Source organism: Pedobacter sp. R-06, from assembly GCF_049913135.1.
Lineage (GTDB): Bacteria > Bacteroidota > Bacteroidia > Sphingobacteriales > Sphingobacteriaceae > Pedobacter.
In genome coordinates this window covers 4,382,833-4,498,175 of sequence record NZ_CP183977.1, presented here as the reverse complement: position 1 = coordinate 4,498,175, position 115,343 = coordinate 4,382,833, and the positions used below count along the sequence as shown (strand labels likewise).

Sequence of the window (115,343 nt, the reverse complement as noted above, 5' to 3'; positions counted from 1 at the left end):
CCTTTTAAGCCGGTAAATTGCTCAGCTACGTGGAAAGGTTGAGATAAGAAACGCTGAACACGGCGTGCTCTTGATACGACTAATTTATCTTCTTCAGATAATTCGTCCATACCTAAGATCGCGATGATATCTTGTAATTCTTTGTAACGTTGTAAAGTTTCTTTAACACGTTGTGCAGTGTTATAATGCTCATCACCTAAAACCGCAGGAGAAAGGATACGTGAAGTAGAATCCAATGGATCTACCGCAGGATAAATACCTAGCTCAGCAATTTTACGCGAAAGTACTGTAGTAGCATCTAAGTGGGCAAAAGTTGTTGCTGGAGCCGGGTCAGTTAAATCATCCGCTGGTACATATACCGCTTGTACTGATGTAATTGATCCGCGTTTTGTTGAAGTAATACGCTCCTGCATTAAACCCATCTCAGTTGCCAATGTTGGTTGGTAACCTACAGCTGAAGGCATACGACCTAATAAAGCCGACACCTCAGAACCTGCCTGTGTAAAACGGAAGATGTTATCAACGAAGAAAAGGATGTCTTTTCCAGCGCCTTCGCCATCACCATCACGGAAATATTCTGCAACAGTTAATCCTGATAATGCTACACGTGCACGTGCACCAGGAGGCTCGTTCATTTGACCGAAAACCAATGTTGCTTTAGATTCTTTTAATTTTTCAGTATCAACAGCTTTCAGATCCCATCCACCTTTTTCCATTGAGTGTAAGAATTCGTCACCATAGTTGATAACACCTGACTCGATAAACTCACGAAGTAAATCGTTACCCTCACGAGTACGCTCACCAACACCTGCGAATACTGATAAACCAGCATAAGCTTTAGCGATGTTGTTTACCAACTCCATAATTAATACGGTTTTACCTACACCAGCACCACCGAATAAACCAATTTTACCACCTTTTGCATATGGCTCTAATAAATCGATAACTTTAATACCTGTAAAAAGTACCTCAGTTTCAGTTGATAAATCTTCGAACTTAGGAGGAGTAGCATGGATAGGACGACCATCAGTTTTATCAACTGTGTTGATACCGTCAATCGCTTCACCAACTACATTAAATAAACGACCTTTAATTTGGTCGCCAACTGGCATTTTAATCGCAGCACCAGTATCAACTACGTCCATTCCACGAACTAAACCGTCTGTAGAGTCCATCGAGATTGCGCGTACACGATCTTCACCTAAGTGTTGTTGAACTTCTAAAACAATTTTTTGTCCATTTTCTTTCGTTATCTCTAACGCATCAAAAATTTTAGGTAGATGGGCATCATTAGCAAAGCTAACGTCAACCACTGGGCCGATAATTTGTGCTATTTTTCCTAAGTTAGGCATATCTGTTGTGAGTAAATTTATTACAGTCAATGAATTAAAGCTGTTTATAGGGGCTCCAATTCGGTTGGCAAAGTTAAGTTATTCTTACTTAATTTTAAATATATATTATAAATTTTTTCAACATGGTTTTTATAGATAATTTAGCGCTATAAATAAGGCATATGAAAACCATTTTAACAACAGGTAGCAACGGTCTTTTAGGGCAGAAATTAACTGAAAAAATTCTCGCCGAGGGCAGGGTAAAGCTTGTTGCCACTTCTAAAGGAGCAAATCGCTATCCGGTAAAGGGTGGATATGGATATGCAGAAATGGATATTTTAAATGCTGCTCATGTTAGGGAAGTTATCGAAACATACAGCCCTGATGCCATTGTGCACACTGCTGCAATGACCAATGTTGATACTTGTGAAGCCAATAAAGCACTTTGTCGCCAGTTAAATGTAGATGCAGTCCAAAACCTGATATCAATATGTGAAGAGAAAAACATTCAATTTATTCATTTAAGTACCGATTTTGTTTTTGATGGTGCCGACGGGCCTTATAAAGAAGAAGATGCCGTTAATCCGGTAAGTTATTATGGCGAATCAAAAGTGCTGGCCGAATCGCTGTTGAAGAACTCAAAGGCAAACTGGACAATCTTAAGAACCATATTGGTATATGGGATCACCAGCGATATGAGCCGCAGTAATATCGTACTTTGGGCGAAAGCAGCTTTAGAAATTGCATCACCTATCAATGTAGTAAACGATCAGTGGCGCATGCCCACTTTGGCCGAGGATTTAGCTGAAGCCTGTTTGCTGGCTGTGGAAAAAAATGCAAAAGGAATTTATCATGTGTCGGGTAAAGATTACATGAGTATTGCAGATTTAGTGAGGAAAGTTGCCGATTATTGGGGGCTTGATCAATCTTTTATTAATGAAATAAGTTCTGCAAGTTTAAACCAAACGGCTAAACGACCAGTTAGAACAGGTTTTGTTTTGGATAAAACGATTAAAGATTTAGATTATCGCCCACATAGTTTTGAAGAGGGCTTGATGATTTTAGATCAGCAGATGAAAAAAGATAATTAGTTCACTAGTTATTAGTTTATTGTAAGGATGCAATACTAATGAACAAATGGCCAATGAACTACTGAACCAATTAATATATTTAACCCATAAAAAAACATAATGGCATTACAAGTTGGCGATACCGCCCCTGATTTTAAATTATACAGTTCTGATCTGACAGAAATTTCTCTTTCTGGTTTCAAAGGCAAAAAAGTAATCATTCACTTTTTTCCGATGGCTTTTACCGGAACGTGTACAGAACAATTGTGCACCATGCGTGATAATTTTAGCTATTACGAAGGGATAGATGCGCAGGTAATTGGCATCTCAGTTGATTCTCCGTTCTCTTTGGCTAAGTTTAAAGAAGTTCAGAGTTATCAGTTCCCTTTATTGTCTGATTTTAATAAAGAAGTATCAGCAGCTTATGGTGCTTTTTATGATGAATTTGCGTTCGGATTGAAAGGTGTTTCCAAAAGGGCAGCTTTTGTAATCAACGAAGAAGGAAAAATAGCTTATGCAGAAGTTTTAGAAGATGCACATGATTTGCCTGATTTTAAAGCAATTAATGATGCATTAAGCGCGTAAAGCTTATTCTGCAAAGAATTATTTTTAGATTTTTTTAAAATTTAATTGGAAATTAAAATATCAAATTATACCTTTGCAGTCCGTTAACGATACGGAAACGCATTTGTAGCTCAATTGGATAGAGCATCTCACTACGGATGAGAAGGTTTGGGGTTCGAATCCCTACAAGTGCACTTGAAGGGATGATTTTTAAATCATCCCTTTTTTTGTCGACTACCATAATACCTAAATATCTCATTTTTAGGTAGTTGATTGATAGTAAATTCATCATGATAGGTGTTCGATAGATGCCATTTTCATAGTATAGGTTCGAGTCGAACACCAGATCTATAAACTCCCTTTTTTTCGGTGTGTCAAATTTCTGAAAGATAGATTTTATATCTGTAAATATATCCGGTTCTTTTTTTAACTTAACCTTGCTTTTCCCAGGAACCTTTCTCGCCTAGGATTTTTAAATAGCTGTTATATGGCTCATTAGTGTGATAAAGTTGATACAGCTGATTGGTTAGCGCTGTGAGAAAGTTAAAGAAAATTGAAAAATCTTCTTCTGAGTTATAAATTCCACCCCACTCATTTAATATCCAATTTAACGTTTTTCCATCCTGAGTGGTGATCGAAAATTCTAAGTAAGGAGTATCTACGTCTGTGTTTTTGTAAAAGTCGCGCTGTAGTCCCCCCAATAGCCCTATTTGCCTTGCGGGAACCTGAATGGAACGTATTTCTGAAAACAAAACAGATCCGAAATAGGAACTGGTAAAGCCTTCTTTACTTAGTGAAACAATTTCTCCCGATCGCCTTTCGGAGGCCACTTTAACCAACTTGTAAATTGCCAAAAACATTAATGGTAAGGAGATTACCAATAGCCAGGCGGGGAAAAGTGGATCTGGATGTACCAGTAAAACGGTGGCTGTTAATACAATAGTCAGCAAGGTGGTAAAAAACCAAAACAGAATAGTTGAGTCTTTTTTGCCGTTATTAAAATGGAAGCGATAGGTATTCATAAATAACTAATTGGATAAATATCAAACCACAATTTCGGAATTACTGCAGTAATGAAAGAGGAATTAATTGATAAAATTTTTAATTTAGCCATACTCGGGGAGCTTAAAGATATCTGCAACTGTTGAAATTGGAGCGGATTTTTATTCTGGTTGTCATCATCAAATTGATTATATGCAAATACGGTTACAGGAAAATATTCCATTGACTGAAGAAGAAATAGAGCAAATGGAGACAGGGCAAAAAGCAGTCATGAGAATCGCTGTAATTACGCTTCTTGCTGGTATGTTCTTTATTGGAATAATCGCCGCTTTGTCGGTAGAAAAGGAAACGCTATACAATTTGAAGTATTACGATTATATTGCTTTTGCAATTATAGGGTTTTTAATGTTTAGTTTTTGCTACTGCATTGCCTGGTTGGTAGATAGGTATAGTAAATACAATTGGAAGAAAGATAAATTAAACGGAAAAAACAGACTAACGAGTGTAGTTATTGGTCGGGACAAAACAGAGCATGCAGAATACCTGACTTTTTCTGGCCCACTTAAAAATGAAAAAATAAGGATTGAGGTTAAGCAGGAGGATTATAGCCGTTACAAAATTGGATCGAAAGTTATTGTTACTTATCTGAAATTTAGTAAGATGGCTCTTGATATTGCAGACTTTTAATTTGAAATCAATAAATATGGCTTTTTCTACTATACGCGATAGATGATTTTCTATTGATGATAGCATCGAGGCATTTTGTTTTTACAATCTAGGTATATTGGAAAATATCAGTTCGGTAATGTTACAAATACTTAAGTTTTTTTAAAAATTTAAAAGGATTGTTTGGTCAGACCGCTTAGTATTTGAAGAAAATTCTGTTAAATATAAAAATGGCACAAGATTCTTCTTAGAAGAAGATAAATGTCATTAAAATAGCGCATTTTTAAATAAATCATCAATTTTAAACGGCATCTAAATTAATAATTATATATTTGCAGCCTTGAAAGTAAGCAATGTCTAATCCTATTAATCAGTGATTTGAATATTACTTTTAGCAGAGCCATAGGAATAAGGCTTTTTTAATTTTTGAAGACAACCTAAACAACTTGAATGCTTAATTTAGTTCTCTTTGGCCCTCCAGGGGCGGGTAAAGGCACCCAATCTGAAAAGCTGATTGCAAAATATCAGTTGGTACACGTTTCAACAGGCGATCTTTTTAGAGCACACGTTAAAGGAGAAACCGAATTAGGAAAAAAAGTAAGTCAATTGTTAGCTGATGGAGAATTGGTTCCTGATGCCATTACAATTGCCATGCTTGAAGAAGAAGTAGATAAAAATCCTGATGCGAAAGGATTTGTGTTTGATGGATTTCCGCGTACCGTTCCGCAAGCAATAGAGCTTGATTTATTTTTAGAGCGTAAAGGCAGTAAAATTGCTGGTGTTATTGCTTTAGATGTTGACCAGGACGAGTTAACAAAACGTATTGCCGAACGTCACAAAACCAGCGGTCGCCCTGATGATGACGCTGAAAAATTAAAAAAACGGATTTCAGAATACTTTGATAAAACCATCCACGTATTGCCTTATTATGAAGAGCAAGGAAAGTTGAACAAAGTAAACGGAATAGGTGAAATTGAAACCGTATATAATGATCTTTGTGCTGTAATTGATCAGTATAAGGTATAAAGTTTAAGTAGGGGATATAAAAGAGACGGTTTTAATTAATTCCCGATCCGATATTCAAAAACATAAAAAAGAGTTATAATGTTAAAACGTTATAACTCTTTAATTTTAAAGGAATTGTTGTTTCGACGTTCCAGTATTAACATTTCAATATTAAAATATGTCACAGGGTTCGAATTTCGTAGATTATGTAAAAATTTGTTGCCGTTCTGGTAAGGGCGGGGCAGGTTCGGCACATTTGCATCGTGATATTTTAACATCAATGGGTGGACCTGATGGTGGTGATGGCGGTCGTGGCGGCCACATTATCGTTAAAGGCAGCATTCATATCTGGACATTATTGCATCTTAAATACCGTAAGCACATTATTGCTGAAGATGGTGGAGCAGGTGGTAGTTCCCATAAATTCGGTAAGCAGGGTAAGGATGAAATCCTGGAGGTTCCGCTTGGTACCATTGCTAAAGATGCTGAAACTGGAGAAATCCTTTTCGAAATTACCAAAGATGGCGAAACTAAGATCTTAACAGCCGGTGGCCGTGGTGGTTTAGGGAATGCACACTTTAAAAATTCGGTTCAGCAAACACCACGTTTTGCACAACCGGGTGAGCAAGGACAAGAGGTTTGGAACATTTTAGAATTAAAAGTTTTGGCCGATGTTGGCTTGGTTGGTTTCCCAAATGCAGGAAAATCTACTTTACTTTCAGTTGTTTCGGCTGCTAAGCCAGAAATTGCCGATTATCCTTTTACTACTATTGTTCCTAATCTGGGTATTGTAAGCTACAGGGGTGGAAAATCATTCGTAATGGCCGATATTCCAGGAATTATCGAAGGTGCATCAAAAGGTAAGGGTTTGGGCTATCGTTTCTTACGCCATATTGAGCGTAATTCGGTATTGTTATTCATGGTCCCGGCTGATACAAGCCGTTCAATTAAAGAAGAATACGAAATCCTTAAAAGCGAACTGGAATCTTACAATCCTGAATTAATGCAGAAACCCCATGTTTTAGCCATTACCAAATCAGATATGTTAGATGAAGAACTGATGGAAGAAATGAAACAGGATCTGCCAAATATTCCATCTATATTTATTTCATCAGTAGCCGAGAAAAATATTTTAGAGCTGAAGGATATGCTTTGGAAAGCAATTGAAGGATAGGAAGTTCATCAGTTCATTAGTCAGTTGTTTATTGGTGCGAAATTCAACCAATCCAATGACTAATGAACAATTAGATTAATTCGATAGTTAAGCCCTTATCCGATCTACAGCCAAACCAATCCATTCTTTAAATAACAATTCCCATGTTCCTAATGCGCTGGCATCTGGAATAATGAAATCACTTATGTCGAATTCAGTATCTCTAGAAAAATTGGTTGGATAATATTCAATTTTTTGCTTAGCCTGTTTATCAAAAATCAGCTTTGCCCTCGGTATGTGCCAGGCGCTTGTAATCACTAAAATTTTAGCTTTAGGGTTGCTTTTTGCGATGAGTGCCAAGCTGTACCTGGCATTTTCGATGGTATTTCTACTTTGGTTTTCAATCAGGATTGCAGCATCAGGAATACCGATCAGTTTTAAGTACTGAATAGCTAAATCAGCTTCTTTTACTTGCTGGTCTTTTAAGTTTGCGCTTCCGCTGCTAAGCAATATCTGCTTAATCTGTCCTTTTTTATAAAGTGCTATTGCCTGGAACAATCTATCTCCTGCCCAATTGAAAGCAATTTCATTATTTCGTTTGTTTAAACCTGAAAAACCACCAAGTACAATTCCAACATCGAATTTATCTGCCTTTGGGTAGCCAGCCTCGTAACTGTTAATTATTTTTCCAACAATAAAGTCATTAGAGAAAAAGAAGAAAATAATCAAAGCACTGAGTAAATATCTTTTCCTTCGTTTAGGTTGTTTTGATGCAATCGCAAAAAATAAAAGCACAAAAATCCACACTATTGGTTTAATGAGGAAAAGCAAAATCTTTGAGAGGATAAAAATCATATACTGATATTATCCTGTAAAACTAAGAAATTGTTTAAACGGTGAAAGGTTTTGACATGTATTAATTAATGCATGCCAATAACCAATTAATGTCTTTATATTTTTATCCTTGCCCTTCTTGCACCTGACCGTTTTCATGTGCATTTTCTAAAATTTCCTTCACATCTGATTTACGTTTCTTAGTAACAGTATGTTTAAAATGTGGCACTTCATGCTCAACAATATCTTCTTCAATGGCTTCAACACCAAAAACTTTCTCTTTTAAAAGATTGTATTTGTCCTGAAATCCATAACGAAGATTTCTGGCCCCGCCGGCAATTTTTCCACGGGTACCTGCACCACTATCAGGGGCAAATAAAATACTAATTACTGCGCCCGCTGCTAAACCAGCCACTAAGGCTAGTGCTATTTTCGCACTGTTATCTGATTCGTGCTTTAAGTATTTTCCGATTAACTTTCTGTATTTCATAACGTAGCATTTTTAAAAAGAACAAATGCCATCATATAATGTTTCGTAAAATCTAAACCAAATCGCAATAAAGCATAATATTTGGTAAGTTTAATATTTTAAATATCTAATAAATGGTAAAAGCAACAATAAACAGGGAACACTATGCGTGTTCGGTAACCAATGGTTCTCATGATATTATAGTAGACGAACCTTTAGAATTAGGTGGAACACATAAAGGTTTTGCCCCTAAGGGATTATTAATGGCCTCTTTGGCATCGTGTGTAGCCATTACCTTAAGGATGTATGCCGATAGAAAGGAATGGCCTATCGATAAAATTGAGGTGGAAGTAAATATTGATACCGAAAATGGAGAAACCATATTTTTTGAAGAAATTGTATGTACCGGGATACTTACCGAAGAACAAAAAATCAGATTGGAGGAAATTGCCGCAAAATGCCCGGTAAGTAAAATTTTAGCATCCGGTCACGAAATCAGATCGAAGGTACTTTAATGGTAACCGTGCAAAACTCGTTTATACATTGATAAAAAGCTTTAATATCTTTACCAAAAAAAAACCTTGGTGTGCTTTGTGCCTTGGTGGTTAAAATAATAATCAATGCCTACCGAAATAAAATGCCCCAACTGTGCCCATGTTTTTCCGATGGAAGAAGCCATGGCCGAAGATTATAAGAAAGAGTTACGTGAGAAAGCGGCTGCTTATGCAAGGCAGAAAGATGAAGAATATCAACGTAAACTGCAAATTTTCGAATCTGAAAAACAGCAGCAATTGAAAGCCTTTGATGCTAAACTTGCTGAAGAGAAAACCAAACTTAAGGATAGTCTGGAGGAAAACCTGCGTAAAAGCATTTCGGCCGATTTTGAAACCAAACTGCAAATGCTGGAAGGTAATGCGAAAGATAATGCCGAAAAACTCAGGTTGGCCCGTGAAAAGGAACTGGAGTTTTTACGCCGTGAGGAAAGCCTTAAAGTAAAGGAAGAAGAAATGGAACTTGCCTTTCAACGTAAAATGCAAGAGCAGCGTAACGAGTTGGTAGAACAGATCCGTAAGCAAGAGGCAGAAAAAAATAGTATTAAAGATACCGAACACCAATTGCGTTTAAAAGAATTGGAAAAACAGCTCGACGACCAGAAAAAATTGGCCGAAGAAATGAAACGTAAGGCTGAGCAGGGCAGTATGCAATTACAGGGTGAAGTACAGGAATTGATTTTAGAAGAATTATTGCGGAGCAATTTTCCATTCGATTTAATTGAAGAAGTTGGTAAAGGCGTGCGTGGGGCCGATTGCGTGCAGGTGGTGCGTAATCAATTCGGACAGGAATGCGGTAAAATTATTTACGAAAGCAAGCGTACCAAAGATTTTGGAGGCGACTGGATCGAAAAACTGAAGAAAGATATGCGGAGTATGGGCGTTGATGTAGCTGTTATAGTGAGTCAATGTTATCCTAAAGGCATGGATTGTTTCGGTCAGCGTGATGGGGTTTGGATCTGCTCTTTCGAAGAAGTAAACGCCGTAGCATATGTGTTGCGTGAAGGTATTTTGCGCTTGGCCGGTGCAGTAAAATCGCAGGAAAACCGTGGCGAAAAAATGCACATGCTTTACGATTACTTAATGGGAGCAGAGTTTTCAGAACAATGGAAAGCCATTAGAGAAGGTTTTATGAGTATGAAGCTATCTATACAACGCGAGCGCGATGCGATGGAACGCTTATGGAAAGCACGTGAAAAACAGTTAGAGAAAGTATTGTTAAATGCGACCCATATCCGCGGCTCGATAGAGGGCATTGCGGGTAGCGATAGTGTGCAGTTGAGCTTAACGGATGAGGATGATGATACCTTGCTTTTAGAGTAACTCGCGGTACGTCATCCCATCCCGATTTTTATATCGTATCGTCATCCAGAACTTGTTTCAGGATCTATTTGAGTGGACCGACGTTGCTCATCGCCATGTGTGGACTGGAAACTGCAAGTTCTAATGTGATATAAATAGTAATAACAATAAATAAATGATAACATGAATAAGAAACCTAACCAATACCTTAACCGCTCTAAAATCCTTACTTTAATATGTACTTTGCTTTTTTTTGGAAATGTTTTCGGGAACGTTCCCGAAAAGGATTTGAAGTCGCCGGACGGCAATCTGGTGGCCAGCTTTGCTTTGGCTGAAGGGGGAGTACCCACCTATACTTTAAAGTACAAAGGAAAAGATGTGATTAAAACCAGTAAACTGGGGCTGGAGCTTAAAGATGGTAAATCTTTAATGAACGGATTTACCATAAGCGATACCAAAACGAGCACTTTTAACGAAACCTGGAAACCGGTTTGGGGCGAAGTAAAAGAAATTGTAAATCATTATAACGAACTGGCGATAACTTTAACACAAAAGGAAACTAACCGCTATATTATTGTGCGTTTACGTCTGTTTAACGATGGTTTGGGTTTTAGATATGAATTTCCTGAGCAAAAAAACTTAGATTATTTCGTAATTAAAGAAGAGAAAACCCAGTTTGCATTAGCTGGTGATCATAAAGCTTTTTGGCTTCCTGGCGATTACGATACACAGGAATACAGTACAGTAACTTCAAACTTATCAGAAGTACGCGGTAAAATGAAGGCAGCTGTAACGCCAAATGCCTCGCAAACTACTTTTTCGCCAACGGGTTTACAAACGCCGTTGATGATGAAAAGTAAAGATGGTTTATACATCAATATCCATGAAGCGGCATTGATCAACTATTCGCTGATGTCGTTAAATCTCGACGATAAAAACATGGTGTTAGAATCGTGGTTAACACCCGATGCAGTTGGCGATAAAGGTTATATGCAGGCACCATGTTTATCGCCCTGGAGAACCATTATTGTAAGCGATAAAGCAGGCGACATTTTAACTTCAAAGCTAACCTATAACTTAAACGAGCCAACAAAATTTAAAGATGTATCGTGGATAAAACCAACCAAGTATGTAGGCGTTTGGTGGGAAATGATTACTGGTAAAAGTACCTGGGCATACAACGATTTAACAAGTGTGCAATTAGGTATAACTGATTATGCCAAGACAAAACCTAACGGAAAACACGCTGCAAATACTGCACATGTAAAAGAATACATCGATTTTGCTGCTAAAAACGGATTAGATGCTGTTTTGGTTGAAGGCTGGAATGAAGGCTGGGAGGATTGGTTTGGCAAAACAAAAGATTATGTATTTGATTTTGTAACACCCTATCCCGATTTTGATGTAAAAGAATTACACCGTTATGCCGCAAGTAAAGGTGTTAAAATGATTATGCACCATGAAACTTCTTCATCTGTACGTAATTATGAGCGCCATTTAGATACTGCTTATAAATTTATGAAAGCCAATGGTTACGATGCCGTGAAAAGCGGTTATGTAGGTAACATGATTCCAAGGGGAGAGCATCACTATGGCCAATGGTTAAACAATCATTACCTGTATGCCATCCAAAAAGCAGCGGAATATAAAATTATGGTGAATGCACATGAGGCTGTTCGCCCAACGGGCCTGGCGCGTACTTATCCGAATTTAATTGGAAACGAATCGGCAAGGGGAACAGAATACGAAGCTTTTGGTGGTAATAATGCCGATCATACAACTATTTTACCTTTTACGCGGTTAATTGGTGGACCAATGGATTATACACCTGGTATTTTCGAAACTAAAGTAAGTGTTTATAATCCTGAAAATACCTCTTTTGTGCACAGTACTTTAGCCCGTCAGTTGGCACTTTATATTACTATGTACAGTCCTTTGCAAATGGCTGCCGACTTGCCTGAAACTTATAATAAATATATGGATGCTTTTCAGTTTATTAAAGATGTGGCGGTAGATTGGGACGATACCAAAGTTTTAGAAGCAGAACCAGGCGATTATATCACTTTTGCGCGTAAAGCGAAAGGTAAAAACAACTGGTTTGTTGGCCGCACCAATGATGAGGTAGCCCGAACATCTAAAATCGATTTTAGCTTTTTGGATTCTGGTAAAAAATATACTGCAACCATTTATGCCGATGCAAAAGATGCCCATTACGAAACCAATCCTAAAGCCTATACCATTCGCAAAATGGAGGTAACCAGTAAAACTAAATTAACGCAGTATTGCGCGCCGGGTGGGGGATATGCGATAAGTATTATGGCGAAATAGCTGGATGAATCTGTTAGTGGTGTCAGTTGTTACCAACTGACACTTCTATTAGTCGTAGTGTCTCACTACGACTTTTTTTGTGGCTATTTTTTGCTACAGATGGACACAGATCAGTTTTTTCTATCTGCGTTTATCCTTTTTATCTGTGGTTTTGACGCCAGTGGTTACCATTACTAAGCTATGGATCCGTCAGATGGTAACATCTGACCGCACACTGAATCATGCAGATCAGATCCTGAGATGAACTCAGAATGACGACCGCTTGGAGAGTTCTTTCCCGCAGATCTCACTGATAATCGCAGAAAAAGCAATCAATTTGCGGTAATCATCTTAAATCTGCACGACTATTTTTTGTATTTGGTAATTAATTATGCCGAGTCACCTTGACAGATCATAACAGCTCACTGCAGGAAAATAACTTATTTTATAATATCTTAGCAAAGACATTAAAACCAAGCAATTTTTTAAAAAGATTAACATGCCCAGAACCAAAAACCATATCGAACTTCAATTTTTAAGCGAACCCTCTGATGTTAATTATGGAGGTAAGGTACATGGTGGGATGATGATGAAATGGATTGATCAGGCTGCTTTTGCCTGTGCTTTACAATGGAGCCAGACTTATTGCGTAACAGTTTATGTTGGGGGGATCCGTTTTTTTCATCCTGTTCATATCGGGCACTTGGTTAAAATGGAAGCACGCATTATTTACACGGGTAAAACCAGTATGCATATTGCTGTTGATGCTTTTTCGAAACCAGTAGGACAGACCGATTTTGTCAAAAATACACACTGTATTATTGTTTTTGTGGCAGTTGACGACGATGGGCAGCCAAAAGCGATCCCAGCATTTAAACCTAAAACCGAAAAAGAAATTGCCATGCATGGTTACGCCATTAAATTAATGGAACTGCGTAAAAGCATTGACAAGGAAATGGAGCCGTATATTGTTTAGCGCTGAGTGGCATAGTCTCTCCAGTTTTTAACCATAGAGAAGGCACAGAGCACACTGCGTTAAGCGTTTGGAGGTGCCGTTTTCCATCTCCCATCTTCTGTTTTACATTTTTTATTTACTCTGTGTACCTCAGTGCAAGCTTGGTGCCCTCTGTGGTAAATAAAAACGCGGAATCTACTCTACAATCGGCAAGCTGAAACAAAACTTGCTGCCTTCGCCAATGGCGCTTACCACCCATATTTTTCCGTTTTCCGCTTCGATAAAATCTTTAGAAATGGCAAGGCCCAATCCAGAGCCTGATTTATTCTGACCATCGGTTGGTACCTGGAAATACCTGTCGAATAATCTTTTCTGGTATTTTTCATCAATACCTTTTCCAAAATCGCGTACAGAGAACTCAATAAACTTGTCTTTTTGGAAAACATCGATGATTACTTTCGATTTTTCTGAACTGTACCGCAATGCATTAGATAAAAAGTTAACCAGTACCCAGGCTGTTTTCTGGATATCGGCATTCACATTCGGCAAGTTCTGGTTGCAGTTAAGTACCAGTTGAATCGATTTTTGTTCGGCCTGAAATTTAACTGCATCAACGGCATAACTTACAATTTCTTCGGGTTTGGTTATGGCAAAAGTGAGTTTTAAATTACCGGTTTCTACTTGTGAAAGATCTAAAAGCTCGCTGGTGATTTTTAGCAACCTGTCGCTATCTTCTTTGATGTGATTGAGCAGCTCATGCTGCTCTTCGTTCATGGCACCCACACGCTCATCGTTAAGCAATTTCAAGCTCATTTTGATAGATGATAATGGTGTTTTTAACTCGTGCGAAACGGTGGCGATAAAATTTGTTTTGGCTTCATCGAGCTCTTTAAACTGCGTAATGTTTTTTAATGTGTAAACACTTCCCGCAGATTTAGAAGAGGCAATTAAGGTATTATCGTCTTGCTCTTCATAATTTGGAATGATGATTTCGCGGTTTTCCAACAGGAAATACGATTCTTTATCATCAGCATAAATTTTTAAGGTATTATCATTGGTTTCGGGTTTAATGATCCGTTTAAGCAGCTCGTTTTTTTGCATCAGTTCAGCTACATTTTGGCCAATTACCTTATCTTCATCCAGACTCATCAGTTTTGCAGCCAGATGATTTAGAAAGAGTACTTCTCCCTTTTCATTCAGACCGATTATCGCATCCTGCATTTGTGCAATAATCGCTTCGATACGAGATTTTTCGGATTTAATTTTAGATAAATTACTATTTTCCCACTCGTTTAATTTAATCACCATTCCATTAAAGGAATCTGCCAATTCTGTAAACTCATCTTCGTTTTCGAAATGCAAGCGCTGTTTATAGTTTTTACGACTAATCTGCTTAATGGCTGCACTAAATTCAGCAAGGGGGTTGGCTACAAAACCCGGAAAATTTACAATGAACGTAAAGAGGATAATAAAACTCAGGGTAGCGGCAATCATGATGTAGATGTTTGCCCTCGATGAGGTTTCGTTAGCCAATTCATTTTTATAGTAAATGGCTTTCATATTTAGCTCTTCAATATTTTGCAGCGCAACGCGCAAATTTTTGATGCTATTTTCTTTATTGACTGATGATTGTGAGTTGTTCAGTACGCTAAAAGCCGTTTCTAATTTCTGGAAAGCCACTTTTTCGCCGGGTTCGGTAATGTTTAACTCTTCATTTTTAAGGTTTTCTGTAAATATAGCCAGTTGTGGACTGTTTAAGGGAAACTGGTTCTCGTCAATTACATTGCGCATGGCAGCAACATATTTCAACGATTTGTAGTTGTCTTTAAGAATTACCTTCGATTTATCGGAAAGCTCGTTTAAGTAAAAGAGCGCTATTAATCCGAAGGATAAAACAATTATAAAGAGAAACCCGAATCCGAGGCGGAGCTTGGTTTTTATTTTCATCTGTTTATGTTTTTTTTAATGGTGATGAAGCTATCATGATTTGCTTATTTTATTGTGTGATATTTGAAAATCATTGATGGTTTCATGACTTTTTTAGTTTAACCGCAAAGGAAGGAGAGGTTTTTGCTAAGTAAGCAAAGCAATTTCTCTCTTTTTTGCGGTAAAAATAGGTTATAATTAAATCTGTTTCCTGATCAACTAAATTATATAATAAAGGTTAAATAAATAGCATCTGTTTACCCTGTGGTCAATAGCTATGCCAGTAGATGGTGTTATTGTTTAAGTTGTTGTTTTTTAGGGTTATATGGAATTTTTGTGATTGTTTAAGTGAAAAAAACCTTTTCATTTTGGAAGGGTTTTTACCATTATGAACTATTGGTCCTGTAGGTTTAATGCGCTGTTTTACGTTCCTAAACCTGATTGCAATGGAAAGCCCGTAAGCGAGGATCCCGATTCATCGGGACGGACTTGGAATGAAAAGCAGGACTGACGCTCCTATGAAATGCAGGCTGGGCTTTCCAAAAGAAGATCAGACTATTATTTTTCGGAAAGCAGGTTTGGTAGCATTTAGGTCGATGTATTCCCACTGTCCGCTTTACTGCGTGCCCGCTTCCATTTGGTTTAGGTGGCACGGTCTGTACAATTATTTAGGGCTGCAGGGTGCAGAGAAAATAAATAGCGATTAGAATTTGATAAATTTTTCTATCTGCTCGTTGGTAAATTTGATGGTATCCGGATGATAGAAATTACCCGCTGTATCTAACTCGGTTTTAATATTTGGAATGTGCAGCCGTAAAGGCAAAATGTGGAGGTGGATATAATGGCAAACGCCTGTAAAATGATCTACCCCGCGGATATTACCATATTTACCAGAAGAAATTCCGACTAAAGCAGCCTTTTTATCATAAAAACTATCGGGGAAATTACAGGCATCTATTAACACTTTTAGTACACCTGGGTAGCTTCCATTGTACTCTGGCATGATAAATAAAAACTTTTCGGTATTGTTAATCATGTCCTGGATTTCTTGAAAAGCTGCTGATCTTTTGCCATACATATCCGTATTCAAAACATCTATAGGCAGGTGTTCCAGGCTGAACAAACTGGCATCGGCTCCTTTTTCTTTTAGTTGCCTTTGGTAATATTTAGCAACTTTTAGCGTATTGCTATTGGGCCTGTTGGTAGCGGCTATAATTGTGATCATGGATAATTGTTAATAAGATGTGTAAAACCCAAACACGCTTCTTGCTAAAATTGCCATATAGTTTGTATCTTAGCTGATTGTGAAAAAGGCCGTAAACAACGCAAAAATAGAACTTTTTGCCAATTAAAAGGTATAAATAACACAGCCCAAATAAACGTTAAGTAAATTTCGGATACATAGATGAGCAAAATTATTGCATTAGCAAATCAAAAAGGTGGTGTTGGTAAAACAACTTCATCTATAAACCTGGCTGCGAGTTTGGCCGTACTAGAATACAAAACTTTACTGGTTGATGCTGATCCTCAGGCAAATTCGACTTCAGGTATCGGTTTCGATCCCCGGAATATTAAAGATAGTATTTATGAGTGTATCATTAATGATATCGATCCTTTACAGGCCATCCAGAAAACGGATACACCAAATTTAGATTTACTGCCTGCCCACATCGATCTGGTTGGTGCAGAAATCGAGATGATTAACCTGAACAACCGCGAGTATAAAATGAAAGCGGTTTTGGAGAAAATCAAAGATCAGTATGATTTTATTATCATCGATTGTTCGCCATCCTTGGGTTTAATCACCATTAATGCTTTAACAGCAGCCGATTCGGTTATTATTCCTGTTCAGTGTGAGTATTTCGCGCTGGAAGGTTTGGGTAAATTATTAAATACCATCAAAATTGTTCAGAACCGTTTAAACCCTGATCTGGAAATTGAAGGTATTTTACTAACCATGTACGATGTGCGTTTACGTTTATCAAACCAGGTGGTAGAAGAGGTGAAAACGCATTTCCACGAACTGGTTTTCGATACCATTATTCAGCGTAATACACGTTTAAGTGAAGCACCTAGTTATGGCGTTTCGGTAATTATGCACGATGCGAATTGCAAAGGCGCCATTAATTACCTTAACCTTGCGCGTGAAATTGTAAAGAAAAACGGCCTTTTAAAGGAAGAAGAAAACATAGGAACAGCAACTTTATAAATTATAGATGACATCTTTTCAGCGAAAAACAGGTTTAGGAAGAGGGTTAAGTGCGCTTTTAGATGATAGCGAATCTTCTCATCCGCCCAAACAGCAGGTAAATGCTGTTAGCGAAACCGAGCAGATTGGCAATATCAGTCACGTAAGTTTAACTGAAGTTGAAACCAATCCATACCAGCCCCGTACCGAATTTGACCAGGTAGCTTTAAATGAGCTTGCCGATTCGATTAAGATACAGGGTTTAATACAGCCGATTACGGTTAGAAAACTCGGCGCAAACAAATACCAGCTCATTTCTGGCGAGCGTAGGTTCAGGGCTTCGAAGCTGGCTGGCTTAACACAGATTCCTGCTTACATCCGGAGTGCCAACGACCAACAGATGTTGGAAATGGCCCTGATCGAAAATATTCAGCGCGAAAATTTAAATGCCATTGAAGTAGCATTGAGTTTCCAAAGGATGATCGATGAGGTAGGTTTAAAACAAGAGCAATTAGGTGAACGTGTAGGTAAAAACCGTACAACGGTTACCAATTACCTGCGTTTGCTAAAACTTCCGCCAGCTATTCAGGCTTCCATCCGCGATCAGAAAATTAGCATGGGGCATGCAAGAGCCTTAATTAATGTTGATGGTGTTGATAAACAATTGTTTATCCACCAGGAAATTCTGGAAAAAGGATTGTCGGTACGTAAGGTAGAAGAGCTTGTGCGTAATTTGCAGCATGTACCTTTAAAAAGCAGCGAAAAATCGAAAGAAAAAGCAGTTTCTTTTCAATATCAAAAATTACAGGACGATCTGGCCTCTAAATTTGCTACCCGCGTAAAGTTAAAAGTAAGTCAGAATGGTAAGGGGGCGATAGAAATTCCTTTTATGAGTGATGACGACTTAAACCGAATTTTAGAGTTATTAGACTGGTAATGCAAAAGACTAAGCTTTTAATACTGGTTACTGCATTTACATTTTTTCTTGTAAACTTGGCCTCAGCACAGGTTAAGGATACGGTATTAAAACCTGCTGATACTTCGAAAATTAAATTATCTAAATCGTTAGATACTGCGGCTAAAAAACCGATGACCAGAAAGGATTCGATGAAAGCCAAGTATGTTAATCCGGGTAAGGTTGCCGGTAGAAAAGCGGTTTTCAGATCGATGATTATACCAGGCTGGGGGCAATTGTACAATATACAACTGCTTAAGGATGGTTATGGTACAAGAGCTGGAAAAAGCCAGTTTTTTCAAAAGCTGTATACCGGTGGTAAAATTGCAGCTATTTATGGTGGTATAACCGTGCTTACCATGTCGTACATCGAAAGTAGCAAACAATATAATTTAGCGCTAACAGAATTACAGTATCGCGATGCGCATAGTGATCAGCCTGATCCTAACGGCCCTTTTGGCAGCCGTTATTCTACTACAGGCATAACCCAACGTAAAGATACCTATAGAAGAAATAAACAGATTGTATTGTTCTCTTACGGTTTGGTTTATTTCGCCAATGTGGTTGATGCCTATGTTGCAGCCCGTTTGCATTTCTTCAATATTGATGATAACCTTTCCTTTAAAGTAATGCCATCCATGATTAATACCAATTCGATGTATGGTTTCAATGCAACACCTGCATTAAAATTATCACTAACATTTTAATATCGGAAACTATCATGATACTCAATATTAATACTACAGGTGAAATCATAATTGTTTATCCACTGCTAAAGGTTAGATACAACAGGAATAAAAAATTGAAAAAAAATATAAACAGATGAAACCATCATGATTTTTCAAACCACTTGGGATGAATAAATGGCTCAAGCTTCCTTGAACATCATTAAAAACATCTACATTGGAGAAAAATCCAATAGCTTCATCACAAATTAAAACTAAACTATAAACACATGAAAATTGCGCTTTTAGGATACGGTAAAATGGGGCAGATTATCGAGAAATTTGCAGTAGAACGTGGCCACGAAATTGTTTTAAAAATAACGATCGATAATCAGGAAGATTTAACCAGACAAAATTTGAAATCGGCTGATGTAGCCATCGATTTTAGTACGCCTGATTCGGTTTTGAAAAATATTGATGCCTGCTTTGATGCCAATGTGCCTATAGTTGTAGGAACAACAGGCTGGTACGGAAAACTCCAGGAGGTAAAAGACGATTGCAACAACAGTAACAATACGTTACTTTATGGGTCTAACTTTAGTATTGGCGTAAATTTATTCTTTAAGCTTAATCAAACTTTGGCCAAGCTGATGAATAACTACCCAGCCTATGAGGTTCAGGTTGAAGAAATTCACCACACGCAAAAACTGGATGCACCAAGTGGTACAGCCATCACTCTTGCTGAAGGGATTGTAGATAACCTGGACAGAAAACAAGAGTGGTTAAACGAAGTGGTAGGAACTGATGTTGAATTGTTTCCGAAAGCAGAGCAATTGCTGATAGAATCGCATAGGATAGAAAATATCCCGGGTACACATACTGTAATTTACAGTAGCGAAGTGGATGAAATAGAAATTAAACACACGGCGCATAATAGGGCTGGTTTTGCTCTGGGTGCAGTTGTAGCAGCAGAATGGTTGAAAGATAAAAAAGGATTTTTCAGCATTACTGATATTTTTGAATAAAGTCCAAAGCCTAAAGCACAATATAAGTTGTGAAATCACTCAATCTGTGAAATCACACCGAAGGATTACAGATAACAGGTAACCGATTTATAAATCGCAAACCAAAAATAAGATATATGAATTATAAATTCTGGCAACGAAAAAAAGATGCCCCAAAGAAGAAAAAAACTAAAACCCGTGAGTGGGTTGATGCAATTGTTTTTGCAGTAGTAGCAGCAACCATCATCCGCGTATTTTTTATTGAGGCTTACACCATTCCATCTGGTTCGATGGAAAGATCTTTGCTTATTGGCGATTTCCTTTTTGTGAGTAAAGTTAATTACGGCGCGCGTATCCCGATGACTCCGGTTGCTTTTCCTTTTGCTCACCATACGATGCCCTTAACCACTTCTACCAAAGCTTACTGGGATGGTGTACAATGGAAATATCACCGTTTACCGGGTTTATCTAAAATTAAGAGAAACGATGTTGTGGTATTCAACTTTCCTGAAGGAGATACTGTTGCGGTAGAAAACCAGGCAGAAAGTTATTACGCATTAGAACGCAGCATGGGCCGGCAGCAGGTGAGGAGTACATTTACGATAATAGACCGCCCGGTAGATAAGCGTGAGAACTTTATTAAAAGATGCATAGGTATTCCGGGCGATGTAATTTCGATGAGCAATGGTATTGCCAATGTAAATGGCAAAAATGAGCCTTTAAAAAACACGGGTATGATGCCATATCGCATCGAGTTTAGAACCATGGATTTTAATTATTCTGTACTTGATGAATTTAAACTGAATTTAGGCGGAACACCTGCTATTGCAGATAAAACGTACGTTGTAGATGCATCTCCAGAAATTGCAGATAAATTAAAAACATTCGATTTTGTGAAATCAGTTACCTTAAGTCCTGATCCAGCCGGAGCTGTTCCAGGCGGTGTTTTTCCGAACGATCCAAACAGAGTGTGGAACCGGGATAACTTTGGACCGATTAAAATCCCTTCAAAAGGATGGACGGTTAAAATCGATAGCAATACCATGCCACTGTATTACAGGGCAATCAGAACTTACGAAGGAAACAAAGTAGAGCAAAAAGCTGGTATTTGGTATATTAATGATAAAGTAGCCACTACTTATACTTTTAAAATGGACTACTATTGGATGATGGGCGATAACCGCCATAATTCGGCCGATTCGCGTTATTGGGGTTTTGTGCCCGAAGACCACATTGTAGGTAAAGCTTTATTTGTTTGGATGAGCTGGGATAGTACTGCATCTTTCTTGCATAAAATAAGATGGAGCAGGTTGTTTATGGGCATCCATTAATAAAATATAATTCTTTAAAAAGGGCGGATAATCGAAGATTATTCGCCCTTTTTGTTTATGGCCAATTGATAATTAACTTTTAAAAAAAATTAAAAAGTATTATGATGTTTTAAAAATATTTTTTAAGTTTGATCTGTAATCAAATATCATGTCTGTAATTGTAGAGAAAAATCAGCGCCTTAGGGCTGGTATTATTAAGCATTTATACTATAAGAAATCGCTATCACTTACAGATTTGAGTAAGCTGACGCAAAAGAGTTTGCCTTTGGTTACCGCTGTGGTTAATAATTTGATAGGTGAAGGCTATATCATAGAAGAAGGTTTTGCGCCATCAACAGGTGGCAGAAGAGCTGCAATGTTCTTGATCAATCCAAATTTGAAAAAATATATTGTAGCCATTGCAATGGATCAGCTAACATCCAGGTTAACCATTTACGATCTTTCAAGAACAATGGTTACGCCAATTCGGACTTTAGAGTTTGAGCTGTCATCAAAAGAAAGTGATATTGGCGACCTTGTAAATTTCATCAACACCAGTATCGATCAATCTGAAATCAACAGAACAGATATTTTAGGGGTTGGTATTGGTATGCCAGGTTTTGTTAATGCCGATGAAGGAATTAACCATTCTTTTCTTAAAGTTAAAGAAGGAACAACCTTACAAAATTATCTTTCTTCTAAAATCAATTTACCTGTATATATAGATAATGATTCTAGTTTAATTGCATTGGCCGAATTAAACTTCGGAGAAGCTGTTAATTTAAAAGATGTAATGGTGGTTAACATTGGCTGGGGAACAGGTTTGGGAATAATTGTAAATGGTAAATTATACCGGGGCAGTAGTGGTAGTGCCGGTGAGTTTAGTCACATTCCACTTTCAGACAGCGACAATTTGTGTTCTTGCGGTAGAAGAGGCTGTTTAGAAGTTGATACTTCCTTATTGGTAATGGCTAAGCGGGCAGAAGAAGCAATAGCCGGAGGTGCCGAATCGAGCATGAAAAAACTGTTTAAAGACAAAAGTAAACACCCTGCAGATCATTTCTTACATGCTGTGAGTCAGCAAGACCCTGTGGCCATATCAGTATTGGCTAAAGCTATTTTTCAATTGGGCAAAGGAGTAGCCACATTAATCCATCTTTTAAACCCTCAGTGTATTGTTTTAAGTGGAAGAGGAGCTAAGGCAGGTAAAATGCTTTTGCCGCCAATCCAACAAGCTATCCATGAGTTTTGTATTCCGCGAATAGCCGAACAAACCGAAATAAAGCTCTCTACCCTGACGGATGAAGCTGAATTATTGGCTGCTGGGAGTTTGACAGTAGAGTATAATCAATTTGACTAAAGAGATTCTTAAACATAAAACCAATGCATATGCAAAAATAAAATCAACTTACCAAGTCTCACACTACCTTAAACTTATTTTAAACTAACTAAACTAAAAATTATGAAAAAAATGTACTTAAAGTGTCTAAGTATGTTGTTGTTATGTTTTTTAACAATAACAGCTTTTGCACAGAAGAATATTACCGGTACGGTAAAAGACGCGTCCGGTGATCCCATTCCTGGGGTAAGTGTTCTCGAAAAGGGAACTCAAAATGGAACTTCTACCAACGCTGACGGTAGATTTACCCTTACGGTAAAAGATGGCGCAAGATTGATTTTTAAATCTATTGGTTTGGTCACTCAAGAAGTTGCTGCCTCATCAAATCTAACTATTGTAATGCATGATGATTCTAAAGCACTAAATGAAGTTATTGTTACTGGTTTTGGTGTTAAAAAAGATGTCAAAAGGCTAAGTTATTCAGCAACAGCTGTTGGTGGTGCAGAATTAGCACAAGCAAATAACGCCAATGTGGTAAATGCTTTACAAGGTAAGGTAGCAGGCGTTATGATTAACCAAGGTGCGAGTGGTCCTTCTTCTTCTTCAAGGATTAGAATCAGGGGAAACTCATCATTAAGTTCAAATACACAACCTTTAGTTGTTTATGACGGAATATTGCTGGAACCAGGTACATCTGGAGCAGACTCATGGGGCGATGCTGCAGATTTTGGTAATATTATGAAAAACATTAACTCTGACGATATAGAGAGTATTAGTGTATTAAAAGGAGCTGCCGCATCGGCATTATACGGTTCTAAGGCAGCAGGGGGAGTATTATTAATCACTTCAAAAAAGGGTAAAACTACCAAGGGCTTGGGAGTAACTGTTTCTCAAACTAGCTCTTTTGATGATGCCTATAAATTTGTAGACCTTCAAAACGAATATGGAGGTGGAATTTCTCCAGTATTTGCTAAAGATGCTAACGGAGTTGATATTGTTGATCAATCTGCAGGTTATTATGTAGGTGGTTATTCTTTTGGCCCCAAGTTGGATGGTAGAATGGTTAAGGATCTAGATGGGGTAATGCGACCATGGGTAGCGAATAATCCGTTAGATTATTTTAATACTGGAAAGTTTATCAATACAAACGTATCGGTAGAGGGTGCAAATGAAAACACAACATATCGTTTAGCTTATACCAATTTATATAATTCAAGTGTTTTACCAGGTAATAACTTAAAAAGAGATGCGTTTGCCCTTAGAGTGACCAGGGTAATTTCAAAATCAATTTCTGTTGATGCAAGTGTAAATTATACAATGTCGAATTCATTGAATCCGGCAAGACAAGGAAGCGCGAATAATCCTTTATTTGCATTTACTTACTACAAACCTAGAAACGTTGATTTAGAAACCTATATCAATAATAATATCAATCCGGTAACCGGGGGAGCTTTGGGTTCTAGTAATCGAAATCTTTATGACCCTTATGGTATAGGATCATTTGCCTATGGACTTCAAAATGACAATAGAACGCAAAAGGAAAATAATTTATTGGCAAATATTGATGTAAATATCAAAATTCTTCCGTGGCTTTCTGCTTTGGTAAGAACCAATACGAACTTTTATAATATTGCTTACGAAAGAAAAAATAGAGGAGCTGGTGTAGCCTTTTCAGGTGGCGATTATGAGATAACACAAAATACCAATAAATCTTATCGTATCCAGGGATTATTAAATGCAACAAAACAATTATCAAACGATTTCGAGTTAAATGCTTCAATAGGTGCTGAAACTTATCAAAAAAATCTTGGTAACTCTGCATTTTACAACAGATCCTATACCAATGGTGGGCTTAAAATTGCTGATGTATACTCAATTGCAAACTCTATTAATCCTGCATCAACAACTGCTTATCCAAATTTAGGTGAACGCACGGATGCAGTTTATCTATATGGAGATATTACCTGGAAAAATATGCTAACCTTAAACTTTAGCGGAAGGAATGACTGGTCATCAGCGCTTACTTATAAAGATGGTCATGGTAATTATTCATACTTCTATCCAAGTGTAGGATTGGCCTGGATATTCACCGAGTTACCTGCATTCAAAAATAGTTCCTTATTATCTTTTGGTAAGATAAGAGCATCCTACTCTTACACAGGATTATCGGCCATGCCACAATATACTAATACAGCTGGTTACTATAGGTTACAAGATGGTACTTTTAGTAATGCTAATGGCGGTAATCAATCGGTTTATGGATTTAGTGACAATATTCTTAAAAACAATAATTTAAAGAATGAATTAACTAAGGAACTTGAAATTGGAACCAATTTAGGATTCTTAAAGAACCGTATTAACGTTGATTTTGCTTATTATAAGAAAAACTCTTATAACCAAATTTTAAGTTTTTCATTACCGCAAGAATCTGGAGTTAGTTCACAAGCTTTAAATGCAGGTAATATCCAAAATCAAGGTATTGAAGTCTTGTTAACTGCTAAGCCAATTGTATCAAAAGATTTTAATTGGAATGCATCAGTTACTTTTACACGTAACCGCAACAAAATTTTAGAATTGGCACCTGGAGTTGAAAATTATGACTTAGATTTAGCTTTTGGTAACGACATCACTTCAGTTGCCAGAGTAGGCGAACAATATGGCTCGCTGATCACAGGTTCTGCTTTTTCATATTATCAAAAGAAAGACGCAAGCGGTAATCCAATTGCTAGCCCTAGTAATGGCAAGAAAGTAATAGGTAATACTGGTTATGGAACTACTGGTGGTTATTACACCTATGTAAGATCGCAGGATTATGATGGTACCAAGAAAAATTTGGGTACTATGATGGAGAAATATCTTGCAAGTACCAGACAAGAATTATCTTATAAAAACTTTACCTTAAGCTTTCAAATTGATGCTAAAATTGGTGGTTTAATGGCTTCAGGAACCCATCAATATGGATCAGCCAATGGTTCGTTCGCCAATTCACTTTTTGGAAGGGATGAAGCTTCAGGTGGTGTAACTTATACCGATGCAAACGGTGTAGTGCAACATGATGGTATTATTCCTGATGGTGTATTAAATGATGGATTAAAAGCTAATGGTGTAGATTTAGGCGGAATGACCTATGCAGATGCTGTTAAACAAGGTTTATTAAAACCAATACCAGCTTATGCATATTATGAAAATTTAAGTCAATGGTCTAGTGGTATCAGAGAGTATTCGGTATTTGAAAATTCTTGGGTGGCGCTTCGCGAAGTAACTGTAGGATACAACGTGCCTAGCAAATATTTAAGTAAACTGAAAATAAATACTTTAAGCTTAAACTTAACAGGTAGAAATCTAGCCTATTTGTATAAAACGGCTAAGGATGGTATTAATCCTGAAAGTATTTTTAGCAATAGAGCAGGTGCTTTTGCTGAATATGGAGGCTGGCCTTTGGTTAGAAGTTTAGGTTTTAATGTTAGGGCATCGTTCTAATTATTTAAAAAAATACAGATATGAAGACTATAAATAAAACAAAAATATATTTCCTGATGGTTTCAGCTTTGCTTGTAGCGGGCGGTTGTAAAAAGGAAAGCTTCGTAGAAGCAAATTTAAATCCTACTACGTTATACGAAATTAAACCTGAAGATCAGTTTCTTCGTGCGGCGGTGGGTTCGCAAGACGATTTCGAGTATTTTGCCGATGTTTATCGCGCAGCCAATCTATGGATGCAATATGCGACCTTAAGTACAGGAAATGGATTGAATTTTAATAATGTTGGTTCACAATTCAATACCCGGTATGGTAAAATATTTTATGGCAGATTAGGTCCAGCTTTGGTCGATGCTATAAAGAATATTGAACAAATGCCTGACGCTGATAAAAATGCAAGAGTACACATGAAAGCAATTTCGCAGATACTTTTGTCATATTATGCATTTTATGTGAGCGATATCAACGGAAGCATTCCATATACTCAAGCTTTTCAGGCAAGATATGGTGGTACTACAACTCCTGCATATGATACTCAACAGGCAGTATTTGCAAAAGTTGATGCAGAATTAAAAGCAGCTGTAGCTACTTTGAAAACCACACCAGCAGGTCAGATCAGTCTTGCCGGAAATGATCCGTATTTCAATGGTGATGCAACCCTTTGGGCTAAAGCAGCAAATGCTTTACGTTTGAAAATAGCTATTCGCTTAATAAAAGTTGACCCAACTAAAATGAAAGCAATTGCTACCGAAGTATTAGCAGATCCAGTTCAGATGGCAAACGTTAACGATTCGTGGATGCTTAAAGTTGGCCCATCGTATGCAGATGGTGCTGGAAACTTTAACCCTGGAAATTTTGCAGCAGGTAAACCGGTATTAGATTTTCTTGTTGCAAAAGGCGACCCTAGATTATCGGCCTTCTATCGTCCAAATGCAGCAGGAAATTATGTTGGAAGTTTTACCAGCCCTGACGATGCAAAATTACCTGCAAACGCACCATTGTACGCTTCTATAGATAATTTATCACAGTTGCAACACAGGTTATTTACACCTAATTATAACGAAGCCGACGGCTTAGGTGCTGGAACAGGCAAAGGATTTTATCCTGTTTTAACTTATGCAGAATATTGCTTTATACGTGCAGATCTTGCAGCCCGAGGCGTTACTACTGATGTTGCTGAAACGTGGTATAAAAATGGTGTATATGCGTCTATTCAATTTTACAGTGATAGGGCTGTTGATGCGAAAGTTGCAAACTTTAACGCAGTAACTATTCCAACAATCGATACCTATTATAATAAGGTTGGAATTAAATACGACGCGGCTAAAGCTACTGATCAAATCGCCTGTCAGGCTTATCTCGATCTTTACAGACAGCCATTAGAAGCTTGGGCTTGGTGGAAAAGAACTGGCTTTCCCAATACTACATCGGTTTTAGCATGGTCGGAATTAAAAGGCAATGGAAGTATATTACCATTAGCTCGTAGAGCTGGTATAGACTTGTTAAGTACCACTAATTTAAACTATGCAAATCAGCAGGCTGCGATTGCTGAAATGGCTAAAAATCCTGATTTTGGTGCTGGACCAAATGATCCTTTTGGTCGTGTTTGGTGGGATAAAAAATAATCACTAAATTAAAAGAACCCTTAGTCATTTTACTAAGGGTTCTTTTTAATTAAAAGCAATGAAATTATCTAATGTTTTTATTCGATTGAGTTTTTTGCTCGCTATCGTTATTTTTCCTGTTTTTATAAAAGCTCAGGAAAATTTAATATCTTCTGCAAAAATAAATGCGATTAAATTAATCAATTTAACAGGTAAAGAAAGTCGAATTAATTTAAACAAAACAACAGTCATTGTATTTTTAAGCCCCGAATGCCCACTATGCAAAAATTATTTACCAGGCTTGGTAAAACTTCAAAATGCGAATAAAAGCATCAATTTTTACGGCGTCATCCCAGGTACCAGTTATTCAATAAAAGAAATAAATGAACTTAAAAATGAATATGGTATCAACTTCGACCTGTTAACAGACAAAGACAAACGATTATCAAAGTATCTAGGTGCAACCACTACACCTGAGGTTTTTTTAATCAATAAAATGGGCGCCATAACTTATAGCGGATTAATCGATAACTGGTCTTCCTCACTTGGACAGAAACGTTTGGTAATTACCGAAAAATATCTTGAGCAAGCTATAAAAGACCTTTCAAACGGCAGACAAACATTTAAAAAAACGATTCCTGTAGGGTGCTTAATTAACGACATATAATGGATTCAAAATCTTTAGTATTATTAAAAATTATTACCATTATACTTGGAATATTTATTTGCATACCTCATGTAAGTGCCCAAAAGGTAACTTACTATAAAGATGTTGCATATATTATTCAAAATAAATGCCAGCCCTGTCACAGACCAGGAGAAGCTGCTCCATTTGCTTTATTAACCTACGAGGATGTTGCAAAAAGGGGCTCCTTTATTAAAAAAGTAACACAATCTGGTTATATGCCGCCATGGAAGCCAGATAACCACTACAGACTATTTAAGAATGATAGATCATTAACGGATGAAGAAAAGCTAACTATAGCCAAATGGGTTGATGCGAAAATGCCAATGGGCGATATTAGTGAAATGCCCAAAAAACCAGTTAAAACATATATAGATGGTACCCAGTATTTTAGAAAACCTGATCTTGTTTTAAAAACGAATAAACCATTTAAAGTTTTAGGTGATAATAAAGAGCGGTTCATTGTTTTTAAAATTCCTTTCGACATCGGTACTGAAAAAAATGTAGAAGCAATGGAGTTTTTTTCATCCAATAAAAAGGTAGTACATCACGCTAACTTTGCTATTCATCCCGTAGCAGATGATATTGACATTAATCAGGGAGCTGATTTTTTAAACTTAACAGAAGATGATAGGACTAAATATTCGCAGTATTTTCCTTTTAAGAAAACAATGACCTATTACGGGGGATGGATTCCAGGGACATCTTATGAATCTTATCCAAATAATTTTGGCTGGGTAATGCCTAAACGTGGTGTTATATTATTAACGATACACCTTGCTCCGGTTTCAAAGGAGGAGGAGAATATTTCGGGTGTAAATTTCTTTTTCAAAAAAACGCCAATAGGACGAAAAGTTGAGGTAATTAGCTTAGGTTCTGCCGGTGTAGGTGAAAAATCGATTGAACCTTACTTTTTTATCCCCGCTGAGTCAGTAAGAAAGTTCGAACTAAAAATTACAACACCACAAGATCAATCTCTATTATACATTTGGCCGCATATGCATTACCTGGGTAAGATATTCAAATCATATGCAGTAACACCTCAGAAAGACACCATACAACTCGTTTCAATCCCATCCTGGGATTTTAGATGGCAAGAAATTTATCAATTTAAAAATTTAGTAAAAATTCCTAAGGGCTCTATATTAACAATAGAGGGTACTTACGACAATACAAAGAGTAATCCTAACAATCCAAGCAGCCCGCCTCGAAATGTTTATTCGGCCAATGATATGAAATCAACCGATGAGATGCTGACCATGTTACTTGTGTTTTTGCCCTATAAAGAAAATGATGAACAAATACAATTGAAATAAAGGCTTACCACCAACTGCGTAATTTAATTTTAGCTTGATTTATAAAAAGTACCATGAAAATAAGACTATGGCTACCCGCACTTTTTTTCTCAATGCAAGCTGCTGTTGTTAACAACGCTAATGCGCAACAGCCTTTATTTACCTTATTACCGGCAAAGGAAACAAATATCAGTTTTATAAATAGCGTAATTGAAACGGATTCATTACACGTTATGAATTATGAATATTTGTATAACGGATCAGGTGTTGGAGTAGCCGATTTTAACGGCGATGGTTTGTCAGACATTTTTTTTTCGTCAAATGCATCGGATCATAAATTATACCTTAACAAAGGAAATTTAAAATTTGAAGATATTACAAATAAAGCAGGTGTAAGAGGAAATGGTACCTGGGGAACAGGGGTATGTATTGCTGATGTAAATGCAGACGGCTTACCTGATATATATGTAAGTCATTCCGGAAAATTTCCTGACAGTAAACTTAAAAATGAGTTATTTATTAACCAGGGAATAAAAGGTGGTATGCCTGTTTTTAAAAACATGGCAGAGGTTTATGGCCTTGATGCAGTAGGGACCCAATCTACACAAGCAGTTTTTTTTGATTACGACAAGGATGGTGATTTAGACATGTTTTTGCTAAATCATTCAAACCAAACATATAAACCTTTTTTAAACACTAAAAAAGTACGATCTACCCCAAATATGAAATTTGGGAATCGCTTATTCAGAAATGATTCTAAAAACAACCAATTTCATTTTATAGATGTTACATTAAACTCAGGGATCATTAATAATGCTCTGAATTTTGGCTTAAGCGTTGCGGTAAGCGATTTGAATAACGACGGCTGGCCTGATATTTATACTTCGAGTGATTATACCGAGCAAGATTGCCTTTATATCAATAATAAAAATGGCACTTTTTCAGAAAGTATCAGGAAATCTATCAAGCATATTTCAAAGTATTCAATGGGCTCTGATATTGCCGATTATAACAATGATGGTACACCCGATATCATCACTCTTGACATGTTGCCCGAAGATAATCGTAGGCAAAAGCTGCTTAAGGGACCAGACGAGTATGATCAATATCACTTGTTATTGGATAGTGGATATTACAATCAGCAGATGAGAAATATGCTGCACTTAAATCAGGGATTAGGAGAGGATGGTAATTTGCGTTTCAGCGAAATAGGACAATTGGCGGGCATTTCTAATACAGATTGGAGTTGGGCACCTTTATTTGCTGATTTTGACAACGATGGATGGAAGGATTTATTTATTTCTAACGGATATTTAAGAGACTTTACTGATATGGATTTCCTGAAATATACCGTTGCAAATGCCCAAAAAGAATCACTTAAACAAGGGAGTTTAAAATTTCAAACCTTCGATTTGGTGAAAAAAATGCCATCGAATAAAATCTCAAATTATATTTTTTCAAACAACCATGATTTAACTTTTACCAACAAAACTGTAGAATGGGGCATTTCAACACCTTCTGTTTCAAATGGTTCTGCCTATGCTGATTTGGATAATGATGGTGATCTGGATTTAATTATTTGTAATATAAACTCACCGGTAATGGTGTATAGGAATAATTCCGATTTACAGAAATCGAACTATTTAAAAATTAATCTTATTGGATCAGGATCAAATACAGCAGCAATTGGAGCTAAAATCTATATTAAAACAGACGATAATTTACAGTATCAGGAGAAATATGTGGTACGTGGTTATCAATCAAGTGTAGATCAAATCAATTGTTTTGGTTTAGGTAAAAACAATAAAATAAATTATGTAAAAATAGTTTGGCCTGATGGAAAAGAAAGTTTGATTAAAAATATCCAATCAAATCAGACACTAACGGTTAAGCAGAGTGAAGCTGCAACCAAAAAAGAGGACATTATTGCACCAAAAGCACTATTTACAGATTATACGGCAGAATCAGGGTTAGATTTTAAACATCATGAAAACGATTTTATCGATTTTAAAGGCGAAACCCTTTTACCCTATCAACTATCTAAATTTGGACCTGCCCTAGCTAAGGCTGATGTTAACAAAGATGGAATAGACGATGTTTTTATAGGTGGGGCAATTGGTCAGGCAGGCAAATTATTCCTGGGGGATAAAGCAGGGAACTTTAGCCCTTCTCTAAGTCAACCTTGGGAAGAAGATAAAGCAAGTGAAGATGTAAATGCTGTTTTTTTTGATGCAAATGGCGACGGGGCTTTAGATTTATGGGTGGTAAGCGGTGGAAATGAATATGATGAAAATGCCCCAGAGTATCAGGATCGATTATATTTAAATAACGGAAAAGGTATTTTTAATAAGGCACAAGATGCATTGCCAAAAATGTGGAGTAGTAAACAGGGCATAAGCATTGCTGATTTTGATAAAGATGGAGATTTGGATGTTTTTGTGGGCGGTATGAGTAAACCAGGATCTTTCCCGCTCTGCAGTAAAAGTTATTTATTACGTAACGATTCAAAAGGCGGAGAGGTAAAGTTTATTGATGTAACCAAAGAACTCGCCCCAGATTTGGAGTACGCGGGTATAGTTGTTACCGCTTTATGGCAGGATTTGAATACTGATGGATACCCAGAGCTGTTAATTGGTGGTGATTGGATGCCATTAAAGAAATTCAAAAATGATAAAGGAGTTTTAAAATATGATAAAGGTTCTGGACTAGAAAACTCAGATGGTATGTGGAGTAAAATTGTACCAATGGATGTAAACAAGGACGGGGCAATAGATTTTATTGTTGGTAACTGTGGTCTAAACAATCAATTTAAAGCCAGTAGTAAGCAGCCAGTAACTGTTTATGCCAGTGATTTTAATAATGATGGCGTATTAGATCCGGTTATGTGTTATTACATTCAAGGACAAAATTATCCAATGGCTTCTAGAGATGAACTACTTGATCAGATGGTTCAATTAAAAAAACGGTTTTTAAATTATGCCTCTTATGCTGATATCACAATAGAACAATTATTTACACCAGAGCAGTTAAGTAAAAGTCAAAAATTTTATTGTAAGAAACTTGAAACCTCCATTTTATTAAATGATGGAAGTGGAAAATTTACAATTAAGACGCTTCCAATCGAGGCGCAGTTTTCGAGAACATGGGGTGTGATTGTAGATGATTTTAATAAGGATGGGAAAGAGGATATCCTTTTGTCGGGAAATTTTTATCCATATCGGGTTCAGCTTGGTCAGACAGATGCAAGTTTGGGCTTACTTTTAGTTGGAAATGGAAAGGGCGATTTTAAAGCGGTGCCCCCTTATGATTCAGGATTGTATATAGATGGCGACGTTAGGAATATGATTGAGATTAAGGGAGCAATCAAAAAAATTATTGTTGTTAAAAATAATGATAAGGTTCAGCTTTTAAAGACTACTAATTAAAGCCAGTATCATGAAGATATATCTGTTTTTGTTTATCTGTATTTCAACTAGTGCTAGTGCTCAGTGGCACAAAAGCGAAAATGATCCTTTACCGTTGCATAGGTCGCAAAAGGCACTTTCTGATATCATTGTAAGTGATATATTTTCTCCGCCGGTTGCGAGTAGAATTTTTGTTTATGCAAACATTGCTGTTTACGAAATTCAGGCGAAAAACAATAATCAGTTTCAATCTTTAAAAGGACAGTTGAATAGCTTTAATGGCATACCAAATGCAGATAAAAAACAAATTAGTTATTCAGTCGCTGCAACTTACGCCTATTGGCAGATCGGAAAAAGGCTTGTCTTTTCAGAGCAAGTGGCCTTAGATAGTTTAAATAGCATACTTTCATGGTATAAAGCTAAGGGCTATCCTGATACAGTAGTACAAAATTCAATTTTATATGGTAAAACAGTGTCTGATACGGTTTTAAAATGGGTCGATCAGGATAAGTATAAAGAAACACGTAAATTAAGGCGATATAGTTTAGTAAAGCAAGAAGGTAATTGGGCCCCCACGCCTCCTGGCTATATGGCAGCTGTAGAACCTTACTGGAATAGAATAAGACCTCTTGTGATGAAAACTGCTGATCAATTTAAACCTGCAGCTCCTCCCCCTTACAGTAAAGATAAAAACAGTGCTTTTTATATCAATGCAAATGAAGTTTACGCGGTTGGTAAAAACCTGAATGAAAAACAGCTTGATATTGCTAAATTCTGGGACTGTAATCCATTCTTTTTGAATCTGAACGGGCACATGAATTATGCTACAAAAAAGATATCACCCGGAGCACACTGGATTTCGATAACTGGCATTGCCTGCAAGCTAAAAAGTTTTAATTATGTTCAAAGTAGCTTTGCTTATACATCTACCTGTATTGCATTATTTGATGCCTTTATCAGCTGTTGGGATGAGAAATATAGAAGCAATTACATTCGGCCTGAAACATTTATTGATGCAAATATCGATGAAAATTGGCGGCCAATTTTGCAAACACCTCCATTTCCTGAATATCCAAGTGGACACAGTGTTGCTTCAACATCAGCAGCCTATGTGCTAACCAAAATATTTGGTGATAACTTTAAGTTTCAGGATAATACCGAGACTGATTTCGGATTACCCGTGCGAAGCTTCACTTCTTTTAATCAAGCTGCTAACGAAGCCGCTATTAGTAGACTTTACGGAGGTATTCATTACAGACCGGCCATTGAAAATGGTCAGATTCAAGGTAGGAGTATTGGAGCATATCAGACCGAAAAAATTAAAATGAAAAAAGATTAAGTTAAAAACAGAATTACAATGAAAATAAAATATCTCCTGACGCTTGTTTTAATTGCTTTGGCTAAATTTTCAAGCGCCCAAAGAAACGACATACTACAAGAATCAACCAAATACGAGTGGCCAACAGATCCAACTGTTAAGCAAAAACTCGATACTTGGCAGGATAAAAAGTTTGGAATGATTATCCACTGGGGCTTATATGCTGTTCCTGGAATTATTGAATCCTGGTCAATCTGTTCGGAAGACTGGATTGACAGAGACAGTACAATAAAGTATGATGATTACAAGAAATGGTATTGGGGCTTTAGTGAAAAATTTAATCCAACAAAGTTCAATCCTGAGCAATGGGCCAGAGCAGGTAAAAGTGCAGGAATGAAATATCTGGTGTTTACCACCAAACATCACGATGGCTTTGCCATGTTCGATACCAAACAATCTGATTTTAGCATTGCAAAAGGTCCTTTTTCAACCAATGCTAAAAAAGACGTAGCTAAATATGTATTCGATGCTTTCCGTAAGGAAAATTTTATGATTGGCGCTTATTTTTCTAAACCCGATTGGCATTCGCAATACTATTGGTGGGACAAATATGCCACTGCAGATAGAAATAACAATTACGACATCAGAAAGAATCCATGGCGGTGGAATATGTTTAAAAATTATACTCAGAACCAGATTGGAGAGTTAATGAACAATTATGGAAGCATTGATATTTTATGGTTAGATGGTGGATGGGTTCGTCCACGGGCTAGTGTCAATAAAGAAGTACTTTCTTGGGGTGCACCTATTCCAGAGTGGAGTCAGGATATTGATATGCCTAAGATTGCCGCTGATGCCAGAAAAGCACAACCTGGTTTAATTGTAGTTGATAGAACGGTACATGGCCAGTTTGAAAACTACCAAACCCCAGAACAGAAAATTCCTGAAAAGCAATTGGATTATCCATGGGAAAGCTGCATGACTTTAGGCGGTGCCTGGGGTTTTGTACCTAACGATCAATATAAATCGGCAGGCGAAGTGGTTTATAAATTAGTAGAAATAGTAGCCAAAGGTGGAAGTTTACTTTTAGGTATTGGACCTAAAGCTGATGGAACGTTGCCTGATAATGTGGTTACACGATTGGATGAAATTGGTAAGTGGACCAGTAAAAATGGTATTGCCATATACGGGACAAGGGTTACCAAAAACTATCATGATGGACAGAACTGGTTTACGCAAAGTAAAGATGGTAAAACTATTTACGGCATTAATTTGATTGGCAATTCGCCAGACAAAGAAATTTCATGGCAAGGGAGTATTCCTAAAAAAGGAAGTCTCATCACCATTTTAAGTACCAACCAAAAGGTAAAATGGACATTGAAAGATGGCAAGGTACAATTCGATTTCCCTAAAACAGAGGAGAAAATAGCCTTGACTTTTTCTTTTACACCCGAAACTAATTAGTAATGCCGAAACTGAGAAGATATTTATACTTATTGCCTGCCTTGTTTTTCTGTAGTGGCCTTTTTGCTCAAGTTAAAAAAGGGCAATCTTTACCTTATAAAAATCCAAAATTAAGTGTCGATTTGAGGGTAAAAGACCTCATTTCGCGAATGACGCCAGAAGAGAAATTCTGGCAATTATTTATGATCCCAGGTGACGTAACCGAAAAGAACAAAGACCAGTTTAGGCATGGCATTTTCGGATTGCAGGTAAGTGCTGCCGCCCAGGGAAGTGGCAATGCACAACAAATGCTGACCTACAATACCTCTGAAGACGGACTTTCGCTGGCTAAAAGGGTAAATAAAATTCAAAAATATTTTGTTGAGGAAACCCGTTTGGGCATCCCGATTATCCCTTTTGATGAGGCTTTACACGGTTTGGTTAGGCAAGGTGCTACGGCATTTCCACAATCAATTGGTTTGGCTGCAAGTTTCGACACTACTTTAGTGGCCAAAATCGGTACTGCTATTGGCAACGAGGCAAGGGCTCGTGGATTAAGAGATTTACTTGCCCCAGTGATTAATATCGCTACAGATGTAAGATGGGGCAGGGTAGAAGAAACCTATGGGGAAGACCCTTATCTAACAACTGTAATAGGCCATGCTTTTATGAATGCCATAGAAAGGCAGAATATCATTGTTACCCCAAAACATTTTATTGCCAATGTTGGCGATGGCGGGCGGGATAGCTACCCGATAGAGATGGATAAACATTTTTTAGAAGAAATCCACTTTCCGGCATTTAAAGATGGGGTTAAAAACATAGGTATCCGTTCATTAATGACTTCCTATAACAGCGTTTTTGGTACTCCGGCAACCTCAAATAAATGGCTGCTTACCACTAAACTAAAAACAGAATGGGACTTTAAAGGTTTCGTAATTTCTGATGCAGGTGCAGTTGGAGGTGCCAATGTATTACATTTTACAGCTAAAGATTATAAAGATGCCACAGCGCAATCAATTAACGCTGGCCTTGATGTAATCTTCCAGGTAGATTATAACCATTACAAACTTTTTCTACCTGCATTTTTAGATGGTAGTATTCCAAAATCGCGAATAGATGATGCATTGTCTAGGGTTCTGAAAGCTAAATTTGAGCTGGGGCTGTTTGAACATCCTTATGTTGATGAAAGTATTACTGAAAAGATGCTAAGCGATCAAAGTAACCATAATCTGGCCAAAGAAGCTGCCTTAAAATCTTTTGTGCTCCTGAAAAATGATAACAACACGCTTCCGTTAAAAAGTGCAAAGCAGATATTGCTTGTAGGGGAAGATGCTATTGAAGCCAGATTAGGTGGCTATAGTGGTACTGGAAACAATAAGATAAATATATTGGATGGCTTAAAAAACGCAGTATCCAATAACGTTAAGGTTAACTATGTAAAAGGTAGTAGCCGGGAACTGCAATCTTATATTCCGATAGATAGCCAGTTTCTTTCTGCTAATCAAAAAGCAGGATTAATGGGGAGCTATTACAAAGGGCTTCAATTCTCAGGTAAACCCGTTAAAGAAGTAAATGATAAGGCTGTTAATTTTAGTTGGACATTATACCCACCAGACGAGCAGCTCCAATTAGATGATTATTCGGTAAGATGGACCGGTAAAATTAAGGTGCCACAAAATGCCGATGTTAATATCGGATTGGATGGGAATGATGGTTACCGATTATACCTGGATAACCAGTTACTTATCGATAATTGGGACAAAAAATCTTTCAATACGAAGATTGTTCCATTTCATTTCGAGAAAAATAAGGAATATGCAATTAAGGTCGAATTTTTTGAACCTAAAGGCAATGGTAAAATCAAACTGATCTGGGATTATAATATCAGGAAATCAAACGAAATAGCTGATGCAGTAGCTTTGGCAAAGAATAACGATGCAATCGTGTTTGTTGCAGGCATAAAAGAAGGAGAGTTTTTAGATCGGGCGATGTTAAACCTGCCTGGTAATCAAGAAATGCTACTGGAAGAACTCGCAAAAACCGGGAAACCTATTATCGTGGTATTAACCGGTGGAAGTGCCATCAATATGCAACCTTGGTTAAATAAAGTAAACGCAGTTTTAAATGTATGGTATCCGGGCGAAGCAGGCGGTAGCGCCATTGCAGATGTATTGCTTGGCAAGGCAAATCCATCAGGTAAACTTCCAATTACTTACCCGATAGATGAATCGCAGTTACCATTGGTTTACAACCACAAACCTACGGGAAGAGGCGATGATTATAACAACTTAAGCGGCGAACCACTTTTCCCATTTGGATATGGATTAAGTTATACCAACTTTTCTTATACAAATTTGAAGTTTAACCGTAAAAGTATCGCTAAAAATGAAACTGCTATAGTAAGCTTTGAGCTTAAAAATACAGGCAATTACGATGGTGAAGAAGTGGTGCAGTTGTACATGAGACCTTTGTTAAACAAATTGGCGCAACCTGTTCTTGCATTACGCGCTTTCCAGAGGATACATTTAAAGGTTGGTGAAACAAAGATAATTTCATTCAAACTGGATAAAGAGGTGCTTCAAACACTCAATATCAATAATGTATGGGAAGTAGCTCCGGGGGAATATAGAATTATGATCGGATCATCAAGCAAGGCACTTTATTTAAAAGATAACTTAACTGTTAAGCCTTAAAAAAATACCTCCTATGGTTGGGTATAAACCATTATCAAGTAATTTTGCCGCAGATTCTGGTTAAATCTGCGGCTTTTTTAAGGTTAATCTAATCCATAATTCTTTAGTGCAATGGAAACATAGCCATTTTGTACAGACATGTTAAGATTAGAAAAAGTAATTGTTTTATCGGTAGCATTTATAACTCCATTAACTGTAGAGCCGTTTGCATTTGCTGTGGCAGATACCGGTATATATCCTGAACTTATTTTTACCACTAGTGTCGAACTTGGATTATAACTGCTAATGTTATAAACATAGGTAGCTGTGGTATTTACTGGCGGGGTAGAAATTGTGGCAGCAATGTGAGTTCCATTAAGTATTAATCCATAATAAGTTGGTGTATTACTCATGGTTGTAACCCTAAAAGAGTAAGTATATGTGGGATAACCATATAAATAATTTAAGGCAACGATATCATTTGTATTAAAAGAACGATCTACGCCATTATTGCAAGCAAGCATAAATGAATTGGGCTCAGCAGAAGCGGGAGTTCCAGGGATTTGAATTGCCCCAGGAAAGTTTTGGACATCAGCACTATTATAGCTATTGCCTTCATTCTCACTTATTGAACAACTATAACCCCGGTCATAATAGTCTGTATGTCTTAGACCTATACAGTGGCCTATTTCATGCTGAATTACAGAGGTGATATAGCCTACATCTGGATTTGTACCGAATGCAGCAGGATTTGTATTTAATCCAATTTGATTAAAAGGATTTCCGGAAAAAGGAAAACCACCATAGCCTAACTTGGTGCCTGTAGGAGTTGGACCTTCATTGAAGCCAATGATTTCAATATTTCCATTGCTACTAACAAGTTGAAAGTTGATTTTCAAGTTTAACGAGTTATACCTTCCCACTGCATTACTTGCTGCTGTGGAATAAACAGCAGGTAAATTTGACACAGAAATTGTTATTGTACGAGGTAAGTTTTGAACTAGATTATACGTTTGGTACTGTTCTGATTTAGCAATGATTAAGTTTGAAGAGTTTGTGGCCTTACCTAGAGAAGATTTTGGTAAAAAAATATCTCCTTCCACAATATATCCATCTTTCATAATTGTTATGCCCTTGGTATTAAATCCCATTTCTTTAATACTAGCTAAAACAGATTCAGGTATTTCACTGTGTTGTTGGGTTTCTAAATTTTGTTTTTTAGCACAGGAATAAATCATGATAATGAATAAAACTGCAAAGAGCGAATAAAGATTTTTTTTGATCATAGTTTGAATTTGGCTTGTAGGTTTAAAATTACATTATTATAAATCGAATATACATAAAAATGCTATTAGTTTTTTTAAAGAATCTTTTAATCCATTAAGTATTAAGCAGTAGTTGGTATATTTTGATTATGAGAAAAGCTAAGTCTTATCAGAAATTAGTTTCTTGATTTAACATTCCAAGCTTCAGAGGAGTTAAAAATAGATTGTTTATTTGTGCCTCCATTTAATGACAGAAAAGATTTTATGGGATTAATATACCTATTGCGTCCTTGCACTTTATCTTTGCACAGCTTGTGGTTAAGCTGATAGGGACATTTTTCTTGATTTGGCTTAACAAATTGCTTTGTTGTGCCTACTCGCAATGATGAAAAATCTTAGTATTGACCTCGCTTTGCTAACTTAGCGCTTTCCTCTCAGCGCCCTTTGCGGTTAAATGAAGCTATTTTAATTCTTCTATCCCCAATTTCACCGCAAGTTCATTCAGATCCTTTACCACAACATCAATGATCGGAATACCGCTGATTTTCCTTTTCTGCTCAAATTCATGTTCAGGTTCGCCAGGGATAATTACCTTTTTATCAGGATCTATCGTTTTTGCACTTTTAAAGCGTTCTACCCAATTATCTAAATGGTTTTTGAAATCTACAGCTGGTCTGAAACCATCTACACGCATAGCGCCTAAAAAGTGGCCAAGTCCTTCGCCAACAGGATTGGCCGATGGCTCTAAGAAAGCCACAAATGGAGGTACCCATGGTCCGTAATTGGCGCCAGATAACACCGCTGACAAAATATCCACAGTAGCACTTAACCCATAACCTTTATGGCTACCATGATCTTTATCGCTGCCCAAAGGCAAAAGCGAACCGCCGTTTTTTAATTCGTTAGGGTCGGTAGAGTTTTCTCCGCTTTTATCCTGAACCCAGCCATCTGGAATACTTTTATTTGCTCTTTGAGCAATTTCCAGTTTTCCGTTTGCTGCCGCCGCTGTAGCCATATCTACAATTACAGGCGGGTATTTCCCTGCGGGGAATGCATAACACATGGGGTTGGTGCCCAATAAACGTTCGTTCGCATAAGTAGGAGCTACCAAAGGGCTTGCATTGGTCATACTGATGCCGATCATATCTTTTTCTACCGCCATTAAAGCATGGTACCCTGCAATACCAAAATGGTTAGAGTTTTTAACCGATACCCATCCGCTACCGTATTTTTCTGCTTTTTCGATGGCAACCTTCATCGCGAAAGGTGCGACCACTAAGCCTAAGCCTGCATCGCCATCTACAGTGGCAGTAGTAGGTGTTTCATGTACAATTTTAATATTGGGTGTGGCATTAATCCTTTTCTTTTCCCAGAGACGTACGTACCCACTTAAACGCGCAACACCATGTGAGTCGATTCCACGCAAATCTGAGCGGATCAATACATCAGTTGCTAAATCGGCATGCTCATCAGAACAGCCCATTTTTTTAAAAACACTAAAGGTAAAAGCTCTGAGGTTGGTTTCGGTAAAAGTGATGAAGTTCATTTTTAGTATCAAGTATTAAGTATCAGGATCGACTCCGGACTTTGGACTTCTGACTCGGGAATAATATTACGGTAATAAAACAGTAAAATCGCCGCCCAGTGGTTCAAAGTTTTCTATACACGAGGAAAGAAAATCTTCCCCATAATTTACGTACATGGGTGCAATATTCAAGGTTCTTTCCTGAAGTGCTCCATTCGGGAAAAGCCTTTTCTTTACATTATCAATCTGCAGCAATGCCGTTTCATGTTTCCTTTTCTCTGCGCGGAATAGTTTCTTCTCCAGGTTAGCCAACAAATGGTTGGTTCGTTGTTTTGCCGTATCAGTAGAAACAGAAAGCGTTTTATCTATTTTATAGGCATTTAATTTAATTTGATCGAAAATGCTGTTAATAGCCCTGGTTTCATCAGCCAGGCTCAATTGGGCAGTGGTATTCCGTTTTACCCAAATGTTTTTTAGTTCTTCAACAGGCAAGAAAATGTCTTCTAAAGAAAAGCCTAAATGGTATAAATTCTGTGCACTGCGTTTATCAATCAATAAAGCAGAATTACGCAATAGTAAAACTGGAAAATCAACTTTATAAAAGTCGAAATTTGCTTTTAACTGCATCCAGTAGGCTACTTCTGCACCGCCACCTATATAAGCAATGTTTGGCAAAATCACTTCCTGATACATCGGGCGCATCACCACATTCGGACTAAACCGCTCAGGATGTGATTCGATTTCTTCTTTTAATTCGGTCTCTGTAAAACTGATATCAGTATGGTTTACAACATATTTGCCATTTTCAAAAATCAAACGTTCGCGCAGATTATCGATAAGGTAAAAGAAATTAATATCACGGCCGTTTACCTGGGTTTTATAGCCTAAATCCTCCAGGTTTTTCGAACTTTCGTCGATATTTTTTGCACTATTATGCTGAATAATATCTTCGGTAATGATATTCGCGAATTGCTTTTTTAGTTGTGCATTATCTGCATTTACAATCACCAAGCCATATTTCTCGAATAAGTTATTCACTAGAAACCTGGTGGCATCGGCCAAATTATCGTGTTGCAAATAGGCCTGTTCTACCAATTTGGCAATCCGTTTTCCGTTTTTAGAGATACCGAGATATCCCTTATATGCCGTTACTGCTGCGGCAACAGTTTTAGTATTTAGTCTTCCGGTGGCACCATTGGTTTGCTGTATCCAGCTGATGTTCTTTTCATCAACACTTACATGGTTAATTTCATCAAAATCATGATCCTCTGTTGCCATCCAATAAACCGGAACAAAATTTTTATCGGGATGGGCCATTTTTAACTCGATGGCTAAATTAATGGTGGTTACAATTTTGTAAATAAAATAAAGCGGTCCGGTAAAAAGGTTCAACTGGTGGCCCGTTGTAACCGTAAAGGTATTCGCTAAGCCTAAAAGTTCTATGTTTTTGGTAACCGATTTATTCGGCTGTAAATGCTGGTATTGATCTTGTAAAACCTTAACTAAAGTTTCTCTGTTACCCAAGAAATTTCTATGCTCAATTGCTTTGGCCAAGCCCTCCATATCAGGACGATAACTGTAAAAAGCTTTAAGTTGTTCTTCGTCGTTAATATAATCTAAAACCAGTTTTGAAAATGATCCGGTTTCCTGATATGAGATATATTTTGCCTGCATGATGTGCGAAAGTAATGCAATTTAAGGATAATCGTAAAGTCGCGCCACTATTTTACAATTGTTAAATAATTAAAGATTGCTTTCTATCGCACCAACTTTTTCACGGTACAAATCAATCGGGCTATCTAAAAGTACCGCAATTACCGTTAATTCAGGATCCAGTTTGTCTTTAGGTACCGGAATGTAGACAATACCCGGTATTTTGCTCCAATAAAGTTTGTTGTAAATTTCATGTGGCAGCATGGTGCCTTCGCCCACAATCCTGATCCTGCTGATGTTGTTTTTTAAACCTTTAATGGCAATTGGCCCGGTTGGTGTGCCTTCTACAAATAAGTAGAGGGTTTGTTTATCTGCAGAAAGTGCCGTATTGCCCTGGTAATGGCCGCTGGGGATTCCTTTGCCTGTTTTGTAAAGGACCTCGGCATTTTTGATTACCCAGTTACTAACCTTTTGATCTACGTTTTTAATTCCAGGGTTAAAGTATAAGCCATCAGCAGGTAAACCAGTATTTTGAAATATATTTGTACCCGCATTTAAGTTAATGGCAAGCCTACTCAGGTTTAAGTTGGTCAAACCCCGTTGTTTGGGTGCAGCATATAAGTCTGCGAGCGAAAGGGTTTCCCGTTTGTTTTCATCGAGCTGAATAGGGCCGTTCAATGATACTTTTAGAACGGTTACATCGCTGTCAAAATCGGCATCTTTTAAATTAAGCAGATAATCTGTTTCATTTAGCTTAATTGTATATGGCTGTGCTTTGCTGCCAACTACTTCAATCTTGTTTATTTTTGATTTTATACCTGATAGTAAAAACCCGTTTTTGGTTTTATAATCGAGATACAGGTACAATACATCTTTGTTTTTGGATAAGGTAGTTTTACCGACAATATGCCCATCAGGGATCCCAGCCTGTGTACCATAAATGGCTTCACCATGTTTTTTGGTCCAGCGACCTAAGTCTTTTAATATTTTAACCTGTTCTGGGGCAATAGTTCCATCCGCTTTTGGTCCGATATCAAGCAATAAGTTACCGCCCATGCTGATACAATCAACTAAGGTACGGATAATCATGTTGGATGATTTATAGTGATTGTCGTAAGGTTGATAGCCCCACGAATCGTTCATGGTGTAACAAAGTTCCCATTCAGGTGAGCTTGGTTTTACCACTGGAACACCTTGCTCTGGCGTATCGTAATCTCCATGCCCGTTTAAGCGAGAGTTGATAATGATATTCTGGTTTACCTTACGTAAGTTCGATAGTATATTTTTGGCCTGCCATTCTTCTCCACTGTGCTCCCAATCGCCATCAAACCATACCAGATCAGGATTATATTTGGCAGAAAGTTCATTTAACTGCCCTTGGAAATAACTCTGGAATTTTTTAAATCGTACGGGATCCTGCTTGTAATCATAACGTTTCCTGTCGCGGGTAAAACCATCATAATCCGGGTAGCTCCAATCCGGTAAAGAAAAATACAACCCTGTTTTAAGACCCGATTTTTTGAGTTCAGCCACAAATGGAGTGATTAAATCTTTTTTTGCAGCACTATTTTTTAATGTTGTGGTGGCTAAAGGAGCTTTACTATCCCAAAGGGCAACACCATCATGATGTTTGGTCGTAATTACCGCATATTTAGCACCGCTTTCTTTAATTAAGTTTACCCATTCTTCTGGTTTGTATTTCGCAGCGGTAAAACCATCGAGTTGTTTCATGTAGGCATCGTGATTGATGTAGTTGTTAAAAAACGACCACGATTCGGAAATACCATTAACCGAATAAATACCCCAATGGATGAAAATGCCTAGTTTGGCATCAGCAAACCACTGCATTTTTTGATCAGAAATTTTTTGTTGAGCTGAAAGCTTGCTGTTGATGAATAATGAAAATAAAATGATGAAAAACTTTAAATAACGCATGATGGTGTTTAGTATATCTAAACGTTAAATATAATGTTTTATAGCTGTTTTTTAAACAAAAATTGGGTGTGATTCAGATGGTACCATATGATTGTAGATTGATTTAGTAAAGAAGTTGTAAATGGATATTATATTTGCTTGAAGGTAACTATAGAAGCCTTAAATTAAGAATTATGTTATATGTCAGATGGTAACATCTGACATCACATATGTCTGTTGATCAGATACCGACAGATATACTAATAGATTTAGCTTCGCTGAGCATTTCGTGGTTCTCGACTGTGTTGCACTCCGCTCAAAATGACGATCCTCAAAACAACAAATTTTTACTCATAAAAAAAGCCGCCCCGAAAAATCGGGACGGCTGTAAAATATTTGGTTTAGTGATTTACCATTTTTTTCTGCGTTCGCCACCTTCACGGTTTCCGCCTTCTCTGCGTGGGCCACCGGTGTTGCCACCTTTGTCGTCACGGCTACGTCCAGAGAAATCTCTGAAACCGCCACCGCTGTTTCCGCCTTCGCGTCTTCCGCTACCACCGCCAGATCTTCTATCACCACCGCCACGGTAACCACCGCCACCGCCGCTCCTGCGTTCACCGCCGAAACCACCGCTACGTCTTTCACCGCCACCGCGTCTTTCTCCAGCACCTTCACCACGACCACCGTCTCCGCTTTTCTCGATACGTACCTGACGACCGTTAAATTCAACAGATTTAAAGCCTTCAAAAACTTTGTCAGCTACATCATCTTCCACTTCAAAGAAAGAGAAAACACCTTTTAAATCGATTTTACCAACGCTTTTGCCACCAATTTTACCATTGTTACAGATAAATGATAACATATCGCCACGGGTAAACTCATCTACAGAACCCAAGTTGATGAACAAGCGGGTGTAGCCTTCGCTACCACGTCCACGTCCAGCACCTCTTTCGCCTCTGTCAGCACCACGATCATCGCCAGCCGCAGCATTTAAATCAGGCGCTTTAGAATAGTAATCCAAGAAACGGTTAAATTCTAATGAAGCAAAACGTTTAATTACATCTTCTTTTGATAAATCAGCAAATTCATCCATAATACGAGGGATGTACTGATCAATCTGTTCGTTATTAACTTCTACATTGTGTACTTTATGTACCAGAGAGAATAATTGTTTTTCACAAACGTCAAATCCTGTAGGTAACTCAGCTTTAGTAAATTGTTTACCAATAATGCGCTCTAACTGGCGGATTTTTCCTAATTCTTTAGAGTTGATGATACAGATAGAAATACCTGTTTTACCAGCGCGGCCAGTACGGCCAGAGCGGTGGGTATAACTTTCAATTTCGTCAGGTAAAGAGTAGTTTATTACGTGTGTTACATTGTTTACATCGATACCACGTGCGGCAACATCAGTAGCAATTAACAATTGCATGTTACGCTCACGGAAACGTTGCATTACTTTATCACGTTGTTGTTGCGATAAATCGCCGTGTAAAGCATCAGCATTGTAACCATCTTTAATTAAGTGCTCGGCAACATCTTGTGTATCCAATTTGGTTTTACAAAATACTACAGCAAAAATTTCAGGGTTAAAATCTACAATACGTTTTAAGGCAGCGTATTTGTCACGTGCACGAACAATGTAATATTCGTGTTCGATGTTTACATTACCTGTATTTTTTGTGCCCATGGTTAATTCAACAGGGTTATCCATATAGTTTTTAGCTATACGGCGAACTTCTGCAGGCATGGTAGCCGAGAATAACCAGGTTTTTTTGTCATCAGGAGTAGTTGATAAAATGTCGTTAATGTCGTCTTGGAAACCCATGTTCAACATCTCGTCAGCTTCATCAAGCACAACATATTTAACGTTAGTGAAGTCAATGGCTTTACGGCCAATGATATCCAACATACGGCCGGGCGTGGCCACTACGATCTGAACGCCTTGGCGTATTTCGCGTAGTTGTTGCATAATGTTCGCGCCACCGTAAACGGCAACAACGTGGGCATTAGCAACGTTTTTAGAAAAGTTTTTAAGGTCGTTAGCGATTTGCAAGCATAACTCACGGGTAGGACATAAAATTAATGCCTGTGGTTTTGTTACTTTAAAATCGATTAGTTCTAACAGCGGCAAACCAAATGCGGCTGTTTTTCCTGTTCCTGTTTGGGCCAAACCAACAAAATCATTAGTGCCTTCTAACAGTACAGGAATACTTTGCTCCTGAATAGGTGTTGGAGTTTCAAATCCAAGATCCTTTACGGCATTAACGACGTCATCACTTATCCCCAATAATTGAAATGGGTTTGTCATTCGTCTTTTTATTTTTAATTGAGCCGCAAAGGTAAGGTTAATATTTTGTATTTCACAGAGAATCAAGTAAATAGTTTTTTAAGCTAAATGTTTGAAAATAAGGAAGTAACGATAGGTGTAAGATAGGTAATGGAAAAGGTGGGGTGGAGGAGGTTTAAATTGAGGTTATGATTGCAATAAGAACATATGTTTTTTGTTTGGAAAGCGGCTGTAGTGGGCTTAGCTTACCTCAGTCCCGTTTTCCGTTTCAATCTTTTTAAACCTTTCGGGTTTTAAAAAGGATTTTCACTCCAACCGGGTTTAGGTGGCAGGGTTAATGCAGTTATTTGCGTTTGTTTTTAAATAACCACTTCGGTAATTCATCGGTTAATATTACTGGAGCAAATATATCGTTGTGGGCCAGATTGTCGAATTCCCAAAACCTGGTTTTGTTTTTATAGCTTACCTCTTCAAAGAATTGCTTGTCGCTATTGAAAGGGTTTTCGGCATCTATATTGCCATGGATCAGCCAGATTGGAATGTTTGCGAGTCGATTTACCTGATTAAATTGAGGTATCCCCGAAATACTGATCCCTGCTGCAAATATAGCTGGTTTTAATGCTAAGGCGTTGATCACCGAAGAAGCACCCATCGAAAAACCGATGAGGTAAATTCTTTTCTCATCAACGTTTAAAGTGTTTTTTAAACTGTCAATCAGTTGTAAAGCGGTCGTTAAGCAGGATTGTGGTGCCGAAGTCAACACATTTCTACTATGATCCAGTACGTAATTTGATGATCGGGAAGGGAATTGTGGTGCCAAAACAAAAGTTGGGTATTTTGCTTGTATTTCATCCGTGGCAAATAGTTTTGCCAAAATGCCCAGCTGGCTGGTATTGTCGTTTCCAACCGCGTTTGAGCCATGAAATACAATCACCAGTGGAAGTTTTCGGTTTGTACTTTTTGGTTTTAACAAACGGTATACAATTGATGTGTCGGCAGTGCCCTTGAATGACCCTTTCGTAAAAATATCGATATTTAAACCTTTTATTTCGGCTATTCTCTGTTTAAGGTAGATAGAATCAATACTTTTTTCGATTTTGGTTTTTCCAAAAGTATGGATGCTTTTGTTGCATGATAAGATTCCGCAAAGCAAAACCACCGAACAGATATAGTTAACCGCATGGTTTATTTTAATCCGCATAGGGAGAGGTAATTTTCTGTAGAATTAAAGAATTATCTTAACCTTTCAGCCGAACGGATTAATCTTTCATCTTTATTGATGCCGAAAATGCCCAGTACAACGAATAAAATAGCTAGAGCAGGGAGATAGGCTCCAACACCAAAACTGGCACCTTCGATGCCACCTGGTAGTTTTTTTGCGTAGATGCTGCACCAAAAAGCAAAACCACCAATTAATATGATCGAAATAATTGCAATGCGTTTTTGAAAACTTCTTTTTTTATAGTTGAAGATATTCATTAAACAAATAAATGCAACAGCGATATTAGTAATAATTAAAGGTAGAAAAGACTGGGTTTTAAGGCTTATACCTGCTTTAATGGTTAAAGTTTGATATAAACCAGTGGTGTATACCGCTGATTCTGTTCCGGCAACATCTTTAGTGGCAATTGGTAAAAACAACATTAAAACTAAGGTTAATGCCCCTAAAAAAAACCAGATCGATTGTATTCTTTGTATCATGTTAATTTAATATTTAAGGCAAACTTAATTAAAATTGCTTTTGCATGCAATCAGGGTTTAGTCTGAATGAAAATGATATCTATTTTTTATCTGGCTGCAATGCCATGAAGTGCGAATCGCCGTAAAAGAACTTATAGGTGCCATCGGGATATAATTTTAACGATGTTCCGCAGGTGACTTTTTTTGTAAAGATATTTTTTCTTAAATAACCGCCATCGTTAAGGATTTTGTTATTCCAAAGTATAAGTTTGTTAAAGTTTTTGCCGCTTTCCTTGATTTGATATACCGAGGTACCTGGGTGTGCAATTTTATATTTAGAAATAAAATCATTTGTAGATATGATAATTTTGGCGATGTAGTTGTCAGTCTGCTGATCGAGGGCATTCCAGCAGCCATCATAATTGAAATCGTATTTAATGATTACGGTGTCTTTTACCGGTTTGTCAGATATAGCCGATAAATAATTCTTTATACTATCAACCTTTGCCAGTGAAAATTGGTTATTGTGTTTTCTGTTTTTTGAAACAGACCTTGATCCAGCGCAGGAAATAATTACAATAGAAAGAATTGATAAAATAATGGTTTTTTTGAGTTTCATAGCGCATTTTAGATTTCTGGTTCTGAGAGATGATAAATTTATAATTTTTTTAGCTATTTAATATTTTACAGTCGAAATATGTATAATTCCGCTTTACTAGGCCATCTAATAAAAGGAAAAAAGTACTTTTGCATCGCTTTGAGTAAAAAAAGGTATTTCATCCAATTGGCTTATGATGGCAGCTTATACCATGGCTGGCAAACACAACCTAATGCAATCACCGTTCAGGAATTGTTAGATAAGGTTATGTCTGTTTTTTTTCGGCAACCAATCGAAACTTTGGGCTGTGGCAGAACTGATGCAGGCGTGCACGCTATTGATTTTTATGCGCATTTTGATGTTGAAGATGTAGAAGAGGCAAAGGTTTTAAGTGCAGTAACCGGTATTAATGCCATGCTGCCTTATCAAATTGCAGCAAAACGGATTATACCGGTACATGATGATGCCCATGCCCGATTTGACGCCACTGCACGTGCTTATAAATATTACCTTCACTTCGAAAAGAATCCTTTCAAACTTAACCGATCGTGGTTGTTTAAAGATAAATTGGATGTAGAAGCGATGAACAATGCAGCGGCACTGTTATTAAATTATACCGATTTTTCGTGTTTTAGTAAATCAAACACACAAACTTTTACCAATAACTGTAAAATAACCAAGGCTGTTTTCGAACAACAGGAAGATGGATTGGTTTTTACCATCCAGGCCGACCGCTTTTTACGCAACATGGTGAGGGCCATTATGGGTACTTTGGTGCAGATCGGTAAAAAAGAAATAAATTTAACAGATTTTAAAGCAATTATAGAAAGTAAAAACCGCAGCAATGCCGGGCAATCGGTACCTGCTTGTGGTTTATACTTAGTGAAAATAGAATACCCTTATATTAGGTAGAAGGGTTTAAGGCGGAAGGTGCAGCGACCGCCATAGAAAAGTGAAATTGCAACAAAAAAAATAGTATAATTTAAAATTTTTAAGAAAATGTAAGGCCTTATGCCCTAAGCCTTACACCTTAAACCATAAGTATGGCAGTTACAGGCGACGTATACAACACCGGATTACTGAAACGTATTTTTCAATATGTAAAGCCTTACCGTGGCGTTTTTGTGTGGTCGGTTATTTTAACCATTCTGCTTGCGGCCATTTCTCCGGTCCGTCCGTTTTTGATTAAGTATACACTCGATCATTATATTTTAACAGGCAATTACTCTGGTTTGGTAAATATGACCATGCTGATGGTTTTTATGTTGATTTTGCAGACTTTGATCCAGTATAACCATACACTTTTAACCAATACCCTGGGGCAATCGGTTATCCGCGATCTGCGGATCAATGTTTTTAACCACATTACGAAACTCCGCCTAAAGTTCTTCGATAAAACACCTATCGGACAATTAATTACCCGAACGGTTTCAGATTTGGAAACCATTGCCGATATCTTTTCAGAAGGCTTAATCTCGATGATCGGCGATAGTTTGCAGGTAGTGGTGATTGTGTGCGTAATGTTGTATACCGATTGGCAATTGAGTTTAGTTGTGCTTTTGCCTATTCCGTTGTTGATTATTGCTACCCGAAAATTCCAGAAAGCAATTAAAGTGGCGTTTCAGGAAATCAGGAATGAGGTTTCTAACCTGAACACCTTTTTACAGGAGCATATTACCGGCGTTTCTATTGTGCAGTACTTTGCAAGAGAGAAGCAGGAGTACAGAAAATTCTACGCCATTAACAAACGATACCGTGATGCCAATATCCGCTCTAACTGGTATTATTCTATTTTTTTTCCCGTAGTGGAGTTAATCTCAGCCATGTCGTTGGGATTATTGGTGTGGTACGGTGCAAAAAGTATTCTTTCTAAACCATTGGATGTAACCCCCGGAACCATCACGCAGTTTATTATGTATTTGGGTATGGTATTTACGCCGATCCGTCAGCTGGCAGATAAATTTAATACGCTACAGATGGGGATGGTTGGCGCCGAACGTGTTTTTAAAGTTCTGGATACTGATGAAACTACGCCAAATACGGGCACGCAAAAGCCAGCCAAATTAGAAGGAAATATTAAATTCGAGAAGGTTTGGTTTGCCTATAACGACGAGAACTACGTGTTGAAAGACCTTACATTTGAAGTGAAGGCTGGCGAAACTGTGGCCTTGGTAGGTGCTACAGGTGCTGGTAAATCTTCTACCATTAATATCCTGAACCGTTTTTACGAAGTGAAAAAGGGAGATATTACGGTTGATGGAATTCATATCGAAGATTTTGACCTGGACTACTTAAGAAGCCACATTGCTACTGTACTTCAGGATGTTTTCTTGTTTTCGGATACAATTTTAAATAACATTACGCTAAATAATCCTGAAATTACCATCGAAGAAGTGGTGAATGCTGCTAAAAAGGTTGGTGCGCACGATTTTATCGAACGTTTACCGGGTGGCTATCAATATAATGTAATGGAAAGAGGTGCTACGCTCTCAGCTGGTCAGGCACAATTGATTTCGTTTATCCGTGCGCTGGTGCATAATCCGGCTATTTTGGTTTTAGATGAGGCCACTTCGTCAGTTGATACCGAAACAGAATTATTGATCCAGAAGGCTATTGATAACTTAATGGAAGACCGTACCTCAATTGTAATTGCCCACCGTTTATCCACTATTCAAAAGGCCGATCAGATTATTGTGCTTGATAAGGGTGAGATTAAAGAAAAAGGAACGCATCAACAGCTGTTAAAATTAAATGGCTACTATAAAAAGCTTTACGATCTGCAGTTCTCGTCAAAAGGAATAGCTAAAGTTTAAACGTACTTATTCTCAAGGATTTTCTTAATTTAACGGCTTCTTAAACCCAATAGGAAGATGAAACGGTTAAAATTACTTGCCCTATTCTTGTTTTCGGCTTTAGCCTTGCAGGTTTCTGCACAGCAGAAAAAATACATAATGGTTATTCACGGTGGTGCCGGCACTATTCTCAAAAAGAATATGAGTCCCGAAAAAGAGGCTGCTTATATCGATGCTTTAACAAAAGCACTAAATGCAGGTTATTCAGAAATTAAAGCAGGTAAATCGAGCCTCGATGCTGTTGAAGCAACCATTCATGTTTTAGAAAACGATCCTCATTTTAATGCTGGCAAAGGTGCTGTTTTTACACATGATGGCAGAAATGAGCTCGACGCCGCAATAATGGATGGGAAAACCTTAATGGCGGGATCCGTTGCTGGATTAACTACGATAAAAAATCCAATTTCTGCAGCTAGGGCCGTGATGGAAAAATCGGAACATGTAATGATGGTTGGCGCAGGTGCTGAGCAGTTTGCTAAAGAAGCCGGATTGGAAATTGTAGATCCAAAATACTTCTGGACTAAAGAACGTTGGGATGGTTTACAAAAAGCGATTAAGGAGGATTCTACCAAAGCGGTGTTAGATCATGGCAGCAAGAAATCGGAATTATTTGGAATTAAAAATCACGATTACAAATTCGGTACAGTGGGCTGCGTGGCTTTAGATCAGGCTGGAAATCTGGCCGCGGGAACTTCAACCGGTGGTATGACAAACAAAAAATATGGACGTGTGGGCGATGCGCCGATTATTGGTGCAGGTACTTATTGCAATAACGAAACAGCCGGAATTTCCTGTACAGGTTGGGGCGAATTTTATATCCGAAATGTGGTAGCCAAAACCATTTCCGATTTAATGGAATATAAGGGATTATCTGTTGCAGAAGCATCGAAAATTGCTTTAGATAAAGTAGGTAAAATGGGTGGCGACGGTGGTTTAATTGCTTTAGATAAAAAAGGAAATATGACTATGCCCTTTAATACCGAGGGAATGTATAGAGGCGCAATTACTGCCGACGGGAAAATTGAAGTCAGTATTTATAAATAAAATTATTTTAAGATTGCCTATTCAATAGTAAGCCAAAACACCTAAAAAAATAAAGATGACATTTATAGAATTCGTAAAGAAATTATTTGCCAATTTAACCTTTCAGGTTATCATAGCCATCATAATCGGGATTAATGTTGGGATTTTCTTCCCGGGTTTTGCGCCTACGGCTAAATTAATCAGTCAGGGTTTTATCAACCTGATTAGCATGTTAATTGCACCAATTATATTCTTTACCATTGTTTTAGGAATCGCGCACATGGGCGATATGAAAAAAGTAGGCAGGGTAGGTGGCAAAGCATTGTTATATTTCGAAATTGTAAGCACAGTAGCTATTGCAATTGGTTTATTGGTGGCCAATGTTTTAAAGCCAGGTGCCGGAGTGATAACTAAGGCTGGTGATGCTACAAAAATTGTAGGTTATGCCGAGCAAGCTAAAGATATGAACTGGGCAGAATTCTTTCTGCATATTATTCCACATAATGTGATTGCTGCTTTTGCTGAGGGAAACATTTTACAGATTTTGCTGTTTGCAATTCTTTTTGGTTATGGGCTGAATAAACTTGGCGGAGAGGGAATAAGCGTTTTAAATGCCTTCGATAAAATATCTAAAGTACTCTTCAAAATTATGAAGGTAATTATGCGTTTAGCGCCAATCGGGGCTTTCGGAGGGATGGCTTTCAGTATTGGTACACATGGTCTGGAAAGCATAGTGGGCATGGCTAAACTAATGGGCTCGGTTTATTTAACCTGCATCTTGTTCATTTTTATTGTTTTAAATGGAATTTGCATGTACTACAAATTTAGCCTTTGGCAATACTTGAAGTATATCCGACAGGAAATTTTAATCGTGCTGGGTACTTCTTCTTCAGAGTCGGCCCTGCCAAGCATGATGCAGAAAATGGAGGCCATTGGTTGCGATAAATCAGTTGTTGGTTTGGTTATTCCTACAGGCTATTCTTTTAATCTTGATGGAACGGCAATTTACCTGGCCATGGCCGTTATATTTCTTTGTCAGGTTTTCCATGTCGATTTATCCTTAGGACAGCAGATTACGGTTTTAGGCGTGCTCATGGTTACTTCGAAAGGTGCAGCTGGGGTAACAGGAAGTGGTTTTATCGTTTTGGTATCAACATTAACAGCTTTGAAAATTATGCCTATTGAACATATCTCCATATTAATTGGTGTAGACCGTTTTATGAGCGAAGCAAGGGCTATAACCAATGTAATCGGAAATGGCGTAGCTACCATCGTAATTGCTAAAAGTGAAAAGCAGTTTGATGAGGCAAAGTATCAGAAAGCTATTCAGCCTGCAATGATAGAAAAAGCAGAGGAGGTGTAGGTGTAGTTGTGAGTTTTCAGTTCTGGGTGCAGATAATTTAGCCATGGAAGCACAGAAATCACGGAAAATTTCTTGTATTTATGTTATCGTAAATTTTTGTTTTTATAGCACATGCAAAAGCCTTCTACCCTCAGCCTTCACACCTTCAACCTTTTTATGTACCTTTGTGCCAGAAACATGCACACAGCTTGTTTAATTAATCCACAGCACATTGGCTCAAGAAGAACAAAATAACCGCAAAGAAAAAAGCGAGTTACACCCACGCAACAAACACCGTTCGCGTTACAATTTCAAACAACTTATTGCAACCTCAAAAGAATTAAAACGTTTCGTTTTTAAAAACGAACACAATGATGATTCTATCGATTTTGCAGATCAAAGCGCCGTTAAAGCACTTAATAGGGCATTGTTGAAATATTTCTATAACATTTCACAATGGGATATTCCTCAGGATTTTCTTTGTCCGCCTATTCCAGGCCGGGCCGATTATATTCACTATGTTGCCGATCTATTAGGATCAAGCAATAAAGGTAAAAACCCTAAAGGGGTTAATATTAATGTATTGGATATTGGTGTAGGTGCCAATTGTATTTACCCGATTATTGGTCATCAGGAATATGGCTGGAGTTTCGTAGGTTCTGAGATCGATCCACTTTCTGTCGATTCTGCAAAGCGTATTATCGAAGCCAATAAACCATTACAAGGGGCAGTAGAAATCCGTCAGCAATCTTCAAAAATGGGTATTTTTAGAGGTGTTGTTGGTGGCAAAGAAAGGTTCGATGCCGTAGTTTGTAATCCACCGTTTCATGCCTCTTTAAAAGAAGCCGAGCAAGGTACCCGTCAGAAATGGCGTAATCTGGGTGGTAACGAAAAAGAAGTAAAACACGTATTAAACTTTGGAGGAAACAAGGCAGAGCTTTGGTGCCCGGGTGGCGAGCGTGCTTTTGTAGAGCAGATGATTATCCAGAGCGAGCAGATCAAAAATCAGGTGTTATGGTTTACGTCATTGGTATCAAAAAGTGCCAACTTAAAAAGTATCTACAGCGCATTGGTTAAAGCAAATGCTTTTGAGGTAACCACCGTTCAAATGAGCCAGGGACAAAAAATAAGCCGTTTCGTAGCATGGACCTTTCATGATGAAGCTGCACAGGCCGAATGGGTAAAAGCTTGGAAAACTGAGCCGAAACCTAAAGCAGATAGTGCTAAGCCTGAAGCGAAAAGTCTTTAGTCTGATAAATAGTAAAGCAAAGCTGGATTAACGATTAAAGTTAGTCTGGCTTTATGTTTGTATCTTTTTTGGGAATTGTTTCTGGATTTAAATTGTTCTTTGCCTACTCGTCACCCTGAATTTATTTCAGGGTCTATTTTGATTAGAATAGCATTTTAAAGATTCTGACCACAACGTAGCTATTGGACCTTTAAAACAATAAAAACTGCCAATAAAATAAATTCAGAATGACAAGAGATTAAGCAAAGCCATTACTTCGTTTTTGCCTCGAAAATATACCCCGCCAGAGCGGTTACTACCATGGCCACCGTTCCCCAGAAACAAATCCGCAATATTCCTTTAATCATGCTAGAGCCCCCTGCCTTTGCTGCAATGGCGCCCGACAATGCTAAGAATACAATAGCAAAACCATACTGATAAAATACCATCAATTTTATCGGGGCAAGAAAGGCAACCAAAAAAGGCAGGATACCACCGCTGATAAAAGATGCGCCCGATGCAAAAGCAGCTTGAAGTGGTTTTGGCTGTGTTATTTCGTTAATACCCAGTTCATCTCTGGCATGTGTGCCTAAGGCATCTTTCTCGGTCAATTTTATCGCTACCTGCATGGCCAAATCTTCATCAAGCCCCTGCGCAACATATATCTTAGCAAGCTCTTTCAGTTCCAATTCGGGCATGGTTTCGAGTTCTATTTTCTCGCGGGCAAGATCTGCTTTTTCAATGTCGGACTGAGAACTTACCGAAACATATTCGCCAGCGGCCATAGATAATGCTCCGGCAACCAAACCGGCCAGTGCCGCCAATACAATCGGACTTCTGGTATTACTCGCTGCGGCAATACCAATAACTAAACTGGCTGTAGAAATAATGCCATCGTTGGCCCCAAGCACTGCCGCCCTTAGCCAACCCGTTCTATTGGTATAATGTTTTTCTAATTCCATTTTTGGTTACATATGCTGTACTTGTAGTATTCAACGTCCCCCTTCGAAGGGGGCTGGGGGATGAAAATTAGTGCAATAGTTAAACTGTATCATCTCCCTACAATCCGAATATCATCATTTCTTCTCGTAAACAATCAGAATAGTCAAGTCGTTACCCGCATTTGGGGCAATACCATGCGAACTGCCGGGGCGGGTTAGAATCGCATCACCTGGTTTAACCGGAAAGGTTTTTCCATTCATTTGCATGGTTCCATTTCCGCTAATCACATAATAAATTTCATCCTCTTTCTGCAAATGATAGCCTATAGCAGAGCCCGATTTTAAAGTACGTTTTTTAAATACTGTTTTCAGACTTTTGGCCTCACTAAAAAAGTTAAAGCCAATGGTTTTACCGCCTCCATTGTGCGTGCCGGGTTCCTCCTTAGCTACTTCAATATCATTTTGAAGGATATATTTACTCGTATCGGTACTTTGGGCGCTGACCTTAACTGAAATAAAGGTCGCAGCAAAAATGGTTACGATTGGGATTAGCTTCTTGATCATATACATTTTATAATTGGCTTAAGTTTTGTCTGGGTTTTTAGACTTTCCGCTTTGGTCTTTAGTCTTTTCGCTCAAAAGGTAAATTTAGGCGTTTTGCATGGATGTTGCCACAAGCATCAGCACTTTGTTACTAAGCCCGATCGTAGTGGTCCCGACTTTACGTCGGGAGTAACGGAGAGCGGGAGTGCAGCCCGCCAAAAGCATAGGACTGCTCATTTCCTTACCCTAACCCTTAATATTTTTGATTTGAAAACGAATGCACTGTGGTTCTTAGCAAGTGAAGCCCTGCCATCCACTTTATCCCGATGAAAAATCGGGATGCCCGTTCCTGTTAGGTTTATAACCGAAAGGCTTGCTCATGATGTGGCACAAAAAGGATTTATTTTTTATACCTAAGCGCTATAAAGGCGGTCTCAACTTTACTTCTGAATAAAGCCTATGGCGGGCTATAGCTGCCATAAAGCATTTCCTTACATTTTCCTGAAAAAACGGACTAAATAATATGGTTTTAGATTTGAATTCCAGTTCAATAATATTAGCTTTGCACAAAAAAAATATTGATACATGAGCGTTTTAGTAAATAAAGATTCTAAGGTTATCGTTCAGGGTTTTACCGGAAACGAAGGAACTTACCACGCTGAGCAGATGCTGGCCTATGGTACAAACGTAGTTGGTGGTGTAACGCCTGGCAAAGGTGGGCAATTGCATTTAGAAAAGCCTGTTTTTAATACTGTTAAAGATGCCGTTGATAAAACGGGTGCAAATGTATCTATCATTTTTGTGCCACCAGCTTTTGCTGCTGATGCAATTATGGAAGCTGCCGAAGGTGGTATTAAAGTTATTGTTTGTATTACTGAGGGTATCCCAACTAAGGATATGATTCAGGTTAAAGAATATATTGCTGACCGCGATGTTACACTTATCGGCCCTAACTGTCCGGGTGTAATTACTGCTGATGAAGCTAAAATTGGTATCATGCCAGGTTTTATCTTCAAAAAAGGTCATGTAGGTGTGGTTTCTAAGTCAGGAACTTTAACTTACGAAGCGGTAGATCAGGTTGTTAAAGCTGGTTTAGGTATTACAACAGCTATCGGTATCGGTGGTGACCCAATTATCGGAACACCTACTGTAGAAGCAGTCAAATTATTAATGAACGATCCTGAAACTCACGGTATCATCATGATTGGTGAAATTGGTGGTGGAATGGAAGCAGAAGCTGCCCGTTGGATCAAAGAAAACGGTACTAAACCTGTTGTTGGTTTCATCGCTGGTCAAACTGCGCCTCCGGGACGTAGAATGGGCCATGCTGGTGCTATTGTTGGTGGTGCTGATGATACTGCAGCTGCTAAAATGAAAATCATGCGTGAGTGTGGTATCCGTGTAGTAGAAAGTCCTGCTGAAATCGGTGCTGCAATGGCAGAAGAATTAGCAAAATAAGATTTAAAATCTCTTTATAGAAAAGCGTTTCGATTAATTTCGGGACGCTTTTTTATTTTAGGCATTATTTTTAACCGCAAGGATGCAATTTATATTTAACCACTAAGGCGCAAAACACACAAAGTTAGGTGTTACTGCCATCTTTCTTCTTATGTCGTCATTCCCGCTCAGGCTGGAGCCACGAAAGTGCTCAGCGAAGCTAATCTTAAAATTTTAGGTTAAACCACCAGAAATTTGTCAGGTTGAGGTTCTGCACCCAAAACTCCCAGCTGAAAACTCTCAACATCAAACTGAATTATCATTCCTTTGTAAACACTAATACAAACCACTAAACCAGCAAACCAAAACAAAATCTATATCGTATATTGATATATGAAAACGATGTTAAATAAACTATTTTTGCTTTCTGCTGTTGTTTTAATAACAAGTCTTTCTGCTTGTGCTCAAAAGCAAGATAAGAAAGCTGTAAAACAATCGAAGGAAACAGAGCAAATCATACCAAAGAAGAAAATGAACTGGAATCCATTAACACCCGAAGAAGAAAGAGTAATTGTAAATAAAGGTACAGAATACCCTGGTACAGGTAAATATGAACATACAACGGATAAAGGAACTTATACCTGTAAGCGTTGTAACGCAGCCTTATACCGTTCGGAAAGTAAGTTTGATGCACATTGCGGCTGGCCTGCTTTTGATGACGAAATTAAAGGCGCTGTAAAGCGTATTCCCGATGCCGATGGTTCACGTACAGAAATTGTTTGCGCCAATTGTGGTGCGCATCTTGGCCACGTATTTTTGGGCGAAGGATTTACCAATAAAGACACCCGTCATTGCGTAAATTCGATCTCAATGAATTTCGTGCCAGATCAAAAATAAGGTGGATGTAGAAGGGTTAGGTAAGGGCGTACAGCGATAAGTTGTACGCCTTTTTTAATGCACAAAATAAGGCTGTTTTTCCACAAATTATTGATTATAAACTAAATGCTTATATTTGTAGGCTCGATAAAGAAAATTTAGCCTATGAAGTATCTTCTGTTATTAAGTTTTTGTTTCCTGTTTTTACAAGGTAAAGCACAAGAATCTGGTTCATCAAATGAACCGGATAGTATCAAAAAAACAGTTCTCGCCACTTATTATCACAGAAAATTCGAAGGCCGCCGCACCACCAGCGGCGCTAAATACCGGGCAAAAAAGCTAACAGCTGCCCATCGTACCCTGCCATTCGGCACCCTGGTTACAGTAACCAATCCAGATAACGGAAAATCGGTAGTTGTGAAGGTAAATGACCGTGGCCCTTTCTCTAAAAGATTAGCCATCGATCTGTCTGAACGTGCTGCAAAACAGATTGGTATTTTCCATAAAGGCATAGCTAAAGTAAGCCTCAGTTATACCGTTGAGTAATACTCCTTTTGGCTCTATTTAGCGCTTATTATACCCCTCAAATTTAAGTTATTAACACTCATTTCGGTTTGCTAAGCCCTTGAAAAGAAACAATTAGCTTTTTTTTCGCTTGAAAATGATATTCGACTGATCGTTTTTCCCCAGCAATTGAGCAGGGTGTTAACAACTTTGGTTCACAAAAAAGGGCCACCGTATATATATTTGTTATAACAAAGTTCTTTAACTTCTTGCGCTTGAAAACAAATATAAAAGCTTAGTTTTTAGTAATTTATACGTACATCACCTGATTGCAATTTTAAATTTTACCTAACTAAAAACTCAGTTGTTTGTCAGGCAATAGGGTTAGCACTTTCACAACAGCGTTTTGATAAAAGACATTACAATCATCATATAAAATTGATGGATGCGTGCCTTTGTCGGCTCTGTTAAAAAAATAGAATTAAAAATATCAGCGTATGGAACAGGAATTATTACTACAAGAAAACAAAGATAGATTTGTGCTTTTGCCGATTAAGTATCCGGCAATTTGGGAAATGTATAAAAAGACCGAAGCTAGTTTTTGGACTGCAGAAGAGATTGATCTTTCTGATGACCAGAAACACTGGGACAATTTAAACGATGGCGAAAGACATTTCATTTCTCACATCCTTGCTTTCTTTTCTGCTAGTGATGGTATTGTGAACGAAAACCTTGCGGTAAACTTCATGAGTGAGGTTCAATTGCCGGAAGCACGTTGTTTTTATGGTTTCCAGATTATGATGGAAAATATCCATGCCGAAACCTACGCCCTGTTAATCGATACTTATATTAAAGATCCGGAAGAAAAAGACCGTTTGTTCCATGCCATTGATACCGTACCTGCGGTGAAAAGAAAAGCAGAATGGGCTTTACGTTGGATTGAAAACGGAACTTTTGCTGAGCGTTTAGTAGCATTTGCTGCGGTTGAAGGTATTTTCTTCAGCGGAAGTTTCTGCTCTATTTTCTGGTTAAAGAAACGTGGTTTAATGCCGGGATTAACTTTCAGTAACGAACTGATCTCGAGAGACGAAGGTTCACACTGCGAATTTGCTTGTTTACTTTATAGTATGTTAAGCAATAAATTGAGCGAAGAAGCAGTTCATGGTATTATTAGTGATGCTGTAGAAATTGAAAAAGAATTTATTACTGACGCATTACCGGTTGCTTTAATTGGCATGAATGCAAAATTAATGAGCCAGTATATCGAATTTGTAGCCGACAGATGGCTACAGGAGCTGGGTTACAAAAAAATCTACAATGCAACCAATCCATTCGATTTTATGGAAATGATTTCATTGCAGGGTAAAACCAACTTCTTCGAGAAACGTGTTGGCGATTATCAAAAAAGTGGTGTATTAACATCTGCTGATAATAACAAACAGGCCTTTTCTTTAGATGAAGACTTTTAAGGTAGAAGGCAAAAGGTATTGATCTTGATACCTGCTGCTTAAATCTTGATACCTGCTGCTTAAATCTTGATACCAATTAAATAAAAAACAAAAAATACAAAGTGATGATTAGGTCTTGATACTTGATACTCACGACTTAATAATAAAACTTAAATCTCATAAAATATGTTCGTACTAAAAAGAGATGGCCGCAAAGAAGCGGTGCAATTTGACAAAATCACAGCCCGTATTCAAAAGTTGTGCTATAGTTTAAATTCAGATCTGGTAGATCCAATCGATGTAGCCAAAAAGGTTATCGAAGGTTTATACGATGGTGTAACCACATCGGAGTTGGATAACCTTGCTGCAGAAACTGCTGCCTCGTTAACAACAAAACACCCTGATTACGCTTTGTTGGCATCGCGTATTGCGGTTTCCAACCTACATAAAAACACCATTAAATCATTCTCGGGTACGATGAAAATGTTGTACGAATATTTCGACCCGAAAGCGCAGAAAGATGCTCCTCTTATCGCTGATGATGTTTATGAGATTATAGAAAAAAACAAGGATATTTTAGATAGTTCGATCATTTACGACCGCGATTTCGGTTTCGATTATTTCGGTTTTAAAACGTTAGAAAAATCTTACCTTTTAAAAGTTAACGGACAGATTGTAGAACGCCCGCAACATTTGTTTATGCGTGTTTCTGTTGGTATCCACAAAGAGGATATCGAGAGTGCAATCAAAACGTATAACTTAATGAGCGAGCGTTGGTTTACACATGCTACACCAACTTTGTTCAATGCAGCTACACCAAAACCTCAAATGTCGTCATGCTTCTTGTTAACCATGCAGGATGATAGTATCGAAGGTATTTACGATACATTAAAGCAAACGGCTAAAATTTCGCAAAGTGCAGGTGGTATTGGTTTAAGCATCCACAACATCCGTGCAACAGGATCATACATTGGTGGTACAAACGGTACAAGTAACGGTATTATTCCAATGTTACGCGTATTTAACGATACTGCCCGTTACGTAGATCAGGGTGGAGGTAAACGTAAAGGTGCCTTTGCTATTTATTTAGAACCTTGGCATGCAGATGTTTTCGAATTCTTGGATCTTCGTAAAAACCATGGTAAAGAAGAAATGCGTGCGCGTGATTTGTTCTATGCCCTTTGGATTAACGATTTGTTTATGCAGCGTGTTAAAGACAATGGCGATTGGACATTATTCTGCCCGCACGAAGCACCAGGTTTGGCAGATTGTTTCGGTAAGGAGTTTGAAGAATTATACACTAAATACGAAGCAGAAGGCCGTGGCCGTAAAACCATTAAAGCACAGGAACTTTGGTTTGCTATCTTAGATTCGCAAATCGAAACCGGTACACCATATATGTTGTTTAAAGATGCAGCGAACAGCAAATCTAACCAACAGAACTTAGGTACCATTAAAAGCTCTAACTTATGTACCGAAATTATCGAGTACACTTCTAAAGATGAAGTTGCAGTTTGTAATTTAGCTTCATTGGCATTACCTCGTTTCGTAATTAATGGTGCTTTCGATCACCAAAAATTATACGATGTAACTTATCAGGCTACTTTAAACCTGAACAAAATCATCGACCACAACTATTACCCAGTGCCAGAAGCCGAAAACTCAAACATGCGCCACCGTCCGGTTGGTTTAGGTGTACAAGGTTTGGCTGATGCCTTTATCTTATTGCGTTTACCTTTCGAAAGTGATGAGGCTAAACGTTTAAATAAAGATATTTTCGAGACGATTTATTTTGCTTCGATGACGGCTTCGCATGATTTGGCTGTGAAAAATGGTCCTTACCAAACATTTAAAGGTTCGCCATTATCAAAAGGTAAATTCCAGTTCGATTTATGGAATGTTACACCAGATAGCGGCCGTTGGGATTGGAATGCATTGCGCAAAAAAGTAGTTAAAGATGGTGTGTACAATTCATTATTGGTTGCACCAATGCCAACTGCATCTACTTCTCAGATTTTAGGTAACAACGAATGTTTCGAGCCATATACTTCTAACATTTACACCCGTCGTGTATTAAGTGGAGAGTTTGTAGTGGTAAACAAACATTTATTGAAAGATTTAGTAGCATTAGGTTTATGGAACAACGATATGAAAAATCAGATCATATTGGCTAACGGTTCAATCCAGGCTATTGATTCAATTCCAGATTATATTAAAGAATTGTATAAAACCGTTTGGGAGATCAAGATGCGTAATATCATCGATATGGCTGCCGATCGTGGTGCATATATCTGCCAATCGCAATCGTTAAACTTGTTCGTAAACGCACCAAATACATCAAAATTAACTTCAATGCACTTCTATGCATGGGAGAAAGGTTTAAAAACCGGTATGTATTACTTGCGTACACAAGCAGCTTCTCAGGCCGTTAAATTTACAGTAGAGAACCAGGGTGGTAAAGCAATTGAAGCGGTTATCCCAGCCGAAATGACACAAGATCAGGTTGCAGAAGAAATCGTTGACGGACCAGTTTGTTCAATGGAAGAAGGCTGTATCAGCTGTTCAGGTTAATCTCGCACAATATCGTCATGCTGAATTTAGTTCAACATCTGTATAACATCTGTATAACATAGATTCTGAAACAAGTTCAGGATGACGAATCTAATCATATCGTAAGGTTTTGGGCAAACGCTCAAAACCTTATTTTTTGTTTATATTTTTGTAATGCAATAGGTTTACCTTAAATCTTATACCTTATGCCTTCAACCTTAAAACATAGCAAACACGAAATCATCCCTTGCGAGCGATGCAATAGTGCTATTGAATGTAAGGCAAATTCTTACACTAAATGTCAGTGTAGTGTGGTACAGTTAAGCATTAATGAAGTGCAATATATATCCGAACTCTACGATGGCTGCCTCTGTGCCAAATGTTTATTTGAGTTGCAGCAGGAATATAGAGAAGAGATTGGCGTATAAACTTTGTGATCTTCATGTCTTTGTGGTTAAATAATTTGAAAAGCAGGGTTCCGCGCCTTTGGGTTGGTTCCAGCCCCGCTTTTCCTTCTGCCGATTAGAAGGAATCGGCATTCGTGCAATCGGGTTTAGTTTACCAGGGTGCTGCCCTTTTCTGAGCATTCTTCATTCTTGCTCGTCGTTATTTCTTTTCCAATCCGATATGACCAGCAATGTATCCCTTTTTGGTCAATTGTATAGGTCAAAAAAGAAACACATTTTTTCGATTAATTGTAGTTTATACATTTAAAATTTCCGCCACGATCTACTAAAACCTAAAAGGTTAGTTTTTAGCATTTATAAGCGTTCAGCTAGGGTATTCTTCAAAATGTCATCTGCAGTTGGTGTTTTGAGTTCAGCTGATCCTGGGTCATCTTTAACGCCTTAAATTCAATAAAAAATAGTTTGAAAATAAGTGTTAAAAATGGTAACAAAGCACGTCATTTGATATCTATATCGTGCTTGATAAATGGTTTATCAGGTTAAAAAATAGAAAAATATAAAAGATTATGGAAGCGCTCATTTCTAATTATTGGTGGGTTTTAGTGGCACTGTTGTGCGTAGTTTTATACAAATATATTTTACGTTTCTTATTCGGGATGGTCATCGTACCCGAAGATAGGATCGGATTGATTACCAAAAAATTCGTGCTCTTTGGTTCTGATCGGGAGCTGCCCGATGGCCGCATCATCGCGATTAAAGGCGAAGCCGGGTTTCAGGGAAAAACCCTGGCGCCAGGATTGTATTTCGGGATGTGGTTCTGGCAGTACAGCGTAACGATGGAACAGTTTACCATTATACCGGAGGGTAAAATCGGACTGATTATGGCCAAAGATGGTTCAGAAATCCCAACAGGGAATATCCTTGGGCAAAAGGTAGAGTCTGATAATTTTCAGGATGCGGTGAAGTTTCTCGAAAATGGTGGTCAGCGAGGCCGGCAAACATCTTACATTACCTCTGGTTCTTATCGTATCAATACCATGCTGTTTCAGGTTTCTGTTACGGATATGATCCGCATTCAGGAAAGTATGGTGGGCATTGTAACCACTTTAGATGGTTTACCAATTGAGGCCAATCAGATTGCTGGTAAATTGGTTGATGGACACAATAATTTCCAGGATTTCGATGCCTTTATAAAACAAGGTGGTAACCGTGGTTTGCAGCCCCAAGTAATTTTGGCAGGTTCTTATAACCTCAATCCTTGGGCAATCCAGTTGGAGGAAATTCCGATGACCGAAATTGCAATCGGCTATGTTGGTGTTGTAATCTCATTTATAGGTACGGATGGAAATGACTTAACCGGTGCAGACTTTAAACATGGTAATATTGTTGGCAAAGGCTCAAAAGGTGTTTGGTTGGAACCACTTGGTCCGGGTAAATATCCGATCAACAAATATATTATGAAAGTGGAGCTGGTACCAACAACCAATTTGGTGTTAAACTGGGCATCAGCACGTAGTGAGGCGCATAATCTGGATAAAAACCTGTCAACCATTACCGTTCGTTCTAGAGATGGTTTCCCTTTTAATTTAGATGTTGCGCAGATTATCCACGTACCAACTACAGAGGCCCCTAAGGTAATTGCACGTTTTGGGAATATGGTGAATCTGGTTTCGCAGGTTTTAGAGCCCACAATTGGTAACTATTTCCGTAACTCCGCACAAGGAAGTGATGTGATTGCTTTCTTAAGTACCCGTAAAGAGCGTCAGGAATCGGCAAAAGAGCATATCCGTAAAGTGCTTGACGAATATAACGTAAATGCTGTCGATACGCTAATTGGTGATATTGTTCCGCCAGAATCGTTAATGAAAACTTTAACCGACCGTAAAATTGCGGAAGAGCAAAAGGTTACTTACGAAACCCAAAAACAAGCGCAGGAAACGCGTCAGGGAATGGAAAAAGAGACTGCGATTGCCGATATGCAGAAAGATATTGTGAAGGCACAACAAAGTGTAGAAATTGCCGAACGTACTGCAAGTGCAACGGTAAAAAAATCAGAAGGTGATGCCGCTGGTGTAAAATTAGCTGTAGGAGCGGAGGCTGAGGCCACTAAAATGAGAGCGCATGCCGAGGCTGAAGCGACCAAGGCAAGAGCACAGGCCGATTCGGAAGCCATTAAGTTGCGTGCATCAGCGGAGGCTGAACAGATTTCGTTAACCGGTAGTGCAGAAGCAGGTAAAATTTTAGCCGTAGGTAAATCAACTGCCGAAGCTTACGAGCTTGCCGTGAAAGCTTTGGGCGGCGAAAACTTTACGCGTTACAAAATTACCGAAGAGTTATCGAAAGGTAACGTGAAGCTGATCCCTGATGTGTTGATCGGTGGCAATGGTGGTAATCATGGTGGCTCGGCGATGGATGGCCTACTGGGCTTGAAACTGATGGAGCTCATGGACCCGGAAAAACGTAAAGAAGTGGTGGCCGTTGCAGAAATTGTAGAAACAAAACCAAAGCCTAAAAAGGATAATATCAACCCTTAATTTGTTTTAAATTAAGACGGAAAGCCTCGATGAAAATCGGGGTTTTTTGTTGTAATCCCATCGATAATTAGTAGAATATTTTTAGGTTTTTTTTATAAGTTACGTCACCCTGAATTTATTTCAGGGTCTTAATGATATAAAAGATGCTGAAATAAATTCAGCATGACGATGGCGTTGGGCAAAGTAACCAAAAACAATCATTGGGCTTGCAATATTAATCGAACAAAAGGCAAATTCGTATTATAAATATAATATCTGATTCCACTTACATTTTGCTTTTCCGAAAAACAATTACATAATTATGCCGTTCTACTTTTAAACAAAATAGTAACTTTGCAGCCTAATTTTGAATGATAGGGTTTTGAATAAGTAGCAATACGTTAATCATTCAATTATTCTTTCATTCTCTCATTTCAAAAAACATGAAGAAAGTAAAAGTTGGCTTAGTGCAAATGAGTTGTACTAAAGATAAACAAGAAAATTTGGATAAAGCGATTACTAAAGTAAGAGAAGCGGCTGCAAAAGGTGCACAGATTGTGTGTTTGCAAGAGCTTTTTACTTCTTTGTATTTCTGCGATGTTGAAGATTACGACAATTTCGATTTAGCTGAAGCCATTCCAGGCCCATCTACTGATGCTTTACAAGTGGTGGCCAAAGAATTGGGCGTGGTAATTATCGCCTCTTTGTTTGAGAAACGTGCTGAAGGTTTATACCACAATACAACGGCAGTTTTAGATGCTGATGGTTCATATTTAGGCAAATACCGTAAAATGCACATTCCAGATGATCCGGCTTACTATGAAAAGTTTTATTTCACCCCTGGCGACTTAGGCTATAAGGTTTTCCAAACCAAGTTTGCTAAAATTGGTATCCTGATCTGCTGGGATCAATGGTATCCGGAAGCTTCACGTATTACAGCATTAATGGGTGCAGATATCATGTTTTATCCAACTGCAATTGGCTGGGCTACCGATCAGGACGAAGAAACCAACCAAGATCAATACAATGCTTGGCAAACCATCCAACGTTCACATGCGGTTGCAAACGGTGTACCTGTAGTAAGTGTAAACCGCGTAGGTTTTGAGCAAGATGGCGCCATGAAATTCTGGGGTGGAAGTTTCGCCACAAACGGACAGGGCAAAATACTTTATTTGGCTTCTCACGATCAGGAAGAAACCGAGGTAGTTGAACTGGATTTATCAGAATCTGATTTCTTCCGTAAGCATTGGCCTTTTTTAAGAGACAGAAGAATTGATTCTTATCAGCCAATTACAAAAAGATATATTGACGGTGATTAAGCGGAAAGGGTAAAGACCAAAGCTTAAAGCGAAAACTATGGATGATAGTTTATTTTATTAAATCTCCAAAAGTCGTCATTTCGAGCGGAGTGCAACGGAGTCGAGAAATCTAATCTTCAATTGTTTTATTAATAGATCTCTCCATTGTGCTGCCCTTCAGTCGAGATGACGACCATCCAAATCCATGGTTCGTGTCCTCACGGACCATTCATTTATAAATTAAAATTAGATGTCAAATTTCCCTCCTAAAAAAGATTTAAATATCAATCAGTTTGATTATTCGCCGAAGCAGCAAGGTTTTGCTTTTCCTGCCGAGTGGACTAAACATGAGGCAACCTGGTTAAGCTGGCCACATAAAGAAGCCTCTTGGCCAGATAAAATCGAAACCATTTACGAACCGTACTGTCAGTTTATTAAAGCTGTTGCCGAAGGTGAAAAAGTACGCATCAATGTGAATGATCAAGAAATGAAGGCCTTTGCTGTTTCTGAATTAACAAAAGTAGGTGCCGATTTAAGCCAGATTGAATTTTATTTTAATGAAACCAATGATGCCTGGTGCCGCGATCACGGTCCTGCATTTTTGTTGAAAGGAAATGAAAAGGCTGTTGTAGATTGGGGTTACAATGCCTGGGGTGGAAAATATCCCCCATTTGACCTGGATGATGTTGTGCCAACTAAAATTGCCAAACATTTCGATTTACCTTTGTTTACCCCGGATATCGTGATGGAAGGTGGTTCAGTAGAATTTAATGGCGCTGGAACGGTTTTAACCACCACAGCTTGTTTGTTGAACGAAAACCGTAATCCGCATTTAACCAAAGCGCAGATTGAACAATATTTGCTTGAATATTATGGCCAGGATCAGGTATTATGGCTAGGCGATGGAATTGTTGGCGACGATACTGATGGCCACATTGATGATATTACGCGTTTTGTAAACGAGGATACGGTTTTAACTGTTGTAGAAAGCAATCCGCTGGATGAAAATTATATCTTGTTACAAGAGAATCTAGAGGCCTTAAAAGCCATGAAGCTGAAAGATGGCAGATCATTGAATATTGTTCAATTGCCAATGCCATCGCCGGTTATCCATGAAGATACTCGCCTGCCTGCATCTTATGCAAATTTTTACATCGCCAATGCAGCGGTAATTGTGCCAATTTTTGATGATGTAAACGACCAGAAAGCTCTAGATATTATTCAAGGTTGTTTCCCTGACCGGAAAGTGATTGGTATCAATTCGGTTGATATTATCTGGGGATTGGGAAGCTTCCACTGTTTGAGTCAGCAGGAACCAGCGGTTTAGTCCTGAGTCTTTAGCCAAAAGTCATTAGTCAAATTTGCGTGATTGTCATCCTGAGCCTGTCGAAGGATTTTTTGAAGTGTTTCGATAGGTTCAACATGATATCTTCGGGAAATATTTTTTTGTAACTTTAAGTTGCTAAAAAATATTTTATGGCAAGAGTACATAACTATTTTGTCTATATCTTGGAGTGCTCCGATAAAAGTTATTATGTTGGAGCAACAAATGATTTAGAGGCCAGACTTTCTCAGCATAATGATGGTGAAAATGTTTTTGCTTATACTTTTTCGAGAAGGCCAGTTACTTTAAAATATTATCAAAGATTTGACCAAATAGAAGATGCAATAGATTTTGAAAAGCAGCTTAAGGGATGGAGTAGAAAGAAAAAAGAAGCTTTATTTGAAGAAGATTGGAACGAAATTGTAAAATTATCAAACTATAAAAATAAATAACATATTGGTCTTCGACAAGCTCAGACTGACAAACAATAAAAATAACAAATGAAATTATTAGAAGGAAAAACAGCATTAATTACAGGCGCATCTAAAGGAATCGGCCGTAAAATAGCTGAAAAATTTGCCGAGCAGGGCGCTAATGTAGCTTTTACATATTTATCATCAGTAGAAAAAGGTGAAGCTTTAGAGCAGGAATTACAAAACTTCGGAACAAAAGTTAAAGGTTATCGTTCTGATGCTTCTAAATTTGCCGAAGCTGAACAATTGATCAACGATATCGTAGCCGAATTTGGCACCATTGATATCGTTGTAAATAATGCAGGGATTACCAAAGATGGTTTGTTAATGCGTATGAGCGAAGAAAATTGGGATGATGTGATCAATATTAACCTAAAATCGATTTTCAACGTAACCAAAGCGGCTTCTAAAGTGATGATGAAAGCACGTAAAGGAGTTTTTATCAATATGGGTTCTATTGTGGGTACTACAGGTAACGCGGGACAAGCAAATTATGCAGCGTCTAAAGCTGGTATCATTGGTTTTACCAAGTCAATCGCTAAAGAATTAGGTTCGAGAAATATCCGTGCCAACGTAGTTGCGCCGGGCTTTATCCGTACTGAAATGACAGATATTCTTGATCCGAAAGTTGTTGAAGGATGGGAAAAAGATATTCCATTAAAACGTGCCGGAGAAACTGAAGATATTGCCAATGTTTGCGTGTTCCTAGCCTCAGATATGAGTGCTTACGTAACTGGCCAAACTTTATCTGTTTGCGGCGGAATGCTTTAAGAGAGGTTGAAGGCGGAAGGTTTAAGGTAGAGGGCTTTCGTTCCAATACCATAAAAATAGCAAAGGCGTAAGGTGGGTTTAACCCTAAACCTTACGCCTTTTACTTTATTTAGAACATTTCAACTTTACAACATTAAAACTATTTCACAACATATTTCCCTTTTACCTCAGTTACATTAGCTTGGTTTTTATTTTTCTCGAAAGCTAAATATCCTGGCTGCAACGATTTCCAGAAAAAAGCCTGTGCAGGAAATTGAGCAATATATTTCTTCATATTTGCATCAGTCATTTTGAAAGGATAGATGTTGACCGGAATCTTTTCCTGGCCTGCATTTCTAGCTTCAACACCCAAAATATATACCTCTTTAATTTTTTCGTCTGTTAATGGAATGCATCCAACAGTAACGCAATTGCCGTGGATGTAAATATCGCTTCCGGGCTTTCTATCTTTTCCAGTTCTGGCATAATCAACTGTATTCGGATAATTTACCCCTAGCGATAAGTGAAAATTGCTCATCGGATTAAAAACGTTAATGTAATAAAAACCTTCCGGTGTTTGTCCATCGCCTTCAATCACTTTTGGGCCAATGGTGCCAGAATGTGCACAGAAATCATATGTTCTAAACAACGAATATGTTTTAGCCGAATTATTCTTTAGCCATACTTCCAGTTTGCCTTCGGTTTTATAGGCATTGATCAACATCGAAAACTGATCACCATAACCATCGGCCAAAACAAATTTTTTCAACGTTTCCCATTTTTCATTGTAGGCCTTTTCTACTCTTTCGAATTTAATTTGAGCGGCTTTAAAATTATTTTGGGCATTCGCCATAAGACTTAGAGATAGCAAAAACGTTAAACAGATTAATTTCATAAATTTTGGTTTGGTTAAAGCTAGTAAATTTGCCGTTTTTTACCGCTAAGGGCGCCAAAATTTTTAATTGCTTGTACGCAAACAACGTGAAGGTAAATATAAATTGGATAGGTGATAACTTTGCGCGAATCCTTCGCGGTTAAATGAGTACTGGTGTTTTCAAATTATAATTAATTGGCTTTTACGTAAATTCTTTATGCGCTTTACTGTTAATAATCTTGAAAATTTCCCCAAAATTACCATCTTTATAAAAGTATGAACAGTTTTTTTTCGGGTACATCTATTTTGTTTTTTCTCGGTTGCTTGGCGTTGGGTGTGCTGTACGCCTGGTTGCTGTATCGTGGCAACAAAAATTTGGATAAAAAACTTCAGTATGGCTTAACGGCCTTGCGGATTATCGTAGTGACTACCGTAGCATGGTTAATATTTGCACCGCTCATCAAAACATTAAATTATACCTTAGATAAACCGGTGATCATCATCGGACAAGATAATTCTCTGTCTGTAGGTCAGGTTAAAGCAGCTGGCTTCGACCAAAAATTATATGAAAATAATCTTAAAGCTTTACAAGATAAACTATCAGATAAGTACGAGGTGAAAACACTTCACTTTGGCGATCAGGTGGCTGATGGTTTCGATTTTAAAAATCAGGGTAAATTAACAGATGCTTCGGCTTTTTTTCAGAAAGTTAGAGATGAATATACCAACAGAAATGTTGGTGCCATTATTTTGGCCACAGATGGTATTTTTAATCACGGTGGAAATCCGTTGTACAGCGTAAATCAGATTAATGCGCCGGTTTATACCATTGCCTTGGGTGATAGTATCCCGAAACACGATGTCTTAATTTCGAACGTAAATTACAATAACATTGTGTACCTGGATGACGATTTTACGATCGAAGTTCAGGTTCAGGCTTTTCAAAGTGATGGCGAAAGCACTGCTTTAACGGTTAACCAAAATGGTGCAAAGGTAGAACAGCAAAATATATCCATTAATGGAGGTTCCTTTGTTAAAACGATTCCGGTTAAGATCCATGCAGGTAAAATTGGTGTTCAGAAATATACCGTTCAGCTCGGGGCACTGAAAAATGAAATTACAACCAGAAATAATGTTCAAACTTTTTATGTAGAAGTGATTGATGGCAGGCAGAAGGTATTGCTTGCAGCGGTTGCACCACATCCTGATTTGGCCGTGTTAAAAGAAGCTATTTCGCTCAATAAACACTACGAGGCTAAACTCGCACTCGCTGATGATTTAATTACCACAGATCCCTCTAAATTCGATCTAATCGTGTTGTATCAATTACCCGATGCACAAAATATTTCGTCAGCATTTTTAAAGAAATTAACTGGACTAAAGAAACCGATCTGGTACATTTTGGGCGCACAGAGCAATATAAATGCTTTTAACCAAATGCAAAATCAGGTTAACTTAAGTTCTGCAAATGGCTCCATTCAGGAAGTATATGCCGATTTTGCCAATGGATTTACAAGCTTCAATCTTGCGGAAGATGACAAGAAGCAGTTTTCATCTTTCGATCCTCTGTTAAGTCCGTTTGGAAGGTTGACCGTAAATGCAGGCGCAATACCCGTTTTTAATCAGCGTATCGGCAAAGTAAGCACACAGCAGCCATTACTGTTCTTCGCGAATGAAAATGGCTTAAAGGCAGGTTATTTGATGGGAGAGGGGCTTTGGAGATGGAAACTTTCAGAAGCTGAAAATGAAAGCAATCAATCGGTTTTAAACGATCTGATTTCAAAAACGGTTCAATACCTATCTGTTAAAGATGATAAGCGTAGATTCAAGGTATTTACTTCAAAGTCTGCTTACGATGAAAATGAAACCATCCAGTTTAACGGCACCCTTTATAACGATAGTTACCAGCCTGTAAATGAGTCGGAAGTTAATCTTCAGGTTAAAAATGAAGCGGGCAAAGTGTTTAACTATATTTTTTCTAAAACTGAAAATGCTTATCAGCTAGATGCAGGAACCATGCCTGCAGGGAACTATTCTTATCTTGCCAATACCGAACTGGGTGGAAAGAAATTCACGGCTACAGGTAGTTTCTATGTAAATGCATTGATCGCAGAATTTCAGCAGACAACAGCCAATCACCAGCTTTTAAATACAATATCTAAACAAAGTAATGGTAAGCTGTTTATGCCCGAAAACCTGCTGAAAATAGCGGATGAGATTGTCAAAAACGAAAATATTAAAACCATCAGTTACGAAGATCGTAAATACGATGAACTCATCAGCATGAAATGGCTGTTCGGCTTAATTTTGATTTTGCTGGGCATAGAGTGGTTTTTAAGAAAAAGAAACGGGGAACTCTAAATTTGGAGTTGGTTGTGCAGTCAGATGTTACTATCTGACTGATTATATTGTTTTTTTGCGAGTAATTGATGATATTCTATCAATTTCGAAAGTATCAGGTGGTAACACCTGACACCACGAAAGAAACTCCCAACTGAATTAGTGCCATTCATCCCTGTAAACAAACTTGGGCATATGCCATTCGAAGCGGATGGAAAGTAATCTTAGGGTTAATCCAACTACGGCTGCTAAAATAGTAGCTAGCATCTCACTTCCATGAAAATGCTCTATACCGATATAAACGGCACCTGTAACTATTGCTGCACTGGCATAAATCTCTTTTCTAAAAAGAAATGGTACTTCATTGCAGAGTACATCACGAAGTACCCCACCAGCACAACCAGTAATCATTCCGCTGAAAAGTACAATTAAATAAGGTAAATGGATTTCCTGTGCAACCTGACAGCCAATAATGGTAAAAACTACCAAACCTAAAGCATCAAGGTAAAGAAAAAGCTTTTTGAGTTTAGTCATAATCGAGGCAATAAATGCAGCGAGTAAGGCCGCTACCGCTGTAATCACCAAATATTCTGGATGTTCTACCCAGCTCATTGGGTAATGGCCGAAGAGCACATTTCTAACTGTACCACCGCCTAATGCTGTAACCCAGGCAATAATACAAACACCAACCCAATCCATATCTCTTCTGCCTGCCGAAAGTGCAGCAGTCATGGCTTCAGCGGTTATGGCAATAATGTAAAGGATGTGGAGCATTAGAATGGTTAACTGTTTGAATTGCTTAATCGGTTAACTGGAAGGGAATTGTTTATGGGTGGATTGTTAACTCAAAACTGTAAACTTTTAACTGAAAACTAATCCTTCTTCTCTTCCTGAATAATCACGAAAACATCTTCATTGTCTTTTTTCATGAAGTATTTTTCGCGGGCAAATTTTTCGGCTGTATTAAGATTGGTATTCAGTTCATTTAAATCTTTTTTAACCTGGGCGGTTTCCTTCTCGAAATATTCCTTTTCTTCCTGCAGTTTATTGGCTTGACTGCGGTATTCATACTGCGACATCATATCGTTTTTGTCGAAAAATAGCATCCACATCGCAAAAGCGACAGTAGCAAGGAAATATTTATTGCGGAAAAGATCTATTAAACGTTTCATATATTTTGATATGAGATTTTAGATTTGAGAAAACCCAAATCCAACAAACAAATATAGTATTAAAATAAAAACATCCGAAGATTTAAAATCCCCGGATGTTTCGCAAATAAGTTTTTCAACTTGTTAACACTATAGCATTGGGGTTTAAACCCAATATTATAAATTATTTCTTAGCATATTTGAATTTAGAACCGATGAAACGTGCGTTTTCACCTAATTCTTCTTCAATACGTAATAATTGATTGTATTTTGCAATCCTGTCTGAACGTGATGCAGAACCGGTTTTAATCTGTCCGCAGTTTAATGCAACAGCTAAATCAGCAATCGTAACATCTTCAGTTTCGCCAGAACGGTGACTCATTACCGAAGTATAGCCATTGTTTTGTGCTAAAGTTACCGCATTGATGGTTTCAGTCAAAGAACCGATCTGGTTTACTTTTACCAGGATCGAGTTAGCAGTAGCCTCATCAATACCACGTTGTAAACGTGTAACGTTAGTTACAAATAAATCATCACCAACCAATTGAACATGGTCACCAATTTTATCGGTTAAGCTTTTCCAGCCAGTCCAGTCGTTTTCGTCCATACCATCTTCAATAGAGATAATTGGATATTTTGCAGAAAGATCAGCTAAATATTGTGCCTGCTCTTCGCTAGAACGAATTACCCCGGTAGCGCCTTCAAATTTGGTATAATCATATTTGCCATCTTTGTAAAACTCAGATGATGCACAGTCTAAAGCTAAACAGATTTGAGAACCTGGTTTGTAACCAGCAGTTTCAATTGCTTTTAATACCGTTTCAATTGCATCTTCAGTACCATCGAAAGTTGGTGCAAAACCACCTTCGTCACCTACAGCAGTAGATAAACCTCTATCGTGAAGAATTTTTTTCAAGCTATGGAAAACTTCGGTTCCCCAACGTAAAGCCTCAGAGAAAGAAGGAGCGCCAACTGGCATAATCATAAATTCCTGGAAAGCAATAGGCGCATCAGAGTGTGAACCACCGTTAATGATGTTCATCATCGGAATTGGTAAAGTGTTGGCGTTAACACCACCAATATAACGGTATAATGGTTGACCGATTTCATCAGCAGCAGCTTTAGCAGCAGCCAAAGAAACACCTAAAATAGCATTAGCACCTAAGTTACCTTTGTTTTCGGTACCATCCAGGTCTAACATAATTTTATCAATTGTATTTTGCTCAAAAACATCAATACCTCTTAATGCATCAGCAATTTTAGTATTTACATTTTCTACAGCTTTTAAAACACCTTTACCTAAATATGTAGATTTATCTCCATCACGTAATTCAACAGCCTCATATTGTCCAGTAGATGCACCGCTTGGTACAGCTGCACGGCCAAAAGCACCTGCTTCTGTTACAACTTCTACTTCTACTGTTGGATTGCCTCTCGAATCGAGAATTTGTCTGGCATGGACATTAACGATTATGCTCATTTTTATTTGATTTTTTATTGATTTTTTAACCTGCTTAGTGTATAAAGTACAATTACTAAGCGCAACATCAAAGTTAGTATTATTTTTAAATAAATAAAGCGTTTTAAGGGTTAATGTTATGATAGTTGTTCAAGTTAACCAACGGTTAATTTTAAGTTAATATTGGCTATCTGTAATGCCGGAGGAAGGTCGTCATCTCGACTGAAGCAAAGCGAAATGGAGAGATCTATGTACAATATCATGCAGATAGATTTCTCCGCTGCGGTCGAAATGACGTTTCTTTATTTTTTAGCTTCGGCCAAAAGTTCAGAATTGAGGCGTACATATTCATCAATCTTTTGTGCCTTTGCAGCGTCTATGCCTAGCTGTGCCGTAGCTGATGCTCCTGCTTTATCGCCCATTTTCAATTGGATACGGCCTTTCCATAGTTTAAACCATGGTGCTTTAGGATCTGATTTTTCTGCTTCCGTCATCCATTCTAAGGCTGTTTTTAAATCTTTTCCATTTTGATAATAATACAATGCCGAATTAAAGTAAGGTTTTTTTTCACCCTTCATCGCTTCAGCAATATTTGCCATTACTTTTTCATCAATAGAAGTTGTGATATTGATTGAATATGCACTATTCTCCCACATCATATTTAACTGTGCCGAGGTTTCGCTAACAGCCGAAAACTGCATGCTAAGGGTTTCTACTTTATCTTTTAAAGCTATCGTTTTTACTTTTATACGGAGCACATCATCACTTTCTTTATATTCGTAAGCACCCCATTGATCAGCAATTTTATTAAAAATAACCGTCCACTCATTTTTGCCTGGAATACTGAACAAGCCATATTCGCCGGCTGGTAAATCTTTGCCTTCAATTTTAACGGCATCTGTAAATTTAATGCGCGTAGCTGCATTTGCACCGTTACGCCAAACTACGCCCATCGGTTCCATACCTCCAAAAATTTTGCGGCCTTTAACATTCGGACGAGAGTAGGTTAAAGTTATTTTGCCCAATCCAAAATCCTGGATAATGGTTTGTCCACTACTCGGTTGTGGAAACTTGGCTCCCTGGGCATTTGCGAAATCTACTGCACCTAAAAGTGCAACAAACAGCATTACTGATTTGATCGATAATTTCATTGCTTTGTTGTTTTTGGTTTGCACGAATTTACGCAATAAGCTTCGAGTTTAGCAAAATGTTTTAATTCTGTTCTTTGCTTAACTGATGTCTCCTAAATCCAAAAATCAATTCGTCAAAATATTCTCCATTTTTAAAAATAGTACCTTTTAGTGCTGCCTCGAAAATAAAGCCAGATTTCTTTAAAACCTGCTGCGAGGCCAGGTTCGTATGTGTAGTCCGTGCGAAAATTCTTTCAATATCGAAGGTGTCGAAACCGTATTTAAGCATTTCTTTTATGGCGAGCGGAACAATGCCTTTGCCCCAAAAATCTTCAGCAATCCAATAGCCTATTTCTGCACTTTTGCTGTAAATATCGGCCAGTTGATGCACACCTATCGATCCGATTACTTCGTTATTGACCACAATTGCCTTGATTTGTAAAGGTTCGTGGCTTAAGGCCAATTGAATAAACGCCTCCCCATCTTTTTTTTCATAAGGAAAAGGGAATTTATTGGTTAAATATTTCGAAATATTGAAATTGTTGGCGTTTTTAACTAAACTTTCAACATCGCTTGGTTGGTAAGGGCGTAAAACTAATTTCATCGTATATAATTTTATTGAGATGAATAAGGTCTGTAACTTTTTATTAAAACTAAAGTCAGAAATAAAATGATTTTATGTTACACTTCAATCAATTTGAGAAATCTTATTTCAATCACCTTGTTTTAAAGATAGATAATATTAAAATTCCAGAAGGTATTTTCTGGATAAAAGGAGGTAATGGCTCAGGGAAAAGTACCCTGTTGAAAACAATTGCAGGGATATTGTCTTTCGATGGCGATATCGCAATAAGTTCTATTTATTTAAAAAATCATGGTGTTTCGTATAGAAAGCTTGTAAATTTTGCCGAGGCCGAACCACTATTCCCCGAATTTTTAACCGGATTTGAAATGGTTGATCTTTTTGCTAAAGCCAAAGGAGCTGTTTCTGATCAAGAAGAGACCTTAATCGCTGAAATGGGTATGGAGCCTTATATTCATAATCCCTTGGGTTCATATTCTAGTGGCATGTTAAAAAAGTTGTCGTTGGTTTTGGCTTTTTTAGGGAAACCTAAATTGATCTTATTAGACGAGCCTTTAAATACAATCGATGTGGAATCTTTGGAAATATTATACCGCTGGATTAATGAAAAATATCAAAATGAAAAAATCAGTTTTTTACTGTCTTCACATCAGCCGTTAGATGAGTTAAAACTGCCTGGACTTAAACAGATCAATATTCAAGATAAAAAAATAATACTGAATTTTTAATGTCGTTGCTTTTAAACACTGCCTTAAAGAAAATATTTGTAGATGGTTTTTACCGTACACATGCAGCTATGTTGGTATTCATCTTTGTGATGTTGATGAGTTATTGTTTGTTTATCAATACCCTGGGCACGGTTCGGTCAGACCAGATTGATTTCTGGCAGTTTTTCTTTACCATTAGTTTGGTGAGTAATCCACTTATTTTAACTTTTTACCTGGTAGGAAGCTCACTTTATGCTTATAAAAGCTTAAAATATGTCTTAAGTCAGCTTGCTTTGCCCCAGCAGGGGTTTCTGTATTATAGTTTTACCGCATTAAGCAAAAAACAACAGCTTAAAAATTGGTTTACTGTACAGGCATACGTTTTTATCCCTGTTTTAAGTTATACGCTATATGCATTGACTATTGGACTAATATTTGGTTTCTACCTTATTTCCATAGCGATTTTGTTTTTTCAGGTGCTTCTAATTATGGCTTGTGCTTATATCTGTCTAAAAGAAAATAACCGTTTAATTGAGGCCAATAAACCAGGTTGGTTGATCAGGGTTGGCAGAAAGTGGAACAAACCTGTTTTTTTGCTATATAGTTTTCAGGTTTTCAATCAATCTAAGCTGGCGTATGTGCTTACCAAATTACTTTCGTGGGTGCTTATTTCGAGTGTTTTGGTGGTTTTTGCTGATCTTAAAAATGATTCAAGATTATTGACACTCGTTACCTCATGTATTGTTGTGGCACATGTTGTACTTATTTATCAGGAAAAGGTTTTTAATAATAGATACTTGTCTTTCTTGCCAAATTTTCCTTTTACTAAAGAGAAGGTATTTTTTAGTTTTTGTTTAAACTATCTCGTTTTATTACTGCCCGAAATCTGTTGGATATTTACCAACTTCGGTATTTTAACATCGTTTGGGTTAATCGCATTCGCCTTTTCTGCGATTCTGTTATTTAGAAGCCTGCTTTTGTTAAATGCGATACAGATTAAAGGATTTTTGATATGGGTTTTTAGCCTGTTTTTCCTTTTTTATGTATTCATCATGTTTGGCTTCGGGTTAATCCTTATTCCGTTGAATGTTATTGTCGCCTGGATATTGTTTAATCGAAATTATTTGAATAACAGTATTTTGTGTTGAAGTTATTTCAACTTATGCACATGATCTATTTAAATATTCGCGAATAAAAAGTTTAATCTTGTAAGCTCTGTTTTTATCTGATTCATACCGATTAAACCTCCAGACATACCACTCGACTGCTGAAAAATATTTACAATAAGTTCGTTTTCAGTATTTGGTGACATGGTTACGCTAAATTTATAATACGTTGCAAATGCGCCTAGTAAAAGCCGTTTTGTTCGGCTACCTTTCTCTAAAATTAAATTTCCATATTGATGGTCGAAGACTTTATAGCCTTGTTGTTCCATGAGATCGGTAATTTTTTTGGTCATTTCTTCGATAGAAACTTCTTTATATAAATTCGAAATCAATCCATCAACGGTTTGTAGGTTTTTTATAAAATGTGCCATATTTTATATCAGTTGGTTTTATTTGAGTTCATCTAATACTTTAAACAATTTTTTATTAATCCCGCTTCCGCTATAGTTATTAATGTTAATAACGATAACATATTTATTGCCTGCAGCATCAGTATGGTAGCCTGCAAATGCTGAAACATCATTTATTGTTCCGCTTTTAATTTTCATACCGTTGTACTCGGGTAAGGCCTTATAATAATCTGCAAACCAGTTTTCTTTCTGGATCTGGAAAAGTATATTAGCCATTGCCGAAGTTGTGATTCGGTCGCCTGGAGAAAGTCCGCTGCCATCAATAATATTCAATGACGTTTTATCAATGCCTTTATCAGCCCAGAAATTGATTTCGGTTTCTGCTCCTTTACTTGTTGTACCCGGTTTGCCTAATTTTATTGCAATGGTTTTTAAAAGTGATTCGCCATATAAATTGATGCTTTTCTTTAAAAACCAGTAGGTCATTTCGCTTAAACTAGGCGAACTAATGGTGCTTATTTTCTGTGTAACTGAAGGAATGACCTGGTTATTTAAGGTCATTAACCTTGCCGTTGTGGCTTGCTGACCGGTCGAAATACCCAATCTTTTCAAAGTATCCTGTAAACGGTAAGCGCAATCAAAAGCGGGGTCGGGGAGGGCTACAGAAATACCTGTTTTTGTAATGCCTATTCCCCAGGTTCCGCGGAGGTAAGCAACGTTACTGTATGGTGGAAGAAAAGCATAACTTCTATCGCCAGAACCTTGACTTCCAGTTTTTAGTTCATTTATGATCTGCACATAAGGTGTAGCCGGAACTGTTTTTATAATCTTCACTTCATCTGTTGTGCTACTTCCAGGTTTCAAATGAATATCAAATTGATTTTCTCTCCAGGCTAAGCCAGAGGTTCCGGCACCATAATAATTGCCAATATCCTGCCAAACCCAACCTTCAGGCGTTGTTTGTGTACCGAAAATGCGATCATCCCCAATAACTGTACCTTCAATTTTTTTGATTCCGGCAGATTTTATTGCAGTAACCCATTGTGTTAGAACAGCATTCTCTTTGTTTTGATATCGCCAGGAGCCCAAAGTTGGGTCGCCACTGCCAATAATGATCAGGTTTCCTTTTAATATTCCATCAGTAGTAATTGTTCCGGTATAGGCCAAGGTGGTTTGAAACTGAAAATCCTTCCCTAAAATACTGAAAGCCGTGGCTGCAGTTATGGTTTTTAAGGTTGAAGCAGTGGCCAAGCCAATTTGCTCATTTTTGGCATACAATGTTTTGCCCGTATTGGCATCTAAAACACAAAGAGAAGCAATAGCATGTTTTGCCTGCTCATCATTTAATAAATTATCGAAAGCTTTTTCGAGGTTCTGAATTCGGTTTTGGGCAATTGTAATATTTGCAGCAAAAATTAAGAGCAATAGGGAATATATTTTTAATCGCATAGAGATTTTATCCGTTGAAGATTAACAAAGATAAAATTAATTAAAGGGCTATAATTGTTATGATAAGATATTTACAAATATCAGCCATTAAATAGCCTATTACGCTTAATTTCTTTTCCCTGCCTCAATTTTACAGCATGATAAATGGTTGGTACATCATTCGTCCATTTTTTTAGGGTGAAAACGATGGCGAGTATTTCTAATCTGGTTGCGAGGCCGACCCAAAGGCAAAGTTCAAATAGCATAACTGATTCACAATGGACTATAATTTCGACCAAAGTGGCAAATATAGTCAACGTCCAGATTTTAGCGCCGATTGAATGTGTAGCGATTTCTTTTCTGAATTTGATATAGCTTAATGCATAGGTTGAAACTTCGAAAGCACCAAGAAAAATCAGTTTTACCAAATTGCCTTTGAAAAAATCGGGACATTGGATATAAGTAGCAACCGCAACCGAAATAAAAAACACCTGATCAATACTGGAATCTAAACGTCTTAACTTTTCGGAGGAGATATCTAGTTTTCTGGCTATTATTCCATCGAATACATCAGTTAATAAACCGACCGATAATAATGTGATTGCAAAAAAAGAATAGTGATTGACGTGGAAAAAGCTCAATAGGATTATTATAAAACCAATCAGTAACCTGGAATATATTAAAGCGATTGGAATACGTTTCATGTTGGAGAGCGGGTATAAAAAAAGTCCCCCGATTTTTAAATCGGAGGACTTTTCTTGAGGTTATTGATTAAACTAATTCTTTCTGAATTAGATATTCGGCAATCTGAACGGCATTGGTTGCAGCACCCTTGCGCAAGTTATCTGCAACAATCCAAAGATTTAAAGCTTTAGGTGCCGATTCGTCTCTACGGATACGGCCTACAAAAACTTCATCTTTTTCATGTGCATCTTTAGGCATTGGGTATTTTAGGTTAGCAACATCATCAATAACGATAACGCCTGGTGCTTTTTCTAAAATACTGCGCACTTCAGCTAAATCGAAGTCATTTTCGAACTCGATATTTACTGACTCTGAGTGGCCGCCCATAACTGGGATACGAACTGTAGTAGCGGTAACTTTAATGCTATCATCGCTCATGATTTTGTTCGTTTCCTTAACCATTTTCATTTCTTCTTTGGTATATCCGTTATCTGTGAAAACGTCGATATGAGGAAGAACATTCAAATCAATTTCGTATGGATAAGCTTTAGGACCATCAATGCCTTTACGTTCGTTCATTAGCTGCTCAACCGCTTTAACACCTGTACCGGTAACTGATTGGTAAGTAGAAACGATTACACGTTTAATTTTGTATTTATCGTGTAAAGGTTTTAAAACCACCACCATTTGAATAGTAGAACAGTTCGGGTTAGCAATGATTTTGTTGTCGATAGAAAGTTCGTGTGCATTAACTTCCGGTACAATTAATTTAATTGCAGGATCCATTCGCCATGCAGAAGAGTTATCGATAACGGTTGTTCCGGCTTCTTTAAAACGTGGAGCATGCTCCAATGAAGTATTTCCACCTGCTGAAAACAAAGCGATATCTGGTTTCATGCTGATTGCAGTATCCATGCTAACAATTGGGAACTTCTTACCCTTAAAAGTAATTTCCTTACCAACACTCTTTTCTGATGCTACGGGAATCAACTCTGTTAAAGGGAAATTTCTTTCCTCCAATACTTTTAACATGACAGTGCCTACCAATCCGGTGGCACCTACTACTGCTACTTTCATTTTAAATTTTAATTATATATTATTAAACATTTGATATAAGCCCAAATATGCTAAAAATTAAGCTTATATCCCCATTGTTACCAATTAAATTTGCTTTTAATATTTAAAATCTTACTTTTTCAGTAGAAAATAAGGTGAGAAATATTAGGTGTAATTCGATTTAGGAAGGGCTCGGAGGTCTTAATGCCGTTTGCGCTCGTTTCCTAGCGAGTGCATTAATAGCTATACAATTTTATCGTTTGTAAACGACAACCTATTCAACACGCCGTTAGCGAATTGCTTGATGTTTTTGTTTGGAAAGCATGTTCCTGAGTATATCGGTTCCGAAAGTCCTGCTATCCACTTCAAGCCTCCACTGCGCTACGGGCTTTCCGTTACTATCAGGTTTAGATAACTCAGATCAGCAGTCTAACCTAAAATATATTGTTGAAGAATTGAAGGTTTGCTGTTTTGGAGATAGATCTCTCCATTTCACTACACTTCAGTCGAGATGACGATAAGCGTAGTCCAAACCTCGCAATTTTAAACTGCGAGGTTTGGATAAATTTTAAATCAAATTGGCTTTGATATAATCACAGCTTGTTTTGATAGAACCAACTGGATCAGGTTGGTAATTGGTTTCGTGCTCTACAAAGAAATGTTGCATGCCTGAAAGTTTTGCCTGAGCAAAAATGCTTTTAAAATCAATAGAACCTTTACCTACCTCGGTATTCCATTCAGGTTTGGCTTTGTCCATGTCTTTAACGTGCCACATTGGAAAACGGCCTGGATATTTTTTGAACAAAGCTAACGGATCGTTACCTGAGCGTACCACCCAGTATAAATCTAATTCGAAATTTACCAGATTTTTATCGGTTTCGCTTAAGTAAACATCGTAACCAGTAGTATCACCTAATTTTTTAAATTCGAAATCGTGGTTGTGGTAGGCGAATTTTAAACCAGATGCTTTTGCAATTTCGGCAACCTTATTAAAATCATTAGCGGTTTTCTTAAAGCCATCTACACCTTTGCTCATATCTACATGCGCACCGGCAATGGTAAAATATTTACCGCCAATGGCAGCTGAAGATTCGATATCGGCTTTTAATTTGTCTGTTTTTCCAGTTTTTACAAAATCATCCATATGATAATGGCCACTTGGTGCTTTTAAGCCATTTGCATTTAACAAGGCTTTAAATTCTTTTGGTGTTATGCCCCAGAATTTTCCGTTAGAAAAACCATAGGTTTCTACTTCTTTGTATCCGGCCTGCGCTACCTTTTCGATAATGCCTTTTACATCCTTTGGCAGTTCATTACGTAAAGAGTACAATTGCAAACCAACATTTTTACTTGCTTTATCAAAGGCAAACGACGGGATTAATAATGCTGCTCCTGCGGCTAGTCCTGCCTGTTTTAAGAAAGTTCTTCTTGAATTCATCATTTAAAATTTAAATAATTTCTTTTTTAATGTATGCACAGCTAGCTGTAACAGATTCCATTGGGTTTGGTTTGTAATTGGTTTCATGCTCTATAAAGAAGTGTTTCATGCCCGAAAGTTTGGCATCAGCAAAAATAGGTTTGAAGTTGATAGAACCTGTTCCTACTTCAGCATTTAATGCTGGATTTGCTTTATCCATATCTTTCACATGCCACATGGTAAAACGGCCTGGATTTTCTTTAAATAGTTTGATCGGATCGTTTCCTGAACGTACTACCCAATATAAATCAAGCTCAAAATCAACAAGATTTTTATCGGTTCCTTTTAATAAAATTTCGTAACCAGTGGTATCACCTTGTTTCTCGAATTCAAAATTGTGGTTGTGGTAAGCTAGCCTGATACCAGCTTCTTTTGCCAATTTTCCGGCTTCATTAATTTTAGCCGCAATTTTTTTGTAGTCGTCGGCACTTTTTCTAATGCTTTCATCTAACCAGGGAATGGTTACATATTCGCTTCCAAGAACTTTAGCGGCGGCGATTGCTGCTTTTAATTCTTCAGTGTTTCCATCAGTTAAATAGCTGCCTAATCCGTAGTGGCCACTTGGTGCGGTTAATCCGTTTTCGTCAAGCAGTTTTTTGAATTCAGCTGGTGTTAATCCCCAAAATTGATCCTTTATAGAGAAACCATAAGTTTCAACCTCCTTAAAGCCAGCTTTAGCTACTTTTGCTATGGTTCCTTTTACATCTTTCGGAAGCTCATCCCTTAAAGAATATAACTGCAGACCAACTGATTTTTTATCGGAAGCCACACAAGCAAATGATGGAACCAAAAGCGCTGCAGCTGCAGCCATACTAGTGTTTAAAATAAAACTTCTTCTTGATAACATAGGTATATTTTTAGATGTCGCAAATAGAAACTGCCTTTTTTAGCGAGGCTATTTTATCTGCATTTTTAGGTATAAATTCTTGTGCAACGAAACCTTTAAAGCCGGTTTCGGCAATGGCTTTCATTATTGCAGGATAATATAACTCCTGCGTATCATCGATTTCATTTCTGCCCGGAACACCAGCGGTATGGTAATGGGCTATGTATTGATGGTTATCTCTGATGTTTCTAATTACATCGCCCTCATCAATCTGCATATGATAGATATCGTATAACAATTTGAAGTTTTCAGATCCTAAGCGCTTGCAAAGTTCAGCTCCCCAGGAAGTTCTGTCGCATTGATAATCTTTATGGTTAATTTTGCTGTTTAATAACTCCATTACCAGCACAACATTGTGTTTTTCTGCTAATGGGATTAATTGTTTCAGCCCTTTAACGCAATTATTCCAGCCTGTTTCGTCATCTTTACCACGGCGGTTTCCACTAAAACAGATTAGATTTTTGTAACCTGCTTCGGCAACGAGTGGAATCATTGCGGTATAGTTTTGAATTAACTTTTCGTGGAATTTTTCATCGTTAAAACCATCTACTAAATTAATCTCCGCACCATTGCACATGGTCGATTCTAAGCCGTGTTTTTTTAAAGTCGGCCAATCTTTTGGTCCAACTAAATCAATGCCTTTAATGCCTATCTTTTTAGCTTCAACACAAAGTGTTTCTACATCTAAACTGCTAAAACACCAACGACAAACGGCATGATTAATATTTCCTTTTAGCCTTAGTGGCTGATCTGATTCTGATTTATCCATTGCTAATGCTGAAAATCCTGAAGAAACACCAATTGCAGCAGTTCCTGCGATGATGTTCTTTAAAGCATTTCTTCTATTTACGTTCGACGCCATATTAAACAGTTTTAGGTTCTATTTCAGCTTTGGATTTATCGTTGAAAACCAATGCAAATAATAAAAATACCACTAATGCAATTCCCGCTGGGATAATCCAGATCATTTTCCAGTCCATCACGCCATCTGCTGCTTTGTAGGCGTCAGAAATTTTACCTGCTACAGCAAATCCAATTAACATTCCTACGCCATAAGTAGCTAAGGTAATTAAGCCTTGGGCTGAACTTTTGAAACGCTCGCCAGCTTTAGAGTTGGTATAAATCTGTCCTGAAACGAAAAAGAAATCGTAGCAAACACCGTGTAACGCAATTCCCAAAATTAGCATAAAACTCAGTTCGCCTGCGTTACCGTAAGCAAATAATGCATAACGTACTGCCCAAGCCAGCATGCCCACCAATATGGTCATTTTAAAACCGAATCTTTTAAAGAATACTGGGATAAATAATAAGAAAATAACTTCTGAAGCCTGACCAATAGTCATTTTTCCTGTAGGGTTATCCATGCCGATATTTGAAAGGAATGGATTTGCATTTTGGTAGTAAAAAGCCAGAGGGATACAGATCAAAATAGATGAAATAAAGAAAATCAAGAAATTTCTGTCTTTCAAAAGTTTTAAAGCATCAAGACCTAATACATCAGAAACGGTAATTTTTTCATCTGAAGATACTTTAGGTGGAGTTTTTGGTAAGGTAAAGCTGAATAAACCTAAAGCTAAAGATACTATACCAGCCATTAAGAAAGTATTTTTCAATAAGCCAGCTTCTGTGCCTTCTTTTGAATCCCAATGGAAAAAATAACTGATTAATAAACCTGCAGCAATCCAGCCTAAGGTACCCCAGATGCGGATTGATGAAAACTCTTTCTCCGGATCTTTCATTTGATTGAAAGAAACTGAGTTAACCAAAGCTAAAGTTGGCATAAAAAGGATCATGTAACCCAATACATATGGGTAAAAAACACTTACATCAGTAGCATTGTACATTTGATACATTAATACTGCACCAATAATGTGTAACACACCTAAAATTCTTTCAGCGTTAAAATATCTGTCGGCAATTAAACCTACAATAAAAGGAGCAATGATGGCCCCCCAGGATTGAGTTGAAAATACAGCTCCGGTTTCTGAGCCCGTGGCTTTAAGGTTGTTTCCTAAGAAAGTTCCAAGTGTTACAAACCAGGCGCCCCAGATAAAAAATTCCAGGAACATCATGGCAGAGAGTTTGAAGCGAGTAGTGCTATTCATTTGGTTTATATAAGATTAGGTTTAAGGTTTAAGGCGTAAGGTTAAAGCAAGGGATATAAAACCCTCAATCTTTTACGCTTACGCCTTCAGCCTCTTTTTTATATTATTAAGTTTTAGGCATTATTGTTGAAGCGAAGGCTATGACCTTCAACCTTATACCTTCCGCCTTCAACCTTATTTACAGTTCTTTAATAGAGATGTTTTTGTACCAAACCTCATCTCCGTGATCTTGTAAGGCAATTTTACCAGTTTTAAAAGTTCCCCAGTTTTCCCATGTTGCAAATTTGCTGCCTGCAACAATTTTTTTCCAGTTATCGTCCCAGAGGGTAGTTTTTACGACTTCAACACCGTTTAAAATTAGCGTTAATTTGCCCTTTTTACTAATGATTTCTGCCTTATTCCATTCGCCAACAGCTTTAACCGGTTCTGATGAACTTTTTACCAGATCGTATAAATCGCCGGCACGGTGTTTAGTGATTTTCCCATCTGGGTGGCCATCGTTATCAATAACCTGCATTTCTAAACCAGTAGAATAAGTAGCATGGTATTTAGGTTCTTCGTGAACATAAAAAATTAAACCGCTATTTGCTTTCGGAGCCACTTTCCATTCATATTTTAAATGAAAGTCGCCATATTCTTTATCGGTAACCAAATCGCCGCCACCATCTTTACCTTTAGTAGCTAAATCTAAATGAAGGGCGCCATCCTGAACCTGCCAGGCGCTACCAACCGTAGTTTTGTTGTAAGTATGCCAGCCTGTTGTTGTTTTACCATCAAAAAGTGGCTTGAAGCCCTTTTGAGCCTTTGATATTTGTGTTACTGCTAACAAAATGCAAGCAGAAAGAAAGATTTTTTTCATTTTTTTAGAATAAAACCTGATAGGATTAATTCGAAGTTTTTAATGTTTTCAAAGGCCTCATTGAGGACTTCGTCGTTTAAAAACCTATCAGGTTATGATAATTAAAGTGTTAAATTGTTCCAGCCTTTGCGGTATTCGCGTTTTACAAACTGGTTGGCTTCGTCAAAATTGGTAACTTTCATATTGTCGTTATCCCAAAGCATTTTAGTATACCTGCCTGGGTAAGTAGTCTTGCCATTTACCGTTTTTTGGATATCGAAACTTCTGATTGCCAAATTTGCCATTAGTAAAGCTTCTGTTAACGGACCGGCAATTTCGAAAGGTGAACTTACTTCTTTCTTGCCATAACCTGCAATTGCAGCTTCAACCCATTGTTTATAGTGCCCGTTTGCGCCATCTGGTACACGAGTGTATTTTGGTGCTACTTTAATGTCTTTGTTTTTACTTAAAGGCAATAATTTTGGGTTTGCACTATACGTTTCAGACATCATCTTGCCTTTAGTTCCAATAAACAAGGTACCATTACCGCCATCGCCAAAAGTTTCGTTCGCTTCTAATTCTTCCGGACGTTCTGGTTGGATGCCACCGTCCATCCAGTGTAAAGTAACATCACCTTCGGTTTTATCTGTTTTGGGGAATTTTAAGGTAACATGGCTTGATGGAGGGCAACTTTCAGGGAAATAACCGCGTTTAAATTCATCTACGTAAACAGAGCCTACACTGGCCTGAACTTCTTTCGCATATTTTAAGTTTAATACACTAAAAGGAGCTTCGATTAAGTGACAGCCCATATCGCCCAAGGCGCCCGTGCCATAATCCCACCAGCCACGCCAGTTAAAAGGGACCAATTTGTCAATATAATCTTTTTCGGGCGCAGTACCTAACCATAAATTCCAATCTAATTCGGCAGGGATTTCGGCTTTTTTTGTTGGGCGAGGAATGCCTTGCGGCCAAACCGGTCTATCAGTCCACGCGTAAACTGTGTGTACATCGCCAATTAAACCAGCTTCATACCATTCTTTCATTTGGCGCGGACCATCGTTTGATGCACCTTGATTTCCCATTTGGGTTACCACTTTATATTTTTTTGCAGCAGCGGTTAGAATCCGCGCTTCATAAATATCATGTGTTAAAGGTTTCTGTACATAAACGTGTTTACCCAATTGCATTGCTGCTAAAGCCTGTATGGCATGGTTATGATCAGGAGTAGAAACAGACACAGCATCGAAATTTTTATGTTCCTTATCTAACATTTCGCGCCAATCTTTATAGTATTTTGCTTTAGGAAAAGCTTTAATACTATTTGCTGCACGGCGATCGTCTACATCGCATAAAAAAGCAATGTCTGCTTTTCCGCTTTTGTAAAACATACTTAAATCGCTTTGGCCTTTTCCGCCAACACCAATGCCGGCAACCAATAAACGATCGCTTGGTGCTAAATAACCTGGGCCACCTAAAACATGGCGGGGCACGATCATAAACGCAGCAGCGGCAATAGCTGTGGTCTTAATAAAATCACGGCGGTTACTCGTGTTTTTATTTTCTTGCTCTGTTTTCATATAAGTAAATCGATTTGCTAACTCGGGTCGATTATTTTTTCTTTAAAGATAAGATATACTTTACCATTAATTTTGCATCGTCTTTTTTAAGGGTAGCGTGGGCAGTCATCGGCATATTGCCCCAAACTCCGGTTCCACCTTTAATAATCTTATCGGCTAACATGTTAATGTTTTTTTCGGTTGCCGGATATTTTTTTGCAATTTCTACGTATGCAGGACCAATGATTTTGTTGGTCTTGTTATGGCAGCCCAGGCAGTCTGATTTATTGATCAGTTTTTCTCCCGGATTTGATTGAAAAGCAGCGTGGCTTGTTACTGTTGCAGCTGCAACCACAGTTTTCTCCTTCGTTAAATCGGCTTTTGAAAACGACGCCATAAAAATGACTACAGCGCCTAAAATTAAAAATGTTTTTTTCATGTGTGTTGTGTTGTTTTTAATTGCATTCAAGCTTGCATAAGCGGTAATATTTATTCGTTGTTGCTTATGCAGGTTTTCATTCTGTGTGTATTGTGTTTTGTTAATCTTGTAATCCTAATATTCTTTTATTGAAAGCGCTATCACTGCCCGATGCTGCAAAATCATCAAATGCTTTATCGGTTACATTAATGATGTTCTTTTTGATAAATTCTGCGCCTTCGCGGGCACCATCCTGTTGGTTTTTGATACAGCATTCCCATTCCATAACGGCCCAACCTTTAAAATCATATTGCGCCAATTTACTAAAAATGGTTTTAAAATCAACCTGACCATCGCCCGGTGAGCGGTAACGACCAGCTCGGTTTGCCCAACTCTGGTATCCACCAAAAGTGCCTTGTTTGCCTGTAGGGTTAAATTCTGCATCTTTAACGTGGAATGCTTTAATGCGTTCGTGGTAAAAATCGATGTATTGAATGTAATCCAATTGTTGCAAGACAAAGTGTGATGGATCATACAATAAGCATGCCCGAGGATGATTATTTACCGCAGCTAGGAACATTTCATAGGTTTCGCCATCAAATAAATCTTCGCCTGGATGTATTTCGTAGCAAACATCAACGCCACACTGGTCGAATTCGTTTAAAATCGGTGTCCAGCGTTTTGCCAATTCTGCAAAACCCTCTTCAACCAATCCTGCCGGGCGTTGTGGCCAGGGATGGAAATATTGCCACAATAATGAACCACTAAATGTAGCATGTGCATTTAAACCTAAGTTTTGAGAAGCTTTAGCCGCATATTTCATTTGCTGCACAGCCCATTCTGTTCTTGCTTTTGGGTTTTTGTGTACTTCTTTTGGTGCAAAGGCATCAAAAAGATCATCATAAGCAGGGTGTACCGCAACCAATTGACCTTGTAAGTGTGTAGAAAGTTCAGTAATTTCTAAGCCATAAGAAGCGATTTTTCCTTTCAGTTCATCTGCATAGGTTTTGCTTTCTGCAGCTTTTTGAAGATCGATAAATCTTGTGTCTAAGGTTGGCATCTGAATGCCTTTAAAACCTAAACCTGCTGCCCATTTACAAATACTGTCTAAGAAATTAAATGGGGCTTCATCGCTTATAAATTGTGCTAAAAATACTGCTGGTCCTTTTATCGTTGTCATGCTTGATTGTTATAATTTATAGTCTAACCATTTTTGGTCTGATTGGCTAGAAGCCACTACATTTTCGATAAATGCCATACCTCTAATTCCATCTTCAGTACTTGGAAAGTCTAACATTGCAGCAGTAGGTTGCTCGTTATTCAACTTCGCATCTACTGTTAATGCAAAGTTTTTATAAATATTTGCAAATGCTTCTAAGTAACCTTCTGGGTGACCACCAGGAGTTCGGGTATTGTGCTGTGCGAAAGTACCCATATAACCGTTGCCTGTTCTGTAAATTTGAGCAGGGGCATTTAACCATTTCACAATTAAGGTGTTTGGTTCCATCTGGTGCCATTCCATGCCACCTTTTTCGCCATATACTTTAATTTTTAATGCATTTTCTTCTCCGGCGGCAATTTGCGAAGCCACAAGGACGCCATTGGCACCATTATCGAATTTTAACAATACGTTTCCGTCATCATCAATTGCTCTACCTGGAACAACAATGCTTAAATCAGCACAGATTTTAGTAATTTTTAAACCAGAAATATATTCTGCCAGATGAGCTGCGTGCGTACCGATATCGCCCATGCTACCGCTTTTTCCGGTTTTAGATGGATCGGTGCGCCAGGCTGCCTGTGCATTTCCTTCGCGTTCTGATAAGGTGCTTAACCAGCCTTGGGGGTATTCGACCATGATTTTTCTGATTGTGCCCAAAGCACCTTCGCTAACCATTTGTTTGGCCTGTTTAACCATTGGGTAACCAGAGTAGGTATGCGTTAAACATAGTGTTAAGCCAGTTTCTTCTACTTTAGCTTTTAGCTGTTTTGCTTCTTCCAAAGTTAAAGTTATCGGTTTTTCAATTACCACGTTAAAACCCTTATCCAAAGCCATCATTGCAGGGGCAAAGTGAGCAAAGTTTGGGGTAACGATGGTTACAAAGTCAATTCTTTCATCTGCTGGCAATTCACTTTCCTTCGTCAGCATTTCTTCGTAATTGGTGTAGATTCTGTTATCCGGAAGAAAAAGTAGTTTTCCAGATTCGTATCCAATTTCAGGATTTACACTTAAAGCTCCGGCAGATAATTCAATAAGGCCATCCATATTGGCAGCCAAACGGTGTACGGCACCGATAAAAGCGTCTTTTCCACCGCCTATCATGCCCATTCTTAATTTTCTTTTCATGTTTATAAAGGTGAGGGGTTTAAGATTTAAGGTTTAGGGCGATTTCCCTTATACCTTAAAGACTTAATGCCTTTAACCTGTCTAGATGTTGTTTTTCTATATTTATTGGTGTATGACATAAGGTTTAAGTTTAAGGGCGATTAAACCCTACACCTTTAACCTTATGCCTTTTACCTTGTCTAGATGTTCTTTTTCTTTAATTCTTTTACAGCGTAATCGCAGGCACGGGCAGTTAAAGCCATAAATGTTAACGATGGGTTTTGGCAAGCGATTGATGGCATACAGGATCCATCAGTTACGAAAACGTTATTTACTTCGTGCATCTGGTTCCACTTATTCAGTACAGAAGTTTTTGGATCATTACCCATCCTTGCGGTACCCATTTCGTGGATCGCCATACCTGGATAACAGCCATTATCGAATGTTTTGATGTTTTTCATACCAGCCTTTTCTAACATTTCGGCAGCATCATTCATCATATCCACACGCATTTTTTTCTCGTTCTCTTTGTACTCGCAATCGATAGCCAATACAGGTTGTCCCCATTTGTCTTTTTTGGTTTTATCGATGTATACCTTGTTTTCGTAATAAGGTAACATCTCTCCGAAACCGCCCAAGCCCATAGACCATTTGCCTGGAGTGGTCATTTTTTGTTTTAAATCTGCTCCGAAAGACAATTCAGCCACATCATCTTGCCAATTTGCTCTGCTTGCACCGCCCTGATAACCGAAACCACGCAGGTAATCGCGTTTATCGCTGCCGATATTCTGATACCTAGGGATATAAATTCCGTTTGCACGGCGTCCATAAGTGTATTTGTCATCAAAACCTTCGGCCTCTCCAGATGCTCCGCAACGGAAATGGTGGTCCATTAAATTGTGCCCTAACTGACCACTTCCATTACCCAAACCATTTGGATGTGCTTCTGATGTAGAGTTTAATAAAATGAATGTTGAACCTAGTGTAGAACCATTTACGAAAACGATTTTAGCATAAAATTCCATCGTTTTGTTGGTTTCTGCATCAATAACCATTACACCTTTGGCTTTTTTAGTGTCTTTATCATAAATTATATGATTTACGATAGAATATGGTCTTAACGTTAAAAGTTTAGTTGCCATTGCCGCAGGAAGGGTAGAAGACTGTGTGCTGAAATAAGCACCAAACGGACAGCCCCGGCTACATAAATTTCTGTACTGGCAATTGCCACGGCCTTTATGTGGCACAGTAAGATTGGCAACACGGCCAATCATCATAATCCGTTCTCTTTTATAATGCTCTTCGATACGTGCTTTTACCGATTTTTCTACAATATTTAAATCCATTGGCGGTAAAAACTGTCCGTCAGGGCAGGTAGGCCAGTTTTCTTTTGAACCACTGATCCCCGCAAAACGTTCTGCATAATCGTACCACGGCGAAAGTTCCGCATATCGAACAGGCCAATCGCTTCCATGTCCGTCTCTTGCATTATCTTCAAAGTTATGATCGCTTAAACGATAACTTTGACGGCCCCACATTAACGATTTTCCACCAACGTGGAAACCACGGTACCAATCGAAACGTTTATCTTCCGTATATGGACATTCTAAATCGTTTACCCACCATTTTTCATTTGCTTCCTGGTATGGGTAATCTCTTTTTTGTACCGGGTGAGTACGTTTTTGTTCTTCGGTAAGTTTTCCGGCATGTTTAAAATCCCATGGATTTTTCATTGCCGTTTCATAACCGGTAATGTGTTCAATGTTCATTCCTCTTTCGAGCATCAACACGCGTAAGCCCTTTTCTGTAAGTTCTTTGGCAGCCCAGCCACCGCTAATTCCCGATCCTATAACAATAGCATCGTAAGTATTTTCTGCTTTTAAATTTGTATTTAAATTCATGATGTTTTGTTGTTGTTTTAGAAATTAGGTTGCCCAAGATTTTTGACCTGGTTTTAATGGCGCACTGCCATCATATCGGCCTGGAATAAGCACATATTCGCGTGCTTTGGTACAACCAATTTCTGAAGAATAATAACCGAGTAGGGTTAAATCTCTTGCGGTAATAAAAAAGTAAGCTAAATCTTTATTCTCTTCTGATTTGCTCGCTTTTTGGGCAAGCGCGATTGCCCTTAAATCGATCATTAGTTTTTTACGATCAGCTGGTGTTAAAGTGATATAACTTTTTCCGAAATCTTTCATGGATTTAGCCTGAAGATCTTTAAAACCTTGCGCAAATGAAGTTTGCATGGTGGCAGGGTAACAATCTTTCATCATCATCGGAATAAACTTCCCTAAGCCTGCAGCCTTGGCCCCAGCAGATGATTTGGTAGTCGGAACAATAATATCAGCAAATTCAGCAAAAATTTTTTCGTCTTCCAGTGAATAGAGGACAAAGTTCTTTTCGTTTTCCGGTAGCGTAAAACTTTCAAATAAAACGCCCATTGTACTTGCTGAGATTGCCCCTCCCAGCAAAAATGCAACGTTTTTGAGTGCTTCTCTTCTGTGCATCGTATTTATGATTTTATATATTGGTTACTTATGTGTTGAATTAGTAATATTAGAAAAAATATAACGGAAAGAATAACTTTTTCAAGTTAAATTATCGGTATGCAATGTGATTGTTACTGAGTAGAATTGTTCTAAATAAATGGTTTTTTGTCGCTCTGATGTGGTTTAAACCGTGTTTTTGTGTTAATTTTACTTGGTGTAAAAAGTACATTTAGTATAGGTAAGCATATTATTTACTAATAAATCTAAAAACACCGCTTTTTAAAGGAGAAAATCTGCTTAAAGTAGGCTTTTTTTGATGTAGTTATAGCTTTCGGCTATACTTTCATAAGGTGCTTTTTTGATAATATCCTGTTCTGTAAAAATATAATCTACTCCAGCCAATTTAGAAGCAGCAAAAATGCGCTTGAAATCTATTCTGCCAGAACCCACTTCCACGAAAACTGCTTTGTCTGCTTTATCCATATCCTTAACATGGAACATTTTATAACGGCCCGGATTTTTCTTGAACATATCAACAGGGTTTAAACCTGCATTTACCGCCCAAAAGATATCGAGTTCAAAACCTACCAGTTTGGCATCGGTTTCAGCGAGCAGGATTTCGTAGCCTGTGACCCCGTTACCCTGATCTTTAAATTCGAAGTTGTGGTTGTGGTAAGCTAATTTCAATCCTGACTTTTGGCAAAGTTCAGCTGCTTGGTTAAATTTTGAGGCCATGCGCCTGTAATCATCTAATGTTCCATTAGCCCTGATATCGGTAGGCAAAGCTGGGATAACGAAATATTTCTGGCCAATGGTGGCTGCGGTTTCGATGTGCGATTTTAGCACCTTATCGTCGCCTGAGGATAAAAACTCAGTTACGTTGTAATGTCCGCTAGGAGAGGTAAGGCCATTTGCTTTTAATAAGGTATTAAAGTCTTTTGCTTCCAAACCCCAAAAACCTTTTACTTCGTACTTGCCAGGATAGCCATAATAGGTTTCTACCTGATTATAACCGATTTTAGCCACCTGTTCTATTGTGGCTTTTACATCTGCAGTTAGCTGCTCCCTTAAAGTAAAAAGTCCGATTCCGATTTTTGAAATTTTAGCAGATTCAGCTAAAGCTGTTGTAACTAATGATGGACTTAAAAAGGCTGCTGCACTGGCAAGGCTTACCTTTTGTAAAAATGATCTTCTTGTTGTCATGATGTTTTAGAATTAAAAAAACCGGAGCGTGAACTCCGGTTTTATTTGTTAGAATGAATAAGCTAATGATCCCCAGAAGGTACGTTGAAGTAATGTTCTGCCAATCATTAATGTGCCAGGGGTTATGGTTGAGAAATCTCTGAACTGATCTCCGCGAACATCGCCTTCTGTCAGCACCTTTGCATTTAACAAGTTGTCTGCCCAAAATCTTATTGAAATCTTTTTAGTAAAATTATATCCTGCCCCAGCTTTCATTACTACATAAGCAGGTAGTTTATAGCTATCGCTAGGTGAGGTGAAGCGGCTGCCAATGTAATTTGCTGCTATATATAGGTTAAAGTTTTTGTAGTCGTAATTGGCGCCAAGTTCGGTGTTGAGTACAGGAACACGTTCGGTTCTTTTGCCGGTGAAGCTATAGATACGATTGCCGAATTCGGCTGCAACTGCGGCATTGTTACTTGTGTTTGCTTCGTAATCGGTGTATTTAGAGTCTTGTAATGTTCCGGTTAAACGCAAACTCAGTGGTTTAGCAATTTTGTAAGAAACCTCGTACTCGGCACTCCAGGTGCGTGTAGAACCAAATGCCACCAATGCCTGTAAACCTGATGCAACTGTTGGAACATTAATGGTTAATGATGTGTTTTTAATTGCCGAATAACTTCCAGATGCGAAAATGGCCAGGTTGTTTTTAGCATATTTAAAACCTACTTCGCCTAAATAAACCGGGCGTTTTTTAATGTTTAAGGGGTTATAGGCCGATGCGTTATAGTCGCCAATGTTTGGTGCGTTGTAAGCTTTTGTAGCCCTTGCAAAAATACTTGATGTAGTGTTTATTTTGTAGTTTGCTCCTACTGAAGCTGCCCAGTTGGTTAAAGTTTCATCATAATGCGTGTAGCCTAAGATATTAGGGCTTGCACTGGCGGTTGTATTAACCGTACCATTTGCATTTAATGCATAATAAGGTCTGTCGCCTTTAACATTTTGATTATCAATCCTGGCACCAATATCTAAACGCCATTTTTCAGATATTTTAATCTCGTCTCCGGCATATACAGATAGGGTTCTCGTATCGCCAATAAAAGTGTTTTTGGTTTGGATGGTACGCTCTGAAGCCGTTGGTGATTGTAATAAGATGCTAGGGTGCTCTTTAAATTCAGTAAATGAACGGAAAGCATAGCGTAAATCATCCCGGTTATACTGGTGGATGCCCAATCCGATGTTAAGACTGTGGTTTTTTACTTTCTTTCTTAAATCCAGGTAATCAACAATCTGAACATCACTATTAATTTGTCCTTGTGCATTAGAGGTAATTACATAATCTCCGGCTACGAAAGGCGCCACTGAACCACCAGGGTAGTAATAAGGCGTTGCTGCTGTTCTCGCTACAATTCCTGCAGGGGCAGTATAGGTAGAATTGGTATGGGTATTTTGATAACGGAAATTGTTAACAATCTGCCAGCCACTGTCGGTTAGGTAGTTGAACTGAAAACCACCTGATCCCAATTTGGTGTGGATTCCATCTGTTAAACTAAAATTATGGCTTCCCGCTGCCGGATCATTATAACTCCATTCTGTTTGAGTTGGCGTAATCGATTGAGAGGCCATGTCATAATCGCGGTAAGTAGTTGGCTTCCCGGTACCATCGTAAGGGTAATAACTCGTTAATAAGAACTGAACTTTATCATTCAGGTATTTACCATACACCCTGAAAAAGCCTTTATTGTTCTTAAAATTAAAAGTCATGTTCCCTTTAATCTGTCCACCCTGGTTAGCTGGCTTAAAACCTTGATCTACCACACCATTATCAGTACGGTAAAAACCACCGATATTGTATTTGATCTGGTCGTTTATTTTGCCTCCGGTGTTGCCATCAACACGGTACAATCCTTGCGAAAAACCTGTTGTAAACTTAAATTGACCGTATTGTTTATCTGCACCAACGTAGCTGATGTTATTTACCACTGCACCTGGTGTATTGGCCTGAACAATTGAGGCGTTACCTCCTCTGATGGCTTCTATGTTCTGGATAGTCAGATCTGTTTTATAGTATTGATCTACAGATGGGTTTGTGTTGAAGCCAGTTGGTAAAAGCGGTAACCCATCTTCCTGTATGCCAAGGAAAATATATCCGCCCTGTTGCGGAAAGCCCCTTACCCAAACATTTCCCGGACCATCGCCACCTGTACTTTCTACCGTTAAACCTGGTATGGCTTTTAATAAATCGGTACTGTTTAACGGTGCCCGGTTGGTTATATCTTTATTACTCACCGAGGTTAATGCCACACTGCTTTCTAATTTTTTCTTTGGATTACCACCGGTTACCATCACACTTTCCAATTGTAGGTTATCTTCTGATAGGCTGATACTCAGGTTTTCGTCGGCATTGCCAGGTGATAGGTTTACTTCTTTAGAAATGAAACCTACGTATCTTACCACGATTACCCGGCTGTCAACAGTTAGGCCTTTTAAAGCAAAAGCACCATTTTCGTCGGTTGTGGTCCCGATTGATTTTCCTTTAACGGTAACCGATACCCCAGGGATGGCATTCCCTTTACTGTCGGTTACTTTTCCGGTAACAATGCCCTCGAAGGCTTTTAGTAGTTCGAGGTTGTTATTGGCGGGAATAGAATAGAGCAGAATCTGATCTTTAACTATCCTATATCCCACGTCATAACGTTTTAGCGAATTCTCAAGAAAGTATTTAAGCTTTTGGTTAACCACATTAATAGAAACTTTACGGTTGGAGTTTATTAATTGTGGGCTGTAAACAAATTTAACATTGGTTAAGTATTCTGTTTTTTCTATAATGGTTTTAATATCTGTTTGATCGGCTTTAATCGAAATCGATTTATTCAGAAAATCTTGGGCGTCGACATTTTTGGCAAAAGCACCACAAGTAAAAATTATTATTGCAAGTATTTGGTAAATCGAAACTCTCATTGCATATATCGCCAGCGAAATAAGTTGATTTTTTTTCATAAATTTGGTTATTGTTCATTAAATGATTGGATTTATTGGACATAGAAATACCATGAATACATTTCTGATGTATTTAACTCGCCGGCAATGCCCCACATTGTCGGCTTTGTTTTTTAGAAAAATATTATGGAAAGTGGAGCCGCGGTTAAGGGCTGTTGGTGTTGTGGTTCTTCTTCATCATGTTTATATATTTGGTTAGTTTTTATTAGAAACCACAATACTGGTTCCCTGGATGTAATATTTGCTTGAGATGGTTCCACAGATCAGATCGAGCTGCTCATATAGCCCTTTTTTGCTTAAATCTCCGGTAAAAGTATAGGCCGAAATCTGCTCATTATCCGATTTTATCTCTATACCATAAGCCTCGGATAAGGTTTTGAAAATTTCTTTAATACTTTCTTCTTTGAAATTATAGCTCAAACTTGTGGGTATGTTGTAAGCCTCTGCCAAAGGAATAGGCTTGCTTACCAATGTTTTATTTAACTTGTGGTCTGCAAAAACGCCCTTTTGATTTGGTGTAAGCAGAATAGGTTTAGCCAGTTTTTCTTTAGCGAAAGTAAATAACGAGCTTTTCTGATTCTCTTCTACCTGAACTTTTCCGGTCCTTACTGCAACTTGGGCGGGAAGTTTATCTGTTGATGATTTTACCCAAAAGCTGGTACCCAAAACACGTACAACCAGTTTTTGATTATATACATAAAACGGCCGCTTAGGGTTTTTGCTTACTGAAAAGAAGGCTGTTCCTTTTAAATAGACCATTCTTTTGTTGGCAGAAAAAACTTTTGGATAAATAATATTGGCCTGCGGTTTAAGTGTTACGGTGCTTTCATCGCTAAGCGCTAGAATAATGGGACGATCAGTATCATTGGTTTTGCTGATTAAGCCTAAATTGCTGTTTTCATCAATGAAAGATTGTTCAGCATGGTTATAGTTGGTTAGGTATAATCCTCCAATAAAAAAGGCAACCAATATAGCTGCTGCGACTGCAAATTTTGGCCAAAGCCTTTTAACCTTTACTATTGGTGTGCGTTCAATATTATTGATGTTTAGCCAGGTATTGGCCTGCATTTCTTCGAGTGCAGTTGACGATAGATCTTTAAAATTCCTGCTGTTTAAATTATGATACCATTTATCTACCCAAAGCTTTTCGGCTTCGGTACAATTTCCGTTTTCGTAACGGCATAGTAAATCGTAAAATGATTTCTGGTCCATAAGAAAGAATATTTGGCTCTATATAATACAAGTAACGCAACCGGTGCAAACCCCTAAAGGTAGGGGATGAAAAAGCTGAAAAAATTTGCAATTGACTGGTAATCAACTATAAAAAGATGTAGAAATTTTTAATATATTCCTTAATTCTTTTAATTGACCGGGTGATATGGTATTCTACAGCTTTTTCGGAGATATTTAAACCAGCAGAAATATCTTTAGTAGATTGATGTTGGTATCGGCTCAGCCTGAAAACTTCCTGTGTTTTTTCTGGAAGCGAGTTGATACCTTCTTCTATGATGGATGACAGGTCGTGAAGATCGACCAGGTTTGTAGTATCCAGATGGTTTTCTGAATAGGTTAGGGTTTGGTACTCCATGTACTTACTCTCCATAACCTGGCTCCTGATGTGGTTAATTACACTTAACTTCAAGGCGCCGAACAAATAAGCCTGGAGATTATTGATCACTGCTTCATGCCGCTTTTCCCAAAGGGAGATAAAGATGTTCTGCACCAGTTCTTCAGCAATTACCTTGTCGCCTGTTTTTTTGTAAGCTGCCAATAAAAGCTCATTACTATAGGTGAAATATATTTTTTCGTAAGCCTGCTTATCGCCCAGTTTTAAGCGATCAAGTAAATCATCAGATTTTTCAGGCTCAGCGTGAGTCATTTGTTATTTGGTTATGCGGGTAAGTGTAGTAAATGTAATAAAATTAATGTTGAAATATAATCAAGTTTGTTTCATTGTTGAAAGCTTCTAAGACCGGGCATATCAGTTAACAGTTTTCGGTTGGCAACGCAACAATTAAACAATTGCGGTTTACAGTTAACTTAGGTTTATACAATTAACCCTATTTATACACTAAGTATAAATATTTTATCGCCTTTTATCTCATTTTTTTACCTTTGCTCAATCTCAAAAAAATTATGCAAGAAAAAATTGTTGTTTTAGGCTCTAACGGGCAAATTGGTACCGAGTTGGTAACCATGTTACGTAAAATATATGGTGATGATCATGTGGTTGCATGCGATATTCGCAGACCAGATTACGACATCAAAAACTCTGCACCGTTTGAATTTGTGAATGTGCTTGATAAAGAAATGATTAATGGCATTTTTCATAAATACAAACCAACACAGGTTTACCTTTTAGCGGCTTTATTATCAGCTACAGGTGAGCAAAATCCAAAATTAGCCTGGGATTTAAATATGAACGGCTTGTTGAATGTTTTAGATTTAGCTTTAGAATACAAAACTGCAAAGGTGTATTGGCCAAGTTCTATTGCTGTATTTGGCCCGAATTCGCCAAAAGATAATACCTCGCAATATTGTGTAATGGATCCGAATACCGTTTATGGAATCAGTAAACTGGCAGGGGAGCGCTGGTGCGAATATTATAACCAAAAATACGGATTGGATGTACGGAGTATCCGTTATCCAGGATTAATCAGCTGGAAAGCCGCTCCAGGTGGTGGTACAACAGATTATGCGATCCACATTTTTCACGATGCATTGAAAAAGGGTAGTTACCAGAGTTTCTTAAATGCAGAAACCGAGTTGCCAATGATGTATATGGATGATGCCATCCGTGGAACCATCGAACTAATGGATGCGCCGGCAGATCAGATTTCTGTGCGTAGCAGTTATAATTTTGGTGGTGTAAGTTTTACTCCAGAGGTTTTGGCTGCAGAAATCAGAAAACATATTCCAGATTTTACATTATCTTACGCCGCTAATGATCCCCGTCAGCAAATTGCAAATAGCTGGCCACGATCTATCGATGATAGCTATGCTGCAAAAGATTGGGGGTGGAAACCAGAGTTCGATTTATCGAAACTGACAATTGATATGTTGAATAATTTAAAAAAATAATATAAAGGTAGAGGGTTGAAAGGTTGAAGGCATAAGGTCTCATATCTCAAAATCATATATCTCAATACTCGAAAAATGGGAAGAGCATTCGAATTTAGAAAAGAGAGAAAATTTAAGCGTTGGGCCAAAATGGCGGTTCAGTTTACGCGTATTGGTAAAGATATTGTAATGGCAGTTAAGGAGTCCGGACCTCATCCAGAAACCAACTCGCGCTTACGTACGGCTATGCAGAATGCGAAAGCGGTAAACATGCCAAAAGATAGAGTAGAGGCTGCTATTAAGCGCGCATCTGATAAATCGATGGCCAATTATGAAGAAATTGTGTACGAAGGTTATGCGCCGCACGGTGTTGCAGTTTTAATTGAAACAGCTACTGATAATACAAACCGTACTGTAGCAAACGTTCGTAGTTATTTTAACAAAACGAATGGTACTTTGGGTAAAACCGGATCGTTAGATTTCGTTTTTAACCGCAAATCTGTTTTCCGTTTTGTGCCGGCTGAAGGTTTAGATCTTGAAGAACTGGAATTCGAATTAATCGATGCGGGGTTAGAAGAATTATACGTAGAAGCCGATGAAGAAGGTAACGATATTGCTGTTGCTCAAGGTGCTTTCGAAAATTTTGGTTCTTTACAAAAAGCTTTAGAGGAAAAGGGCATTGAGTTAAAGAGTTCAAAACTAGAGCGTATTGCTTTATCTCACCATGAGGTAACGGAAGAGCAGGCAGCTGATGTTTTGAAATTGATTGATAAGTTGGAGGAAGATGATGATGTGCAGGCGGTTTACCATAATATGGCAGAATAATATCAATTAGAATATTTTACAATAGCCTGAAGATTTTTCTTCAGGCTTTTTTTGTAATTTTTGTTTTTCTGAAGAGCAAAACTTGTGCGTTTCGGGTACAGCTGTCCCGCCATCATTTCAAGTCCTCGGCCTCGTTCCTCAACCTCCGGGCTTTCCATTTTGTCGGGTCTAGGTTACTTGGGCCAACCCAGGTAAATTAAAACCAGTAGAGGCAGGAAGCTCCGGTTTTTTCAATCGGAGTGAGTAAAATGGATGGCAGTGCTTTTGCAAGCGATAAGATACCGAACCCTGCTTTTCTAATTCTTTTGCCTAAAAATTGATTTTACATTGAAATCTTTTTAAATTTAATCGTCATGCTGAACTTGTTTCAGCATCTATTTAGCGGGGACCCTGAAATAAATTACCTGCGGTGAGCTCGCTTAAGGCTCGGTTTACTGCGTGGCTTTCCGCTTCGCTACAGGTCAGGGTGACGATCGAGAGGAAACCTGCGGTTTTGATCTTATTTTTTATGTGAAAATAGCCAGGTTAACAACTCTGGTTCTGCAAAGGCGCTGTCCCAGCTATTGTGGTTGGCATTTGGGTAAAGGGTAAACTTCACTTCATCGCCAACCGTTTTCAAGCGTTCGGCTATGGCAATTGAAAAAGCCGGATCAACGACATCATCTTTTGCCCCATGAAAAATCCAAAGGGGTATTTTTTGATATTTTTTAATATTGTTGGTATTGTCTCCACCACAAATAGCAATGGCAGCGGCAAATTTGCGGCGTTCTCTTCTTAACAGCTCATAAGTACCCATTGCACCCATTGATAAGCCACCCACATACACCTGCTCTTTATTTACATAAGGTTTATTAAGGAAGTTTTTAACCATGCCTTGTAGCGCATGCATAATTTTAGTTGGTTTGCCGCCCTCCACAAAACTGATTTTCCTTTTGCCTTTGGCATCTTTCTCAAAATTGGCATTCGCCCAAAAATCGTTCGGCGGGCATTGGGGGAAAACCACAATGGCTGGGAAATTTTTACGTATATCGTTCTTTAAGAACAGTTTTCCGCCATGTAATAACTGATTGCCATTGTCAATTCCTCTTTCGCCAACACCGTGAAGAAAAATTATAAGGGGATATTTTTGATCGGGATTAAAATTCTCGGGAAACAGGATTCTGTAGTAAATGGAATCCTTCCCTTTGATATAGCTTCCCTTGTCGTATTTTTTTAAGTCTTGAGCGTTTAAAAAGAGTACAGAAAAAAGAATGCAGATGGTAAAAAAAATCTTTTTCATCCGTTTTATATTATTTTTAAAGGTGATGAAGCTATAATGATTTGTTATTTCAAGGTGTGTTTTGGTAAATCATGATGGTTTCATTTAACAAAAATAGAAAACCCTGGCTACTTTACAATAGCACAGGGTTCATAACCAAACCTAATTGTCTTTATTTCAGTGTAAAAGATGCTTCTTTTACATCGCGTGAGTTTGTGCCAATGAATACTTTAAAATCGCCAGGCTCTGCTACGAATTTTAGATCAGCATTGTAAAACTTAAGGTCGTTCTCCGAAATATTGAAAGAGACGGTTTTGCTTTCTCCGGCTTTTAAATTCACCTTTTGGAAACCTTTTAGCTCTTTAACGGGGCGGGTAATGCTGCCCACAAGATCCTGTATGTACAATTGAACAACTTCTTTACCATCATGTTTACCTGTATTGCTTAGCGTAACCGATGCGGTGATCGATTTTCCTTTAGTTAGGATGTTTGAACTCAATTTAACATCGCTATAGCTGAATGTAGTATAACTTAAGCCAAAACCGAATGGATATAAAGGATCGTTGCTAACATCTAAATAATTGGAGCGGAATTTTTCGAACCATTTACCCTCTGCCAGCGGCCTACCGGTATTCTTGTGTGCATAATACAAAGGCACCTGGCCTACATTTTGAGGGAAAGTTGCACTCAGTTTACCTGAAGGATTAACATCGCCAAAAAGCACATCGGCAATTGCATTTCCTGCTTCACTGCCTGGAAACCAAACATTTAAAATGGAAGGAATGTTTTCCTGCTCCCAGTTTAATGCCAATGGTCTGCCGGTAAATAATACCAGTACCACTGGTTTTCCTGTTTTGGCCAATGCTTTTAACAGGTTTTTCTGCGTTTCAGGAATCTGGATATCGGTTACACTGCTGCTTTCGCCTGTAAATTCAGAACCTTCACCAATGGTAGCTACAATAACGTCCGATTTTTTAGCAACTTCTAAAGCTTCTTTAATCATCTCTGCTTCAGTTCGTGGATCGCGTTTGTAAGTGGGGTTATGGATGTTTACATAACGGTGCTCCATTGCAGAATCTGCTAAAAAATTAGCGCCCCGTGCGGTTAAAATTTTCGCTTTATCACCCAAAACATTCTTTAAACCTTGAAGTACAGTTACCGATTTATCAAAAAGGGCAGCAACACTCCAGGTACCATACATATTGGCAGTATTATCTGCCAAAGGACCGATTAAGCCAACAGTACCTGATTTTTTTAATGGAAGTAAATTATTGTTATTTTTTAGTAATACAAAGCTTTCAGCTGCGATTTCGCGCGCAACCTGGCGGTTAGCTGGACTAAAAACCTCTTTTTCTGCTCTTTCTGCATTACAGAATTTATAAGGATCAGCAAATAAACCCAATTTATATTTTGCCTGAAGCACTAATCGGCAGGCCCTGTCTATTTGTGCCATACCAACTTTTTTCTCTGCCAATGATTTTTTTAAGGTGCCTAAAAAGCCTTCGCCAACCATATCCATATCAATACCTGCATTTAAAGCTAAGGCAGAAACAGTTTGTAAATCGCCCATACCGTGTGCAATCATTTCAGGAATACCAGTATAATCAGTTACCACAAAACCCTTAAAGCCCCATTGGTTGCGTAAAACGTCGGTCATTAACCATTTGTTTCCCGTAGCAGGAATGCCATCAACCTCGTTAAAAGAAGCCATAATACTGGCTGCTCCAGCGTCAACTGCGGCCTTGTATGGTGGGAAATATTCATTGTACATGCGCACTTTGCTCATATCGGTGGTATTATAATCTCTGCCAGCTTCGGCAGCGCCGTAAAGTGCATAGTGTTTTACGCAGGCTAAAATTTCATTATTGGCCTGAAGTTTACCTTGATAACCTTTCACCATGGCTGCAGCAATCTGCGAACCTAAATAAGCATCCTCTCCGCTTCCTTCCGAGATACGGCCCCAACGTGGGTCTCTCGAAATATCAACCATAGGAGAGAAGGTCCAGTTAATTCCACTTGCACTGGCCTCTATTGCAGCAACCCTTGCCGATTTTTGTACGGCATTCATGTCCCAAACGCAGCTCATTCCTAATGGAATTGGGAAAACGGTGTTGTAACCGTGGATCACATCCATCCCAAAAAGCAAGGGAATTTTCATTCGACTGTTTTCTACTGCAATCTTTTGAACTGCCTTTATCTTATCTACTCCTTTAATGTTAAATAAACCACCAACCTGTCCATCTCTGATTTTTTTAGAAATGTCGCTACTATTGGCCTGTCCGGTGGTGATATCGCCAGAACTTGGCAGATTCAACTGACCAATTTTTTCATCAACGGTCATTTTCGCCATGAGGTTGCTGATGAAGGTATTCATCTTTGCATCTTCTGCCGAAACAGGTTTTTTGGTTTGTGCTGATCCGTTCAGTACAAGCAGGGTTAAAAAAACAACCAGGATATTCACTCTCTTCATTATATGTGTGTTTTATTCTTTTATTAGCTGGCGCTCGTTTCCAGCGAGTGCCTAAATGGTTTTACGATTTTATCGTGTTAACATTAATCGCTAAAAGCGATTGGTTATTTTCACATTCGTTACAAACGAGCATGAGCATTTATTTTAATCAACCTTCTTTACTTCGGTTTTTACCGATACACCATTCTCATTTATTGCTTCAATGGTAAAATAATATGCTTTTTGGCTGTCCATTGCTTTGAACCAGTACTCATTAAAATCGTGGATCATAATGCAGTTATACAGCTTATCTGGCGCCGTACCATAGTAGAGGTTATAGGCAAAGGCGTTATCAACAGGTTCCCATTTGATATAGGCACTACGTTTATCTTTTTCTGTTCTCAATACAATCAGGTTTTTAACTGTTGTTGGTTTTTCTCCATTTCCATTGCCGAAAACACGCAAGCCGCTAATGGCAAATTTTCCGGTAGGCATGTGAATATTTATCATTTTGATAAATCTGGTTTTTACCGGTTTTTGGAGTTCGATGTAATCATGTGGAACATCAGTTTTGTTTTGGCTTTTATCAACCAGGATAGTCCATTCTTTTCCGTCGATTGATGAAAGGATTTTATACTGATGGTAAATTCCGGTCTGTTTGCCGATAAATTCGGCGTTCTGATCGGCATAGTTAATCTGTATCGCATTAACGGTTGCAAGGCTCCCTAGATCAGTCTGGATCCATTCTCCATTGTTTGCGGTTTTTGCACTCCAATAAGTTTTAATGCTTTCATCAACGGCATTGTTGGCATTAAAGCTTCCTAATGTAGATGAAACGGTAACTGGTTTTTTATAGTTGATGAGCATCCAGCCCGGGCCAGCAGGGCCACCTTCTTTTCTTTCGGAAGGTAAATAGAGCGGATAGTCTCCAAAGGCAGTATTGGTCCACATAACATCGTCTTTATCAAAACCAGTTGGCCAGATACCCATCCTGCGCTCCCAGGTATTTTTTACGCAGATAATGCTGGTAGAAATGTGCCAGTAATTTTTGCTATTATCCTGAAAAGTTGCACCATGACCTGCACCACGCGAAAATCCACCGCCTTTATAACTTAAAGGATCAGATTGCGGGGTGGATGGACTATCATAGAACAAAGGTTTAGTTCCAACCACTACACCGTCAGAATAACCGCTAAATTCTGTTCCTGGAGCTCCGTATTGAAAATAATATTTGCCATTATGTTTGGTCATCCATGCGCCTTCCGCAAAAGGATCAAGAAATGTATTGTCCATATATTCTCCAAAACGCTGCCAGCCATATCTCCAGCTTTCAAGCAGGTACATTGGTGTGCGGGTGCCTTTAGGTTGAAAAGTTTTACGGTCTAATTCTACGCCGTACATGGGGTAATTGTTGCTGCTTCCATTGTACATGTAAAACTTGCCATCGTCATCGGTAAAAAAGGATGGATCCCAGCCACCGATCTCCAGTGAGTCAACTAATGGAAACCATTTATTCCCTTTTGGGTCGGTACTTCCCCATAACGTAAAATTTTTAGTATAAGTACTCCCGAAAACAACCATAGTATCGCCAACGATACCTACACCTGGTGCACATAATTCATCTTTTGTTTTATTCCAGGGACGGAGAAATTTTCTTTCGTGGAATTTCCAGTTCAGCATATCGGCGCTATGCCAATAACCCCACTGGTTCGTACTGAAAAGATAGAAGTCGCCCTTATAATTTACGATCACCGGATCGGCAGTAGCGCGGTGTTTGCCCCATTCAGTAAAAGATTCGAATGGCGTATAACCATAATCTACATTGATTGGGTTGCAATATGTTTTTTGCTGAGCATAAACAGTATAAGTACTGCATAACAGCAATGAAATTAAAAATATTTTGAATAAATGTTTAGCCATTATTCGTAAGGGTTAATTAAAAATGTTAATTCTGGCACAGCTTGAACAGCCTATCGACATTCCGCTAACGCTTAGTCCGGTAACGTGCGATTGATGTTCCCAGTAAACCCACATATCGTGCGCTCCACCTGTTGAGGTTAATTTTACAGTGTAACTGTCTCCGTTTTCTGGTATTTGTCCGATTACTGTTCCGCTTGGCGAGTTTGGTGGGATAAAGAAAGAATAAACACCACCACTGGTATTGTTTTCTAGTCTAACATATACGCCATCGCTGGTGGAATTTGTTGCGGTTACATTTACGGTTGCAAACTTTGATTTTACGGTTTTATGTTTAGCGCCCGGTACGGTAGTGAAGCCCGAATTTAGGGTCACAAATCCTATCATTGCTGTTAATATTAAAATTATTCTTTTCATGGTTCTGTAGATTTAATTTGAAATATATGATGGCTAAACATTTATATACTATGGCTTAAATTGGAAATCCAGTTTCTTTAATCCATTTTGAACATCTTTATTTCCCATAAAAAGCTTCCAAAGTAAGCCTGATCTGTAATTTTCGATCATCACTACTATTGGGCCTTGGTCAATGCCTAAATATCTTTTCGGATACCAATTGTCCTGTTCTGAAAAAGCATCGTAAAAACCATATTTTCCCCAAACTTTATCGCCCAGATCTTCGTAAAGATGCCTGATTACCCGCATCGATTCTTTTGGGGTATATGGGATTGATGATATAGCGGCAGTAGGGGAGATTACGCCAAAATCTTCCTGAGGATTGTGTGCTGCATAACCTTTTACTGAATAACTGGCCGTTAAGCCCCAGTTATTTTCGCCGTAACCTTTAAATTTCTTGGGGTTGGCTACACAGTAATCGTGTATGGCAAGGGTATGGTTTACATTATTTTCCCAATAATCGGCATAACGGTCTTTCAATCCTTTCGGGTTTAAACCCAGGTAAGAGTAATGCGCCCAAAACAAAGGACCAACCGATTTTTTCTGACCCTGATAATCTAATGTAAAGGGATGACCATAAAAGTTAAAATTAGTTTTAATCTGCCCGTTTCTTGCCCAACCTTCGTGATAAACCTCTGCAGGAACACCATGCGTAGGGGATGAGGCGGCCATAACGTACATAATCAAACACTCATTGTAGCCTTTAACGGGAAAGTTCATTTCCCAATTGTACGCTGGCGACCAATGCCAGTACAATACGTTTTGTCCGTTGCGGAACCAATTAAAATCGATACCCTTCCAAAGTTCATCCGCTTTTTTTGCCAAAGCTTTTTCGGGATCAGTTCCATTTTTATAATACTCGGCGATGCAGACTAAAGCCTGTGCAACGAACGAAGTCTCCACTAAATCGCCTCCATTGTCTTTTTGTCCAAATGGACGTACTTTCCCTGTTTCACCATTTATCCAATGCGACCATGCGCCATGAAAGCGATCTGCTTTGGAAAGGAAATCGAGTATTTTGTCTAAACGGTCTAATCCTTCTTTTTTCGTTACATAACCTCTATCAATACCGCTTAAAATAGCCATCAAGCCGAAGCCAGTTGCGCCAGTTGCCACTGTATTCTTATCATTTTCCGGGTACACGTTATCCACATGAAAGCGTTCTCTGCCAGCACCCGATGTGGGTTCAGCACCGTCCCAGAAATATTGGAAAGTCTGTTTTTGCACAAGATCCAATAATTCAATATCGGTAAGGTTTTTTTTAATCGAGAGATCGGGATTGTATGTCTGTATTTCATGCTGTGCACATGATGATAGTGTAAAAAGGGTAAATGATAATAAGAGGAAGTTTCGGAATATAAATTTCATTGCTGATGTATAATGTTAAAGATTGGGACTGCTAAAACCAAGATTTTTCATGCCTGTTTTAACTTCAGGGGCCGACATAAATAAGTTCCAGATTAATTTGGTTCTATAATTTTCGATCATCACTACTATTGGTCCCTGATCTATCGCCAGGGTAGAAGAAGCAAACCATTGATCTTTTAGGGAGAAAGCATCGTAAAAACCATAATCACCCCAGGTTTTGTTGCCTAGCTTGTAATAAAAATATTTTAGCGCCTGCATCGATTCTGTTGGTGTATACGGAAAAGATGATAAGGCTGCAGTAGGAGCAATTACACCAACATCATTGTTCGGTGCACTCGCAGTATATCCGTTAGGGATATCACTTGCCGTTAAACCCCAGCAATTTTCGCCATAACCATAGTTCCCGAGTGGATTGGCTTTGCAATAATTATAATTAATCTGCGTGTGCGCTTTAGTTTGTGTTTCGTAATTTGCGTAAGCATCACTTAAACCTGTTGGATTGATGCCCAAGAAAGAATAGTGCGAAAAAAATAATGGGCCACCATTGGCTGAGCCTAAAGGAAGTTGAACACCATAATAGGTATTCCCATTTTTCATTGCTCCGTTTTGTGCCCAACCAGTATCATAAACAGTTTTAGGGATCGAATAAGTAGGAGAGGCTGCAGCCATCACATAAGTGATTAAGCACTCGTTCCAGCCTTTAATGGGCAGGTTCATGTCCCAATTATAATTAGGGCTCCAGTGCCAGTAAAGTGTATTACTGTTATCTTTTCTGTACCAGTTCCATTCTACGCCGTTATAAATGGTATTTATATCAGCCCGTAATGCAGTTTCTGCTGCATCAGTTCCATTAAAATATTGACGGGCGGTGATTAGCCCTGCCATTAAAAACGAAGTCTCAACAAGGTCGCCACCATTATCTTTGGTACTGAACGGAATTACTTTTCCGGTATTGCCATCCAACCAATGTGGATAGGCGCCATGAAAGCGATCGGCAGTTTTTAAAAAGGATACCATCTTTTGGATCCTCATCAATCCATCGGCCCTGCTGATGAAATTCCTGCTGATACCGGTAACCAAGGCCATAATCCCAAAACCCGATCCACCGGAAGTTACGGTATTACCAGATGTATTTCTTTCTCTCGCGAGGCCGCTGGTTGGGTGTGCAAAATCCCAGAAATATTTAAAGGTCTGCTTTTGAACTAAAGTTAAAAGGTCATCGTCGCTGATGCGGGCAAATTTATCTGCATCATCTACAGCAGTGATCAGGTTTACAGCAACTGCCGATTGAAGTTTGCCGCCGGTTTTTGATGATAAATTGTTATTAATGTTTAAAATATATTTAGTAATGGGCTGTAATGCCGTAGTGGTAATTACAACCGTATTATCGTTGTTCTCTAATTTGGAAGTGAATGCTACTGAATTTCCAGAGGCATCAGTAAGGGTAACATTACCACTTATAGAAGTGGAATTGATCGGTGATGAGAATGTTATTTTGATAACAGGGGTATTGTTTAAACCATAATAGGTAAAGCCATTGTAAGCGTCGTTTACCTTTAAGTCGCTAAAAGCGAAAGATGTTGGTGTAACAGGTGGATAAACCGGCGCGGGTGTGTCGCTTTTTTTGCAGGCTGTTACAAAAAGAACAAGAATTAAAAAATATGGGAAGATTTTTGTCATTATACATGGTTAAAAAGGGTTGCCATCACTGACAACCCTTTATTATTAATTGCCTTTCTCAAGCGTTGGAAAAGGATTATTTTCCTCTACCTTCTAAAATAGAAAGTGCGCTTACTTCTGCATCAGTTAAGGCTTTATCAAAAAGTCTAACTTCATCAATCTGTCCGGTTAAAAAGCTGGCCCAATCCTGTTTGGTTGTTCCAGTAGTCTGACTTGGGGTAGTTTGGAATTGAACGGTACCAAAAACAAATTTTCCTGTATTGGTAAACGCAAGAGGGCCCGTAGCGGTAGAAGCGATCGCTGCTACTCTAGAACCATTGATATAAACTTTAACAGTAGAAGTTGTTTGATCGTAAGAAACTGTTAAATTTACCCATTTACCAAATAGATTTTGAACACCATTTACCTGATATTCTTTATCTGACCCACCTTGATTCAGGTGTATTCTTAATTTACCATCAGTTGCTGTACTTCCATTTTCGATAAAGATTTCAATATTACCCCAAAATTGGGTGGTATTGGCTAAGGTAAATAATCCGATAATGCCGGTGCTTGGCGCTGGGCTATTAAACCATTCACTTACGGTAAAACTTTTTAAAGCGGTTACTTTGTTTGATGGTGTAGCCAAAACATAACTGTTTAAGGCACCTTGTAACGATTGTTTTTTTATACCTGTTCCAAATGTTGTACCTGTATTTACACCTGCAGTATTAGAAGCACTGTCAATCAAGCTGCCATCAAATGCAAAATAGGAAACAAGATTACTTGGTGCAATTTGTTTTGCGCTGGTATAGCCACCGATATTTAATGCTGGTGCATAGCTCGATGGATCAAATTTTTTCTGGCAAGAGGATAACCCTGAAGTTATAGCTGCCATCAATAAAAAATATTTTGTTTTCATTTCTTTTCTATAAAAGTTAGCAATTAATAACCAGGATTTTGTGTGATTGTTCCTGCACTTTTTTCAATCTCCTGCGAAGGGATTGGCCAAACTTCGTTTTTACCAGCTTTCCATCCTTTAGGGCCAAAAACGGTTGCAGCACGTCCTTGACGGATCACATCAAAATAACGGTCGGATTCCATAGCCAATTCAACAAACCTTTCTTTCCAGATGGCTTGACGTAACGCATCCTTATCTGATGTGGTTACATCCGGCACAACGCCTGCAGCACCACCTCTGGCACGAGCTCTTACCCTGTTTAAAGAGGTTTTAGCAAGTGTAGGGTTCCCCTGTTCGTTTGCAGCCTCAGCATTCATTAATAAGACCTCTGCAAAACGCATTACCCTTACGTTTTGATCAGCTCCCTGATTAAAACCGGTAATTATTTTATTAAATGGTACATAAGCTTTTTGATTATACATGGGATTATCAGCAGTATTAGAAATAGCATCACCTTCTGGAGTAGTTTCACCTCTGTAAAGGATAGTTGCATCACGACGTACATCACCAGCTTCGTAAGCCGATTCTAATGCTGCAGTTGGTACATTAAAGCCCCAACCTGTATCAGGAGTATTTCCTCTGGCACCCTGTACCTGGCTATATTGTGAGTTAGATGCGTCTTTGTTGTTCAACAAAAGTTCGCATTGGATTTCGAAAACAGATTCAATATTGTTCTCGTGATTTAAACGAAAACCTTGCTCGAAATTAGGGTATAAATCATATCCTAAAGTCATAACGGTATTGGTAAGTGACAATACTTGATCCCATTTTTTAAGATACATTGCCACTTTAGCATGAAGTGCTAAAGCTGCACCTTTAGTTGCCCTGCCTAAATCGGCAGCAGGATAGGATTGAGGTAATGCTGCTGCAGCTTCATCTAAATCTTTTTCAATCGCTGCATATACCTGTGCTTTAGGCGTTCTTGGAATGTTAAATTCAGATGGATCTTTAGGTACATTTAAGCGTAAAGGAATATCTCCAAATGCACGTACCAATCTGAAATAAGAATAGGCACGAACAAATTTTGCTTCTGCCAGGTAACGTGCCTTAAGGCTGGCATCCATACTTATCCCCGGAACGTTATCCAATACCTGGTTGCACAAATTAATATTCTGATACTGGCCTTCCCAAAAACCATTTAATTGAATGGTAGTAGAAGAAGCTGTAAACTGATCATATTCATTCATATAACTCGAATCGTTCGGGCTACTGCCTTTTTCGGCTTCATCGCTCCCTATACTTTCGATT

The 115,343-nt window shown here is 38.2% G+C and carries 93 protein-coding genes and 1 tRNA gene (2 of these 94 only partly in view); 45 read left to right on the top strand and 49 right to left on the bottom strand.

Translation table 11 applies throughout. From position 1 onward, the window contains the following. Nucleotides 1-1,352, bottom strand: the 5' portion of a protein-coding gene (atpD, locus tag ACN9MR_RS17950; RefSeq protein WP_029276465.1) for a F0F1 ATP synthase subunit beta. The gene continues 151 nt to the left of window position 1, outside the view; only the first 1,352 of its 1,503 coding nucleotides appear in the window; the start codon lies at nucleotides 1,350-1,352; its stop codon lies beyond the left edge, outside the window. A gap of 161 nt (nucleotides 1,353-1,513) precedes the next feature. On the opposite strand from atpD, the gene ACN9MR_RS17945 reads away from it, so the two are divergent. From ACN9MR_RS17945 to ACN9MR_RS17935, 3 genes are all read left to right on the top strand, one after another. Next, nucleotides 1,514-2,422, top strand: coding sequence for an SDR family oxidoreductase (locus ACN9MR_RS17945; RefSeq protein ID WP_426325690.1), 909 nt, complete (start codon nucleotides 1,514-1,516; stop codon nucleotides 2,420-2,422). Nucleotides 2,423-2,521: 99 nt separating this feature from the next. Continuing rightward, entirely contained in the window at nucleotides 2,522-2,986 is a 465-nt protein-coding gene (locus ACN9MR_RS17940) for a redoxin domain-containing protein (protein ID WP_426325688.1), read from the top strand. Nucleotides 2,987-3,085: 99 nt separating this feature from the next. Beyond that, nucleotides 3,086-3,159: transfer RNA gene (locus tag ACN9MR_RS17935), tRNA-Arg, on the top strand. 237 nt (nucleotides 3,160-3,396) lie between these two features. Here the strand turns inward: ACN9MR_RS17935 and ACN9MR_RS17930 are convergent. Then, the gene (locus tag ACN9MR_RS17930; protein ID WP_426325686.1) at nucleotides 3,397-3,987 is read right to left on the bottom strand and encodes a hypothetical protein; all 591 of its coding nucleotides are present in this window, start codon (nucleotides 3,985-3,987) and stop codon (nucleotides 3,397-3,399) included. Nucleotides 3,988-4,159: 172 nt separating this feature from the next. Here ACN9MR_RS17930 and ACN9MR_RS17925 point away from each other — a divergent pair, with 172 nt between their 5' ends. The 3 genes from ACN9MR_RS17925 to obgE all read left to right on the top strand — a co-directional run bounded on the left by ACN9MR_RS17925 (nucleotide 4,160) and on the right by obgE (nucleotide 6,812). Then, a complete protein-coding gene (locus ACN9MR_RS17925; protein WP_426325684.1) occupies nucleotides 4,160-4,654 on the top strand; it encodes a hypothetical protein in 495 nt (164 codons plus the stop codon). Nucleotides 4,655-5,083: 429 nt separating this feature from the next. Next, on the top strand, nucleotides 5,084-5,659 hold the full coding sequence (locus tag ACN9MR_RS17920; RefSeq protein WP_121283653.1) for an adenylate kinase: 576 nt from the start codon (nucleotides 5,084-5,086) through the stop codon (nucleotides 5,657-5,659). Nucleotides 5,660-5,816: 157 nt separating this feature from the next. After that, on the top strand, nucleotides 5,817-6,812 hold the full coding sequence (gene obgE / locus ACN9MR_RS17915) for a GTPase ObgE (protein ID WP_029277724.1): 996 nt from the start codon (nucleotides 5,817-5,819) through the stop codon (nucleotides 6,810-6,812). A gap of 87 nt (nucleotides 6,813-6,899) precedes the next feature. Here the strand turns inward: obgE and ACN9MR_RS17910 are convergent, their stop codons facing one another. Then, the gene (locus tag ACN9MR_RS17910; protein WP_426325681.1) at nucleotides 6,900-7,646 is read right to left on the bottom strand and encodes a YdcF family protein; all 747 of its coding nucleotides are present in this window, start codon (nucleotides 7,644-7,646) and stop codon (nucleotides 6,900-6,902) included. 103 nt (nucleotides 7,647-7,749) lie between these two features. Then, nucleotides 7,750-8,115 carry a YtxH domain-containing protein gene (locus tag ACN9MR_RS17905; protein ID WP_426325679.1) on the bottom strand — a complete coding sequence of 122 codons (366 nt, stop codon included), beginning with the start codon at nucleotides 8,113-8,115 and terminating at the stop codon, nucleotides 7,750-7,752. Nucleotides 8,116-8,228: 113 nt separating this feature from the next. Between ACN9MR_RS17905 and ACN9MR_RS17900 the strand changes: the two genes are divergently transcribed. The 4 genes from ACN9MR_RS17900 (at nucleotide 8,229) to ACN9MR_RS17885 (ending at nucleotide 13,230) form a co-directional block, all read left to right on the top strand. Next, nucleotides 8,229-8,609 (top strand): OsmC family protein, encoded by a 381-nt coding sequence (locus tag ACN9MR_RS17900; RefSeq protein WP_426325677.1) that lies wholly within the window; start codon nucleotides 8,229-8,231, stop codon nucleotides 8,607-8,609. Between the two features lie 105 nt (nucleotides 8,610-8,714). Next, nucleotides 8,715-9,968, top strand: a complete 1,254-nt coding sequence (locus ACN9MR_RS17895) for a DUF2130 domain-containing protein (RefSeq protein WP_426325675.1) — start codon at nucleotides 8,715-8,717, stop codon at nucleotides 9,966-9,968. A 162-nt stretch (nucleotides 9,969-10,130) separates the two neighbouring features. Next, nucleotides 10,131-12,275, top strand: coding sequence for a glycoside hydrolase family 97 protein (locus tag ACN9MR_RS17890; protein ID WP_426325673.1), 2,145 nt, complete (start codon nucleotides 10,131-10,133; stop codon nucleotides 12,273-12,275). Between the two features lie 478 nt (nucleotides 12,276-12,753). Then, a complete protein-coding gene (locus tag ACN9MR_RS17885; RefSeq protein ID WP_116251707.1) occupies nucleotides 12,754-13,230 on the top strand; it encodes an acyl-CoA thioesterase in 477 nt (158 codons plus the stop codon). A gap of 174 nt (nucleotides 13,231-13,404) precedes the next feature. Here the strand turns inward: ACN9MR_RS17885 and ACN9MR_RS17880 are convergent, their stop codons facing one another. Together ACN9MR_RS17880 and ACN9MR_RS17875 are read right to left on the bottom strand one after the other, a co-directional pair. Next, nucleotides 13,405-15,156 carry an ATP-binding protein gene (locus ACN9MR_RS17880; protein WP_426325670.1) on the bottom strand — a complete coding sequence of 584 codons (1,752 nt, stop codon included), beginning with the start codon at nucleotides 15,154-15,156 and terminating at the stop codon, nucleotides 13,405-13,407. 682 nt (nucleotides 15,157-15,838) lie between these two features. After that, the gene (locus ACN9MR_RS17875) at nucleotides 15,839-16,360 is read right to left on the bottom strand and encodes an NADPH-dependent FMN reductase (RefSeq protein ID WP_426325668.1); all 522 of its coding nucleotides are present in this window, start codon (nucleotides 16,358-16,360) and stop codon (nucleotides 15,839-15,841) included. Between the two features lie 180 nt (nucleotides 16,361-16,540). Between ACN9MR_RS17875 and ACN9MR_RS17870 the strand changes: the two genes are divergently transcribed. From ACN9MR_RS17870 to ACN9MR_RS17805, 14 genes are all read left to right on the top strand, one after another. Further along, nucleotides 16,541-17,344 (top strand): ParA family protein, encoded by an 804-nt coding sequence (locus tag ACN9MR_RS17870; protein WP_029280114.1) that lies wholly within the window; start codon nucleotides 16,541-16,543, stop codon nucleotides 17,342-17,344. A gap of 7 nt (nucleotides 17,345-17,351) precedes the next feature. Next, nucleotides 17,352-18,260, top strand: a complete 909-nt coding sequence (locus ACN9MR_RS17865) for a ParB/RepB/Spo0J family partition protein (protein WP_426325666.1) — start codon at nucleotides 17,352-17,354, stop codon at nucleotides 18,258-18,260. After that, nucleotides 18,260-18,985 carry a DUF5683 domain-containing protein gene (locus ACN9MR_RS17860; protein WP_426325664.1) on the top strand — a complete coding sequence of 242 codons (726 nt, stop codon included), beginning with the start codon at nucleotides 18,260-18,262 and terminating at the stop codon, nucleotides 18,983-18,985. The genes ACN9MR_RS17865 and ACN9MR_RS17860 overlap by 1 nt, the downstream gene beginning before the upstream one ends. Before the next feature lie 248 nt (nucleotides 18,986-19,233). Then, entirely contained in the window at nucleotides 19,234-19,968 is a 735-nt protein-coding gene (gene dapB, locus ACN9MR_RS17855; RefSeq protein ID WP_426325661.1) for a 4-hydroxy-tetrahydrodipicolinate reductase, read from the top strand. Between the two features lie 116 nt (nucleotides 19,969-20,084). Continuing rightward, nucleotides 20,085-21,278 carry a signal peptidase I gene (lepB, locus tag ACN9MR_RS17850; RefSeq protein ID WP_426325659.1) on the top strand — a complete coding sequence of 398 codons (1,194 nt, stop codon included), beginning with the start codon at nucleotides 20,085-20,087 and terminating at the stop codon, nucleotides 21,276-21,278. A 148-nt stretch (nucleotides 21,279-21,426) separates the two neighbouring features. Further along, complete coding sequence (locus tag ACN9MR_RS17845; RefSeq protein ID WP_426325657.1) at nucleotides 21,427-22,617, top strand: ROK family protein; 1,191 nt, start codon at nucleotides 21,427-21,429, stop codon at nucleotides 22,615-22,617. Nucleotides 22,618-22,719: 102 nt separating this feature from the next. Beyond that, complete coding sequence (locus tag ACN9MR_RS17840) at nucleotides 22,720-26,076, top strand: SusC/RagA family TonB-linked outer membrane protein (protein WP_426325655.1); 3,357 nt, start codon at nucleotides 22,720-22,722, stop codon at nucleotides 26,074-26,076. A gap of 20 nt (nucleotides 26,077-26,096) precedes the next feature. Further along, nucleotides 26,097-27,698, top strand: coding sequence for a SusD/RagB family nutrient-binding outer membrane lipoprotein (locus ACN9MR_RS17835; RefSeq protein ID WP_426325653.1), 1,602 nt, complete (start codon nucleotides 26,097-26,099; stop codon nucleotides 27,696-27,698). 58 nt (nucleotides 27,699-27,756) lie between these two features. Then, nucleotides 27,757-28,344, top strand: coding sequence for a redoxin domain-containing protein (locus ACN9MR_RS17830; protein ID WP_426325651.1), 588 nt, complete (start codon nucleotides 27,757-27,759; stop codon nucleotides 28,342-28,344). Continuing rightward, complete coding sequence (locus ACN9MR_RS17825) at nucleotides 28,344-29,678, top strand: cytochrome c (RefSeq protein ID WP_426325649.1); 1,335 nt, start codon at nucleotides 28,344-28,346, stop codon at nucleotides 29,676-29,678. The genes ACN9MR_RS17830 and ACN9MR_RS17825 overlap by 1 nt, the downstream gene beginning before the upstream one ends. Before the next feature lie 53 nt (nucleotides 29,679-29,731). Further along, nucleotides 29,732-33,082, top strand: a complete 3,351-nt coding sequence (locus ACN9MR_RS17820) for a VCBS repeat-containing protein (protein WP_426325647.1) — start codon at nucleotides 29,732-29,734, stop codon at nucleotides 33,080-33,082. Between the two features lie 10 nt (nucleotides 33,083-33,092). Beyond that, nucleotides 33,093-34,400 carry a vanadium-dependent haloperoxidase gene (locus ACN9MR_RS17815; protein WP_426325645.1) on the top strand — a complete coding sequence of 436 codons (1,308 nt, stop codon included), beginning with the start codon at nucleotides 33,093-33,095 and terminating at the stop codon, nucleotides 34,398-34,400. 18 nt (nucleotides 34,401-34,418) lie between these two features. Beyond that, complete coding sequence (locus ACN9MR_RS17810) at nucleotides 34,419-35,843, top strand: alpha-L-fucosidase (RefSeq protein WP_426325643.1); 1,425 nt, start codon at nucleotides 34,419-34,421, stop codon at nucleotides 35,841-35,843. A gap of 2 nt (nucleotides 35,844-35,845) precedes the next feature. Further along, nucleotides 35,846-38,518 (top strand): glycoside hydrolase family 3 C-terminal domain-containing protein, encoded by a 2,673-nt coding sequence (locus tag ACN9MR_RS17805; protein WP_426325641.1) that lies wholly within the window; start codon nucleotides 35,846-35,848, stop codon nucleotides 38,516-38,518. A gap of 83 nt (nucleotides 38,519-38,601) precedes the next feature. On the opposite strand, the gene ACN9MR_RS17800 is transcribed toward ACN9MR_RS17805, so the two are convergent. The 8 genes from ACN9MR_RS17800 to ACN9MR_RS17765 form a co-directional block, all read right to left on the bottom strand. After that, entirely contained in the window at nucleotides 38,602-39,783 is a 1,182-nt protein-coding gene (locus ACN9MR_RS17800) for a M57 family metalloprotease (protein WP_426325639.1), read from the bottom strand. 439 nt (nucleotides 39,784-40,222) lie between these two features. Continuing rightward, complete coding sequence (locus ACN9MR_RS17795; protein ID WP_426325637.1) at nucleotides 40,223-41,308, bottom strand: Ldh family oxidoreductase; 1,086 nt, start codon at nucleotides 41,306-41,308, stop codon at nucleotides 40,223-40,225. Nucleotides 41,309-41,374: 66 nt separating this feature from the next. Beyond that, on the bottom strand, nucleotides 41,375-42,961 hold the full coding sequence (bshC, locus tag ACN9MR_RS17790) for a bacillithiol biosynthesis cysteine-adding enzyme BshC (protein ID WP_426325635.1): 1,587 nt from the start codon (nucleotides 42,959-42,961) through the stop codon (nucleotides 41,375-41,377). A gap of 69 nt (nucleotides 42,962-43,030) precedes the next feature. Continuing rightward, a complete protein-coding gene (locus ACN9MR_RS17785) occupies nucleotides 43,031-44,875 on the bottom strand; it encodes an alpha-L-fucosidase (RefSeq protein ID WP_426325633.1) in 1,845 nt (614 codons plus the stop codon). A 388-nt stretch (nucleotides 44,876-45,263) separates the two neighbouring features. Next, the gene (locus tag ACN9MR_RS17780) at nucleotides 45,264-47,165 is read right to left on the bottom strand and encodes a DEAD/DEAH box helicase (RefSeq protein ID WP_426325631.1); all 1,902 of its coding nucleotides are present in this window, start codon (nucleotides 47,163-47,165) and stop codon (nucleotides 45,264-45,266) included. Between the two features lie 322 nt (nucleotides 47,166-47,487). After that, nucleotides 47,488-48,345 carry an alpha/beta hydrolase-fold protein gene (locus tag ACN9MR_RS17775; protein ID WP_426325629.1) on the bottom strand — a complete coding sequence of 286 codons (858 nt, stop codon included), beginning with the start codon at nucleotides 48,343-48,345 and terminating at the stop codon, nucleotides 47,488-47,490. Nucleotides 48,346-48,377: 32 nt separating this feature from the next. Continuing rightward, nucleotides 48,378-48,845: a DUF4293 domain-containing protein gene (locus tag ACN9MR_RS17770; RefSeq protein ID WP_426325627.1), complete on the bottom strand. Its 468-nt coding sequence runs from the start codon at nucleotides 48,843-48,845 to the stop codon at nucleotides 48,378-48,380. A gap of 79 nt (nucleotides 48,846-48,924) precedes the next feature. Next, nucleotides 48,925-49,443, bottom strand: coding sequence for a hypothetical protein (locus tag ACN9MR_RS17765; protein WP_426325625.1), 519 nt, complete (start codon nucleotides 49,441-49,443; stop codon nucleotides 48,925-48,927). Nucleotides 49,444-49,581: 138 nt separating this feature from the next. Between ACN9MR_RS17765 and truA the strand changes: the two genes are divergently transcribed. The 5 genes from truA to rlmF all read left to right on the top strand — a co-directional run bounded on the left by truA (nucleotide 49,582) and on the right by rlmF (nucleotide 55,888). After that, nucleotides 49,582-50,334 (top strand): tRNA pseudouridine(38-40) synthase TruA, encoded by a 753-nt coding sequence (gene truA, locus ACN9MR_RS17760; protein WP_426325623.1) that lies wholly within the window; start codon nucleotides 49,582-49,584, stop codon nucleotides 50,332-50,334. A 131-nt stretch (nucleotides 50,335-50,465) separates the two neighbouring features. Continuing rightward, nucleotides 50,466-52,235: an ABC transporter ATP-binding protein gene (locus ACN9MR_RS17755; RefSeq protein WP_426325621.1), complete on the top strand. Its 1,770-nt coding sequence runs from the start codon at nucleotides 50,466-50,468 to the stop codon at nucleotides 52,233-52,235. A gap of 57 nt (nucleotides 52,236-52,292) precedes the next feature. Beyond that, on the top strand, nucleotides 52,293-53,318 hold the full coding sequence (locus tag ACN9MR_RS17750; protein ID WP_426325619.1) for an isoaspartyl peptidase/L-asparaginase family protein: 1,026 nt from the start codon (nucleotides 52,293-52,295) through the stop codon (nucleotides 53,316-53,318). Nucleotides 53,319-53,373: 55 nt separating this feature from the next. After that, a complete protein-coding gene (dctA, locus tag ACN9MR_RS17745; protein ID WP_426325617.1) occupies nucleotides 53,374-54,660 on the top strand; it encodes a C4-dicarboxylate transporter DctA in 1,287 nt (428 codons plus the stop codon). 211 nt (nucleotides 54,661-54,871) lie between these two features. Further along, the gene (rlmF, locus tag ACN9MR_RS17740; protein ID WP_426325615.1) at nucleotides 54,872-55,888 is read left to right on the top strand and encodes a 23S rRNA (adenine(1618)-N(6))-methyltransferase RlmF; all 1,017 of its coding nucleotides are present in this window, start codon (nucleotides 54,872-54,874) and stop codon (nucleotides 55,886-55,888) included. A gap of 251 nt (nucleotides 55,889-56,139) precedes the next feature. Here the strand turns inward: rlmF and ACN9MR_RS17735 are convergent, their stop codons facing one another. Both ACN9MR_RS17735 and ACN9MR_RS17730 read right to left on the bottom strand, forming a co-directional pair. Continuing rightward, on the bottom strand, nucleotides 56,140-56,829 hold the full coding sequence (locus tag ACN9MR_RS17735) for a VIT1/CCC1 transporter family protein (RefSeq protein WP_426325613.1): 690 nt from the start codon (nucleotides 56,827-56,829) through the stop codon (nucleotides 56,140-56,142). A gap of 114 nt (nucleotides 56,830-56,943) precedes the next feature. Continuing rightward, entirely contained in the window at nucleotides 56,944-57,372 is a 429-nt protein-coding gene (locus tag ACN9MR_RS17730; RefSeq protein ID WP_426325611.1) for a cupin domain-containing protein, read from the bottom strand. 564 nt (nucleotides 57,373-57,936) lie between these two features. Here ACN9MR_RS17730 and sucD point away from each other — a divergent pair. The 11 genes from sucD (at nucleotide 57,937) to fabG (ending at nucleotide 70,952) form a co-directional block, all read left to right on the top strand. Then, entirely contained in the window at nucleotides 57,937-58,809 is an 873-nt protein-coding gene (gene sucD, locus ACN9MR_RS17725) for a succinate--CoA ligase subunit alpha (RefSeq protein ID WP_057931931.1), read from the top strand. Between the two features lie 372 nt (nucleotides 58,810-59,181). Continuing rightward, on the top strand, nucleotides 59,182-59,685 hold the full coding sequence (locus ACN9MR_RS17720; RefSeq protein WP_426325609.1) for a methionine-R-sulfoxide reductase: 504 nt from the start codon (nucleotides 59,182-59,184) through the stop codon (nucleotides 59,683-59,685). Nucleotides 59,686-59,829: 144 nt separating this feature from the next. Continuing rightward, nucleotides 59,830-60,210, top strand: coding sequence for a septal ring lytic transglycosylase RlpA family protein (locus ACN9MR_RS17715; RefSeq protein WP_426325607.1), 381 nt, complete (start codon nucleotides 59,830-59,832; stop codon nucleotides 60,208-60,210). A gap of 455 nt (nucleotides 60,211-60,665) precedes the next feature. Further along, complete coding sequence (locus tag ACN9MR_RS17710; protein WP_025145778.1) at nucleotides 60,666-61,637, top strand: ribonucleoside-diphosphate reductase small subunit; 972 nt, start codon at nucleotides 60,666-60,668, stop codon at nucleotides 61,635-61,637. 165 nt (nucleotides 61,638-61,802) lie between these two features. Beyond that, a complete protein-coding gene (locus tag ACN9MR_RS17705) occupies nucleotides 61,803-64,187 on the top strand; it encodes a ribonucleoside-diphosphate reductase subunit alpha (RefSeq protein ID WP_426325605.1) in 2,385 nt (794 codons plus the stop codon). A gap of 185 nt (nucleotides 64,188-64,372) precedes the next feature. Then, entirely contained in the window at nucleotides 64,373-64,594 is a 222-nt protein-coding gene (locus ACN9MR_RS17700; protein WP_083505315.1) for a cysteine-rich CWC family protein, read from the top strand. Nucleotides 64,595-65,139: 545 nt separating this feature from the next. Next, complete coding sequence (locus ACN9MR_RS17695) at nucleotides 65,140-67,107, top strand: SPFH domain-containing protein (RefSeq protein ID WP_426325602.1); 1,968 nt, start codon at nucleotides 65,140-65,142, stop codon at nucleotides 67,105-67,107. Nucleotides 67,108-67,529: 422 nt separating this feature from the next. Continuing rightward, nucleotides 67,530-68,405 carry a carbon-nitrogen hydrolase gene (locus tag ACN9MR_RS17690; protein WP_426325600.1) on the top strand — a complete coding sequence of 292 codons (876 nt, stop codon included), beginning with the start codon at nucleotides 67,530-67,532 and terminating at the stop codon, nucleotides 68,403-68,405. A gap of 229 nt (nucleotides 68,406-68,634) precedes the next feature. Then, a complete protein-coding gene (locus ACN9MR_RS17685) occupies nucleotides 68,635-69,711 on the top strand; it encodes an agmatine deiminase family protein (protein ID WP_426325598.1) in 1,077 nt (358 codons plus the stop codon). A 149-nt stretch (nucleotides 69,712-69,860) separates the two neighbouring features. Then, nucleotides 69,861-70,160, top strand: coding sequence for a GIY-YIG nuclease family protein (locus ACN9MR_RS17680; protein ID WP_426325596.1), 300 nt, complete (start codon nucleotides 69,861-69,863; stop codon nucleotides 70,158-70,160). Between the two features lie 48 nt (nucleotides 70,161-70,208). Then, nucleotides 70,209-70,952 (top strand): 3-oxoacyl-[acyl-carrier-protein] reductase, encoded by a 744-nt coding sequence (gene fabG, locus ACN9MR_RS17675; protein WP_426325594.1) that lies wholly within the window; start codon nucleotides 70,209-70,211, stop codon nucleotides 70,950-70,952. A gap of 139 nt (nucleotides 70,953-71,091) precedes the next feature. On the opposite strand, the gene ACN9MR_RS17670 is transcribed toward fabG, so the two are convergent. Then, nucleotides 71,092-71,826 (bottom strand): L,D-transpeptidase family protein, encoded by a 735-nt coding sequence (locus tag ACN9MR_RS17670; RefSeq protein ID WP_426325592.1) that lies wholly within the window; start codon nucleotides 71,824-71,826, stop codon nucleotides 71,092-71,094. 255 nt (nucleotides 71,827-72,081) lie between these two features. Between ACN9MR_RS17670 and ACN9MR_RS17665 the strand changes: the two genes are divergently transcribed. Then, nucleotides 72,082-74,166: a hypothetical protein gene (locus ACN9MR_RS17665; protein WP_426325590.1), complete on the top strand. Its 2,085-nt coding sequence runs from the start codon at nucleotides 72,082-72,084 to the stop codon at nucleotides 74,164-74,166. 138 nt (nucleotides 74,167-74,304) lie between these two features. Here ACN9MR_RS17665 and ACN9MR_RS17660 read toward each other — a convergent pair whose 3' ends face one another. The 5 genes from ACN9MR_RS17660 to ACN9MR_RS17640 form a co-directional block, all read right to left on the bottom strand. Further along, nucleotides 74,305-74,919, bottom strand: a complete 615-nt coding sequence (locus ACN9MR_RS17660; RefSeq protein ID WP_426325588.1) for a trimeric intracellular cation channel family protein — start codon at nucleotides 74,917-74,919, stop codon at nucleotides 74,305-74,307. Between the two features lie 98 nt (nucleotides 74,920-75,017). Next, nucleotides 75,018-75,317: an FtsB family cell division protein gene (locus tag ACN9MR_RS17655; protein WP_025145767.1), complete on the bottom strand. Its 300-nt coding sequence runs from the start codon at nucleotides 75,315-75,317 to the stop codon at nucleotides 75,018-75,020. Nucleotides 75,318-75,480: 163 nt separating this feature from the next. Beyond that, a complete protein-coding gene (eno, locus tag ACN9MR_RS17650) occupies nucleotides 75,481-76,776 on the bottom strand; it encodes a phosphopyruvate hydratase (protein ID WP_029278432.1) in 1,296 nt (431 codons plus the stop codon). A 281-nt stretch (nucleotides 76,777-77,057) separates the two neighbouring features. Next, complete coding sequence (locus ACN9MR_RS17645; protein WP_426325585.1) at nucleotides 77,058-77,906, bottom strand: DUF2911 domain-containing protein; 849 nt, start codon at nucleotides 77,904-77,906, stop codon at nucleotides 77,058-77,060. A gap of 61 nt (nucleotides 77,907-77,967) precedes the next feature. Beyond that, nucleotides 77,968-78,489, bottom strand: coding sequence for a GNAT family N-acetyltransferase (locus ACN9MR_RS17640; protein ID WP_426325583.1), 522 nt, complete (start codon nucleotides 78,487-78,489; stop codon nucleotides 77,968-77,970). A 74-nt stretch (nucleotides 78,490-78,563) separates the two neighbouring features. Here ACN9MR_RS17640 and ACN9MR_RS17635 point away from each other — a divergent pair, with 74 nt between their 5' ends. Next, nucleotides 78,564-79,196 (top strand): ABC transporter ATP-binding protein, encoded by a 633-nt coding sequence (locus ACN9MR_RS17635; protein WP_426325581.1) that lies wholly within the window; start codon nucleotides 78,564-78,566, stop codon nucleotides 79,194-79,196. Beyond that, nucleotides 79,196-80,323, top strand: a complete 1,128-nt coding sequence (locus tag ACN9MR_RS17630) for a hypothetical protein (RefSeq protein ID WP_426325579.1) — start codon at nucleotides 79,196-79,198, stop codon at nucleotides 80,321-80,323. The genes ACN9MR_RS17635 and ACN9MR_RS17630 overlap by 1 nt, the downstream gene beginning before the upstream one ends. Before the next feature lie 29 nt (nucleotides 80,324-80,352). Here ACN9MR_RS17630 and ACN9MR_RS17625 read toward each other — a convergent pair whose 3' ends face one another. The 19 genes from ACN9MR_RS17625 to ACN9MR_RS17535 all read right to left on the bottom strand — a co-directional run bounded on the left by ACN9MR_RS17625 (nucleotide 80,353) and on the right by ACN9MR_RS17535 (nucleotide 102,021). Further along, nucleotides 80,353-80,712: a hypothetical protein gene (locus ACN9MR_RS17625; RefSeq protein ID WP_426325577.1), complete on the bottom strand. Its 360-nt coding sequence runs from the start codon at nucleotides 80,710-80,712 to the stop codon at nucleotides 80,353-80,355. 18 nt (nucleotides 80,713-80,730) lie between these two features. Next, complete coding sequence (gene dacB / locus ACN9MR_RS17620; RefSeq protein WP_426325575.1) at nucleotides 80,731-82,140, bottom strand: D-alanyl-D-alanine carboxypeptidase/D-alanyl-D-alanine endopeptidase; 1,410 nt, start codon at nucleotides 82,138-82,140, stop codon at nucleotides 80,731-80,733. Nucleotides 82,141-82,220: 80 nt separating this feature from the next. Next, entirely contained in the window at nucleotides 82,221-82,823 is a 603-nt protein-coding gene (locus ACN9MR_RS17615) for a CDP-alcohol phosphatidyltransferase family protein (protein ID WP_426325573.1), read from the bottom strand. A gap of 67 nt (nucleotides 82,824-82,890) precedes the next feature. After that, the gene (locus ACN9MR_RS17610; RefSeq protein WP_190326416.1) at nucleotides 82,891-83,880 is read right to left on the bottom strand and encodes an aspartate-semialdehyde dehydrogenase; all 990 of its coding nucleotides are present in this window, start codon (nucleotides 83,878-83,880) and stop codon (nucleotides 82,891-82,893) included. 547 nt (nucleotides 83,881-84,427) lie between these two features. Next, nucleotides 84,428-85,300, bottom strand: coding sequence for a sugar phosphate isomerase/epimerase family protein (locus ACN9MR_RS17605; protein WP_426325571.1), 873 nt, complete (start codon nucleotides 85,298-85,300; stop codon nucleotides 84,428-84,430). Nucleotides 85,301-85,307: 7 nt separating this feature from the next. Continuing rightward, nucleotides 85,308-86,183 (bottom strand): sugar phosphate isomerase/epimerase family protein, encoded by an 876-nt coding sequence (locus ACN9MR_RS17600; protein ID WP_426325569.1) that lies wholly within the window; start codon nucleotides 86,181-86,183, stop codon nucleotides 85,308-85,310. A gap of 10 nt (nucleotides 86,184-86,193) precedes the next feature. Further along, nucleotides 86,194-87,084, bottom strand: coding sequence for a hydroxypyruvate isomerase family protein (locus tag ACN9MR_RS17595; RefSeq protein WP_426325567.1), 891 nt, complete (start codon nucleotides 87,082-87,084; stop codon nucleotides 86,194-86,196). 1 nt (nucleotide 87,085) lies between these two features. After that, on the bottom strand, nucleotides 87,086-88,327 hold the full coding sequence (locus ACN9MR_RS17590; protein ID WP_426325565.1) for a nucleoside permease: 1,242 nt from the start codon (nucleotides 88,325-88,327) through the stop codon (nucleotides 87,086-87,088). A gap of 178 nt (nucleotides 88,328-88,505) precedes the next feature. Beyond that, the gene (locus ACN9MR_RS17585) at nucleotides 88,506-89,186 is read right to left on the bottom strand and encodes a 3-keto-disaccharide hydrolase (RefSeq protein WP_426325563.1); all 681 of its coding nucleotides are present in this window, start codon (nucleotides 89,184-89,186) and stop codon (nucleotides 88,506-88,508) included. Between the two features lie 101 nt (nucleotides 89,187-89,287). Next, complete coding sequence (locus ACN9MR_RS17580; RefSeq protein ID WP_426325561.1) at nucleotides 89,288-90,745, bottom strand: Gfo/Idh/MocA family protein; 1,458 nt, start codon at nucleotides 90,743-90,745, stop codon at nucleotides 89,288-89,290. A 31-nt stretch (nucleotides 90,746-90,776) separates the two neighbouring features. After that, the gene (locus ACN9MR_RS17575; protein ID WP_116251648.1) at nucleotides 90,777-91,163 is read right to left on the bottom strand and encodes a c-type cytochrome; all 387 of its coding nucleotides are present in this window, start codon (nucleotides 91,161-91,163) and stop codon (nucleotides 90,777-90,779) included. 100 nt (nucleotides 91,164-91,263) lie between these two features. Beyond that, nucleotides 91,264-92,322, bottom strand: a complete 1,059-nt coding sequence (locus ACN9MR_RS17570; RefSeq protein WP_426325558.1) for a sugar phosphate isomerase/epimerase family protein — start codon at nucleotides 92,320-92,322, stop codon at nucleotides 91,264-91,266. A gap of 9 nt (nucleotides 92,323-92,331) precedes the next feature. Then, entirely contained in the window at nucleotides 92,332-93,489 is a 1,158-nt protein-coding gene (locus ACN9MR_RS17565) for a Gfo/Idh/MocA family protein (protein WP_426325556.1), read from the bottom strand. A 179-nt stretch (nucleotides 93,490-93,668) separates the two neighbouring features. After that, complete coding sequence (locus ACN9MR_RS17560; protein ID WP_426325555.1) at nucleotides 93,669-95,369, bottom strand: GMC oxidoreductase; 1,701 nt, start codon at nucleotides 95,367-95,369, stop codon at nucleotides 93,669-93,671. Nucleotides 95,370-95,393: 24 nt separating this feature from the next. Then, entirely contained in the window at nucleotides 95,394-95,978 is a 585-nt protein-coding gene (locus tag ACN9MR_RS17555) for a gluconate 2-dehydrogenase subunit 3 family protein (protein WP_426325554.1), read from the bottom strand. A gap of 279 nt (nucleotides 95,979-96,257) precedes the next feature. Beyond that, nucleotides 96,258-97,163, bottom strand: coding sequence for a TIM barrel protein (locus ACN9MR_RS17550; RefSeq protein ID WP_426325552.1), 906 nt, complete (start codon nucleotides 97,161-97,163; stop codon nucleotides 96,258-96,260). Between the two features lie 48 nt (nucleotides 97,164-97,211). After that, nucleotides 97,212-100,142 (bottom strand): TonB-dependent receptor domain-containing protein, encoded by a 2,931-nt coding sequence (locus ACN9MR_RS17545; protein WP_426325551.1) that lies wholly within the window; start codon nucleotides 100,140-100,142, stop codon nucleotides 97,212-97,214. 195 nt (nucleotides 100,143-100,337) lie between these two features. Further along, nucleotides 100,338-101,354: a FecR family protein gene (locus ACN9MR_RS17540; RefSeq protein WP_426325549.1), complete on the bottom strand. Its 1,017-nt coding sequence runs from the start codon at nucleotides 101,352-101,354 to the stop codon at nucleotides 100,338-100,340. Between the two features lie 106 nt (nucleotides 101,355-101,460). After that, the gene (locus tag ACN9MR_RS17535; protein ID WP_426325547.1) at nucleotides 101,461-102,021 is read right to left on the bottom strand and encodes a sigma-70 family RNA polymerase sigma factor; all 561 of its coding nucleotides are present in this window, start codon (nucleotides 102,019-102,021) and stop codon (nucleotides 101,461-101,463) included. 257 nt (nucleotides 102,022-102,278) lie between these two features. Between ACN9MR_RS17535 and ACN9MR_RS17530 the strand changes: the two genes are divergently transcribed. Both ACN9MR_RS17530 and ACN9MR_RS17525 read left to right on the top strand, forming a co-directional pair. Beyond that, nucleotides 102,279-103,223: an NAD-dependent epimerase/dehydratase family protein gene (locus tag ACN9MR_RS17530; protein WP_426325545.1), complete on the top strand. Its 945-nt coding sequence runs from the start codon at nucleotides 102,279-102,281 to the stop codon at nucleotides 103,221-103,223. 75 nt (nucleotides 103,224-103,298) lie between these two features. After that, a complete protein-coding gene (locus ACN9MR_RS17525; protein ID WP_426325543.1) occupies nucleotides 103,299-104,027 on the top strand; it encodes a YebC/PmpR family DNA-binding transcriptional regulator in 729 nt (242 codons plus the stop codon). A 499-nt stretch (nucleotides 104,028-104,526) separates the two neighbouring features. Here the strand turns inward: ACN9MR_RS17525 and ACN9MR_RS17520 are convergent, their stop codons facing one another. The 8 genes from ACN9MR_RS17520 to ACN9MR_RS17485 form a co-directional block, all read right to left on the bottom strand. Then, a complete protein-coding gene (locus tag ACN9MR_RS17520; RefSeq protein ID WP_426325541.1) occupies nucleotides 104,527-105,306 on the bottom strand; it encodes a prolyl oligopeptidase family serine peptidase in 780 nt (259 codons plus the stop codon). Nucleotides 105,307-105,457: 151 nt separating this feature from the next. Next, complete coding sequence (bglX, locus tag ACN9MR_RS17515) at nucleotides 105,458-107,755, bottom strand: beta-glucosidase BglX (protein ID WP_426325539.1); 2,298 nt, start codon at nucleotides 107,753-107,755, stop codon at nucleotides 105,458-105,460. Between the two features lie 144 nt (nucleotides 107,756-107,899). Next, nucleotides 107,900-109,654 (bottom strand): family 43 glycosylhydrolase, encoded by a 1,755-nt coding sequence (locus ACN9MR_RS17510; RefSeq protein WP_426325537.1) that lies wholly within the window; start codon nucleotides 109,652-109,654, stop codon nucleotides 107,900-107,902. Between the two features lie 12 nt (nucleotides 109,655-109,666). Further along, on the bottom strand, nucleotides 109,667-110,068 hold the full coding sequence (locus tag ACN9MR_RS17505; protein WP_426325535.1) for a hypothetical protein: 402 nt from the start codon (nucleotides 110,066-110,068) through the stop codon (nucleotides 109,667-109,669). Between the two features lie 48 nt (nucleotides 110,069-110,116). Then, a complete protein-coding gene (locus ACN9MR_RS17500; RefSeq protein WP_426325533.1) occupies nucleotides 110,117-111,475 on the bottom strand; it encodes a glucoamylase family protein in 1,359 nt (452 codons plus the stop codon). A 15-nt stretch (nucleotides 111,476-111,490) separates the two neighbouring features. Beyond that, nucleotides 111,491-113,155 carry a glucoamylase family protein gene (locus ACN9MR_RS17495; protein ID WP_426325531.1) on the bottom strand — a complete coding sequence of 555 codons (1,665 nt, stop codon included), beginning with the start codon at nucleotides 113,153-113,155 and terminating at the stop codon, nucleotides 111,491-111,493. A gap of 76 nt (nucleotides 113,156-113,231) precedes the next feature. Beyond that, nucleotides 113,232-114,056, bottom strand: a complete 825-nt coding sequence (locus ACN9MR_RS17490; protein WP_426325529.1) for a LamG domain-containing protein — start codon at nucleotides 114,054-114,056, stop codon at nucleotides 113,232-113,234. A 23-nt stretch (nucleotides 114,057-114,079) separates the two neighbouring features. Continuing rightward, on the bottom strand, nucleotides 114,080-115,343 hold the 3' portion of the coding sequence (locus ACN9MR_RS17485) for a RagB/SusD family nutrient uptake outer membrane protein (protein ID WP_426325527.1). The gene runs 221 nt beyond the window's last position; only the last 1,264 of its 1,485 coding nucleotides appear in the window; its start codon lies off the right edge, out of view; its stop codon occupies nucleotides 114,080-114,082.

What these genes read in the sequence shown, in the direction of transcription:
- ACN9MR_RS17670 (WP_426325592.1), bottom strand. Translation starts at nt 71,826, where the DNA reads ATGAAATTAATCTGTTTAACGTTTTTGCTATCTCTAAGTCTTATGGCG.
- ACN9MR_RS17635 (WP_426325581.1), top strand. Translation starts at nt 78,564, where the DNA reads ATGTTACACTTCAATCAATTTGAGAAATCTTATTTCAATCACCTTGTT.
- ACN9MR_RS17825 (WP_426325649.1), top strand. Translation starts at nt 28,344, where the DNA reads ATGGATTCAAAATCTTTAGTATTATTAAAAATTATTACCATTATACTT.
- ACN9MR_RS17925 (WP_426325684.1), top strand. Translation starts at nt 4,160, where the DNA reads ATGCAAATACGGTTACAGGAAAATATTCCATTGACTGAAGAAGAAATA.
- ACN9MR_RS17905 (WP_426325679.1), bottom strand. Translation starts at nt 8,115, where the DNA reads ATGAAATACAGAAAGTTAATCGGAAAATACTTAAAGCACGAATCAGAT.
- ACN9MR_RS17655 (WP_025145767.1), bottom strand. Translation starts at nt 75,317, where the DNA reads ATGAAACGTTTAATAGATCTTTTCCGCAATAAATATTTCCTTGCTACT.
- ACN9MR_RS17875 (WP_426325668.1), bottom strand. Translation starts at nt 16,360, where the DNA reads ATGATCACAATTATAGCCGCTACCAACAGGCCCAATAGCAATACGCTA.
- ACN9MR_RS17575 (WP_116251648.1), bottom strand. Translation starts at nt 91,163, where the DNA reads ATGAAAAAAACATTTTTAATTTTAGGCGCTGTAGTCATTTTTATGGCG.
- ACN9MR_RS17680 (WP_426325596.1), top strand. Translation starts at nt 69,861, where the DNA reads ATGGCAAGAGTACATAACTATTTTGTCTATATCTTGGAGTGCTCCGAT.
- ACN9MR_RS17540 (WP_426325549.1), bottom strand. Translation starts at nt 101,354, where the DNA reads ATGGACCAGAAATCATTTTACGATTTACTATGCCGTTACGAAAACGGA.
- ACN9MR_RS17845 (WP_426325657.1), top strand. Translation starts at nt 21,427, where the DNA reads ATGTCTGTAATTGTAGAGAAAAATCAGCGCCTTAGGGCTGGTATTATT.
- ACN9MR_RS17895 (WP_426325675.1), top strand. Translation starts at nt 8,715, where the DNA reads ATGCCTACCGAAATAAAATGCCCCAACTGTGCCCATGTTTTTCCGATG.
- ACN9MR_RS17755 (WP_426325621.1), top strand. Translation starts at nt 50,466, where the DNA reads ATGGCAGTTACAGGCGACGTATACAACACCGGATTACTGAAACGTATT.
- ACN9MR_RS17490 (WP_426325529.1), bottom strand. Translation starts at nt 114,056, where the DNA reads ATGAAAACAAAATATTTTTTATTGATGGCAGCTATAACTTCAGGGTTA.
- ACN9MR_RS17865 (WP_426325666.1), top strand. Translation starts at nt 17,352, where the DNA reads ATGACATCTTTTCAGCGAAAAACAGGTTTAGGAAGAGGGTTAAGTGCG.
- ACN9MR_RS17810 (WP_426325643.1), top strand. Translation starts at nt 34,419, where the DNA reads ATGAAAATAAAATATCTCCTGACGCTTGTTTTAATTGCTTTGGCTAAA.
- ACN9MR_RS17640 (WP_426325583.1), bottom strand. Translation starts at nt 78,489, where the DNA reads ATGAAATTAGTTTTACGCCCTTACCAACCAAGCGATGTTGAAAGTTTA.
- bshC (WP_426325635.1), bottom strand. Translation starts at nt 42,961, where the DNA reads ATGCAGGCAAAATATATCTCATATCAGGAAACCGGATCATTTTCAAAA.
- ACN9MR_RS17630 (WP_426325579.1), top strand. Translation starts at nt 79,196, where the DNA reads ATGTCGTTGCTTTTAAACACTGCCTTAAAGAAAATATTTGTAGATGGT.
- ACN9MR_RS17510 (WP_426325537.1), bottom strand. Translation starts at nt 109,654, where the DNA reads ATGGCTAAACATTTATTCAAAATATTTTTAATTTCATTGCTGTTATGC.
- obgE (WP_029277724.1), top strand. Translation starts at nt 5,817, where the DNA reads ATGTCACAGGGTTCGAATTTCGTAGATTATGTAAAAATTTGTTGCCGT.
- ACN9MR_RS17500 (WP_426325533.1), bottom strand. Translation starts at nt 111,475, where the DNA reads ATGAAATTTATATTCCGAAACTTCCTCTTATTATCATTTACCCTTTTT.
- ACN9MR_RS17720 (WP_426325609.1), top strand. Translation starts at nt 59,182, where the DNA reads ATGAAAACGATGTTAAATAAACTATTTTTGCTTTCTGCTGTTGTTTTA.
- ACN9MR_RS17870 (WP_029280114.1), top strand. Translation starts at nt 16,541, where the DNA reads ATGAGCAAAATTATTGCATTAGCAAATCAAAAAGGTGGTGTTGGTAAA.
- ACN9MR_RS17820 (WP_426325647.1), top strand. Translation starts at nt 29,732, where the DNA reads ATGAAAATAAGACTATGGCTACCCGCACTTTTTTTCTCAATGCAAGCT.
- ACN9MR_RS17860 (WP_426325664.1), top strand. Translation starts at nt 18,260, where the DNA reads ATGCAAAAGACTAAGCTTTTAATACTGGTTACTGCATTTACATTTTTT.
- ACN9MR_RS17840 (WP_426325655.1), top strand. Translation starts at nt 22,720, where the DNA reads ATGAAAAAAATGTACTTAAAGTGTCTAAGTATGTTGTTGTTATGTTTT.
- sucD (WP_057931931.1), top strand. Translation starts at nt 57,937, where the DNA reads ATGAGCGTTTTAGTAAATAAAGATTCTAAGGTTATCGTTCAGGGTTTT.
- dacB (WP_426325575.1), bottom strand. Translation starts at nt 82,140, where the DNA reads ATGCGATTAAAAATATATTCCCTATTGCTCTTAATTTTTGCTGCAAAT.
- dapB (WP_426325661.1), top strand. Translation starts at nt 19,234, where the DNA reads ATGAAAATTGCGCTTTTAGGATACGGTAAAATGGGGCAGATTATCGAG.
- ACN9MR_RS17595 (WP_426325567.1), bottom strand. Translation starts at nt 87,084, where the DNA reads ATGGCGTCGAACGTAAATAGAAGAAATGCTTTAAAGAACATCATCGCA.
- ACN9MR_RS17560 (WP_426325555.1), bottom strand. Translation starts at nt 95,369, where the DNA reads ATGAATTTAAATACAAATTTAAAAGCAGAAAATACTTACGATGCTATT.
- ACN9MR_RS17705 (WP_426325605.1), top strand. Translation starts at nt 61,803, where the DNA reads ATGTTCGTACTAAAAAGAGATGGCCGCAAAGAAGCGGTGCAATTTGAC.
- ACN9MR_RS17765 (WP_426325625.1), bottom strand. Translation starts at nt 49,443, where the DNA reads ATGAAACTCAAAAAAACCATTATTTTATCAATTCTTTCTATTGTAATT.
- ACN9MR_RS17735 (WP_426325613.1), bottom strand. Translation starts at nt 56,829, where the DNA reads ATGGAATTAGAAAAACATTATACCAATAGAACGGGTTGGCTAAGGGCG.
- ACN9MR_RS17660 (WP_426325588.1), bottom strand. Translation starts at nt 74,919, where the DNA reads ATGCTCCACATCCTTTACATTATTGCCATAACCGCTGAAGCCATGACT.
- ACN9MR_RS17835 (WP_426325653.1), top strand. Translation starts at nt 26,097, where the DNA reads ATGAAGACTATAAATAAAACAAAAATATATTTCCTGATGGTTTCAGCT.
- ACN9MR_RS17750 (WP_426325619.1), top strand. Translation starts at nt 52,293, where the DNA reads ATGAAACGGTTAAAATTACTTGCCCTATTCTTGTTTTCGGCTTTAGCC.
- dctA (WP_426325617.1), top strand. Translation starts at nt 53,374, where the DNA reads ATGACATTTATAGAATTCGTAAAGAAATTATTTGCCAATTTAACCTTT.
- ACN9MR_RS17495 (WP_426325531.1), bottom strand. Translation starts at nt 113,155, where the DNA reads ATGACAAAAATCTTCCCATATTTTTTAATTCTTGTTCTTTTTGTAACA.
- ACN9MR_RS17610 (WP_190326416.1), bottom strand. Translation starts at nt 83,880, where the DNA reads ATGAAAGTAGCAGTAGTAGGTGCCACCGGATTGGTAGGCACTGTCATG.
- ACN9MR_RS17590 (WP_426325565.1), bottom strand. Translation starts at nt 88,327, where the DNA reads ATGAATAGCACTACTCGCTTCAAACTCTCTGCCATGATGTTCCTGGAA.
- ACN9MR_RS17885 (WP_116251707.1), top strand. Translation starts at nt 12,754, where the DNA reads ATGCCCAGAACCAAAAACCATATCGAACTTCAATTTTTAAGCGAACCC.
- ACN9MR_RS17880 (WP_426325670.1), bottom strand. Translation starts at nt 15,156, where the DNA reads ATGAAAATAAAAACCAAGCTCCGCCTCGGATTCGGGTTTCTCTTTATA.
- ACN9MR_RS17890 (WP_426325673.1), top strand. Translation starts at nt 10,131, where the DNA reads ATGAATAAGAAACCTAACCAATACCTTAACCGCTCTAAAATCCTTACT.
- ACN9MR_RS17710 (WP_025145778.1), top strand. Translation starts at nt 60,666, where the DNA reads ATGGAACAGGAATTATTACTACAAGAAAACAAAGATAGATTTGTGCTT.
- eno (WP_029278432.1), bottom strand. Translation starts at nt 76,776, where the DNA reads ATGAGCATAATCGTTAATGTCCATGCCAGACAAATTCTCGATTCGAGA.
- fabG (WP_426325594.1), top strand. Translation starts at nt 70,209, where the DNA reads ATGAAATTATTAGAAGGAAAAACAGCATTAATTACAGGCGCATCTAAA.
- ACN9MR_RS17815 (WP_426325645.1), top strand. Translation starts at nt 33,093, where the DNA reads ATGAAGATATATCTGTTTTTGTTTATCTGTATTTCAACTAGTGCTAGT.
- ACN9MR_RS17600 (WP_426325569.1), bottom strand. Translation starts at nt 86,183, where the DNA reads ATGTTATCAAGAAGAAGTTTTATTTTAAACACTAGTATGGCTGCAGCT.
- ACN9MR_RS17770 (WP_426325627.1), bottom strand. Translation starts at nt 48,845, where the DNA reads ATGATACAAAGAATACAATCGATCTGGTTTTTTTTAGGGGCATTAACC.
- ACN9MR_RS17585 (WP_426325563.1), bottom strand. Translation starts at nt 89,186, where the DNA reads ATGAAAAAAATCTTTCTTTCTGCTTGCATTTTGTTAGCAGTAACACAA.
- ACN9MR_RS17730 (WP_426325611.1), bottom strand. Translation starts at nt 57,372, where the DNA reads ATGATCAAGAAGCTAATCCCAATCGTAACCATTTTTGCTGCGACCTTT.
- lepB (WP_426325659.1), top strand. Translation starts at nt 20,085, where the DNA reads ATGAATTATAAATTCTGGCAACGAAAAAAAGATGCCCCAAAGAAGAAA.
- ACN9MR_RS17830 (WP_426325651.1), top strand. Translation starts at nt 27,757, where the DNA reads ATGAAATTATCTAATGTTTTTATTCGATTGAGTTTTTTGCTCGCTATC.
- ACN9MR_RS17910 (WP_426325681.1), bottom strand. Translation starts at nt 7,646, where the DNA reads ATGATTTTTATCCTCTCAAAGATTTTGCTTTTCCTCATTAAACCAATA.
- ACN9MR_RS17690 (WP_426325600.1), top strand. Translation starts at nt 67,530, where the DNA reads ATGAAGAAAGTAAAAGTTGGCTTAGTGCAAATGAGTTGTACTAAAGAT.
- ACN9MR_RS17685 (WP_426325598.1), top strand. Translation starts at nt 68,635, where the DNA reads ATGTCAAATTTCCCTCCTAAAAAAGATTTAAATATCAATCAGTTTGAT.
- ACN9MR_RS17785 (WP_426325633.1), bottom strand. Translation starts at nt 44,875, where the DNA reads ATGCGTTATTTAAAGTTTTTCATCATTTTATTTTCATTATTCATCAAC.
- ACN9MR_RS17665 (WP_426325590.1), top strand. Translation starts at nt 72,082, where the DNA reads ATGAACAGTTTTTTTTCGGGTACATCTATTTTGTTTTTTCTCGGTTGC.
- ACN9MR_RS17945 (WP_426325690.1), top strand. Translation starts at nt 1,514, where the DNA reads ATGAAAACCATTTTAACAACAGGTAGCAACGGTCTTTTAGGGCAGAAA.
- ACN9MR_RS17615 (WP_426325573.1), bottom strand. Translation starts at nt 82,823, where the DNA reads ATGAAACGTATTCCAATCGCTTTAATATATTCCAGGTTACTGATTGGT.
- ACN9MR_RS17940 (WP_426325688.1), top strand. Translation starts at nt 2,522, where the DNA reads ATGGCATTACAAGTTGGCGATACCGCCCCTGATTTTAAATTATACAGT.
- ACN9MR_RS17780 (WP_426325631.1), bottom strand. Translation starts at nt 47,165, where the DNA reads ATGACAAACCCATTTCAATTATTGGGGATAAGTGATGACGTCGTTAAT.
- ACN9MR_RS17565 (WP_426325556.1), bottom strand. Translation starts at nt 93,489, where the DNA reads ATGAAAAGAAAATTAAGAATGGGCATGATAGGCGGTGGAAAAGACGCT.
- ACN9MR_RS17795 (WP_426325637.1), bottom strand. Translation starts at nt 41,308, where the DNA reads ATGAACTTCATCACTTTTACCGAAACCAACCTCAGAGCTTTTACCTTT.
- ACN9MR_RS17920 (WP_121283653.1), top strand. Translation starts at nt 5,084, where the DNA reads ATGCTTAATTTAGTTCTCTTTGGCCCTCCAGGGGCGGGTAAAGGCACC.
- ACN9MR_RS17520 (WP_426325541.1), bottom strand. Translation starts at nt 105,306, where the DNA reads ATGAAAAAGATTTTTTTTACCATCTGCATTCTTTTTTCTGTACTCTTT.
- ACN9MR_RS17645 (WP_426325585.1), bottom strand. Translation starts at nt 77,906, where the DNA reads ATGAAATTATCGATCAAATCAGTAATGCTGTTTGTTGCACTTTTAGGT.
- ACN9MR_RS17930 (WP_426325686.1), bottom strand. Translation starts at nt 3,987, where the DNA reads ATGAATACCTATCGCTTCCATTTTAATAACGGCAAAAAAGACTCAACT.
- bglX (WP_426325539.1), bottom strand. Translation starts at nt 107,755, where the DNA reads ATGAAGAGAGTGAATATCCTGGTTGTTTTTTTAACCCTGCTTGTACTG.
- ACN9MR_RS17535 (WP_426325547.1), bottom strand. Translation starts at nt 102,021, where the DNA reads ATGACTCACGCTGAGCCTGAAAAATCTGATGATTTACTTGATCGCTTA.
- ACN9MR_RS17625 (WP_426325577.1), bottom strand. Translation starts at nt 80,712, where the DNA reads ATGGCACATTTTATAAAAAACCTACAAACCGTTGATGGATTGATTTCG.
- ACN9MR_RS17580 (WP_426325561.1), bottom strand. Translation starts at nt 90,745, where the DNA reads ATGAAAACAGAGCAAGAAAATAAAAACACGAGTAACCGCCGTGATTTT.
- ACN9MR_RS17700 (WP_083505315.1), top strand. Translation starts at nt 64,373, where the DNA reads ATGCCTTCAACCTTAAAACATAGCAAACACGAAATCATCCCTTGCGAG.
- ACN9MR_RS17775 (WP_426325629.1), bottom strand. Translation starts at nt 48,345, where the DNA reads ATGCGGATTAAAATAAACCATGCGGTTAACTATATCTGTTCGGTGGTT.
- ACN9MR_RS17900 (WP_426325677.1), top strand. Translation starts at nt 8,229, where the DNA reads ATGGTAAAAGCAACAATAAACAGGGAACACTATGCGTGTTCGGTAACC.
- ACN9MR_RS17505 (WP_426325535.1), bottom strand. Translation starts at nt 110,068, where the DNA reads ATGAAAAGAATAATTTTAATATTAACAGCAATGATAGGATTTGTGACC.
- ACN9MR_RS17570 (WP_426325558.1), bottom strand. Translation starts at nt 92,322, where the DNA reads ATGACAACGATAAAAGGACCAGCAGTATTTTTAGCACAATTTATAAGC.
- ACN9MR_RS17555 (WP_426325554.1), bottom strand. Translation starts at nt 95,978, where the DNA reads ATGCACAGAAGAGAAGCACTCAAAAACGTTGCATTTTTGCTGGGAGGG.
- ACN9MR_RS17525 (WP_426325543.1), top strand. Translation starts at nt 103,299, where the DNA reads ATGGGAAGAGCATTCGAATTTAGAAAAGAGAGAAAATTTAAGCGTTGG.
- ACN9MR_RS17800 (WP_426325639.1), bottom strand. Translation starts at nt 39,783, where the DNA reads ATGATCAAAAAAAATCTTTATTCGCTCTTTGCAGTTTTATTCATTATC.
- ACN9MR_RS17545 (WP_426325551.1), bottom strand. Translation starts at nt 100,142, where the DNA reads ATGAAAAAAAATCAACTTATTTCGCTGGCGATATATGCAATGAGAGTT.
- ACN9MR_RS17550 (WP_426325552.1), bottom strand. Translation starts at nt 97,163, where the DNA reads ATGACAACAAGAAGATCATTTTTACAAAAGGTAAGCCTTGCCAGTGCA.
- ACN9MR_RS17530 (WP_426325545.1), top strand. Translation starts at nt 102,279, where the DNA reads ATGCAAGAAAAAATTGTTGTTTTAGGCTCTAACGGGCAAATTGGTACC.
- ACN9MR_RS17715 (WP_426325607.1), top strand. Translation starts at nt 59,830, where the DNA reads ATGAAGTATCTTCTGTTATTAAGTTTTTGTTTCCTGTTTTTACAAGGT.
- ACN9MR_RS17805 (WP_426325641.1), top strand. Translation starts at nt 35,846, where the DNA reads ATGCCGAAACTGAGAAGATATTTATACTTATTGCCTGCCTTGTTTTTC.
- ACN9MR_RS17695 (WP_426325602.1), top strand. Translation starts at nt 65,140, where the DNA reads ATGGAAGCGCTCATTTCTAATTATTGGTGGGTTTTAGTGGCACTGTTG.
- ACN9MR_RS17605 (WP_426325571.1), bottom strand. Translation starts at nt 85,300, where the DNA reads ATGATGAATTCAAGAAGAACTTTCTTAAAACAGGCAGGACTAGCCGCA.